General features: G+C 37.0%; 80 protein-coding genes and 2 tRNA genes (1 of these 82 running past the window's edge). 48 read left to right on the plus strand and 34 right to left on the minus strand.

Features of this window, described 5'->3' with window-relative positions; translation table 11 throughout:
* Nucleotides 1-7 precede the first annotated feature (7 nt).
* From I6U49_RS04975 to I6U49_RS05000, 6 genes are all read right to left on the minus strand, one after another.
* Nucleotides 8-988: an IS110 family RNA-guided transposase gene (locus I6U49_RS04975; RefSeq protein ID WP_198627550.1), complete on the minus strand. Its 981-nt coding sequence runs from the start codon at nt 986-988 to the stop codon at nt 8-10.
* A gap of 316 nt (nt 989-1,304) precedes the next feature.
* The gene (locus tag I6U49_RS04980) at nt 1,305-1,820 is read right to left on the minus strand and encodes an OmpH family outer membrane protein (protein WP_317191844.1); all 516 of its coding nucleotides are present in this window, start codon (nt 1,818-1,820) and stop codon (nt 1,305-1,307) included.
* A gap of 227 nt (nt 1,821-2,047) precedes the next feature.
* The gene (locus I6U49_RS04985; RefSeq protein WP_198627826.1) at nt 2,048-2,881 is read right to left on the minus strand and encodes a class I SAM-dependent methyltransferase; all 834 of its coding nucleotides are present in this window, start codon (nt 2,879-2,881) and stop codon (nt 2,048-2,050) included.
* A gap of 379 nt (nt 2,882-3,260) precedes the next feature.
* Entirely contained in the window at nt 3,261-5,132 is a 1,872-nt protein-coding gene (mnmG, locus tag I6U49_RS04990) for a tRNA uridine-5-carboxymethylaminomethyl(34) synthesis enzyme MnmG (protein WP_198627827.1), read from the minus strand.
* 20 nt (nt 5,133-5,152) lie between these two features.
* Nucleotides 5,153-5,572 carry an rRNA maturation RNase YbeY gene (gene ybeY, locus I6U49_RS04995; RefSeq protein WP_198627942.1) on the minus strand — a complete coding sequence of 140 codons (420 nt, stop codon included), beginning with the start codon at nt 5,570-5,572 and terminating at the stop codon, nt 5,153-5,155.
* Nucleotides 5,565-8,825, minus strand: coding sequence for a DUF4175 family protein (locus I6U49_RS05000; protein ID WP_198627828.1), 3,261 nt, complete (start codon nt 8,823-8,825; stop codon nt 5,565-5,567). Before I6U49_RS05000 ends, ybeY begins: the two co-directional genes overlap by 8 nt.
* A 228-nt stretch (nt 8,826-9,053) precedes the next feature.
* Here I6U49_RS05000 and gltX point away from each other — a divergent pair, with 228 nt between their 5' ends.
* Nucleotides 9,054-10,571 (plus strand): glutamate--tRNA ligase, encoded by a 1,518-nt coding sequence (gltX, locus tag I6U49_RS05005; protein ID WP_198627829.1) that lies wholly within the window; start codon nt 9,054-9,056, stop codon nt 10,569-10,571.
* A 461-nt stretch (nt 10,572-11,032) separates the two neighbouring features.
* Complete coding sequence (locus I6U49_RS05010) at nt 11,033-11,995, plus strand: SPFH domain-containing protein (RefSeq protein WP_193712296.1); 963 nt, start codon at nt 11,033-11,035, stop codon at nt 11,993-11,995.
* A 284-nt stretch (nt 11,996-12,279) separates the two neighbouring features.
* Here I6U49_RS05010 and I6U49_RS05015 read toward each other — a convergent pair whose 3' ends face one another.
* The 4 genes from I6U49_RS05015 to I6U49_RS05030 all read right to left on the minus strand — a co-directional run bounded on the left by I6U49_RS05015 (nt 12,280) and on the right by I6U49_RS05030 (nt 15,064).
* Complete coding sequence (locus tag I6U49_RS05015; RefSeq protein WP_193712295.1) at nt 12,280-12,513, minus strand: DUF6327 family protein; 234 nt, start codon at nt 12,511-12,513, stop codon at nt 12,280-12,282.
* Between the two features lie 5 nt (nt 12,514-12,518).
* Complete coding sequence (locus tag I6U49_RS05020; RefSeq protein ID WP_198627830.1) at nt 12,519-12,869, minus strand: phage holin family protein; 351 nt, start codon at nt 12,867-12,869, stop codon at nt 12,519-12,521.
* Between the two features lie 12 nt (nt 12,870-12,881).
* Entirely contained in the window at nt 12,882-13,247 is a 366-nt protein-coding gene (locus tag I6U49_RS05025; RefSeq protein WP_198627831.1) for a YtxH domain-containing protein, read from the minus strand.
* A gap of 140 nt (nt 13,248-13,387) precedes the next feature.
* Nucleotides 13,388-15,064: a glutamine--tRNA ligase/YqeY domain fusion protein gene (locus I6U49_RS05030; protein WP_198627832.1), complete on the minus strand. Its 1,677-nt coding sequence runs from the start codon at nt 15,062-15,064 to the stop codon at nt 13,388-13,390.
* 182 nt (nt 15,065-15,246) lie between these two features.
* On the opposite strand from I6U49_RS05030, the gene I6U49_RS05035 reads away from it, so the two are divergent.
* The 3 genes from I6U49_RS05035 (at nt 15,247) to I6U49_RS05045 (ending at nt 16,643) form a co-directional block, all read left to right on the plus strand.
* Nucleotides 15,247-15,963, plus strand: coding sequence for a ZIP family metal transporter (locus I6U49_RS05035; RefSeq protein ID WP_198627833.1), 717 nt, complete (start codon nt 15,247-15,249; stop codon nt 15,961-15,963).
* A gap of 108 nt (nt 15,964-16,071) precedes the next feature.
* Complete coding sequence (gene folB / locus I6U49_RS05040) at nt 16,072-16,428, plus strand: dihydroneopterin aldolase (RefSeq protein ID WP_193712290.1); 357 nt, start codon at nt 16,072-16,074, stop codon at nt 16,426-16,428.
* Between the two features lie 144 nt (nt 16,429-16,572).
* Nucleotides 16,573-16,643: transfer RNA gene (locus tag I6U49_RS05045), tRNA-Cys, on the plus strand.
* A gap of 121 nt (nt 16,644-16,764) precedes the next feature.
* Here the strand turns inward: I6U49_RS05045 and I6U49_RS05050 are convergent.
* The 3 genes from I6U49_RS05050 to rnr form a co-directional block, all read right to left on the minus strand.
* Nucleotides 16,765-17,463 carry a LysE family translocator gene (locus I6U49_RS05050; RefSeq protein ID WP_198627834.1) on the minus strand — a complete coding sequence of 233 codons (699 nt, stop codon included), beginning with the start codon at nt 17,461-17,463 and terminating at the stop codon, nt 16,765-16,767.
* 30 nt (nt 17,464-17,493) lie between these two features.
* Nucleotides 17,494-18,165: a head GIN domain-containing protein gene (locus I6U49_RS05055; RefSeq protein WP_193712288.1), complete on the minus strand. Its 672-nt coding sequence runs from the start codon at nt 18,163-18,165 to the stop codon at nt 17,494-17,496.
* Nucleotides 18,166-18,303: 138 nt separating this feature from the next.
* Entirely contained in the window at nt 18,304-20,490 is a 2,187-nt protein-coding gene (rnr, locus tag I6U49_RS05060) for a ribonuclease R (protein ID WP_198627835.1), read from the minus strand.
* A 1,118-nt stretch (nt 20,491-21,608) separates the two neighbouring features.
* Here rnr and rpiB point away from each other — a divergent pair.
* Together rpiB and I6U49_RS05070 are read left to right on the plus strand one after the other, a co-directional pair.
* Nucleotides 21,609-22,043: a ribose 5-phosphate isomerase B gene (rpiB, locus tag I6U49_RS05065; RefSeq protein ID WP_193712286.1), complete on the plus strand. Its 435-nt coding sequence runs from the start codon at nt 21,609-21,611 to the stop codon at nt 22,041-22,043.
* Between the two features lie 184 nt (nt 22,044-22,227).
* Nucleotides 22,228-22,665 carry a GNAT family N-acetyltransferase gene (locus I6U49_RS05070; RefSeq protein ID WP_193712285.1) on the plus strand — a complete coding sequence of 146 codons (438 nt, stop codon included), beginning with the start codon at nt 22,228-22,230 and terminating at the stop codon, nt 22,663-22,665.
* Nucleotides 22,666-22,699: 34 nt separating this feature from the next.
* Here I6U49_RS05070 and I6U49_RS05075 read toward each other — a convergent pair whose 3' ends face one another.
* From I6U49_RS05075 to I6U49_RS05100, 6 genes are all read right to left on the minus strand, one after another.
* Nucleotides 22,700-24,334 (minus strand): S41 family peptidase, encoded by a 1,635-nt coding sequence (locus tag I6U49_RS05075; protein WP_198627836.1) that lies wholly within the window; start codon nt 24,332-24,334, stop codon nt 22,700-22,702.
* A gap of 31 nt (nt 24,335-24,365) precedes the next feature.
* Entirely contained in the window at nt 24,366-24,746 is a 381-nt protein-coding gene (gene rnpA / locus I6U49_RS05080) for a ribonuclease P protein component (protein WP_198627837.1), read from the minus strand.
* A 253-nt stretch (nt 24,747-24,999) separates the two neighbouring features.
* Nucleotides 25,000-26,850 carry a M1 family metallopeptidase gene (locus tag I6U49_RS05085; protein ID WP_198627838.1) on the minus strand — a complete coding sequence of 617 codons (1,851 nt, stop codon included), beginning with the start codon at nt 26,848-26,850 and terminating at the stop codon, nt 25,000-25,002.
* A gap of 126 nt (nt 26,851-26,976) precedes the next feature.
* Entirely contained in the window at nt 26,977-28,650 is a 1,674-nt protein-coding gene (locus I6U49_RS05090) for a S8 family peptidase (RefSeq protein WP_198627839.1), read from the minus strand.
* A 39-nt stretch (nt 28,651-28,689) separates the two neighbouring features.
* Nucleotides 28,690-29,553 (minus strand): MBL fold metallo-hydrolase, encoded by an 864-nt coding sequence (locus I6U49_RS05095; RefSeq protein WP_198627840.1) that lies wholly within the window; start codon nt 29,551-29,553, stop codon nt 28,690-28,692.
* Nucleotides 29,554-29,759: 206 nt separating this feature from the next.
* The gene (locus tag I6U49_RS05100) at nt 29,760-31,544 is read right to left on the minus strand and encodes a cation:proton antiporter (protein WP_193712279.1); all 1,785 of its coding nucleotides are present in this window, start codon (nt 31,542-31,544) and stop codon (nt 29,760-29,762) included.
* A 190-nt stretch (nt 31,545-31,734) separates the two neighbouring features.
* Between I6U49_RS05100 and I6U49_RS05105 the strand changes: the two genes are divergently transcribed.
* Nucleotides 31,735-33,645, plus strand: coding sequence for a cation:proton antiporter (locus I6U49_RS05105; protein WP_193712278.1), 1,911 nt, complete (start codon nt 31,735-31,737; stop codon nt 33,643-33,645).
* On the opposite strand, the gene I6U49_RS05110 is transcribed toward I6U49_RS05105, so the two are convergent.
* Nucleotides 33,642-34,403: a YebC/PmpR family DNA-binding transcriptional regulator gene (locus tag I6U49_RS05110; protein ID WP_193712277.1), complete on the minus strand. Its 762-nt coding sequence runs from the start codon at nt 34,401-34,403 to the stop codon at nt 33,642-33,644. The genes I6U49_RS05105 and I6U49_RS05110 overlap by 4 nt on opposite strands.
* A 107-nt stretch (nt 34,404-34,510) precedes the next feature.
* Nucleotides 34,511-36,307 (minus strand): translation elongation factor 4, encoded by a 1,797-nt coding sequence (gene lepA, locus I6U49_RS05115; RefSeq protein WP_193712276.1) that lies wholly within the window; start codon nt 36,305-36,307, stop codon nt 34,511-34,513.
* Nucleotides 36,308-36,624: 317 nt separating this feature from the next.
* On the opposite strand from lepA, the gene I6U49_RS05120 reads away from it, so the two are divergent.
* From I6U49_RS05120 to murQ, 3 genes are all read left to right on the plus strand, one after another.
* Nucleotides 36,625-37,896, plus strand: coding sequence for a sugar MFS transporter (locus I6U49_RS05120; protein ID WP_193712275.1), 1,272 nt, complete (start codon nt 36,625-36,627; stop codon nt 37,894-37,896).
* Between the two features lie 13 nt (nt 37,897-37,909).
* On the plus strand, nt 37,910-39,484 hold the full coding sequence (locus I6U49_RS05125) for a beta-N-acetylhexosaminidase (RefSeq protein WP_198627841.1): 1,575 nt from the start codon (nt 37,910-37,912) through the stop codon (nt 39,482-39,484).
* 169 nt (nt 39,485-39,653) lie between these two features.
* The gene (gene murQ, locus I6U49_RS05130; protein ID WP_198627842.1) at nt 39,654-40,469 is read left to right on the plus strand and encodes an N-acetylmuramic acid 6-phosphate etherase; all 816 of its coding nucleotides are present in this window, start codon (nt 39,654-39,656) and stop codon (nt 40,467-40,469) included.
* A gap of 64 nt (nt 40,470-40,533) precedes the next feature.
* On the opposite strand, the gene I6U49_RS05135 is transcribed toward murQ, so the two are convergent.
* A complete protein-coding gene (locus tag I6U49_RS05135; protein WP_193712272.1) occupies nt 40,534-41,289 on the minus strand; it encodes a DeoR/GlpR family DNA-binding transcription regulator in 756 nt (251 codons plus the stop codon).
* A 254-nt stretch (nt 41,290-41,543) separates the two neighbouring features.
* Here I6U49_RS05135 and I6U49_RS05140 point away from each other — a divergent pair, with 254 nt between their 5' ends.
* From I6U49_RS05140 to I6U49_RS05165, 6 genes are all read left to right on the plus strand, one after another.
* Nucleotides 41,544-44,606, plus strand: a complete 3,063-nt coding sequence (locus I6U49_RS05140) for a SusC/RagA family TonB-linked outer membrane protein (protein WP_198627843.1) — start codon at nt 41,544-41,546, stop codon at nt 44,604-44,606.
* 4 nt (nt 44,607-44,610) lie between these two features.
* Nucleotides 44,611-46,113 (plus strand): SusD/RagB family nutrient-binding outer membrane lipoprotein, encoded by a 1,503-nt coding sequence (locus I6U49_RS05145; protein ID WP_198627844.1) that lies wholly within the window; start codon nt 44,611-44,613, stop codon nt 46,111-46,113.
* 94 nt (nt 46,114-46,207) lie between these two features.
* Nucleotides 46,208-47,809, plus strand: a complete 1,602-nt coding sequence (locus I6U49_RS05150; protein ID WP_198627845.1) for a glycoside hydrolase family 10 protein — start codon at nt 46,208-46,210, stop codon at nt 47,807-47,809.
* Nucleotides 47,810-47,812: 3 nt separating this feature from the next.
* Nucleotides 47,813-49,270: a sodium:solute symporter gene (locus tag I6U49_RS05155; protein WP_198627846.1), complete on the plus strand. Its 1,458-nt coding sequence runs from the start codon at nt 47,813-47,815 to the stop codon at nt 49,268-49,270.
* Between the two features lie 107 nt (nt 49,271-49,377).
* Nucleotides 49,378-50,394, plus strand: coding sequence for a dipeptide epimerase (locus I6U49_RS05160; protein ID WP_193712267.1), 1,017 nt, complete (start codon nt 49,378-49,380; stop codon nt 50,392-50,394).
* Between the two features lie 64 nt (nt 50,395-50,458).
* Nucleotides 50,459-51,688 (plus strand): C40 family peptidase, encoded by a 1,230-nt coding sequence (locus tag I6U49_RS05165; RefSeq protein WP_198627847.1) that lies wholly within the window; start codon nt 50,459-50,461, stop codon nt 51,686-51,688.
* Nucleotides 51,689-51,754: 66 nt separating this feature from the next.
* On the opposite strand, the gene I6U49_RS05170 is transcribed toward I6U49_RS05165, so the two are convergent.
* Genes I6U49_RS05170 through I6U49_RS05190 form a run of 5 tightly spaced genes read right to left on the minus strand, consistent with a single transcriptional unit; the run spans nt 51,755 to nt 60,389 of the window.
* A complete protein-coding gene (locus tag I6U49_RS05170; protein ID WP_198627848.1) occupies nt 51,755-55,567 on the minus strand; it encodes a phosphodiester glycosidase family protein in 3,813 nt (1,270 codons plus the stop codon).
* A gap of 18 nt (nt 55,568-55,585) precedes the next feature.
* The gene (locus I6U49_RS05175; protein WP_198627849.1) at nt 55,586-56,173 is read right to left on the minus strand and encodes a peptidoglycan recognition protein family protein; all 588 of its coding nucleotides are present in this window, start codon (nt 56,171-56,173) and stop codon (nt 55,586-55,588) included.
* Nucleotides 56,174-56,225: 52 nt separating this feature from the next.
* On the minus strand, nt 56,226-57,164 hold the full coding sequence (locus I6U49_RS05180; RefSeq protein WP_232804638.1) for an N-acetylmuramoyl-L-alanine amidase: 939 nt from the start codon (nt 57,162-57,164) through the stop codon (nt 56,226-56,228).
* A gap of 3 nt (nt 57,165-57,167) precedes the next feature.
* Nucleotides 57,168-59,090 carry a glucosamine-6-phosphate deaminase gene (nagB, locus tag I6U49_RS05185; protein ID WP_198627850.1) on the minus strand — a complete coding sequence of 641 codons (1,923 nt, stop codon included), beginning with the start codon at nt 59,088-59,090 and terminating at the stop codon, nt 57,168-57,170.
* Between the two features lie 27 nt (nt 59,091-59,117).
* Nucleotides 59,118-60,389, minus strand: a complete 1,272-nt coding sequence (locus I6U49_RS05190; RefSeq protein WP_193712262.1) for an ROK family transcriptional regulator — start codon at nt 60,387-60,389, stop codon at nt 59,118-59,120.
* 213 nt (nt 60,390-60,602) lie between these two features.
* Between I6U49_RS05190 and I6U49_RS05195 the strand changes: the two genes are divergently transcribed.
* The 4 genes from I6U49_RS05195 (at nt 60,603) to dusB (ending at nt 68,562) form a co-directional block, all read left to right on the plus strand.
* Nucleotides 60,603-61,760 (plus strand): acyltransferase family protein, encoded by a 1,158-nt coding sequence (locus I6U49_RS05195; RefSeq protein WP_198627851.1) that lies wholly within the window; start codon nt 60,603-60,605, stop codon nt 61,758-61,760.
* Between the two features lie 16 nt (nt 61,761-61,776).
* Complete coding sequence (locus tag I6U49_RS05200) at nt 61,777-64,728, plus strand: glycoside hydrolase family 3 N-terminal domain-containing protein (RefSeq protein ID WP_198627852.1); 2,952 nt, start codon at nt 61,777-61,779, stop codon at nt 64,726-64,728.
* 216 nt (nt 64,729-64,944) lie between these two features.
* Nucleotides 64,945-67,350: an outer membrane beta-barrel family protein gene (locus tag I6U49_RS05205; protein ID WP_198627853.1), complete on the plus strand. Its 2,406-nt coding sequence runs from the start codon at nt 64,945-64,947 to the stop codon at nt 67,348-67,350.
* A gap of 219 nt (nt 67,351-67,569) precedes the next feature.
* A complete protein-coding gene (gene dusB, locus I6U49_RS05210; protein ID WP_193712258.1) occupies nt 67,570-68,562 on the plus strand; it encodes a tRNA dihydrouridine synthase DusB in 993 nt (330 codons plus the stop codon).
* Between the two features lie 760 nt (nt 68,563-69,322).
* Here the strand turns inward: dusB and I6U49_RS05215 are convergent.
* Together I6U49_RS05215 and rbfA are read right to left on the minus strand one after the other, a co-directional pair.
* Nucleotides 69,323-70,528, minus strand: a complete 1,206-nt coding sequence (locus tag I6U49_RS05215) for an ABC transporter permease (protein WP_198627854.1) — start codon at nt 70,526-70,528, stop codon at nt 69,323-69,325.
* A 1-nt stretch (nt 70,529) separates the two neighbouring features.
* Nucleotides 70,530-70,925, minus strand: a complete 396-nt coding sequence (rbfA, locus tag I6U49_RS05220; protein WP_193712167.1) for a 30S ribosome-binding factor RbfA — start codon at nt 70,923-70,925, stop codon at nt 70,530-70,532.
* Between the two features lie 122 nt (nt 70,926-71,047).
* Here rbfA and mce point away from each other — a divergent pair, with 122 nt between their 5' ends.
* The 11 genes from mce to I6U49_RS05275 all read left to right on the plus strand — a co-directional run bounded on the left by mce (nt 71,048) and on the right by I6U49_RS05275 (nt 86,698).
* Nucleotides 71,048-71,446 (plus strand): methylmalonyl-CoA epimerase, encoded by a 399-nt coding sequence (gene mce, locus I6U49_RS05225; protein ID WP_198627855.1) that lies wholly within the window; start codon nt 71,048-71,050, stop codon nt 71,444-71,446.
* A 129-nt stretch (nt 71,447-71,575) separates the two neighbouring features.
* A tRNA-Ile gene (locus I6U49_RS05230) sits at nt 71,576-71,649 on the plus strand.
* Nucleotides 71,650-71,831: 182 nt separating this feature from the next.
* Nucleotides 71,832-73,007 carry a hypothetical protein gene (locus tag I6U49_RS05235; RefSeq protein WP_198627856.1) on the plus strand — a complete coding sequence of 392 codons (1,176 nt, stop codon included), beginning with the start codon at nt 71,832-71,834 and terminating at the stop codon, nt 73,005-73,007.
* Nucleotides 73,008-73,107: 100 nt separating this feature from the next.
* Nucleotides 73,108-73,656, plus strand: a complete 549-nt coding sequence (locus tag I6U49_RS05240; protein WP_198627857.1) for a hypothetical protein — start codon at nt 73,108-73,110, stop codon at nt 73,654-73,656.
* A 517-nt stretch (nt 73,657-74,173) separates the two neighbouring features.
* The gene (locus I6U49_RS05245) at nt 74,174-75,583 is read left to right on the plus strand and encodes a phage tail sheath family protein (RefSeq protein ID WP_198627858.1); all 1,410 of its coding nucleotides are present in this window, start codon (nt 74,174-74,176) and stop codon (nt 75,581-75,583) included.
* A 171-nt stretch (nt 75,584-75,754) separates the two neighbouring features.
* Complete coding sequence (locus tag I6U49_RS05250; protein ID WP_198627944.1) at nt 75,755-76,417, plus strand: class I SAM-dependent methyltransferase; 663 nt, start codon at nt 75,755-75,757, stop codon at nt 76,415-76,417.
* Nucleotides 76,418-77,012: 595 nt separating this feature from the next.
* Nucleotides 77,013-80,282 (plus strand): SusC/RagA family TonB-linked outer membrane protein, encoded by a 3,270-nt coding sequence (locus I6U49_RS05255; RefSeq protein WP_198627859.1) that lies wholly within the window; start codon nt 77,013-77,015, stop codon nt 80,280-80,282.
* 11 nt (nt 80,283-80,293) lie between these two features.
* A complete protein-coding gene (locus I6U49_RS05260; protein WP_198627860.1) occupies nt 80,294-82,030 on the plus strand; it encodes a RagB/SusD family nutrient uptake outer membrane protein in 1,737 nt (578 codons plus the stop codon).
* Nucleotides 82,030-82,899 (plus strand): endonuclease/exonuclease/phosphatase family protein, encoded by an 870-nt coding sequence (locus I6U49_RS05265; RefSeq protein WP_198627861.1) that lies wholly within the window; start codon nt 82,030-82,032, stop codon nt 82,897-82,899. Before I6U49_RS05260 ends, I6U49_RS05265 begins: the two co-directional genes overlap by 1 nt.
* A gap of 129 nt (nt 82,900-83,028) precedes the next feature.
* Nucleotides 83,029-83,862 (plus strand): endonuclease/exonuclease/phosphatase family protein, encoded by an 834-nt coding sequence (locus I6U49_RS05270; protein WP_198627862.1) that lies wholly within the window; start codon nt 83,029-83,031, stop codon nt 83,860-83,862.
* Nucleotides 83,863-84,016: 154 nt separating this feature from the next.
* Nucleotides 84,017-86,698, plus strand: coding sequence for a phosphoenolpyruvate carboxylase (locus I6U49_RS05275; protein WP_198627863.1), 2,682 nt, complete (start codon nt 84,017-84,019; stop codon nt 86,696-86,698).
* 13 nt (nt 86,699-86,711) lie between these two features.
* Here the strand turns inward: I6U49_RS05275 and I6U49_RS05280 are convergent, their stop codons facing one another.
* The 4 genes from I6U49_RS05280 to I6U49_RS05295 form a co-directional block, all read right to left on the minus strand.
* Entirely contained in the window at nt 86,712-87,461 is a 750-nt protein-coding gene (locus I6U49_RS05280; RefSeq protein ID WP_198627864.1) for a succinate dehydrogenase/fumarate reductase iron-sulfur subunit, read from the minus strand.
* A gap of 69 nt (nt 87,462-87,530) precedes the next feature.
* Nucleotides 87,531-89,453 (minus strand): fumarate reductase/succinate dehydrogenase flavoprotein subunit, encoded by a 1,923-nt coding sequence (locus I6U49_RS05285; protein ID WP_198627865.1) that lies wholly within the window; start codon nt 89,451-89,453, stop codon nt 87,531-87,533.
* Nucleotides 89,450-90,124 (minus strand): succinate dehydrogenase cytochrome b subunit, encoded by a 675-nt coding sequence (locus I6U49_RS05290; protein ID WP_198627866.1) that lies wholly within the window; start codon nt 90,122-90,124, stop codon nt 89,450-89,452. The genes I6U49_RS05285 and I6U49_RS05290 overlap by 4 nt, the downstream gene beginning before the upstream one ends.
* A gap of 31 nt (nt 90,125-90,155) precedes the next feature.
* Nucleotides 90,156-91,295: a porin gene (locus tag I6U49_RS05295; protein ID WP_198627867.1), complete on the minus strand. Its 1,140-nt coding sequence runs from the start codon at nt 91,293-91,295 to the stop codon at nt 90,156-90,158.
* Between the two features lie 359 nt (nt 91,296-91,654).
* Here I6U49_RS05295 and I6U49_RS05300 point away from each other — a divergent pair, with 359 nt between their 5' ends.
* The 11 genes from I6U49_RS05300 (at nt 91,655) to I6U49_RS05350 (ending at nt 111,459) form a co-directional block, all read left to right on the plus strand.
* Complete coding sequence (locus tag I6U49_RS05300) at nt 91,655-92,443, plus strand: universal stress protein (RefSeq protein WP_198627868.1); 789 nt, start codon at nt 91,655-91,657, stop codon at nt 92,441-92,443.
* A gap of 11 nt (nt 92,444-92,454) precedes the next feature.
* A complete protein-coding gene (locus I6U49_RS05305) occupies nt 92,455-94,284 on the plus strand; it encodes an SLC13 family permease (RefSeq protein ID WP_198627869.1) in 1,830 nt (609 codons plus the stop codon).
* Between the two features lie 18 nt (nt 94,285-94,302).
* Entirely contained in the window at nt 94,303-95,937 is a 1,635-nt protein-coding gene (gene pckA / locus I6U49_RS05310; RefSeq protein ID WP_198627870.1) for a phosphoenolpyruvate carboxykinase (ATP), read from the plus strand.
* Nucleotides 95,938-96,091: 154 nt separating this feature from the next.
* Nucleotides 96,092-98,860, plus strand: a complete 2,769-nt coding sequence (locus I6U49_RS05315) for a triple tyrosine motif-containing protein (RefSeq protein ID WP_198627871.1) — start codon at nt 96,092-96,094, stop codon at nt 98,858-98,860.
* A 237-nt stretch (nt 98,861-99,097) separates the two neighbouring features.
* Nucleotides 99,098-102,136: a SusC/RagA family TonB-linked outer membrane protein gene (locus I6U49_RS05320; protein WP_198627872.1), complete on the plus strand. Its 3,039-nt coding sequence runs from the start codon at nt 99,098-99,100 to the stop codon at nt 102,134-102,136.
* Nucleotides 102,137-102,147: 11 nt separating this feature from the next.
* Nucleotides 102,148-103,611 carry a RagB/SusD family nutrient uptake outer membrane protein gene (locus I6U49_RS05325; RefSeq protein ID WP_198627873.1) on the plus strand — a complete coding sequence of 488 codons (1,464 nt, stop codon included), beginning with the start codon at nt 102,148-102,150 and terminating at the stop codon, nt 103,609-103,611.
* Nucleotides 103,612-103,623: 12 nt separating this feature from the next.
* Nucleotides 103,624-105,687, plus strand: a complete 2,064-nt coding sequence (locus tag I6U49_RS05330; protein ID WP_198627874.1) for a hypothetical protein — start codon at nt 103,624-103,626, stop codon at nt 105,685-105,687.
* Between the two features lie 18 nt (nt 105,688-105,705).
* Entirely contained in the window at nt 105,706-107,343 is a 1,638-nt protein-coding gene (locus I6U49_RS05335) for a family 16 glycosylhydrolase (RefSeq protein ID WP_198627875.1), read from the plus strand.
* Between the two features lie 215 nt (nt 107,344-107,558).
* Complete coding sequence (gene bglX, locus I6U49_RS05340; protein WP_198627876.1) at nt 107,559-109,835, plus strand: beta-glucosidase BglX; 2,277 nt, start codon at nt 107,559-107,561, stop codon at nt 109,833-109,835.
* A gap of 2 nt (nt 109,836-109,837) precedes the next feature.
* The gene (locus I6U49_RS05345) at nt 109,838-110,611 is read left to right on the plus strand and encodes a glycoside hydrolase family 16 protein (RefSeq protein WP_198627877.1); all 774 of its coding nucleotides are present in this window, start codon (nt 109,838-109,840) and stop codon (nt 110,609-110,611) included.
* A gap of 626 nt (nt 110,612-111,237) precedes the next feature.
* On the plus strand, nt 111,238-111,459 hold the full coding sequence (locus I6U49_RS05350; protein ID WP_193712143.1) for a PID-CTERM protein-sorting domain-containing protein: 222 nt from the start codon (nt 111,238-111,240) through the stop codon (nt 111,457-111,459).
* Here the strand turns inward: I6U49_RS05350 and I6U49_RS05355 are convergent, their stop codons facing one another.
* Nucleotides 111,460-112,047 carry a riboflavin synthase gene (locus tag I6U49_RS05355; protein WP_198627878.1) on the minus strand — a complete coding sequence of 196 codons (588 nt, stop codon included), beginning with the start codon at nt 112,045-112,047 and terminating at the stop codon, nt 111,460-111,462.
* 147 nt (nt 112,048-112,194) lie between these two features.
* Between I6U49_RS05355 and pdxA the strand changes: the two genes are divergently transcribed.
* From pdxA to accB, 5 genes are all read left to right on the plus strand, one after another.
* Entirely contained in the window at nt 112,195-113,241 is a 1,047-nt protein-coding gene (pdxA, locus tag I6U49_RS05360; RefSeq protein ID WP_193712141.1) for a 4-hydroxythreonine-4-phosphate dehydrogenase PdxA, read from the plus strand.
* Between the two features lie 97 nt (nt 113,242-113,338).
* The gene (locus I6U49_RS05365) at nt 113,339-113,878 is read left to right on the plus strand and encodes a YceD family protein (RefSeq protein ID WP_198627879.1); all 540 of its coding nucleotides are present in this window, start codon (nt 113,339-113,341) and stop codon (nt 113,876-113,878) included.
* Nucleotides 113,879-113,887: 9 nt separating this feature from the next.
* A complete protein-coding gene (gene rpmF / locus I6U49_RS05370; protein ID WP_037318365.1) occupies nt 113,888-114,085 on the plus strand; it encodes a 50S ribosomal protein L32 in 198 nt (65 codons plus the stop codon).
* Between the two features lie 176 nt (nt 114,086-114,261).
* On the plus strand, nt 114,262-115,257 hold the full coding sequence (locus tag I6U49_RS05375) for a beta-ketoacyl-ACP synthase III (RefSeq protein WP_198627880.1): 996 nt from the start codon (nt 114,262-114,264) through the stop codon (nt 115,255-115,257).
* Nucleotides 115,258-115,278: 21 nt separating this feature from the next.
* Nucleotides 115,279-115,343: the start of an acetyl-CoA carboxylase biotin carboxyl carrier protein gene (gene accB, locus I6U49_RS05380; protein WP_193712138.1), read on the plus strand. 445 nt of this gene lie beyond the right edge of the window; only the first 65 of its 510 coding nucleotides appear in the window; the start codon lies at nt 115,279-115,281; its stop codon lies off the right edge, out of view.

The following is a 115,343-nucleotide window of genomic DNA, read 5'->3' on the forward strand; positions in this document are numbered from 1 at the left end:
CTGATTTCTATGACACTTGCAAGTTATTATTATATATTTTTTGATTTTTTATGATGGCAAAAATTCTATGAATGATCTTATTTCTTACAGCATTTAAGACGCTCATTTTGTTTTTGCCTTCATTTACCTTTCGATGGTAATATTGTTTTAAATCAGAAGGCAATTGGATCGCCCTCATGGCTGCTAAATGCAGTATTTTCTTAATGCCTTTATCTGCATAGATAGAAACCGATGCCCTACCAAAAACAGAAGTTCCTGAACTTTTTGAAAATGGCGCCACTCCAGCATAACAGGCAAATTTACGAGGATTTGTGATCGATTTAAATGCATTTGTTTTAATCAACATATTCCACGATAAAATAGGACCTACTCCAGGAATAGCACGTATTAAATGGTATTGGTGCTTCAATACACTATTGTGCTCAATAACCTCAATTATTGATTTGTCGGTTTGTTTTATTTTTTCAGTTAGTAATTGAATAAGTTCAGCTCCGTGCTCTTCCAGTTGCGGCAAGTCAAGATCTGCAATCAGTAGGTTTTCTTTGTTTTTTGCTTTGAGTTGGGCTCTTTGCTTAATTAACAGGTTCCTATGGGATATAAGTGCTTTCAGCTTTTCTATTCCCGGTTCTGGTTTTTGATGTGGTTCGAGTTCTGTGTGGTTTTTTTCCAGGAATTTAGCAATACGGAAGGCATCTATAATATCATCTTTTCCTCTGGTGAGTCCAATACTTTTGTGTAAATGCAAAGGATTTACTTCGTAAAAAACGATATTTAAAGAGGTTAAGACTTCAATAATCTTACGGCCATATCGCCCCGTATTCTCAATACAGACTTTTAAACTTTGTGGCTTTGAGCCACTAAAAAAAACTTTTATAGCTTTTTTGTTGTTATCAATACGTTTGGCCAGTTTCTTCTCACCTTTTATAGAACAAATATCCAATGTGTTTTTACTGATATCAATACCTACAAAAGTCAATGAATTTTTCATAATTTTGGTTTTAGTTATGAATGGATTAAATTAAATAGGACTCAATTCCTTAATAATGGGCTTTTAATCCCGAATTTCTATTTGAGTTACTATTTAGGGAAAGAGTAGGTACTGAATCAGCATATAGCTCTTTTAACTGGAACTTGTTATAGTTAGCCTACTCTTTTTTAATCCTTAATTTACACAAATTTTACTCTTGCAAGTCTAAAGGAATTTATTTCAGGATCTAGGTAAAATTAACTTAGAAGCTGAAACAAGTTCAGCTTGACGAAAAGAATGACTTCTCAGACCTATTTAGAAACCTCAGAACCTCTATTTAGTTCTTATTATAAGTTTTATTCAAGTTATCCAGAATTTCCTGGGTTAGATCTTTTCCATCTTTAGCATACATTATATTTGCCGACTCGTTAGAGCCAAAAATATAAGTGTAACCATTCTCTTCCCCATAATCTGCTACATAATCTTTTACTTTATTTACAATAGAATCTATAACAGCGTCGCTCTGCTCTCTAAGTCTATTGCCCTGCATTTGCTGTTGTTGCTGAATTCTTTGTTGCTTTTGCATTAGTTCCTGCTCTTTTTCCTGACGCTGCGACTGCGACATAGAATTCATTTCCTGCTGGTAAGCCTGAACTTCCTGTTGAAATCCTCTGGCAATAGAATCTAGTTGCCTTTTTACTGAATCTGATTTAGAGGTAAAGTCGGCCTCTACATCTTTCATTTCTTTGTACTCCTGAATAAGTTTAGTGGTATCTACATAAGCTGTTTTTTCCTGGTCACAGGATGTTAATAAAACAGCAACTACCAAAATCATTAAAAATTTTTTCATCATTAGTTTAATTTATTTGCAGCAAATGTAGGCAAACTTAATTTTCAATATAAATCAAAATTAAGCTATAAACTGTATATAAGAAATACTTATATACAACTTAACTACAATAAATTAAACAAATAGAAATCAACTTAAATAGCTTAAGAATAAGCTAATTTCTAAGATAAAGACAGGTAAAGTATTGTAAATTCATTAAAAAGCGCTTAAACAAGCTTAAAATGCAAATTTTAAGTTTTTTGAAAGAAATAAACCAGTGAAGAATACTCTGAAGTGTTCTGTGCTTTTAAATTAGATTGCAAACCTATTTTAAATGCCCTCAACATATTTGGTTGTCCTGTTTTGTTTTTTTCGGAAAGCAGACTTACATAAAATGAATCGAAAACCAGAGGTTTTGTTTGAATCTTTTTAAAATTATGTTTTTTAAACAATTCGGTAATGCCTTGTTGGGAAAAATGCCAAAGATGTCTTGGCACATCATAAGCAGCCCAAAATTTGCGGTAATGCTTTGCATCAAAACTTTTAAAATTAGGAACGGCTATAACCGCTACTCCATTTGGTTTTAACAAACGAGCCAAATTTTCAATTTGAGAATCTAAATCTGGAACATGTTCTAAAACATGCCACATACTTATCACATCGAAAGAAGCATCTTTAAATTGAGTTAAATCTTCTTTAAGTTCAATCCCTTTTTCCTGGGCCAATTTTCTTGCCTGTGTATTTGGTTCCACTCCGGCAACATTCCATTCTTTCTTTTTTGCCGTCACTAAAAAATCACCTGTCCCTGCCCCGATGTCTAATAAGTTATTTCCTTTTGAAACTTTATGGATCCACTTCAATTTTTGTAGGAGCATAAAATTTTTAACTACATGGTAAATTTTATCGGTAAAACTTTTACTGGCATCTGTATGAGAAATATAATCTTCACTTTGGTAATAAGCCGAAACATTTTCAGGTTTTGGAATGGTTTCCAATATCGCAAAATCGCTTCTTAATTGTAACCGAAATTCCTCACCGGAAACTAAATGATCTTTACAGATTACATGAAATTTTTTATTGGCCATTACATAAAATTTTGATCAGGGTTTTAAAATGTGATTTTCCCATTATTTCTTGAAAAGCATCCTATATAAAACTGCCATCCTTTTCAGAATGGCATCCTTTCAAATTACAAGAATTACACGCAAATAAAATAGCGATCTCTATTTAGATTTTTAATATAGTTTTAGGTTGCTATTCAATTTTATAAGATTCCAATTAATTCTGTAACCTAATCCATTTTAGAATTAAACAAGAATCGAGATTGAATATTTGAGTTATGAACCAAGCTAAATTTTAAAATCAATTAAACATACTTCTTCCTTAAAAACAGTTTTATTAGTACTAATAAATACAGCTTTTAAGCTTCAATTTTTTAGACTTGTTCCACGTGGAACATTTAAATTATCTCCCCATATAAACCAACAAAACCGAAATATCGTTAGGACTTACCCCACTTATTCTTGAGGCTTGTGAGATTGAAGTAGGCTGCACCTTTTTTAATTTTTCCCTGGCCTCAAACGACATAGATTTTATCTTAGAATAATCAAACCCCTGAGGAATTTTTACATCCTCCAACCTATTCAATTTGTCGGCATTATTTCTTTCTTTTTCGATATAACCGGAATATTTTACCTGAATTTCGCTTTGTTCTAAAATCTCGGTATTCAAATTATTCTCTTGAATATATTCCTCTACCCCCGGGAATTTTCGAACATCATTCATGGTGATATTAGGCCGTGAAAATATTTTAAAAATCTTATCACTTTGTTTCATAGGCGAAGAATTATTCGCCTCTAAAATAGGGTTTGCATCGTCGTGAGAAACACTTTTATTTTTTAGAAATTTTACAAAATCGGTAGATTTCTGTTTCTTATCTTCCATCTTCCGCATACGTTCTTCAGATGCCAAACCTAATTTATAAGAGCGTTCGGTTAATCTAAAATCGGCATTATCCTGACGCAACAAAGTTCTGTATTCAGCACGAGAAGTAAACATTCTATAAGGTTCTTCAGTACCCTTTGTTATAAGATCGTCTATAAGCACCCCAATATATGCCTCATTTCTTTTAATGATAAATTCCTCCTTCTCCTGAACTTTTAATGCGGCATTTATACCCGCCATTAAACCCTGGCAAGCGGCTTCTTCATAACCGGTAGTTCCATTAATTTGACCGGCAAAAAATAAACCATCAACCAGTTTAGTTTCCAGAGTATGCTTTAATTGCGTTGGCGGGAAATAATCGTATTCAATCGCATAACCGGGTCTAAAGAATTTCACATTTTCAAAGCCAGCCACAGAGCGCAAAGCTTTAAATTGTATATCTTCCGGAAGCGATGTAGAAAAACCGTTTACATACACTTCAACAGTATTCCAACCTTCGGGTTCAACAAAAAGCTGGTGCCTGTCCTTATCGGCAAATCGATTAATTTTATCCTCAATACTTGGACAATACCTAGGACCTATACTTTGAATCCTCCCATTAAACATAGGCGATCTATCAAAGCCATCTTTAAGAATATTATGTACTTCAGGAGAAGTATAAGTCATATAACAGGAACGCTGTTTTTCTAAAGGTTTAGTTTCGGCTAAAAACGAAAATTTAGCAGGTTGATCATCACCTGGTTGTTCTATCATTTTAGAATAATCCAAAGACCTACCATCAACCCTTGGAGGAGTTCCGGTTTTCATTCTCCCCGATTCAAAACCTGCATCAACCAAATCTTTTGTAATACCGGTAGCAGCTCTTTCTCCTGCTCTACCCCCACCAAAATTCTTATCGCCAATATGAATTAAACCATTTAAAAAAGTACCGTTGGTTAGGACTACAGATTTAGCTTTAATTTCTAAACCAAGTGAGGTTTTCACTCCCTTTATTTTATCTCCTTCCAGGATTAAACCGGCTACCATTTCCTGATAAAAATCTAAATTAGGTGTTTGCTCCAGGCGTAATCGCCAATGCTCTGCAAACATCATTCTATCGCTTTGCACTCTGGGACTCCACATAGCGGGACCCTTAGATTTATTTAGCATTTTAAACTGAATAGCACTGGTATCACTCACCAAGCCGCTATAGCCACCCATAGCATCAATCTCCCGCAAAATTTGCCCTTTTGCAATTCCACCCATAGCTGGATTGCAACTCATTTGCGCTATATTTTGAAGATTCATGGTTACCAACAAGGTTTTTGAACCCATATTAGCAGCCGCAGCCGCAGCTTCACTTCCTGCGTGCCCAGCACCTACAACTATAACATCATATTCACTTTCGAACATAAAATTTCTTCTTTCCAAATTTATTGTTCCACGTGGAACAATGCAATCTTTTCGTCTTCCTTCTGTCGCATTAAAGCAGCTTCACTTTCAGTTTTATCACGATATCCACATAGGTGCAAAATACCATGAGCCATAACCCGCTTTATTTCCTGGTTAAACTCAACATTGTATTCCTTAGCATTTTCAACCACCCTATCTGTACTAATAAAAATATCACCATTAAGCTCATTCCCTTCGGTATTATCAAACGAGATAATATCGGTATAGGTGTCGTGATTCAAAAATTTAAGATTGATCTTATGCAGATAATCGTCATCACAAAAAATATAATTGATTTCTCCCAGGTCCTTTTCCTCTGAAGCAATTACATTTCTTATCCAGGAATCAATCTTGTTTTCTTCCTGAAGTTCAAAATCGTTCTCCGAATAAAAATTAATTATCTGTTCGCTCAAAATAATTTTTTACTTTCTGTTTATAAATTTGCCGCAAAGGTAAGCTTTGTCTATTTAAAATTTCGATAGAATTAAAATATTCTTTAGCCTTAATACTTTGATCTTTAGCAGAATTATTAAATTCCTTTTGGCTGGTCTCAGATTCCCGTTTGTTATTTCTTCCCTGTTGCAAAAGTGCATCTTCCAATTCAATTAGTTGGTGTTCCAATTTTAGCAATTGCTGAAGATTTTGAGGATCAAAGCCCTTATCAAGCAATTGCTCTTCAGCCTTCCTCATTTCCATTTCAATTTGCTTGCCCTTTACAGACCCATTTTTCTTATTTAAGTCCTGCAATCTTTGCCTGAGCTGTTGCTGTTCTTTATAAATTTCATATAGTTGCTCCATTTCTCCTTCCCCCATCCCCTCTCCGGGCTTTTTACCTTCCTGCTGCTCTCCATTTTTCTGCTGTTGGTGTTCCTGGAAATCTTTATTAATTTCCTGTTGTTTTTTAATAATATCCTGAAGTTGAAAATCTGACTGCTCCCCCTGCCCTTTTCCTAATTGCGGATTGGCCTGTTGTTGCATCACAGCTAAAATTTCACTTAACATAACGGCCAAATCGTTAGCACCGGTAATTACATACTGTTGACTGGCCGTGCCACGAGACAATTCATTTTCTGCCAGCCGCTCCAGGGATTTATCAATTTCAAATTCAATATCGGTTAAGTTTTCTGTTATATTCTCTGTAATCATAGGGTTGCTTAAGGCCAGGGAATACAAACTATCGTCTATATGTCTAAAATTTTCTCGAAGATCGCTTTGCCTTCTAAGCTTAGAAGCATAGCCCGGGTTGTCTATATCAATCTTACTAAAAACTTCAAACAAATCTTCCTGCTGAAAAGAAAAGGTGACTAAATTATCCAATATTTGTCGTAGTGTTTCGATATCTGCTTTTAATGCTTCTCCACTTTGTTGCATAGAGCGTTGCTGCATTTTTTGACTCATTTCTTCCATTTGTTGTGCAGCATTTTTTTGCTTCTCTTTTGTTTTTTGCTCGTTACCACTTTCAATATTCTCTTCTGCTTCCTTTAATTCATTTTTTATACTTTCTTCGTCAACATCATCCCGGGGAAGATCTTTTGGCTTTTGCAATTGATTATTATCCTTTTCCAACTGATCCATTTCCTCACGGAATTCATTAAATTCTGCTGAAATTTCCTGCTGTTTTTTAAGTTTATCTACATCAGAATTTTCTGATAATTTCTCCTGTCTTTCTGAAAGTTCAGATAAATCCCTGGATAATTTTTGTAGTTTTTCTTCAACATAATATTGCTTCGTCAATTCCAGAAGTTGTTCTAAATTTCGTTCTTCAGTTTGATTTCTTTTAGACAATTCTTCTAATTTTTCCCCTAATTCTTCCCGATTAATCTTATCGGCTATTTTTTGTAATTCATCTAATAAGGCTTCGTTTTCCTGTAAGCGTTTTTCATTTCTATCTAAACGCTTTTTCAATTCTTCCTCTTCGGGAGAATTTGTATCGAATTCATCCTGATTTTGCTCAAAGCTATTCTTGAGTTTTTCAGAATAATTTCGCATCATTTCCGATTGTTGCTTTTGTCGCTGAATAAAATTTTCAAGTTTTTTACGCTGATTATAATCCAGGTTTTTGTTCTCCTTCTGAAGCCTATTGAGTTCCTCCAACTCCTCTTCTGAAGATTTTATATTCTCCAGACTTTCGCTAAGTTTATTTATAGATTCGCCCTGCTGTTCTAATTGCTCCTCCTCTATTTCGGCCGCAGTTTGTTTTCTATAACTAAAAACCGAACTTTTGCTGCTCTTACTTCCATTCACACCATCATTATCCCAAACTTTAAAATAAAAATTATAGGTCTCTCCCGGTATTAAATCTAAATTTCCGGGAAACGTATAGTGAAAATCATCAAAAGCAGCTTTAGAAATTAAGATTTCCTGCTTTTTAAGGCTATCTTCCTTATTATCAATATAATAAATCAAATTCAAGCTATTTAAACCATAATCATCTGAAAGTTTACCATAGAAATATTGGGTACGACCGTCAATACTATCTATTTTCTGCTGAATTTCAATTTTGGGATATTCATCTTTAATTACATTTATAGAGTAGTCTATTGCTTCAAAGTTTTTAATGGAAGTATTTGATGTACTAAGACTGTAGTTTAAATTAGAATAAAGGCTTTGGGAATACTGAACATTTGTATTTTGAACCGGTAATTTTATTAACGAATCTTTAGTGGAAAAATTTACTATTCCAGTATTTCTGGTCATAAAATCCCAGGTAATTTTTGTGCCTTCCGGAACAGTTATATTTCCTGAACCATTTATGCTGTCGCTTCGTCTTCCTATATAATTGGGATAAGTAAGTTTTAAATTGAAATCTAATAATTTGGGTACTTTTAATGTTTTAAGCGTGTAAGTTTTAGAATTTATTTCATTGGCATGTAATCTAAATTGCAAATCATTCTGAAGTCGTTTAAATGTATATTCAAAATTTCCGGGCGCGATTTGTTTTAAAAAATAGGTTTGGTTGTTGTAAGAAATTTCAGGCTTTTCGGGAATAATATCTCCTTTTGTTTTTACCAGGATTTTATATTCAGAAAATTCCCTGGCCTTTAAAGAATCATTCAAGATTATAAATTCAAATGGTGCAGGGGCTTCAAATTGAGAATTATATTTTGCCAGCCGGTCTAGAGGCGCAGCCACAAGACTTATATTTCCTGTTATCAAAAGGCCTAAAATCAAAATCAGTGGAAATAAAGTGTATTTTAAATATTTTTTATTCTCTTTATAATCTACGGCACGGGTAAAAGGAACCTTGTTTAATTGAGCCGATTTTTGTTCAATTCCTGCTAACAATAATTCTGATTGATGCGTATCTTTTTTTAGCTGAAGTATATTCAATAATTTGTCATTCACCTCAGGAAAATGTGCTCCTATTATTCTTGAAGCTTCTTCATTGCTTATCCCTTTAGAAAATTTAAAAAGTTTCGTTATGGGCATTAAAACAAAGTAGCCCAAAAGCATTGCCTCTACCCCAATAAAAATCCAGAAAAGAAAAGTTCTTGCTGCCGGTTCCAACCAAAAATAATGTTCAATAGCTAACACCATCAAAAAATAAAGCAAACCAATGCCCAGGAATAAGATTACTCCTTTTAGCAATTTATTCAGGTAAAACTTCCTGATAAAGCCTGCCAACTTTCCTTTAATTTGTTTAAAATTTTCCATAATCAAAGCTTAAAAATACAACAATTTTAGCGGAGGTAAATTATCTCGTGGCAAGCCATCGAGGCATTAAACGGAAAGTTTTTTGTTTTAAGACAAATCTAAAAGTCCCGATAGAGTCATCGGGGTTAATCTAGATTATGCAGTAATTTCTACGGAGTATTGATAAGGCTCTCATTAGGTTTCGTTTAATAAGGTTGTATCTTTGCAATTAAAAAAACAAAATAACATATGCCTGCTAAAGTTCGCGTGCGTTTTGCGCCAAGTCCAACCGGCCCTTTACATATTGGAGGGGTTAGAACGGCTTTATATAATTATTTATTTGCCAAAAAACATAAGGGAGATTTTGTATTGCGTATAGAAGATACCGATCAAAACCGATATGTAGAAGGCGCCGAAGATTATATTGTTGAATCCCTAAATTGGTGCGGAATTCCTTTTGATGAAGGTCCGGAGAAAGAAGGAGATTATGGTCCCTATCGCCAAAGTGAACGCAAAGATATTTATAAAAAATATGCCGAAGAACTTATAAAAAAAGATTTGGCCTATTATGCGTTTGATACTGCCGAAGAATTAGATGCACATAGAAAAGAGCATGAAGAAAATGGGAAAACTTTTATCTACAATTGGCATAACCGCATGAAATTGCAGAATTCCCTTGCCCTTTCTGAAGATGAAGTGAGAGATAAGTTAGATGCCGATGAGAATTATGTAATAAGGTTTAAATCTCCAGAAGATGAAATGCTTCACATATCAGACGAAATTCGAGGTGAAATGGAAATTGATACCAGCACTTTAGACGATAAAGTTTTATTTAAAAGTGATGGAATGCCAACCTATCACCTAGCGAATATTGTAGACGATCATTTAATGAAAATCTCTCACGTAATACGTGGTGAAGAATGGTTGCCATCGTTAGCACTTCATTTTATGTTATACCGAGCTTTTGGGTGGGATACGCCTAAATTTGCCCATTTACCGCTTATTTTAAAACCACAGGGAAAAGGTAAATTAAGCAAAAGAGATGGAGATAAGTTAGGTTTCCCGGTATTTCCACTGGAATGGAAAGATCCAAATTCAGGAGAAATTTCGGCAGGCTATAGAGAAGATGGCTATTTTCCGGAAGCTGTCACCAACATGCTGGCCTTTTTAGGATGGAATCCGGGGACTGAGCAGGAATTCTTTAAACTAAACGAACTGGTTGAAGCTTTTGAAATAAGCCGTGTACATAAAGCTGGGGCAAAATTTGACCCGGAGAAGACCAAATGGTTCCAGCAACATTATATGCAGGAAGCTGATGCTAAAGTAATCGCTGAAAAACTGGAGAAAATAATTGAGAAAAAGGAAATTGAAGCTGATCCGGGCTATATTTTAAAAGTAGTAAGCTTAATGAAAGAGCGTGCTGTTTTTGTAAATGATATATGGGAACAAGGTTATTTTTTCTTTATTGCCCCTACTTCATACGATCCTAAAAATGCAAAAAAAGCCTGGAAAGAAGGTACGGCCAGTTTGATGAAGGAATTAACTGAGGTATTAAAAGAACAGGAAGATTTTAAAGCCGAAGCCGTACAGGCCGAAGTAAAAGCCTGGATACAACAAAAAGAAGTTGGTTTTGGAAAAGTAATGCAGCCTTTTAGGTTAGCCCTGGTGGGTGCTATGCAGGGACCCGATCTTTACGAAATTGCCGAAATGATAGGCAAAGAAGAAAGTATTTCCCGCTTGCAAAAAGCAATAGAAACACTGGGATAAATTAATTCAGGTTTACATATAAAAGTAGGCTGTTTGAAAACTGTATTTTATCGTCAAGCTGAACTTGTTTTCAGCTTCTAATATGTAGCAAATTAGTATCATCTTAGGAGGCTGTCTGAAAAGTCTATTCTTGTCAATCTGAACTTGTTTCAGCTTCTAACATGTTTTTAATTACCAACACGTTAGATCCCCGATAAAGAATCGGGGCAGGCTTTGAAATAAATTCAAGATGACGGTTTTAAAACCTTTTCAAACAGCTTCGACCTTTTCTAAGTTTTTTAAACAGCCTATTTTTTATTCTTAACTTCTACCGCATAGCTAACTAAACTACCTGCTGGGAACCTCTAGCCATTATTTTTGGAAAATATAATTTGATTTATAGGCAAGCCCTGTAATCTTAAACTCAATTATCGAGCAAAGTTTCACTATATTAGGGAACAATCAAACTATAAAATTCTACTATGCTTAGTTATCTTTTTCTCCCCATTGCTATTATTTTAATACTATTGATTCTTTTTAGCGGGATTTTTACCGTGCGACAGCAAAAAGCCGCGATCATTGAACGCTTTGGAAAATTTAGAAGTATTAAAAACTCCGGACTTCATTTAAAAATTCCTGTAATAGACCAAATTGCCGGTAGAATTAATTTAAAGGTACAGCAACTTGATGTGTTGGTAGAGACCAAAACCAAGGATAATGTATTTGTTAAGCTAAAAATTTCGGTACAATTTCAGGTAATTAGAAACAATATTTACGATGCTTTCTATAAACTGGAAAGCCCATCAGATCAAATTACGTCCTATGTTTTTGATGTAGTGCGGGCCGAAGTTCCAAAAATGATTTTGGATGATGTTTTTGAACGCAAAGATGATATTGCCATTGCGGTTAATCGTGAGCTCAATCAATCTATGCAAGATTATGGTTATAACATCATTAAAACGCTTGTAACAGACATAGATCCCGACGAACAGGTAAAGCAAGCCATGAACCGAATAAACTCGGCAGAACGCGAGAAAGTGGCCGCAGAATACGAAGGAGAGGCCGAAAGAATACGCATTGTCGCCAAAGCACGAGCCGAAGCAGAGAGCAAACGTTTACAAGGGCAGGGAATTGCCGACCAGAGAAGGGAAATTGCCAGAGGCCTTGAAGAAAGTGTAGATGTATTAAATAATGTTGGGATAAACTCTCAGGAGGCATCAGCTCTAATTGTGGTAACTCAACATTACGATACTTTGCAGGCCATTGGTGAAGAAACCAACAGCAATCTTATTTTATTGCCTAATTCTCCACAGGCAGGAAGCGATATGCTAAATAATATGGTGGCTTCTTTTACAGCATCTAACCAAATTGGAGAAGCTATGCGCAAAAAAAATGAAGAAATTGAACAGGGAAAAAAGGATCAGGATAATTCGAAAAGGAGATAAATAAAACTCTTCTTGCGTAAGTAAAGTACCTCAGGGCAAGCCCACAAGGTATTCATTGGAAACAAATTTTTAATTTCTAGGCAAACCTCTGGATATTATACCCTTTGGCGGTACCAAATAAAAAAGGTTTGAAGCTTATTTTTCTATCATAAGTCAATCTGAATTTATTTCAGAATCTAACTTTTTAGAACTCCAAACAAATTCCGGAGCAGGCTCTGAAACAAGTTCGAGTTGATGGGAAAAATAAACTTTCAAACCTTTCTTCAATATCTATAAGAAGTGGTCTAAGTCTTTACTTTAGCGGTTACTTTCTTTAACCCGGTAATCTTTGTTACGGCTTTAAGTATTAGGGCTTTTTGTAAAATTGATCCAAACATACTCCCGGCCAAGGATAAGGGAGATAGCGAGCTTTTAACCTGCGCTACATTCAATTTTATTTCTTCCTGATCTATTTTTGTTTGCAGCTTCAGAATTTCCAAATCCCTATCTATTTCTTTAAATGAACTGTATTCCTTCATAATAGTTAGTCATTAAAAAATTTCCTTGAAGCCTTTACCAACAGTAATTTTTCAATTGGTTTTTTTCCAAAAAGAAAGATTAATATAAAAATTAAAAAATAGAAACCTCCAACAATAAAATAACCGGCACTGGGAGAACCAATAGCCTGGCTAATTAAAATTGCCAATGCCACGGAAACGAGGATTACGGCGAAAATGAAAAAAATACCCAATAAAATACCAAACACGAGACCTGTAGCCCCTTTCATTGCCTGTTTAAAGAATTGGAGTTTATAATATTCGGAATTGCTGTGTGCAAATCCCTTTAAATTATAATTTAACTCATCTATACTATTAGATAGTTTTTCAAAAGCCATAAAAATGTTTCTCTATACTACTGCTTTGTTAGGTTTATCTTTTCCATCCCCGTCTTTCTGTAATTTGGCATTTTGCTTTCTAAGCTCTTCCAATTTAGTTTCCATAGCCGAAAGAATATCATCGGCCTTATGACTTGCTGAGGAAAGGGTTTCTTCTAAACGCGTTTCAAAATCTACACGAGCTTGCTTTGCTTTTTCGGTTAAATTAGAAGAAGTTTCAACATACTTCTTATTCAGTTTATCCTGAGCTTTTTTAGACTCGTCCTTCAATTTTTTACGGGTTTTATCACCGCTATCGGGAGCATATAAAATACCTATACCAGCTCCAATTGCAGCTCCGGTAATCAATGCTAATAGTGTATTTCCTGTATTTGCCATAATAGTTTTTTATTAGTTAAGTTAATACTAAATCCAAATATACAAGATGGATAAAGCGAATGCTGTTAATAACCGGTTAATATGTTAAAATGCTTTACTAAATTATTCTTAAAAAGCAACTTAACCAAATCAACACCAACTTATTTCTTTTTTGCCCAGGAATCTCTTAAGCCTACTGTGCGATTAAAAATAGGCTGCCCTTCTTTAGATTCTTTATCTACACAAAAATATCCGATGCGTTGAAACTGAAATTTATCCTGAATCCCGGCCGTTTTTAAACTAGGTTCTACATAGGCATTTATTACTTTAAGAGAATCTGGATTAACAAATTCCATAAAGTCTTTTTCTTTATCGCCATCTGGATTTTCTACACTAAATAAACGGTCGTAAAGCCTTACCTCGGTTTCGAGTGCGTGTTTGGCAGATACCCAATGCAAGGTGCCCTTTACCTTTCGCATAGATTCTTCGGTTCCACTTCCACTCCTACTCTTTGGATCGTATGTACAATGAACTTCGGTTATATTTCCTTCGGCATCTTTTACAACATCTTCGCCCTTTATTATATAGGCATTCTTTAACCTAACTTCCTTTCCTAAGGTTAACCTAAAAAACTTTCTATTGGCACTTTCTTTAAAATCTTCTTTTTCTATATAAAGCTCTCTTGAAAAGGGTAGTTTCCTGCTCCCGGCCGACTCATCTTCTGGGTTATTTTCGGCTTCCAACCACTCTTCTTTACTTTCGTCGTAATTAGTAATTACTAATTTTACAGGATCTAAAACACCCATAACCCGTGGTGCTGTTTTATTAAGATCTTCACGGGCACAAAATTCTAAATGTGCCACGTCTATCATATTCTCGCGTTTTCCAACTCCTATAGAATCGGCAAATTTTCTAATAGCATTTGGTGTATAGCCCCTTCTTCTTAATCCCGAAATGGTAGGCATTCTAGGATCATCCCAGGATTTTACCACGCCTTTTTCTACCAGTTGCATAAGCTTTCGTTTACTTACTACGGTATGGCTTAGGTTTCTTCTTGCAAATTCTCGTTGCTTGGGCTTCAATTCCCCTTCCTTACTAACTTTTTCAATAAACCAATTGTACAATTCGCGATGTGGTAAAAATTCTAGAGTACAAAAAGAATGAGAAATACTTTCAATAAAATCGCTTTCTCCGTGGGCCCAATCGTACATTGGATAAATTTTCCAGTTATCTTTGGTACGATGGTGGTTTTTATGTAAACATCTATACATCACCGGATCCCGCATAAGCATGTTAGGTGATTCCATATCTATTTTGGCTCTTAGTACGTGACCACGTTCGGGAGTTTCACCATTTTTCATCTGCTCAAAAAGCTCAAGATTTTCTTCTACAGAACGTTTTCTATACGGACTTTCCTTCCCGGGTTCGGTAGGAGTTCCTTTTTGCAAGGCAATTTCTTCAGAAGTTTGACTATCTACGTACGCATCGCCATTCTTAATCATTTCAACAGCCCAGTCGTATAACTGCTGAAAATAATCTGAGGCATAACATTCCTTCTCCCATTTAAATCCCAGCCACAACACATCTTCTTTAATGGCATCTACATACTCCTGCTCTTCTTTGATAGGATTGGTATCGTCAAATCTAAGATTTACGGGAGCATTATATTTTTCTCCCAAACCAAAATTGAGACAAATAGAAGAAGCGTGCCCAATATGCAGGTAACCATTGGGCTCTGGTGGAAACCTGAATTTTAATTCTTCTCTTTTGTGGGTATTTTGAAGATCTTCTTCTATAATTTGCTCAATAAAATTGAGTCCTTTTTTTTCTTCGGCCATAATTTATAATATCAGGAACTTCCGGATTTGGGAAGTTAAATCACACAATTATTTATAATTTTCTATATCCCTTTTTTGAGGTGATAAAGCGCAAAGTTACCAAAAAATAGATCGCCCGGCCCAAGCTTTCCAAAACAAGAAATAATATATTTATAATCTATAAGAAAAATCAAAAACTTAGTATGCCAGAAATTTTACGTATCATTTTCTACGCGGCTTTTTCCGGTATTACTGTATTTTTTGGAGGGGTATTATCCTATTTCTTTTGGAAGAAATTTTCTAACAATAGACGAACTGAAGAAGTTAATCATTTTGTTATTGCCTTTGGTGGGGGTATTATATTAGCTGCTCTTGCATTGGTGCTAATTCCTAAGGGAATAGAAGAATTAGAATTAGGGCCACTCATTCTGTGCTTTACAGCAGGCGCTTTGATTTTCTTTTATCTGGATAAAAAAATAGAACGATCTGGAAGCAGGTATTCCCAACTTATAGCGATGTTATTAGATTTTATTCCCGAGGCCCTTGCCCTGGGAGCTATTTTTGCTAACGATAGAAAAACAGGCATGTTATTGGCGATTTTTATCGGACTTCAAAATTTACCCGAATCATTTAATTCCTACCAGGATCTTATAGCCAATAAATTTGAACCTAAAAAAGCACTTAGCATCCTGTTTTTATTAAGTTTTATGGGAATAATCGGCGCTGTTACCGGATTTTATTTACTTCAGGATTTGCCAAAAGTAACTGCAGCTATTATGACTTTTGCCAGTGGAGGAATATTATATTTAATTTTTCAGGATATTGCCCCAAATGTTACATTGAAAAAAACCTGGTTACCGGCACTTGGCGCAAACCTTGGTTTTTTAATAGGAATAATTGGCGAAAAACTTATTCATTAATAAAATTGATAGTATGCACCTGCCAACTTATCTTTGCAAGCTATTCTTGTGTATTTTTAAGAAATAATACGGCATAAAAAACGCCAGTATTCAATAAAAAATAATCTTTTGGGAAGTATAAAATTAAGAAATATTCGGGTTTTTGCCTACCACGGCTGCCTTGATGAAGAAGGGAAAATAGGAAGTGATTATCGTGTAAACCTTAAAGTAAAAGGCGATTTATCTCACTCTGCCAAGACCGATAACCTGGCAGATACCATAGACTATGTACATTTAAATAAGATTGTAAAAGAAGAAATGGCCATTAGATCTAAACTTTTGGAAACCGTGGCCGAACGAATTTTAAATCGCGTTTTAGATGAAATAATACTGGTACAAAAGGTAAAGGTAGAAGTTTCTAAAATTAATCCTCCCATTGGTGGAAATGTGGCTATGGTAAGTGTTATTAGAAGTAAATCCCGTTAGTTTTAGGTTAAAAGCGGTGTAGGAATCATAAAATTTTGACTTAAATTAAGAGTCATTTTAAAATCGCATAATCATCTTGAAGCTGGGAGATAGTTTTATTTTTTAAACTTAAAATTTTTATTACATTTGCCAACCCTTAAACAGGGCATCGTGGCCGAGTGGCTAGGCAGAGGTCTGCAAAACCTTGTACAGCGGTTCGAATCCGCTCGATGCCTCAAAAAAGCTCCTTATTTAAAGGGGCTTTTTTTATGTTTTAATTTTACCTCTGAGCATTGTACCCTTTGGCGCTGCCAAAAAAATTGAATCAGAAAAATTTTATATATCCGGAAATTAGGTTTAATCAGGAATGCTATCGTTTGGGGTAATAGATTCAATTTGATCTTTAATACCATCAACCTGGTTTGGAAATACCCCCTGAAATATAAGAACACCGCCAAAAACAATTAATAAAATACTAATTCCTTTTTTCATAAGATAAATCCTGGTGGGTGTGAGTTTTCGGTTTAATTTTTTGGCTAGTAGAATTTTAAAAATATCCAATACAAGGTAAGTACCTAAAACACTTCCGAAGAAAACCATTATTCTATCCTGCTCCATATTGAGTTTTGGGCCAAAGACAATAATTAAACCCAACCAGAAACCCAACACGCCTATATTGATAAAATTAAGTAGAAATCCTTTTACGGCTAAGCCAAAATAATCGCTTTTACTGAGCTTTCTTATCTCGGGGGTATCATCGTCCTGCTTAAGTACTTTTTTAGTCTGTACAAAGCTCATAACACCGTATGTAGCGAGAATCATACCGCCAAATAGAAATAAAGCAGGATCGTCTTTAATACGGGAAAGTAATTTTGTAGTACTTAAATAAGCGATTAAAAGGAAAACAATATCGGCAAGAATTACTCCAACATCAAACGCAAAAGCAGCTCTAAATCCTTTAATGGCAGCGGTTTCCAGTAATACAAAGAAAACCGGACCTAATAAAAAAGCTAAAAAAAGACCTAAAGGTAAGGCTGCTAATACATCCTGAAACATACAATTGTATTATTTTACAAATGTAAACTTTTAGTTTTTTCTAACTACTTTACCGCCAAACAAGGTATTTTGGTCTATGGTTTTGGGATTACCATATACGTTTACCGTGCCTCCTGCCCTCACTTTTGCTTCTACTTTTTCACTAGCAGTAATATCGGCAACTCCACCTGCATTTATACTAATTTCGGTATTTTCAGAAAGTAGATTTTTGGCGTAAAACTTTCCACCTGTGTTGATATCTACTTCCTGATCTTTGGTTTTGCCCTGCACTTCTATTTGCGCACCCGTGTTAGCATCTACATACAAATTTTTAAGATTTACATCGGCAAAAATATCGGCGCCTTCTGAGGCATTAAGATGAAGTAACTCCTGCTTTAGTTTAGAACTTATTTCTATGGAAGCGTTTTGACGGGCATCTATTTTCTCTAAGTTTTTAAATTGAATGGTGATTTGAGTATCATCGTTATCTAGAATTTCATCAATACTCATCCTTACTTTTAAAATTCCATTATCAATTTTAAATTTTACATCGGTTCTATTTTCACCGGTAACAGTTGCTTTATTTTGCGAACCTTCTTTTAAAATAACATCCAATCCGTTATAAACTTTAATTTCATTAAAGTCTTCCAAATCCTGCGTTAACTCCTGTGCGCTTAGCATACCAGCACTTAACAAAAACAGTACTAAAAAATAATTTTTCATCTTTATATGTTTTATGTGAAGCTGAAACGAGTTCAACTATTCCTATTTTAATATCAACGAATTAATTTCTAAAATAAGTTTAAGGTGAATCTATATTTTTTTAGTATTCACCTATCACAATCTGCCGGGCTTTTAGGTTTATTCTTCTTTCTTACCAATTAAGGTAAAATCCAGGTGTTTTTTTACTAAATCGGCATTTTTAACTTTTACAATCACCTCATCACCAAGCTGATATACTTTTTTTGTTTTTCTACCAACAATAGCATAATTATCTGCATCAAAATCGTAATGGTCGCCTTCAATGTCCCGCAGGCGAATCATCCCCTCACACTTATTCTCGATAACTTCTACAAAAATACCAAAATCTGTTACTCCCGAAATAACCCCCAGAAATTCCTTATCCTGGTGATCTTGCATAAATTTCACCTGCATATATTTTATAGAATCCCTTTCGGCATTAGAAGAAAGATTTTCCATTTCGCTGCTATGATGGCATTTTTCGTCGTATTCCTCTTCTTTTGCCGAATCCTTGCCGTCTAGATAACGCTGTAATAACCTATGTACCATCACGTCTGGATATCTTCTAATAGGCGAAGTAAAATGCGAATAATAGTCGAAAGCCAAGCCATAATGGCCAATATTTTCGGTACCATAATAAGCTTTACTCATGGTTCTAATGGCCAGGGTATCTACCAAATTCTGTTCTTTTTTCCCCTGAACATCTTTTAATAACTGATTTAAAGAAGAAGAAACGGTTTTTCGGTTTTTAAGGTTTAAACCGTGGCCAAATCTTGATACCAAATTGTTTAAAGAAACCAATTTTTCTTCATCGGGTTCGTCGTGACAACGATAAATAAAGGTTTTCTTTTGTTCCTGTTTCCCAATAAATTCAGCCACTTTTCGGTTTGCCAAAAGCATAAATTCTTCAATAAGCTTATTGGCATCTTTGGCTGTTTTAAAGTAAACCCCCACAGGATCGTTTTCTTCATCCAGTTGAAATTTCACTTCTACTTTATCAAAAGAAATAGCACCCTGACGCATCCTAGCCGAACGCATTTTTTTAGCCATTTTATCCATTGTTAAAATTGCTTCAACAATTTCATCTTTAATGGTATAGGCCTTGTCCTGAATAGAAATTTCCTCAGGAATATCCCCTTTGCCGGTTTCAATAATTTGCTGTGCTTCTTCGTAAGCAAATCGGGCATCCGAATAAGTGACCGTTCTACCGTACCACTCGTTTACTACTTTGTTATTTTTATCTATTTCAAAAACCGCCGAAAAAGTATATTTCTCTTCATTTGGCCTTAAAGAACAGGCATTATTAGAAAGCACTTCGGGTAACATAGGCACTACTCGATCTACCAGGTAAACCGAAGTGGCACGTTCGTAAGCTTCGTCGTCCAGTATAGTACCGGGTTGCAAATAATATGAAACATCGGCAATATGAATTCCAACTTCTACATTGCCATTCTCTAATTTTTGAAAACTTAAAGCATCGTCAAAATCTTTGGCATCGGCAGGATCTATGGTTAAAGTCAATACATCTCGCATATCCCTACGTTTTTTGATTTCGTCTGGCTTGATAGAAGTATCTATTTTATTTGCAAATTCTTCTATTTCCTCCGGAAATTCGTGGGGTAAACCATATTGGGCAAGAATAGAGTGAATTTCGGTATGATGTTCTCCCGGTTTACCCAGTACCTGAACAATGTTACCAAAAGGAGAATCGGCCTTTTCGGGCCATTCTTCCAGTTCTACAACTACTTTATCGCCATCTTTTGCCTCACCCATTTTGTTCTTTTGAACAAAAATATCGGTATACATTTTTGGATCTGACATTACTACAAATCCAAAGTCTTTTTGCATTTCAAGAACCCCTACAAATTCGGTTCTTTTTCTTTTTACAATTTTTGTTACCTCCCCTTCAGACTTTTTACTTCGCCTTCGGTTATAAATGTAAATTTCTACTTCATCACCATTAAAAGCAGTGTTTAGGTCCCTGGCAGAGATAAAAACATCATCTTCTAATTCGTCTACCATCGCATAGGCATAACCTTTTGTAGTCATATCTATCACTGCACGGTAATAATCGTTACTTTTTGCAATTTTAAATTTTCCGCGCCCATCTTCTTCTATTTGCTTCTTTGCAGCCAATTGGGCCAATTTCTTTATTATATTATTTCTACTCCTGGCGTCGTTAACACCCAGTTTAGCAGCAATTTGCTTGTAATTAAAGGTTTTTCCAGCATCCTTTCTTAGGATATCTAAAATACTTTTGGAAAGATTACCCTGGTATTGGGATTTGTTTTTTTTCTTTTTACTCATTTCAATATTTAAAGTATAAAATTAAGGCTTCTGCATTACATTACAGGTATTTGAGATTAAAGTTTTGTTAAGCAGGCTAAAAATGATCTTTATTTAAAAAAATTCACATTTCATTAACACAGAATAATGACTAAGTGAAAACCCTTAATTTTTGTAAATCAGGAATTAAGAGAAGTGCAAATACTTAATTTTTTCTTAATTTTAATTTAAGCTTAATTACTTGCTTTAGCCCCATCTTTGAAATACTTTTTAATCTTGTTTGTATGAATAAAGCTAAAAGAATATCACTCCTTTTTGTTCTTATTTTTCTCTTTGGATTGATAGGATTTGCTTTATCTATAAATATTTCCTTAAACCGAAAAAACAAAGTTAATATCAAATCTGCCCAACTGTATATGGATCAAACAGTTAGTTATTCTAAAAAACCGGTTTACTATTTAAATTAATTCAAAACACTTAAAAACAGACACTTAAGACCTCTATAAACTATATTTCTACCTACTTTCAGTATAGGTTATTTGTTCGTAGTTCTTTAAGCCTTATACCTCTCTCATCAATTTTAAAAATCAACCAAATTTTATTTTTTAGCATAACAGTCAATGTTATTAACAATATATATAATTATCTTTTTTTCTTCTTTTTTTAAAAATTAAAACTAATGATTATTATAGGCTGTTAATTTGTGGCATAATTTTTTTGAGCTTTTCTTGGTTTTTAAGTTAGTTAAGTTTGATAACAACTTATTAACATACTTCTAAAACTGTAAGGAACTGAAAATCTTGGTATTTTAATATTTACTTAACAAAAGTTAATAATCGACTCTTAATATCTTATTGGGATAATTAGAAATAAAAATACTGTTTATAACCTGTTTTTATATGCTGATAACTTCTCCAAAAATAACCGACTTATTATTTGATTTACCGGCTAAAATTTCCCTATTGAAAATTAAATTCAATGGCACAAATTAATTTCTAAGTTTCTCATCAATGCTTATCCACAATATAATGTCAATACTAAAGCCTTGATTTATAAGAGTATTTAAAAAGTAATTAACAATTGAAAATAGCGGTGTTACTAAGTGGTTTTTTTACCTTTGCGCAGCTAAAACATTAATTATGAAAATTGCAATAGGAAACGATCACGCCGGTACCGGATACAAGAAAAAAGTTGTTGATTACCTTAAAAACAAGGGGATAGAAGTTATTAACTATGGTACAAATAACGACGATAGTGTAGATTACCCAGATTTTGTACATCCGGTAGCCCACGATGTTGAAAACCAAAAAGTAGATTTTGGAATTATTATTTGCGGTAGCGGAAATGGTGCTAATATGACGGCCAATAAACACCAGGGTGTACGTTCTGCTTTATGCTGGACTGCTGAAATCACTAAACTGGCAAGAGAACACAATAATGCCAATGTTTTGAGTATTCCCGCCAGGTTTGTATCAGAACCCCAGGCAGTAGATATGGTAAAAGTTTTCCTTGAAACAGCTTTTGAAGGTGGAAGACACCAAAAACGAGTAGATAAAATTCCGGTTGAAAACTAGAATTTTTTGTTATAATTGAGACTGTCTGAAAAGTATAATTTCGTCAAGCTTAACTTGTTTCAGCTTCTAACCTGTTTTGAATATCAACAATGTAGGTTCTGAAATGAATTAAGAATGACGATTAAAAAACTTTTCAAACAGTCTCTTTCTTTTATTTTTTTGGAACACATATTATAGGAAAAATATGGAGATTCTTATTAAAGATTTCAATGAACTTAGTCTTGAAGAGCTTTACCAAATATTGCAACTTAGGTCTGAAGTTTTTGTGGTAGAACAGGATTGTGTTTACCAGGATATAGATGGGAAAGATCAAAATGCACTACATATTTTAGGCATTAAGAATGGAAAAGTAGTTGCGTATACGCGCTGTTTTGATAAAGGATTTTATTTTGAAGAAGCCGCTATTGGCCGGGTGGTGGTACATAAAGCTGAACGTGCTAATGCTTACGGCCATCTTATACTAAAAGCTTCGGTAGAAGCTATTAAAGAACGTTTTAACACCGAAAATATCAAGCTTTCTGCCCAAAAATACTTAACCGATTTTTATGAAAGCCATGGCTTTGTTCAAACCGGTGAGGCTTACCTTGAAGATGGAATTCCACATATTGCAATGATAAAATAAATATAATATACTTATAATCAATATTTTAATTTTGTTATTTTAAAACTTGTGAATAGCGTTGGGGGTCGTTTAAAATAGATTTTGCCTCAAGAATTTCAGGATTGTTTTCAACATAATATTTATACAAACCTTCTTTATAGAAATAGCGTTTTATAATTTCATCGGTTAAAATACTTACTATTTCGTGTTTCTTTTCATCTAATTCTTTCATTTTTTCAGCGGCAATTTCAGTTGAAATACTCTTATAATGATTAAGGATATTCTGTTCATAACCTTCTTTGGAAGCAGTGGCAAGTAGTTCTTCAAGTTCCTGTTCTGTAGCTGTTTTATACTGAAAATTTGTACTTTTTAAGAAGCTTTTAAAATTGTTGAAATCTGTATCTGTAAACTTAAAAGATTCAGGAGACTCAAGTTCATTATTATAGTAATAATCTGTCGCGAAATTAAAAATTGCGTTCTCTGCCAGTAAAGCATTGGTAATAGCACTGTATTCTGAAGTTTCCAGTTTTACATCGGGAGAAATGCCACCTCCATCAAAAACACTACGTCCGTTTCGGGTTTTAAACTCATTAAAATCTTTTGCTGTACGTTTTATAGCTTTGCCCTCTTCATCCCTTTCAGCATAGTTTAAAGCCTGTATACAGCGGCCGCTGGGGGTATAATAACGTGAAATGGTAATTTTAAGTTGCGTACCATAGGCAAGCTCTTTTGGGCGTTGTACAAGGCCTTTTCCAAAACTTCTGGCACCAACTACCACTCCCCTGTCTAAATCCTGAATAGCCCCTGCCACAATCTCACTTGCAGAAGCGCTACGCCCATTTACCAGAACCACTAAAGGAATTTGAGTATCTATAGGTTCTTTTTGGGTTTGATAGGCTTTATTATACTTTTCAATAACAGATTTTGTAGTGGTAATTAATTCGCCTTTAGGTAGAAAAATATTGCTCACATTAATGGCTTCTGTTAATAAACCACCTGGATTTCCACGTAGATCTAAAATAATTTCTTCTGCTCCCTGGTTTTTTAAATCTTTTAATGCCCTAATGGTTTCTGAAGAGGCTTTGGCATTAAAGCGGGAAAGTACAATATATCCTATTTTTTCGTCTATAAGTTGATAAAAAGGAACCGCTTTTAATTGAATAGGACTTCGGGTTAGTTGAGTGGTTTTAATTTCTCCCTGGCGTTTATATTTTAAATTGATTTTTGAATTTGCATAGCCATTTAATAACTCACTAATATCATTCCCATAATCGGCTACTTTTATGCCTTCTACCTCAATAATTTTATCCCCTGCTTTTAAACCGGCTTTATCGGCGGGATAATTTTTATAGGGTTCCATAATTAACAAAGTAGTGTCCATAACCTGAACTGTAGCACCTATACCCGTGTATTCGCCCGAATTACTTATTCTGGCGGCTTCTACATCCTGTTCATTCCAGTAATTGGTATAAGGGTCCAAATCTGCCAGCATAGCTTTTATTGCGGTATCCATTAAAGCTGCAGGATTGGTTTCATCAACATAATTCATATTGATTTCCTTAAAAAGCGTGGTGAAGATTTCAATTTGTTTGGCAATCTCAAAGAAATCAGATTTAAATCCAAAACCGCTGAATATGAGCGTGGCACCCAAACAAATTACCGCAATTTTTTTTGTGAGTTTCTTTTTCATTTTTAAATATTTTCAAGTAAAATTAGGGTAATTAGCGAGCTTTTTTCTCCTGTTCTATAAACCTTTCAATAAGCTTAACCATGGTTTTATTCATTTCCTGGAAACTAATTTTATCCCTGGAAATATAAATAAACATCAAAGCATAAGGTTGAGGTAGATTATTGATTACAAGATACTTATTTTTTCTGAAAGCTTCCCGCATCAATCGTTTAATTCGGTTGCGACCCACGGCGGTTTTTACCAGTTTTTTAGGAACTGAAACCCCGGTTTTGCAATGGGTAATTTCAGGATTGGTGATTGGGAGATAAATAAGTTTTAACGGATATTTTTTAACCGATTTTCCCTCCTGAAATAAAATATCTATAAGTTTTTTGCTCTTTAGCTTTTCTTCTTTTCCGAAACTTTCATCCATACGTCAAAAGTAAGCATAGTTTTAAGTTCTCTATTAAAATTTTAAGTGGAAATAAATGGAATAGTAAGCTATAAGGATTGAATTATATATGTTAACCTGAACTTGTTTCAGAGCCTGCTCCGAAATTTTTCGGAGTTCTAACAAATTTAGATTCTGAAATAAATTCAGAATGACGATAGGAAATCTGATATAAAAAAAGACCTCACAGGTTTCAATAACCTGTGAGGTCTAAATTCTAATTTAAAAATTATTACTACTCTTCTTCTTCCGCTGTAGAAGCTTCTTCGGCAGTATAAAGGTTGTCGTCTCTATTAACATCGGCCATTAATTGAGATTCGTCTATTTCTATACTTTCTATCTCGCTAAGTGGTTTTTCTATGTTAAGCTTGTAAGTAGGATAAGCCCAGGCCCAATCATCGGCAACGGTCCAGTTCTCATGATCGGCAGGTTTTTCCCAACGCATTAATTGCAAAGGAATATAGATCATTTCTTCTTCCCCATTGTTATAACGCACGGTAACATCTAAGGGCATTGGCATAAGTCCTTTACGCTCTAAAGTAACTGTAGTTGAATTATCACCGCCTTCCGTAACTTCTTTAATTCCATAGTCTATAGTATTGGTAGTGCGCGTCCAATCGTTTAAATACCAATCTAATTCTGCCCCTGAAACTTTTTCGGCAATCCTAATAAAATCATTTGGGGTTGGGTGTTTAAATTTCCACTCGTCGTAATAGCGTTTTATGGTGTTATCTAAATTATCTTTCCCTATTACATACCCTAATTGAGCAAGGAAAACAGCTCCTTTTGAGTAGGCTGATGCTCCATAAGCAGCATTTAAATTATATCTATCGGCCTGCGTGGTTTGTGGTTGTTCAACTCCAGAGTTCGCCAATTGTATATACGAACGGTAAGAACCTGTAAATGGGTTTTCGGCATAAGTTTCCATAACCTGGTTCATAGCAGCGCTGGAAATATAACTTGTAAAACCTTCGTCCATCCATTCGTGTTTACTTTCGTTGGTAGCCATTAAATGTTGAAACCAGGCATGGGCCAATTCGTGAGAAGTTACCCCAACAAGGCTTCCAAAGCTGCGTTCTCCCGTTATTAAGGTTATCATGGCATATTCCATTCCGCCATCTCCCCCCTGGGCCACAGTATATTGATCCCAGGGATATGGACCGATATTCTCATTGAAAAATGCTAATAGACCTTCGGTTTTATCCTGAAGATTTTTCCAGTTTTCTTTTATTTCATCATTGTCTTTATAGAAAAAGTGAAGCACAGTTCCGTCAGCAGCGGTTCTTTTATCGTGAATATACTCCGGGTCTGCCGCCCAGGTAAAATCGTGTACTTTTGGCGCTACAAAATGCCAGGTATGGGTATCTCCTTTTGCTTTCACTTCTTTATCGGAATATCCATGACCAATTTCATCGGGGTTTTGCAGGTATCCTGAAGCAGCAACGGTATAATCTTTATCCAGGGTTAATTTTACATCAAAGTCGCCCCAAACGCCGTGAAACTCACGCCCAATATAGGGTGCTGCGTGCCATCCTTCAAAATCATATTCGGCCATTTTAGGAAACCATTGGGTCATAGAAAGGGCTACCCCTTCTGCACTATTTCTTCCAGAACGGCGAATTTGTTTTGGCACCTGGCCTTCAAATTCCATATTGAAAGTAGCTTTTTCTCCCGGTAAAATAGGTTCATCCAGGGTTACTTCCAATACAGTACCAACTTCTTCAAAAGAAAGATCGTTCCCGTTTTGATCCAGGCTGGATACTCTTAAATAGCCCTGTTCTTCTTCACTTAATTTAGAGATACGATCTCCTACTCTCCTATCGGGATCATTAATAGTCCTGGACCTAACGTCCATTTCGCTTCCCGGCTGAAAAGCATTAAAATACAAATGATAAAAAACGCGGTTTAAGGTATCGGGAGAATTGTTGGTATATACCAATTCCTGAGATCCGGTATATTGAAAATTTTCAACATTCATATCTACCTCCATCTTATAATCTACGTGTTGCTGCCAGTAGCCGGAGTTGTTTTGAGCGCTGACCAGAGAGGTTGCAACAAGGGCCAGACATACTAATAATTTCTTCATGTTATTGTGGTTTTTATAATCTACTTAAATTTTATTGGCATCGCCAAAGGTTATAATACCCCAGTCTTGCCTTTAAATTAAAAAATTGTTTCCAACGAATGCCTCGTGGGCTTTCCCCGAGGTAGTTTACTTGGTTTGAGAGGCTAAAATAAGGGCATTGTAAAGGTTTACCATTTTACCTGACTTAGATAATTCTTTAAAGTCCTGCACGTTGTTTCTGTCCCCTCCTACAATTACATCGGCATTAGTAGTTAAGCCACTATCCATAATTATTTGCTTTACCTGTGCAGCGCTTAATTTTGGATAAAAAGAGCGAATAATTGCTGCTACCCCGGCTACAGCAGGTGCAGCCATAGAAGTACCCTGTAGGTATTCGTATTCATTATTTGGGGTTGTAGACCAAATTTTAGTTCCCGGAGCAAAAACATCTACGTTTGTTTTCCCGTAGTTAGAGAAATTAGCCAATAATTGTGCGCCATAATCAAAATTAAGAGCACCTACCGTTAAAAAGTTATTTGCGATTTCCTGAGGGGCTTCAGGGTTTTGATCGTTTGGATAAACGGTATTTTCATCTAAATTAAGGCTTTCATTTCCTCCGGCATTTACAATTAATACATCATTTTTTTCAGCATATTTAATGGCTTCTATTACCCATTCAGGATTTGGCGAAAAGTATTTTCCGAAGCTGGTATTAATCACTTTTGCACCATTATCTAATGCATAACGAATAGCCAGGGCAATATCTTTATCGTATTCATCTCCATCTGGCACTGCACGTATAGCCATAATTTCCACATTATTGGCTACCCCGTTTATGCCAATATTATTGTTTCTTTCTGCAGCAATAATTCCGGCTACGTGAGTACCGTGTTTGAGGTCTTCTTTCTCTGGATCAGGTCCCATAACATTGCCGTTACCGTATTTGGTATCGGTAATATCGTAAGGATCGTCTCCTACGGGAGCACGGCCATCCAGTTCTAAATTAAAATGGGTGTCCAATCTACCGTCATAATAGGCAATACCTTCATCTAATTCTTCCAGCGCTTCGGGAATATTTTCATTTACGTTATTCTGAATTTGCTGTAACATAGCTTTATATTGCGCCATTTGCCCTGTAGCTTGCATGTCATTAAGCTCTTCTATAGTGTAATTCTCTTTACCAAGTTGCGAAGAAACAGCCTGGTGTGCAGCTACCAATTGTTTTTTTATTTGCTCATATTGATTTCTATTTTGAACCGTTTCCTGGTACTCTTTTTCGTACTCCTGTTTAGCTTCCTGGTAGTAGATAAATTCGGCGCGATCTGCTGTGCTTATAGAACTTGCGGTTTTCCCTTCATATTTTGGTTTTAAGCGCTTATAAATTCGGGTATATTCCATATTTTCCTTTACAGCATCCCCCAGGAAGTTCCAACCGTGTACATCGTCTATATAACCGTTGTTATCGTCGTCTTTTCCATTTCCGGGAATTTCATCGGTATTGGTCCAAAGAACACCTTCAAGATCTTCGTGCTCAATATCAACCCCACTGTCTATTACGGCCACAATGGTTTTTTGTCCCTTATTATTTTTAATTATTTCTGAATAAGCCTTTTCAACACTCATTCCGGGAATAGTGTCGGTTACAAGATCGGCACCCCCCCAGCCTTTTAGTTGGGTTTCAGTAAGATCATCTATTTTAAGTGGAATTGAATCTATATTGGCTATTGGGGTAGAAACTATTTTGGGTGAGCCACTTCCGCAGGAAGCCAAAATAAGCGCGCTTCCCATAGCTAATGCAGGTTTTAAAAAAGGTATCTTCATTATTTATATAAATTGTTTAATATTTACTAATGGAATTATTTAATTGAAAAGTTGGTTAAAAGTAAAGCTTTTGTCCAGCCTAACTCCTTTTTCGGTGTTTTTTAAAGTGATAATCTCATTATGCGCATCGTGTTCCAGGAACAAATAATACTTTTCATCGGCCGCTTTTTTCAAGAATTTTTCTTTTTCAGACAATGTAAGTAATGGCCGGGTATCATAACCCATTACATAAGGTAATGGAATATGACCTGTGGTAGGCAATAAATCAGCCATAAAAACAAGGTTTTTATCTTTGTATTTAATGTGAGGTATCATTTGTTTATCGGTATGTCCATCTACAAACAATACGCCAAAATTAAATTCCTGCGCTGCTGTAAAATTTTCATTTTCCTTACGATTTAAAAAATGAAGTTGGCCACTTTCTTCCATGGGCAATATATTTTCGGGCAGAAACGAGGCTTTTTCACGGGCATTGGGTTCTGTAGCCCATTTCCAGTGTTCTTTATTGCTCCAAAATTTCGCGTTTTTAAAAGCTGGTTCATAACCGGTTTTATCTCTGTTCCATTGTATGGCACCCCCCACATGGTCAAAATGAAGGTGGGTTAAAAACACATCGGTAATATCGTCGCGATGAAACCCGTATTTTTTAAGAGATTTATCTATAGAATGTTCGCCCCAGGGATAATAATAACCAAAGAATTTTTCACTTTGTTTATCGCCCATCCCAGTATCTATAAGCGTAAGTTTATCGCCATCTTCAATTAAGAGGCAGCGCGCTGCCATATCTATCATATTATTAGAATCGGCCGGATTTGTTCGGTTCCAAAGGCTTTTAGGTACAACCCCAAACATAGCACCACCATCCAGTTTAAAATTTCCTGATTCTATAGGATATAATTTCATAAGCTTTAATTTAGGTTTTGCAAATTACTAAAAGCAATACACATGCACTGCTAAAATTCTGTTAGCAGGCATGTTTTAAAGCTTAAAGTTAAGAGTAAAACGCATCGCGACAAGATAACGAGTCTAAAACGAAAGTTTTATTGGTACCGCCAAAGGCTACAATACCCCATTGTAAAATTTCAGTTTATTGGCTTACAGTTAAAAAACTATTCTAAATAGATCACTTTTTCACCTTCGGTAATTGTATCGTTGTAATGGAAAGGCCTTATAACACCTTCGGTATTAACTATAAAAAACGGCAAAATAGAATCTTTATCCCCTTTATGTTCTTTAACCCATTGGCGGGTAGAGATTTCTTCTTTAATGGTTAAGGTGTGTTCTTTAAAGTCTCCATTGCTAATTTTTAATGCCCAGGGTTCCAGTTCGGTTTTATTTGCAAAAAGTGAAGTTGCCTTAATTTTGTCTAGCATATTTACATCTGTACCGGTTTCACTGGGAGATACCAAAACAATTTTATTGGGAATATAAAATGCATCATCGGCAAGTTGTGCGGCAAGGTAATTTATTTCACTATTCCCGGTAAGGCCAATAAAGGTGCCTTTTTCTATGGCGTTTGCATCTTCAAAGGTTTCTTCTTTTAGAATATTACCATACATACTGTTGAAGCCTTGTTTTTTAGCTTCAGCCACCATTTCCCGGTTAGCATCTATAAGTACCACTTCATTTTTATTCTGAAGTTTTTTTGCCATGTATAATCCAAGCGGGTTGGCACCTAAAATAATATAACCATTTCTGGATTCCTGGTGTACCAATTCGTTTCTACTCCTTAGCCATTTTGTAGTCCAGGTTAATAATAACGGAACTGTTAATGTGGTGAAAATGGCCATAAAAACCAGTATAGAAAAGATCTCACTGTTTATAATACCCATTTGTAAGCCAATACCTGCAATAATAATTTCTACAGCACCACGCCCATTCATTCCGGTTCCTACCGCAATACCTTCGCGCCAGCCATAACCACTGGGAAGGTAAAACAAGGCTGTACCGAATATTTTTCCTACCATGGCCATTAAGGTAACAACAATAAGCATTGCAAGGTCTGTTTGAAAGACCTCCAGGGTTACATTAAATCCTGCGGAAACAAAGAATATAGGAGCCAAAAAACCTATGGAAATATCGTGAAATATGTTGTTAATGTCTTTAGAAATTTGGCGATTAAACACACCATCCCTAATAAACAAACCAGCCATAAAGGCTCCTAAAATACTGTGTAAACCGGCTACTTCAGCTAGTTCTGAAAAACCTAAAACAATAATGAGAATTAGGGTAAAATGAAGTGTACGGCTATTAATTTTGGATTCCATTAAAAACCTACCCAATAATGGTAAAAGGTAGATCCCTGCCAGTGCTGTAAAAACAAAAAATAAGATAGCTTTTCCTGCAACCCAGGCCAGTCCAAGCGTGTCTATACTTCCTGCATCTACATAACTTATAATTCCGGCAAAAATCACCAGTGCAAGGGTATCAGAAATAAGTGCCCCGGCCATAAGTACGTATGCTATACGGGTATTGAGTAATTTTAAATCTACTAAAATTCGACTTTTGGTAGCTAAAGAAGTGACTGCTACGGCTATGGCTACAAAAATGGCAGCCATTTGGGTTCCGCCAAAATATATAATAGTGTAATAACCTAATACAAAAGGAACTATAAACCCGCCAATAGCAGCTAAAAGTCCTGGCCAAGAGGCTTTTCCAAGATCCCTAAAATTAATTTCCATGCCTATATAAACCATAAGTAGAATAATTCCTACTTCGGCCAGCACATTAATCATTTCTGAAGTTTCGAGTAGTCCCAACATGGCAGGACCTAACACGATTCCTATAATTAATTCGCCTAAAATAGCAGGATAGCCCAGTTTTTTGGCTGCCGATCCGCCTAACCAGGCACTTGCTAAAATGATCAGTAAATTGAGAATATTTAATTCTTCCATAGAACAAAATTTAGACAATTAAGGCTACAAAATATTACTATTTTCACAATATATAGGTGAATACCTGAAATAAATGGAAGTGAAAATAAAAAAAAGTTTTTTTATTTTAAAAAACCTGAATTCCTTATATACTTGCGGTTAAATCGAGCTATTTTTGTAAATAGCAATTTATAGCTAAAACAGTGTACACATGTTAGAACTGGCAAGTTTGGTAATATTGGGGATCCTGGCGCAGTGGTTAGCCTGGAAAATTAAAACCCCGGCAATTTTACCACTGATATTAATTGGGCTTTTGGTAGGGCCTATTTCAACATTAATTAGTGAAGATGGAACCAAGTGGGTTGAACCTATTTGGAACGGTACCGAAGGTTTATTCCCGGGAGAAAGCCTTTTTTACTTTGTATCTCTTGCTATTTCAGTAATTCTTTTTGAAGGGGGATTAACTCTTAGAAAGAGCGAAGTTGGCAATATTGGTCCTGTAATTTTAAAATTAATTAGCGTGGGCACCATAGTAACTTTTTTAGGTGCCGGTCTTGCAGCGCATTTTATTTTTGATCTCACCTGGCAAATATCCTTCTTATTCTCGGCATTAATTATAGTAACCGGCCCTACGGTAATCGCTCCTATCCTACGAAATATTCCATTAAAAACCCATGTTTCATCTATTTTGAAATGGGAAGGAATACTTATAGATCCCATTGGTGCGCTTATTTCTGTACTTATGTTTGAATTTATTAGGGTTGAAGGTGGACAGGACTTTACACAAACGGCCTTAATTGAATTTGGTAAAATCTTACTGTTTGGCTTTACTTTTGGCTTTACTTTCGCCCATTTATTGGCTTTCTTGATTAAAAAGCAAATTATTCCACATTATTTACTAAATGTTTTTACCCTGGCAACCGTTCTTGGCGTTTTTGTTATGGCCGATATGTTTGCACACGAAAGTGGCCTTTTAGCGGTGGTAATTATGGGAATGGTAATGGGAAATAAGGATCTGCCAAACATTAAAGAGTTATTGTATTTTAAGGAATCCCTTAGTGTTTTACTTATTTCAATTTTATTTATACTACTAGCTGCAAACATTGAAGTAGAGGAGCTCTTGCTTATATTTAACTGGAACTCGCTTATTTTATTTGGAATAGTAGCACTATTGGTGAGACCAATAGGTGTAATTTTAAGTTCCCTTGGTTCTGGTTTAAAAGTTAATGAAGTGGCTTTTATAAGCTGGGTAGGCCCCAGGGGTATTGTGGCCGCAGGTATAGCATCGTTATTTGGACTGCGCCTGGCTCGTGAAGGTATTGAAGGCGCCGAATATATTACGCCACTGGTGTTTATGATTGTACTTTGCTCGGTTTTATTAAATGCGGCTACAGCAAGGCTTTTTGCACGTTTAGTAGGGGTTTTTATTAAAGATTCTCAGGGAGTTTTAATAATTGGTGCTTCTTCAATTTCAAGATTAATAGGGAAATATTTACAGGATAATAAACGCCATGTAGTGCTGTTGGATAACAATTCAGATAATGTTAAAAAAGCACGGAAACTGGGAATTGAAGCTATTGAGGGGAGTGTCTTTTCAGATGATTTGATGAATAATATCGAGTTGAATGACATTGGTTACCTTATGGCAATGACCGGAAACAGCGATATTAATAAAACCGCCATCGCAAAGTTTAAAAAACAATTTGGTGAGAATGGTTCTTTTAGGCTTATTACTGCAGATGAAATGAATAATCCGGAAAAGAACCCAACCGAAGGCCTGTTTTCACATACCGATGATTATATAAAACTTACGGATGTTTCTAGAAATTATCCAAAAATTCATGAAGTAGCGCTTAATAGTAAGGAGCATTACGAAGGACTTATAGAGATTTCTAAAACCGATACAGATATTATTCCGCTTTTTGTGAAAAGTAAGAATGGAAATTTAACTATTATACCATCCCACAGCTCTGAAGTTGAAATAGAAGAGGGATATCAATTGGTTTATCTTGGTAAGAAAATTCAAAGAGAAGAGGAAGTTGAAGAGGCTTATGATGAAACGATAGACGATTCAGAGACAGAAGAAGAAATAAAAACAAAGAATGAGCAGGAAAGTAACTAATCTTCCTGCTCTAATTCTGCTACTAACGCATCGGTGATTTCCATATTGTGATAAACATTCTGGACATCGTCGTCGTCTTCAAATTTTTCTGCGAGGCTTAGTATTTTTTTTGCATCATCTATTGGTAATTCTAAGGTATTCATAGGAATACGTTGAACTTCAGAAGATTTAACCTCTATATCCAATTCTTCTAATTTAGCCGCCATTAATCCAAAATCGGTAAAATCGGTATAGATTGTAATAAAATCATCTTCTTTTTCAATTTTTGAAGCACCACCTTCAATAAGTTCCAGTTCAAATTCTTCCAAATCCATTGCTATTTTTTCTCTCTCAATGGCAAAAACTCCTTTTTTGTCAAAAAGAAACTCTAATGAACCGTTGGTACCAAGGTTTCCGCCATTTTTTGAAAATATAGAGCGTACCGAAGCTACCGTACGGTTGGTATTATCTGTAGTACATTCAATAAAAAATGCTATTCCGTTAGGGCCATATCCTTCAAAAGTTACCAGTTCATAATTATCGGCATCAGCTCCGCTAGCCTTCTTTATAGCGCGTTCTATGGTGTCTTTGGGCATATTTACACCCTTGGCATTGGCAATGGCATTACGCAAGCCGGGATTAGCTTCAGGGTCTGGCCCGCCACCTTCTTTTACCGCTACACTAATTTCCTTGATTGCCCTGGTAAATTGCTTTGCTCGTTTTTTATCCTGCGCCCCTTTACGGTGCTTTATATTTGCCCATTTACTATGTCCGGCCATGGTATTTGAGTTTTAAATTGGTAGACTTACAAAATTAAGAAAATGTGGAAAATAAAAAACCTCGCAGCAAGTGTGAGGTTTTTATCAATTTTTATAAGTTTTTAAGTTTAATCATTCAGCTTTAAAACTGCCATAAATGCTTCCTGTGGAATTTCAACATTTCCTACCTGTCTCATTCGTTTTTTACCTTTTTTCTGCTTTTCCAGAAGCTTTCTTTTACGGGAAATATCACCTCCATAACATTTTGCGGTCACATCTTTTCTAAGTGCCTTTACCGTTTCACGGGCAATAATTTTAGAACCTATAGCCGCCTGTATTGGAATATCAAACTGTTGTCTTGGAATTAATTCTTTTAACTTTTCACACATTTTCTTTCCAATATCGTAGGCGTTATCTACGTGTAGTAAGGCAGAAAGTGCATCAACAATATTTCCATTAAGTAAAACATCTACTTTTACAAGTTTAGACTGTCGCATTCCTATTGGAGAATAATCAAAGGAAGCATAACCTCTGGAAACCGTTTTTAACCTGTCGTAAAAGTCAAAAACAATTTCGGCCAAAGGCATGTCAAAACTAAGTTCAACCCTTTCAGGAGTTAGGTAAACCTGGTTGGTGATTTCTCCTCTTTTTTCTATACAAAGCGACATTACATTCCCAACATAATCGGCTTTTGTAATGATGGTGGCTTTAATAAATGGCTCTTCTACCCGGTTTAGGGAAGAAGGTTCGGGTAAATCAGACGGGTTATTAACCAGAATTAGATCGTCTGGATTTTTATTGGTGTAGGCGTGGTAAGACACGTTAGGTACGGTAGTAATTACCGTCATATCAAATTCACGCTCTAATCTTTCCTGAATAATTTCCAGGTGAAGCATTCCTAAAAAGCCACAACGGAAACCAAAACCTAATGCGGCCGAACTTTCTGGTACAAATACTAAAGAAGCATCGTTAAGCTGGAGTTTCTCCATAGAACTTCTTAGCTCTTCATAATCTTCGGTGTCTACAGGGTAAATACCGGCAAATACCATAGGTTTTACATCCTCAAATCCTGCTACGGCTTCGGTGGTAGGGTTTTTGGCATCGGTAATGGTGTCACCAACTTTTACTTCCCGGGCGTCTTTAATTCCGGTAATTAGATACCCTACATCTCCTGTTTTTATTTCTTTACGCGGAAATTGCTTTAAACGTAAAGTTCCTACTTCATCGGCAAAATAGTTCTTATTGGTCGCTACAAACTTTATGTTCTGGCCTTTTTTAATAGAACCGTTAATAACTCTAAAATAAGTCTCAACTCCACGGAAAGGATTGTATACCGAGTCGAAAATAAGAGCTCTTAAAGGTGCATCTATTTTTCCGCTTGGAGGTGGAACTCTTGTAATGATTGCTTTTAAAATTTCTTCAATCCCCAAACCTGTCTTAGCACTGGCGGGAATAATGTCATCATGATCACACCCTAAAAGATCTACAATATCATCGCTTACCACTTCAGGATTGGCACTTGGAAGGTCTACTTTATTAAGCACCGGAATAATTTCAAGATCGTGTTCCAGGGCTAAATATAGGTTAGAAATTGTTTGCGCCTGTATGCTTTGTGCGGCATCTACTATTAATAATGCCCCTTCACAGGCAGCGATAGAACGGGAAACTTCATAAGAAAAATCTACGTGTCCCGGAGTATCTATAAGGTTTAAAACATATTTTTCGCCTTCATATTCATAATCCATCTGTATGGCGTGACTTTTAATGGTAATGCCACGTTCGCGTTCTAAATCCATACTATCCAGTAGCTGTTCCTGCTTTTCACGATCGGTCACTGAACCTGTAAAATCTAAAAGTCGATCTGCCAGGGTACTTTTTCCGTGGTCAATATGGGCGATTATACAGAAGTTTCTTATATGCTTCATCGGGTATTTTTAATAATTGAATTCCTAAATGGCTAATCAATAAATTTAAGTTTACAAATATAGTTTATTTCATAGTCCAAAAAAGAAAGATAGAATATAAGAATTCTAAGAAATTTGAATCCCATACTATAGATTTTGAAATTTATTTAGATAAAAAAATATTGTAACTTTTAGTTAATTATAAAAAAACTTACTTAAGTATACAGCAGTTGTAAAAAAGTTTCTTTTTTTTGTAGGAAACATTTTTGTTATAATTTTCAAAAAAGGCGTTAAGTTTAGCCTAAAATAAATACTAATATTAATTAAGAAACACACTTATGGCTGCTAATACCGCAACTAGTCAACCCAAAAACAACACCAGTAGATCTATTATCATTATTGGGGTTTTATTTTTCATCTTCGGATTTGTAACCTGGTTAAACTCGGTACTTATCCCATTTTTAAAAACTGCCAGCCAGTTAAATAACTTTGAATCTTACCTCGTGGCTTTTGCTTCATATATTTCATATTTTGTAATGGCTATACCTGCCGCCTGGGTTTTAAAAAAGATAGGTTTTAAAAATGGTATGTCTTTAGGATTAGTTGTAATGGCGGTAGGAGCCCTGGTTTTTATACCCGCTGCAATGTCAAGAACTTATGCCATGTTTCTTTTTGGTTTGTTTGTTCAGGGAACCGGTTTGGCCCTTTTACAATCTGCCGCCAACCCATATATCACTATTCTTGGCCCTATTGAAAGTGCGGCCAAACGAATAAGTATTATGGGAATTTGTAACAAGGTAGCCGGAGCTTTGGCACCTATTATTTTTGGAGCCATTTTGCTTAAAAATATGGATGCCGTAGAAGCCAGATTAGAGGGAATGAGTGCCGTAGCAAAAACAGCCGAGTTAGATAAACTTGCCTCTCTTGTAATTACGCCATACATTATAATGGCCGTAATATTGGTAGGTCTTGCCGTACTTATTTATTATTCGGCTTTACCGGAAATTGAAACCGATGGGGAGGATGATACTGTTGCGGCTGCCAATAAAAATAAAACAAGTGTACTTCAGTTCCCCAACTTATTGTTGGGTACCCTTGCTATGTTTTTGTATGTTGGGGTTGAAGTAATTGCAGGAGATACCGTAATTAGTTATGCAAAAGACGGGCAGGGTATAGCTACAGGAGTAGCTAAATTCTTTACCACCTATACCTTAATAGCCATGATTGTGGGTTATTTAATTGGTACGGTAACTATTCCAAAATACATTAGCCAGCAAAAGGCATTGCAAATTTCAGGTATTTTAGGGATAATCCTTGGTCTATGCGCCATCTATACCGATGGTTATATTTCGGTACTTTGTATTTCCCTTTTAGGTCTAGCCAATGCCCTTGTATTCCCGGCAATTTGGCCTTTAGCGCTTAACGGTTTAGGTAGATTTACAAAAATAGGATCTTCTTTTCTAATTATGGCACTTGCAGGAGGGGCTATCTTACCTTTAGTTTACGGATATTTAGCTGATACTTTTGATCCTCAAGCTGCTTATTGGATTGTGATTCCTTGCTATTTATATATCTGGTACTTTGCTGCCAAAGGACATAAGATAAGATAAAAACTTTTTTATTATGAAAACTTTTAATATCAGGTTTAGTTTAGTGTTTTTAATGTTTTTTCAATTGGGTTTATCCGCACAAGAATCCAATATTGAAAAACCGGCAATCATCCCGCAGCCAGCAGAAGTTGAGTGGAAAGACGATTTTTTTACACTTCAGGAAAGAACAGTGGTTTGTTTTAATACCGGTGCAGAAGCATCGGCTGCCTGGCTGCATAGATTGCTGCAAAATACGTATACGCAAAGCTATACCATGAAAGGAGATAATTGTAACGGTTTTAATTTAAATCTTAACCCAGAACTAGAAGAAACCCTGGGAAAAGAAGGTTACAATTTAGATATTTCTTCAAGTACCGTTAACTTAGAAGCGGCCACAGAAGCCGGACTTTTTTATGCTATACAGACCCTGCGCCAAATCTTGCCCGCTGGTATTGAAAATGAAAAAGTTTTGGAAGAGATTCAACTTCCTCAAGTTTCAATTACCGATAGCCCAAGGTTCGCATGGCGCGGTACTATGCTAGATGTGGCTCGTAGTTTTTTTGGTCCAGATTATATAAAAAAGCATATAGACCGAATGGCTTTTTACAAGTTAAATAAGCTTCATTTACATTTAACCGATGATCAGGGATGGCGTATTGAGATAAAACAAAAGCCTAAATTAACAGAATTAGGAAGTAAAGGTGCGGTAAAAGGAGGAAGATCTGGATTCTTAACCCAGGAAGAATATAAAGAAATTCAGGAATATGCGGCAGCAAGAAATATTGTAATTGTGCCTGAAATTGATATTCCGGGACATATTTATGCGGCTTTAATGGCTTATCCTGAGCTAAATTGTGATGATTTAAGCAATATTGAACCTAAAAGAGCAACCCCTCCGCAACTTTTCCATGGTTATGAAGTGGGGTGGAGTAAATTCTGTCTCGATAAACCTGAAATTTACGATTTTGTAAGCACAGTATTAGGCGAAGTGGCCGAAATTACTACAGGAGATTACCTACACATTGGAGGAGACGAAATAGAAGATGAACGCTATAAAGAATTTGTAATAAAAGCAGATTCTATTGTACAGGGGCTTGGAAAAACAACTATAGGTTGGGAAGAAGTAACGCAGGCTGCTGTAGATACTACGTTTATTAGTCAGCGGTGGAATGGAAAGACAAAGAGCGTTGTAAAAACCCCAATTATAGAATCTATTTGTTCAAGTTTTTATTTTGATCACGCCAATGTTCCAGGTCAGGAAATGACCAATAACTGGTGCCAGGAAAGAGGTGTGTCATTAAAAGATACTTATACTTTTAAAGTTACTAACCCAAATACAATTGGGGTAGAGGCTCCGGTTTGGACCGAGATGGTACTATCGGACGAGGCTGCAGACGATAGATTTTGGCCTAGAAGTATTGCCATGGCAGAAGTGGGATGGACTAAGGATGAAAACAAAGATTATAATGGCTTTTTAAAACGCCTGGGCGCACAAGGGCTACGACTTGACTTTATGGATGTAAATTATTTTAGAAGTCCGGAAGTAGAATGGAACAGCGATCCTAAGAAGGGTGTTTTTTCAGATTTTATGCCAGAATCTAAATATTAATTATTTTAGATAATTTTACTGAAAACATAGAACTGTCTGAAAAGATTTTTTCGATAAGCTGAACTTGTTTCTGCTCCTGATTTATTTCTTGTAAGAAGGAAATCTTGAAATGAATTATAGAAAACGATTTAAAATCTTTTCAGGCAAAATCTTTTAATTAAACTTAACCATGGAACATACGAATCCCGATACCGAAAAGACCTCTAAGTACAATAATTTAGAAAAGATGAGTACTTCGGCTTTGCTCAGTAATATTAATAAGGAAGATAAAAGTGTTTCAGAAAGTGTGGAGAAAGAGCTTCCTGCCATTGAGAAGTTGGTGGATGCTATTACCCCAAAAATGGAAGCTGGGGGTAGGTTGTTTTATATTGGTGCAGGAACAAGTGGGAGACTGGGTGTTTTAGATGCTTCAGAATGTCCCCCAACATTTGGTGTTTCAAATCAGTTAGTAATCGGCTTAATTGCCGGTGGAGATACGGCCTTAAGAAATGCTGTAGAAAACGCAGAAGATGACACACAACAAGCCTGGAAAGATCTTCAGGAGTATAATATCTCAGAAAAAGATGTATTGGTAGGCCTTGCTGCCTCGGGAACCACCCCTTATGTAATTGGTGGAATAAAAGAGGCTCGTGCCAAAGGTATTATTACCGGTTGTGTTACCTGTAGTTCAGGTAGCCCATTGGCGGCAGCTTGTGAATTTCCGGTAGAGGTAGTTACCGGGCCCGAGTTTGTAACCGGAAGTACAAGAATGAAAGCCGGTACAGCCCAAAAACTTGTACTGAATATGATATCTACTTCGGTTATGATTAAGCTGGGGCGTGTAAAGGGTAATAAAATGGTAGATATGCAACTTTCAAATAAGAAACTGGTTAGTCGCGGCGTCCGTATGATTATGGAAGAATTAAATGTAGATGAAGCAGAAGCTTCAAAACTGCTACAAACCTACAAGAGCGTGAGAAATGTATTGGCTCAATATAAGGCTTAAGAAAGCTTTAGTTTTCTAAGGTTTTAATATTTTATTCTATTTTAATATTCCTGGTAAGGATTTTTTAAAGTAATTCCAGTCCACTATTTTTATATTTTAGTAATTCAGGTGTATTCGGAGATAATTCTGTAATTAAGGAATCTACCTGAAGGGCGTCACATACCTTAAACCTATTTGAAGTATTTAGTTTTTTAGAGATGGTAAGCGACACTAATTTTTTTGAAGATTTTACCATAGCTTTTTTCATTTGGGCCACCTCCCAATCCAACTCTGTGATACCTTTTTCAATATCCATATAGCCGGTACCCAAAAAACAGATATCGGCGGTAATTTCAGATAACAGATTAATTGCACTGCCACCTGCGGCAAGTTGCGATCCTCTTGAGAGTTTTCCTCCAATGAGGTGTACCTCATCATTTTTAGAAACATTGTTTAACAATTCTACAGCCATAGGAAGGCTGGGGGTGAAGAAGGTTAAATTCATTTTTCTGGGGATTAATTTAGCCAGTTCCAAATTGGTAGATCCACCGCTAATAAGAACTACATCACCGTGATTTAAAAGCTTAATTCCTTTTTTGGCAATAATAGATTTATTTTCATGCTCATAAATCTCCCGTGTATTATCTGAATGTATATTAAACCCATTTGAAACGGCTCCTCCGTGAACTTTTTTAAGTTGTTTTAACTTGTCCAGTTCCATAAGATCCCTTCGTACGGTGTCCATAGATACATTAAGGGTTCGTGTTAAGTCACTTAATAAGACCCTGTTGTGTAAATGCACTTCATCTAGAATAATTTGATGGCGTTCTGCTTTCTTCATATAAGATCTTTAGTAATGGCTTTTACTTAAACAACCTATTGTAAGCCTGTTAAAATGTTAATTTTTCTAAAATAAAACTTGAATTACTAATATTACTTCTTTTATTTTAAATCACAAATATGCGATTAAAAATTGCAAAAAGGATGTTATATGTTGTAAAAAACAGCATATAATGCTAATTAATGCAATATTTAATTGCTATTAATGTATTTATATAATATGTTTGTTTCCTAATCAATTGTTAATGTAATAATATGGAAAAACGATTTCGTAAATTTATTTTGGTGTTGGTCTGTTTGTTTTCAATACAGGCCTGGGCACAGGAGAGGGAGATTTCGGGAACTATAATGGATGAGAACGGCGTACCGCTACCAGGAGTGAACGTTATAGAAAAAGGATCCAGTAATGGAACGGTATCGGATTTTGATGGTAATTTTAATCTTTCAATACCCGATAAAGATGAAACTATTTTAGTTTTTTCTTCACTGGGTTTTGAAAAAAAGGAAATCGTTGTAGGAGATAAAAATACATTTAAAATCTCCTTGGTTACAGATACTGAAAGTTTAAATGAAGTTGTAGTAACTGCTTTTGGAATTGAGCGGCAGGAGAAAGCTTTGGGGTATGCGGTACAAGAAGTGAATTCTGATGAGGTTCTTGAGGGAAATAAAACTAATGTAGTAAGTGGTCTCCAGGGAAAAGTCTCTGGGGTTACTATTTCCAATTCAGGGGGTGCTCCCGGTTCATCTACAGCAATATTGATTAGAGGGGGAACATCTATAACAGGGAATAACCAACCGTTGTTTGTGGTAGATGGAATTCCAATTGATAACTCAACAAGTTCCAGTTTGACTGTAGCAAGTATTAATAGAGCTGCAGATTTGAACCCTGAGGATATAGAAAGTGTTTCTGTGTTAAAAGGACCCGCAGCAGCAGCATTATATGGTATACAGGCGGCTGAAGGAGCCGTAATTATTACAACTAAAAAAGGAAAAGCCGGGGTAGCAACAATTTCTTATTCAGGAACTTTTTCGGTAGATGAAGTTTTAGGAACTCCAAATGTACAACAAGATTTTGGACAGGGAACACAGATTTTAAGTACTGACGGATTTAGCTATGAAAAGGAATCTAACTTTAGCTGGGGACCTACCGTAGGTAGTGAGCAAACTTATAATCATATTGATAATTTCTACGAGACGGCCCTAACCCAAAATCATAATGTGAGTTATTCAGCGGGTAGCGAGAAAAGTACTATGTATTTATCTATTGGTGACCTTTCTCAGAATGGAGTTATAGAAGGGACTAATTACGATAAAACTTCCTTTAAAATAAATACTACTTCCCAGCTGGGAGATAAGCTTACAGTAGGTGCCTCAGCAAACTACATAGTCACAGAGGTTGGTAGCACCAAACAGGGAAATGCTTCTGGTAGCAGTTATAGTAGCCTATTATCTTACCCCATTAACGTTGATATTCAAAATTTTTATAATGAAGATGGATCACAAAAAATGTTTTATGGAGACCAAACTTTTGATAACCCATATTGGAGCTTAGAAAACAGCCCTAACGATAATAAAGTAAATAGACTAATAGGAATTGTGAATGTTAGCTACGATTTCTTGAATGATTTTAACCTTTCTTATAAATTGGGAACAGATTATTTCTCTGAAACAAGTAAGCGTGTTATTGGTACTGGATCCTTAATTGAAAATAGATCTGAAGGTTATATAAGCCAGTTTCAAAGAGAAAATAGAAAAACTACTTCCAATTTAATCTTAAGTTATAATAAAGAGTTAAGCGAAGACTTTAAAATAGATGCTCTGGTAGGTAATATGGTAGAAGATTACAGAGTTCATAGTGTTTATACCTATGGAGATGGATTTCAAGCTCCTGGAATTTATAGTATTGGAAATGTTTCACAAGAGAACCAATCAATCACAGAAATAATTACCAGAAGAAGGGCAGTTGGGGTTTTTGGAGAAGTTAAATTTGGTTGGAAAGATGCACTTTTCTTAAACTTTACGGGAAGAAACGACTGGTCATCTACATTACCAGAAGATAAAAGGTCTTTCTTTTATCCTTCTGTAGGGACATCGGCTGTAATAACCGATTTATTTAAGCAGGCAGGAAATGATATTACCAATGATAATGGTCTATCTTTTATGAAATTTAGAGCAACTTGGGCTCAAGCCGGAAAAGATGCCCCAATAGGAGCTTTAAATAGTTTTTTAGGAACAAATATAAATCCACTTGCCAGTTCAGCTTATGTTTATAATGGAGTTGATATAGGTAACCCTGCTTTAGAACCTGAATTTACAGATAGTTACGAAGCTGGAATTGATGCTCGATTCTTTAAAAATAGATTAGGCTTAGATTTAAGTGTTTATTACAGTAAATCGAAAAATCAAATTCTTGAAGATATTAGGGTCCCACCTTCTGCAGGTACATTTTATGCTACTTTAAACGGAGGTTCTATTATTAATAAAGGAATTGAAGCTTTAATTACAGCAAAATTATTTGACAGGAATAATGCATTTCAATGGAATATGACCTATAATTTCGGACTTAATAAAAGTGATGTAATTGAATTACCCGGGCAGCTTGATGAGGTTTATCTTTCAGACTCCTGGACTTTTAGTAATACAGCGGCCGGCGCAGCTATTTTAAATGGGTCTTTATTTGGATTGAGAGGTTACAAAGCCGTAAGAAACGATCAGGAAGAACTTCTTATTGGAGCCGATGGTTTGCCTGAACTCGAAACTGTAATCTTTGAGGACGTTAATCGTCTCCCAGATTGGACATTAGGTATTACCAATAACTTATCTTATAAAAACTTTAATTTTTCATTTTTACTTGATCTAGTTCAGGGTCAGGAAGCATATAATGCTACAAAATCAGCATTTATTTATTACGGTCTTGGAGAAGAAACCCTGGATAGATCTCCAGATGGAGTAAGAGTTGTAGAAGGAGTTTTAGCAAATGGAGAACCTAATACTACGCAGGTTACAGACCAGCAGTATTATCAGCAATATTATTCACAAAATGCAGAAAATTTTATTGAAGATGCTTCTTTTGCAAGACTACGTTATGCAACATTAAGTTATGATTTACCTACTGCATTATTGGAGAAGTTAAATATTGTATCAGGACAAGTTTCTGTTACCGGTAGAAATTTATTTACCATAACCGATTACTCTGGAGTAGATCCTGAAGTCAATACTTATGGTGCCGGAATTCAAGGTGCAGGGTCTATGGGTATTGATAATTTAGGAACTCCAAATACCAAAGGTTTTGATTTAGGATTAAGATTTAAATTTTAAGAAGATGAAAAAATATTATAAATACTTTCTATTATTTGCTACTATAATTATTACTGCTTCCTGTAGTGAAGATTATTTTGATGTAAACGATTCGGTGACACAGCCAACAACTACAGAGCTGCCTCCTCAATACCGTATCGAGGGAGCTATTGAAAACGCAGTTGCTACGGCTCAATATAGAGGAGTAAGAGAAGTATTGGGAGTTGTTCAATACGGTTCCCAAAATACACCTGCATATTATTCTGAATCCTGGAATACCTTTTTAACAACAGGTAGATATTTCTTGTGGCAGAATGTGTATGTTTATGCACTTCCAAATACAGCAGATCTTATTTATCTAGGGGAGAAATTTAATTCCCCTCATTATACTGCTGTTGGAAAAATTTTAAGAGCATATCTTTTAGGTATGGCTACAGATCAATATGGCTCTATAGTTTTAGACGATAGCTATAATCCAGAAGAATCTATAAAATTAGAACCAGAATTTGTTTCTCAAGAATTAGTCTATGAAAGAATTTTCCAAATTCTAGACGAAGCTGTGCTAGAATTAGATCAAGAAAGTGAATTAGGCTTGAACGATGAAGGAGGGGATATTCTATACAATGGAGATTTAGAGCAATGGAAAAAATTTGCATATTCAATTAAAGCACGGTATTTAAATCACTTAACAAAGAAGAATTCTGGAGAGCACGCTTACAATCCTCAAATGGTTATAGAGGCTGTTCAAAAAGGCTTTAGCTCTAACGCAGATAATGCTTACATAAGTTATGGAGGAGGAGAAGCATCTAATGATAACCAACCATTTAGCGAAAGCGGTTACGGTTCTACAAGGTTTGATTATTTTTCTGAATTTTTTGTTGAATTATTAAAGAACCCATTAAACGAATATTCAAATGTTGAGGATCCCAGGCTCAAAGCAATTGTGCCGGAAGCCGTAAATGGGGGTTATCAGGGCGTTAGAACAGGTGCAGGGGTAACTAGCGGAGAAGAGGATAATTATTCTATTGGTTATGGTGGTTTTTACACTTCTCCAGATTCTCCCACTTTTATGATGACTTATAGTGAATTGAAGTTTATCGAAGCAGAAGCTAAATATAGAAGTGATGATAAAGCCGGGGCATTTCAGGCCTATATAGAAGGGGTTGAAGCCGATTTAAAAAAACTGAATATTTCAGAAGATGAAACTTCGGCTTATTTAGATACCATTGAAGATGAAATTTCTATTGCCAATTTTGATTTGTCTCAAATTTTTGTTCAAAAATATATTGCAAATGTGCTTAACCCTGAGACCTGGGTAGATTTTAGAAGAATGGATTATAGTTCAGATATTTACCCGGGTTTAGAAAGACCTGATAATGTAAATGTAACTCTTTTTCCTGGTGAGAACGATTGGTTAAGAGCTATGATGTATGAGTATAATGAAGAAGATCGTAACTACGAAAATATGCCAGATAATGATCCATACATTAGATTAACCACTCCATTATGGTGGGATACAGAGGAGTAGTTCATTCATTTGAATAATATAAAACCCTTCAAAATTTATTTGAAGGGTTTTATATTATTATTTTTTCTTTAATTGCTCTCAAAATCTTCAAACTATGAAAAAAACACTTCTTTCCCTACTTACTTTATGCTTGTTTTTTTATTCCTGTAAATCTACCCGGGAAGTCCCAAAAGCTCCAGAAGAGCCCGCTGTACCCGATACAGAAGAAATAGTTGAGCCAATCCCTGAAGAAATCGAGGTTCCAGAAACACTAGACGAAGAAGAGAAAGCCTGGAACCCTAATACACCAAAGAATATTGAAGAATTTCGTGCCGCCTGGATCGCTACTGTTGCCAATATTAACTGGCCCAGTAAACCTGGCTTATCTACTTCGGCACAGCAAAAAGAAGCTTTAGAGCTGTTAGATTTTTTAGAGTCGCACAACTTTAATGCGGTTGTTTTTCAGGTACGTCCACAGGCCGATGCCCTTTATAATAGTGAGATAGAACCCTGGTCGTATTTTCTTACCGGAGAACAGGGAAAAGCTCCTGAACCTTATTACGATCCGCTTAAATTCTGGATCAATGCCGCTCATCAGCGTGGTTTAGAACTGCACGTTTGGTTAAACCCGTATAGGGCACATCATACCACCGGAAAGGAAATCAGTGAAAAATCGGTAATAAAAACCAATCCCGAACTTGTGGTAGCATTAGAAAACGGGATGTGGTGGATGGATCCTGCCCAAAAAGGCACGCAAGACCGATCAGCCGCGGTTGTGATGGATATTGTAAAACGTTATGATGTAGATGGTATTCATTTTGACGATTATTTTTATCCTTACGACTCTTATAACAACGGCAAAGATTTCCCAGACGATAAAAGCTGGAGAGCTTATCAGGCAGCCGGTGGCGAACTTTCACGTGGCGATTGGCGTAGGGAAAGCGTGAATGTTTTTATCAAAAGAATTTATGAAGAAATTAAAGCTGAAAAACCACATGTAAAATTCGGTCTAAGTCCTTTTGGTATTTGGCGCCCGGGCTATCCGGAGTCGGTACAGGGGTACGACCAATACGATAAGTTATATGCCGATGCCAAACTATGGTTAAATGAAGGCTGGATAGATTATTATACCCCACAACTATATTGGAAAATTAGTCAATTAGGGCAAAGCTTTCCCGAATTATTAGGTTGGTGGAAAAGCGAAAATACCAAACAACGCCATTTATGGCCGGGAATGAATGTTGGGGGCGATGGTGACGAGATGCATATTACAGAGGTGATAAACCAAATTATGATTACCCGGGGCATGCTTCCGCAAAGCAAAGGTGCTGTGCATTGGAGTATAGGTCCCCTATTAAAAAATAAAGAGCTTGCAAAGGCCATAAAAGAAGGGCCTTACAGGAAGAAAACCCTGGTTCCGCCAAGTCCCTGGTTAGACAATACCCCGCCCGAAATTCCTAATGTAACCGTAAATGAAAACCTGGATAAAATTGAAATGACCTGGGGCGTTGAAGATGATGCAGATATTAAAAAGTGGGTTTTGTATTTTAAATATGAAACCGGCAGTTGGGATTACAAAATTTTAAATTCCGAAAAAAGAAGTCAGAGCTTACAAAAGGAAGTAGGGAAGAAGAAGGTGCAACTTGAAAAAATAGGGATAACCTCGGTAGACCGAAACGGAAATCAAAGTGAATTTATAGAAATTAAAATAAACTAATTTATGAGCCCACTTCTCGTTTTTGGGGTTATTGCCGGTTATTTTTTGCTTTTAATGGCCATTAGTCATTTTACTTCAAGGCAAGCCGATAATAACACCTATTTTACAGCAAATAGACAATCGCCCTGGTTTCTGGTAGCTTACGGGATGGTTGGTGCTACCTTGTCTGGGGTTACTTTTATATCGGTTCCCGGTGAAGTTGGAAATTCAAATTGGACCTACCTGCAATTTGTAATGGGCAATATGATGGGCTATGCTGTTATTGCCTTTGTTTTAATACCATTGTTTTATAAACTGAAATTAATTTCCATTTATGAATATTTAAAAAATCGGTTTGGGCAAAATTCTTATTATGCCGGCGCTTCATTTTTTTTGATCTCCCAAACCGTAGGCGCCTCCTTTAGATTGTTTTTGGCAGCCCTGGTTTTACAAATTGCTTTTTTTGATGCTTTTGGAATCCCGTTTTGGGTTACGGTGTTAATCACTATTGGTCTAATTTGGTTATATACTTTTAGAGGTGGAATAAAAACTATTGTATGGACAGATACCCTGCAAACCACTTTTTTACTCTTGGCAGTGGTAATAAGTATTTTTATGATTGTAGATCATATGGGTCTTAAATTCACCGATGTATTTGCTACTGTGGCCAATAGCGAAAAGTCTACGATCTTCGATTGGGATTGGCGTTCAAATAATGCATTTTTTAAGAGTTTTCTGGCAGGGATATTTATAACAATTGCGATGAATGGACTCGACCAAAACGTAATGCAAAAAAACCTTACCTGCAAAAGTAAAGGGGAGGCACAAAAGAATATTTTTTGGTTTTCTATTGTATTTTTCTTTTCAACGGTACTATTTCTGGCCCTTGGGGTTTTGCTTTACAAATACGCCGCAGATCAAGGTATTGCCATCCCGGAAAGAACAGACGATCTTTATCCATTACTGGCATTAAACCACTTTGGAATTTTGGCCGGTATTGTTTTCTTATTAGGAATTACGGCAGCCGCTTTTTCCAGTGCAGATTCAGCTTTAACCGCGCTTACTACGTCTTTTTGTGTAGATATCCTGGACATTCAGAAAAAGGAGAAAAATCAGAAAAGAACAAGGATGCTGGTTCATATAGGCTTTACAATCTTAATGTTTTTCGTAATTATTGTTTTTAATGCCTTAAACGATAGTAGTGTGGTAAGTATGGTTTTTAAAGTAGCCGGTTTTACTTACGGTCCGCTGCTGGGATTATTTGCTTATGGCTTACTATGTAAAAACCCGGTGCGGGATAGATGGGTGCCACTTGTTTGTATTTTATCACCGGTAATTTCAGTAATTTTAGATTTTAATTCTGAAGAATGGCTAAATGGCTATGAGTTTGGTTTTGAAATATTGTTGGTGAATGCCGCAATTACCATGTTGGGTCTTTTTGCACTTTACCGCCCAAATACTGATGAGGTTTCTATAGAGTAAACTACCTTGGGGTAAGGCCAAGAGGCATTCGTTGGAAACAATTTTTAATTTCGAGGCAAGCCTCGGGGTATTATACCTTTTGGCGGTGCCAATAAAATGCTAAAAAAATGGAGTTAAAATTTTATCCATACAACCTGGAACTAAAAAACACTTTTACCATAAGTCATGGTTCACGGGATGTACAGCCAACCTTAATCGTTTCTTTAAGCGATCGTGGGTTTACTGGTTATGGCGAGGCTACGGCAACCTCTTATTATGGTGTAAGCATAGAAAAAATGCAGGCCGACATCCTTAAAATTGAAGACCTTATTGCTAAAAATATCCTGTTAGACCCCGAAGAATTATGGAACCTAACCTATCCTCATTTAAAAGAAAATCCGTTTGCATTATGCGCTTTGGATATAGCGATGCACGATTTGCACGGAAAAAGAAACCGGCAGCCGCTTTACAAATTGTGGGGTTTAACCTTAGATAATATTCCGCTTACCAATTACACTATCGGAATAGATTCTGTAGAAAAAATGATTCAGAAAATTAAAGAATTTCCGTGGCCACTTTACAAAATAAAACTGGGGACCAAAGATGATGTAGCCATTATTAGAGAGTTGCGCAAACATACCAATTCAATTTTTCGTGTAGATGCCAATGCCGCCTGGGAGGTAAACCAGGCGATAGAAAATGCCAAAGCCCTAAAAGAATTAAATGTAGAGTTCCTGGAGCAGCCCTTAAAAGCAAACGACTGGGAAGGAATGGAAAGACTTTATAAAGAATCGGTTTTACCACTAATTGCCGATGAAAGCTGTATTGAAGAAAGCGATGTAGAGAAATGTGCGGGCTATTTTCACGGTATAAATATTAAACTTACAAAGTGTGGTGGGCTAACGCCGGGAAAACGAATGATTTTAAAAGGGAAGTCCCTTGGCTTAAAAGTAATGCTGGGCTGTATGACCGAATCTACCGTGGGAATTTCGGCCATTGCTCAATTATTGCCATTGCTGGATTATGTAGATATGGATGGTGGCCTATTAATTAAAAATGATATTGCCGACGGCGTAAAAGTTTATGACGAAAAAGTACATTTTCCTAATAGAAATGGAACCGGAGTTGAATTATATGAGAAATAGAAAAATCATGTCATTCTAAACCTGTTTCAGAATCTAAATTTTTAAAAAGTAAAAATAAATAGCGATGAAATTAATCACAAAATCTTACCTACCTTTTCTCTTAAGCGTCTTTTTGTTCGCCTCCTGTGAGGAAACAGAAGAAAAAAATGAAGAAACTCCGCTTAAAAGTCACATTTCGGAAGTGGAAGAGACCTATGCGCCAGATGGCCGGGTAGCGCTTTTTAAAGTTGAAGCAGCTAAAAATGGTGAAGCCTATATCTTAAAAGGAGAAACAAATACTCCCGAAGCAGCAAATGCATTAAAAGAAAAATTGGAGGCTGAAAATATAAAGTTCACCGATAGTATCAAGGTTCTTCCGGATGCTGAGGCTTTAGAAGATAAAGTTCACGGAGTAGTTAAGATTTCGGTGGCCAACCTGCGCGACGAGCCTAAACATTCGGCACAATTGGTAACCCAGGCAACCCTGGGAATGCCCCTTAAAGTATATAAGAAGCAAGACGGCTGGTATTATGTGCAAACCCCAGAGGGATATTTGGCCTGGGTAGACTATGGTGGTATTGAAAATATGACCAAAGAAGAATTCCTTGCCTGGAAATCTGAAGATAAACTTATTTTTACCGAACCAACCGGCAATTCATATTCCGAAGCAAATATCAACTCCCAAACTGTTTCAGACCTTGTAGCAGGGAATGTTTTAGAGCTTACAGGCGAGCAAAATAATTTCTATAGGGTGAAATATCCAAACGGCAAAGAAGGTTTCGTAGCGAAGGCCTATGCGCAGCCATATAGAGAGTGGCTGTTTTCTTTAGAGCAGAATAAAGAAGACCTGGTAGCTACTGCACATAAATTGATGGGTTTACCTTATCTATGGGGCGGAACCTCTCCTAAAGGGGTTGATTGTAGCGGATATACCAAAACCATTTATTTTTTAAACGGAATGGTGATTCCGCGGGATGCTTCGCAACAAATTCATACGGGGGACGTGGTTGATTCTGATAAGAATTTTGAAAATCTTGAAAAAGGCGATTTGCTTTTCTTTGGAAAACCGGCAACCGATTCTACTTCAGAACGTGTGGTTCACGTAGGGATGTGGATTGGAGATAACAAGTTTATCCATTCTATGGGTGAAGTTCACGTTAGTAATTTTGATACCGAAGCCGAAGATTTTGATGAGTATAACTACAATCGCTACCTACGCAGTAAACGTATATTAAACAAAGAAGATAAAGGCTTAATGTACCTTAAAAACACCGATCTCTTTACGACTTCTGAACCAGAAGAAGTGAAGATGTAAACTGGTTGCCTTCAAAAAAAAATCCTCATAAGTTCTTAGAACTTTTGAGGATTTTTTTGAAGAGCGTTATTTATTAACAGGAGGTTGTTGGTCTTCTCTTTCATAAAGATAATAACCGCCTCCTTTATCCCAGCTGCAGAAAATTATAGTATTACCATCCTTAGAAACCCCTATGCCACGAGGTTCGGCGCCATTTACTTCCGGCAGTTCCAACGTCCACATTTCTTGTTTTTCTTCATTTCTATAATGAATGCTGGAAGGTGAAATTCCACTGGATCGTACAGCGGTATAAATAGCATCATTTACTACTTGTATTGCACTAGAGCCGGCAGAAATACTGGTAATATTTTCTTGTTTAGTATAATCTTTGGAATTTTCACTGCTATAAACCTGAATTTTAGGGCTACCAGGGTCTGGAAAAAAAAGGGTTTTGCCATCTTTGGTCATATCAAAAGTTCGTGCGAGGTTCCTGCCTTTAAGTTCAATAGTTCTTATGAGTTTAAAAGTATTTCCCTGCTGTTTTAATATATAGTTAGGATCATCGCCAAAGAGAGACATGGCATATATTTCTCCATTTTCGGACGCACGTGGTGCTGTAATTGCCCGTGCGCCTTTAGGTGCTTCCCAAACCGCAATGCCTTTTCCGGTTGTCGCGTTAATTTTAATGAGCCTACGATTAATTCCGGCTAGAATATTTCCGTCCAAATCTATTCCAATACCGTTTACTGGGCTTAAATTAAATTCTTCGCCATTAATTTTTACGGAAGTTAAAGGCGAAAAATCTGTTTCTTTGTTATTGGTGTTTTTAATAATTAACCCTTTGTTATAATCGGCTAGCCAGAGTTTTCCTTCTCCATCCCATTCGGCACCGTAACCTGCACCGGTAGCATCCAGCTTTCCTTTAAAAACGTAATTTGCAGCCGGTATCTGGGCAAGATCATCCAGGGCTTCTTGAGATTTCATTAAATTTAAAGGGGTAGGAGAAGCATAAGAGAAATTACTTCCGTCTGTGGCTAGAATGCGATGGTAAAAACTTAGCTGTTGGCCAATATTGGAATCTCCAAGCAATTTAAACCATTGTTTCTCTGTCATTTTTAAACTGGTTTCCCTTCCTGTTTTTTTCTGAAGAATTATTTTAGAAAAATCTTCGGTTGGAGAGACCTGATAAATATAACTAACAAAATCTCCATCCTGGTCTATGGCCGGGCTCCATTTTATTTCATAAAGTGCATCAATATTGCGTATACCATAAGTATTTTTTGGGTAATGTGATACAATTTGTGCTGCTTGTGGGGCTTTGTTTTGTACCGGTAATAATTGAGATCGTAAACTGCCTGTTTTGGTATTTATTTGAATATAAATTCCCCCAAAACTTAAATAGCTTCTAATTTCTTCGGTAAGTTTTAAATGGGTTGAAAATGTTCCATTCTTCGTGGAAGGTGACTTAAGTTTTATTTCTTTTAGTAATTCCCCGTCTTCGGTATGCCTTCCTTTATAGATTTTTATCGGGCTGCTATTCGAAAATTCTGAAGCTACATTAAAGTAATTACCCGTGATTTTAAGTTTGTTGTTTTCAATTTTAGCCTTCACCTCTGCTATGCCGGCAATGTCAGCTGTTTTAGTATTTAAACTAGACAAATAAGCTTTAAATTTTTGGCTTTTAACAATATCCCGGCGCATTACATAACCGTTTACGCCTATCATGGCTGCAGGTAAAGTTTTTTCGTCAAACAAAGGCATTGCTGCAGCTTGCTTTTTCTTTATATCGTAGGTACTGTAAATAATGGAATCTTTTGAATTAAAGATATCCATGATTGTTATGGTATTTACCGGTTTTTTACTTTGCGTTAGCCATGAACGGGGCCCAGATCCGGCAGCACCGGTATTTAATAATTGTAATTTTCCTCTTTTACCCGGGTAATAAGCGTGTTGATGCCCACTTATATACGTATGTACTTCATATTTCTCAAGCAGTTTCTGTAATTCTTTGGCATTTTCTAAAACATTGCCTTTAGAATCCCTTTCCTGCGCTACACTGTAAAGGGGCATATGGCCTATTACAAATCTATAGGTGGATTTTTTTGCTTCAGGGGTTTTAAACTGCTCTTTTAGCCATTCCAGGTTTTCTTTGGTGATTTTGGAAGAAGAGGCTTCCCAGGAAACAAAAAAGTTATTTTTTGCAACAAAAGAGTAGTAGTTAGGAAAATTAGTAGCGTCTACAAATTGAAGCCCGGTTTTATATATGTTTTCATTCCAAAATTTTTTAGCAAAGTTATGTTCTATTGTATAATTTCTTGGTCCGTCATGATTGCCCAGGGTAAAAGCAAATGGAACTTTCGCTTTGTGCAAAGGAGCCATGATATGCCCATCAAAACCATCCCACATTTTTTGCAATTGGGTTGTTTTAGAAATTCCCATACCTGCAACCATATCACCGCCACAAATCACTAAATCTGGTTGCCAAATTTTCGGAATTCTATTTATTATGCTATCTACCTGCCACTCGTAATTGGCCGCTCCAAGCCCTGAATTTAAGTCGGAGATTACTGCAATACGAAAATCTCCTCGTTTTGGTAACACAGGAGAATCTTTTTTGGCTACCAGGCGTATGGCATCTACAGTAAATTTTCCTTCAGAGGCCCCAACTATTTCAAGGCTGTCTTTGGGGCCTATTTCAAAATTGCCCAGCACATTCCACTTTCCTACATTTTTCAGGGATTTTTGATTGATACTAAGAGTATCGGTTTTGGCTTCACCATGTAAAATATACAGTACTTGTTCAGAATTTTTCTGCGAGTTTACAGTAAACCACGAAGCTAGTTGGTAATTATTGCGCGCTATACCTTTAAAAGTATAAAAAGCTTTATTTATCTTGTTTGAAGTAGCTTGCCTGGAGGCACTTTCTCCATAATAATTTACCTGGTTAGAGGTACTCCATATTCCTGCCTGAGAGAAATTGCTATCCTCAGTATCAAAAATTATTGGTTGGGTACGAGTCGAAACCTGAGTTTCAGATATTACTAAAGCTCCGGCATTTTTTCTTAAACTATTTCGGTTTCCTCCGGTAATATCTGTTGGAATATTTACTACCTCGTTGGCGGCAATCATAGCCGAGGACCCTCCGCCATCTAAGTTTACCGCTTCTTTTGCACCAACTTCTAACATTAACTGTGCTAATTCTTCCAAACTCACGCCAACACTGGCCTCCTGCCGTCCGTCTACGACCATCATAATTAAGCTGTGTTTGTTCTTGTAACCAATGGCAGTTCTTGGATGCCGCATCAGGTGGCTACCCGTAAATCCCTCTTCTTTATCGGTTACGTTAATTTTCCCATTTTTCAGTAAAACCGGTCCGCCACCTACTGCCTGACTTACATTCCAAATTTCCGATTTTGAATTGATATCTGGCGAGGCGAATTTCATAGGAATATTATTATTTCCGGAATTTACCCAGGCAACTTCCGGCTTGTTATTCTTTATTCCAAAAGCACCCCTTGCAATTTCAGTATTTGGTCCCGGTGCGATCACTTCTCCATCCTGAATAATTGTGCTTACAGAAGAATTTGCGGCGAAATAACCACCATTTATGGCTAATATTCCATTTCCTCTTTTATAGGTTTCTTTGGTGGTTTCCCTTATGGTATTACTGCCTAAAGAACGCAATTTAAGGTTGGTGTCACGCAAATCTATAATGGCATACATCGCTCTAACCGGCTTATTATCTGGTAATTTACCAAAAGCATCAAAAATCTTTATAGAAGCGGGTAGATTTATATTTAGGTCTTCTCTTGGTTGCCAATTAAGATTTATTTCCTGGCTTTGGAGCGGAAAAATGAGTAAAAGGCCTAAAATATTGATGAATATTTTAGTTAGTTTCATAACAATCTATTTTAGGTGTTATTTTAATTCTGATAGCTTTTGATATAAATTATTCCCGGGACAACTGGTCTCGGCTTGATCTTTGTGGCCGCTAATTGTCTTAGGGGAAATATCATATTCGCTGGAAATAAAGGCGATAAGTTCTTTTAAACTTTCCCACTGTTGAGGTAGAACTTTTTCTTTATTAAAATCTCCTTCTACCACAATTAGTACATGGCCTTCAAGGTTGTAATTGGTATTGGAATCGCCCTGGAAGTTTATATTCCTTCCTTCAGCAATTTTACCATTGGTTGCGATATAAAAATGGTAAGGAACGTCTGCCCAGGCTTTTTTAATGCTCCCATCGGCCATTTGAGAATTTTTTTGGGAGAAATTTTGCAAGGCCTGCAGTTTCTTTTCTATAGAAAGTTCCGGCTTTTGTGGCATCCCTGTGTGGTGAATGGTAATAAATTGCGGTTTATGCAACTTCATTTCCATAACCGCTTTTTTGGCATTCCAGTCTTCCCTTTTAAGAATAACAAAATCTTTTTTATTGCTCTTTTGGGCAGAAATTGAGAAACTCCATAAAAACACAATAAGAGCAATAGACTTGGTAATATAGCTCATGGGATTACCGCATTTAATTTTAAATTGTTCCGTTTTTAGAAGCAACAATTATTTAAAGATACTTCTTATAAAGCAAATACAGCACTTTTATATCATATGCATTAAAAGGCTGATCCAGGTCTTCTTGAATAAAATGTAATTTAAAAGCACTTTTTGCTGCCTCCAGGTTTGAAGTATTATAACCTATAATTTTAAGGGCATTTTCAATATTAAAATCGGCAGGGATTATTTTAGGAAAAACCAATTTATCTATAAAAGGGATGCGGGTAGTAAGACGGGTATTGAGATTAATAACCAAAGGATTCGGTTTAAAAAACTCGGCTTCAAGTTGTAGGTTTTCTACTTCAGCTTCATTATACCACAGTCCAAAACCTGCGTCAGCTAAGCGTTTCCATGGGAAATAAGCATTAGGGTCTACCTTTCTGGAAGGTGCAATATCAGAATGTCCTATAAAATTTTCTGCGGGAATATTGTATTTTTCTTTAATTTCGTCTAATAACTTTAGCAGACTTGTAATCTGTAAGTCGGTAAATTTTTCTTTTCCATTGTTATCAATTTCAATGCCCAGTGAAGAAGAATTTAAATCGGTGTTGTTGCCCCATTGGCCAATGCCACCGTGCCAGGCCCTAAGATAATCGTTAAGCATATGGTATATTTCACCATTTTTTGCAACAACATAGTGTGAGCTTACCTGTGTTCTGGGAAGTGTGAATGTATTTAAAGTTTGTTTTACAGAGTCTTGCGCCGTATGGTGTAAAACCACGTAATTTGGTTTGCGCATATTGAAGTTAGTAGTTCCTACCCAGTAATCGCCATAATTGAGTGCGGATTCGTTTTGGTTTTCCCAGGTAGGGAACTGCTGTAACTCTTTACTAAAGTTTTTTACCTGCTTTTTATAGATTCTGTTGGTTTTCGCATAGGGGTTAGAACTGCATGAACCAAGTATGCCAAGCATTAACAGACTAATAAAAAGCAGATAAGAACTTTTCATTTTTTAATCAAATTTCCATCTTACAAAAGCCTCCATGGCTTCGTAGTTTGCCAGTCCAAGGGCATGGTAGCTTTCAGCGGTTTCGCGGTTTCTTTCTTCTGCCCGTACCCAAAACTCCCTTTCGTCATCACCTGGGAAAACCGGGGTGTCTTTTTGGGATTGGTGTTGAAAGATAGCCTTTCTTTTGCGTTCAACTTCTTGTGGAGATAGCGGAACTGCCATTTCGATCTCGTGAACAGCAAACTCTTGCCAGGCTCCACGGTACATCCATAACCAACAGTCTTTAGTCCAGGATTCCGTTTTACGAAGCCTGTTAAGTGCTTCCAGAATTATACGGAAACAAACAATATGGGTGCCATGAGGGTCGGCAAAATCTCCTGCTGCAAAAACCTGATGAGGTTTTATTTCGTTCAACAGTTCCATAGTAAGTTCTACGTCTTTTTCGGTTACAGGGCTTTTTACCCGCTTTCCTGTTTCGTAGAATGGCAGCGCCATAAAATGGATGTTTTTATCCTTTAGGCCTGCGTAACGGGCTCCTGCAATAGCTTCAGACTTTCTAATAAAGGCTTTTACGTCTCTAATTTCATCTAAATCTATATCATTGGGTTGTTTCTTGTCAATAAATGCACGCATCTTTTCATAAGTTGCTTCCAATTTACTGGTGTCTTCTCCGGTACTTCGCTTAAAATCTATGGCAAATTCTACATAGCGCAATACATCGGTATCCCAAACAGCTGTATTTCCTGAAGTTTGATAAGCCACGTGAACATCGTGCCCCTGGTCTACAAGCCTAATAAAAGTACCTCCCATAGAAATAACATCATCGTCGGGGTGCGGAGAGAAAATTAGCGAGCGTTTTTTCTCAGGGCTTTTACGTTCCGGACGTTGGGAGTCGTCTGCCTGGGGTTTACCACCGGGCCAACCGGTAATGCTATGTTGTAATTGGTTAAAAACGTCTATATTAATTTGGTATGCCGGGCCTTGCTCGGTAGCAAGTTGTGCCATGCCATTATTATTATAGTCTTCGTCAGTAAGCTTTAAGATTGGTTTTCCTACTTCGGAAGAAAGCCAGATTACGGCTTTTTTAATAAGGGTTTTATCCCATGCGCAATCTTTTACCAACCAGGGCGTGTCAAATCTGGTTAATTCTGAAGCCGCATCGTTATCAAGGATAAATTCAACATTATCTGAAAGTTGAAGATAGGTTGCCGGAACATTTCCTGAAATCTCACCTTCTACAGCCTTTTTAATAATTGGAGCTTTTTTTCTGCTCCAGGCCATTAAAATAATTTCCCGGGCTTTAAAAATAGTACCTATACCCATGGTTATGGCTTTGGTAGGTACATTTTCTTTACCTCCAAAATCACGTGATGCATCACGACGCGTTAAATCGTCTAAAGTAACTAAACGTGTACCAGAGTTGGGGGCAGACCCTGGCTCATTAAAACCAATATGTCCCGTTCTACCAATTCCCAGCAACTGTAAATCTAATCCGCCGTAGAACCCAATTTTTTCTTCATAGGCAAGACAATAATCAGTAATTTCATCTTTGTTTAGGGTTCCATCGGGAATATGAATGTTTTGCCTTTCTATGTCTATATGGTTAAAAAGGACTTCATCCATAAACTTAACGTAGCTCTGCTTGGCATCTGGTTGCATTGGGTAATACTCATCCAGGTTAAAAGTGATCACGTTTTTAAAACTTAAGCCTTCTTCTTTGTGCAGTCTAATTAGTTCTTCATAAACTTTAACCGGAGTAGCTCCTGTAGCAAGGCCCAGAACGGCATGTTCGTTATTACCCTGTTTACGCTGAATTAGATCTGCAATGCGTTTCGCTACCTTTCTAGAGGCAATATGTTCATCTTCATAAACTTTTACCGGTAGTTTTTCAAAACGTGTTTCTTCTAAAAGATTTAATCTTGCCATAATTTTAGCTGATTATTGATTTATTATTTAGCTGATATGCGATTTTACCAGGTTTACCTGGTCTTTAAAAATATCTTCCATTACTGCTATGGTGCCCCCGTATAAACTGGAATGTGCACCAAGAGTAGAAAGTTCTATTTTGGTACGTTCTTTAAGTTGCATCATGCAATAGGTATTTATTGATTGTTGAATTGGTGTGGTAATAAACTTCTTTGCTTCGGCAATCTTCCCTTCTAAAATCACCAATTCGGGATTAAATATTTGAATTAGAATCGCAATTCCTTTCCCTAATTTAATTCCTATTTCAGATAAGGCCTGGATCGCGAATTGATCTCCTCTATTTGCTGCCTCTATGATAGTTTCTGGTTCTAGTTTTTCGAGCTCTTCTTTTTTAAGACTATTTAAAACCGAAGTTTGTCCGGCTTTTAAACCTTCTTTTGTTTTTCTAACCAAAGCAAGGCCAGAGGCTTCTGTTTCCAGGCAGCCACGCTTGCCACAGTGACATAACAGGCCATCTTCTGTCATGGGGATATGGCCAAATTCACCGGCAAAACCAGATTCTCCAGAGTGCATTTTGCCACCCATAATAATTCCCAGGCCAATACCCCAATCCATAGAAATCACCAAAACATTGTTTTTGTTTTTGGCTTTTCCATAGCGAAATTCAGCCAGGCAGGCACTTTTAGCATCATTTAAGATAGCTACCGGTTTTTTAAATTTTTTCTCAATTTTTAATTTAAGTGATTCTGGCTCCTGTTCGCTTAAATAATAGGTGAAGTTCTTACCGGCATCGGCAGAAACCAGTCCGGGCATACTTATACCTACACCCATAATTTGGTCTTGCTTTATTTCGGCTTCTTGAAGCAATTCCTGGCTCCATTTATATAAGAGCTCTACAATATTGGTTTCTGAAGAGATTTCTGTTGGCCAGGACTTCTCCTTAATTATTGAATGGTTATTATCAATTATCGCTAATTTAATCCTAAAACGCTCAATATGAACACTTATTACAAAAAACGATTCTTCAATAAGCCCGTAAAGATCGGGCTTCCTTCCTCCTTCCGATTTTCCACGGCCTTTCTTTATCACGATGCCTTCTTCAGTAAGTTGGTTCAAAAGAGACATAGAAGTTGGCAAACTTACATTAAAACGTTGGCAAACCTCTGCGTTTGAAGTCTCTCCATTTAGAAAAAGATGCTTGATGATCTTTAATTTCTGAAGAAATTTCTTTCGCTCTACATTGTTTATTGTAGAGAGGTTTTTTTCATCTAGAAAGAAGTTATGTAGGTCTGTCGGCATAAATTTGAGTTGTCTGGATTGTAAAATAAAAGCTTTTGGAAAAATGAATTTATTTTGAATTTAAAAGTAGATAAAAAAATTATTTTTAGAAATACTTTTTCTATTTTTTTATAAAAGATCGGCTATTTAAGCAAATTTTGTATTTTTATATATTTAGTTTAATATACAATTTTTAAATCTATTTTTCTTTAATTAGTATTATAATAAGCAAGGATGGCGCTTACAAACAAATTACCGAAGGAAACAACAAGAGTTAAAAGCGAGCGATATCTTGCGTTAGATGTATTACGCGGATTAACCGTGGCCCTAATGATACTGGTGAATACACCCGGTAGTTGGTCGCACATTTATGCACCATTTAAGCATGCGCCCTGGGATGGATTTACCCCTACAGATTGGGTGTTCCCTTCGTTTTTATTTGTAATAGGAAACGCGATGAGTTTTAGTCTTCGCAAATATGAAAGTATTTCTGAAAGCGTATTTTTAAAAAAAGTTTTTAAGCGGTCTATACTCATTTTTCTCATAGGATTGTTTTTAAATGCATTTCCCTTTGTTTTTAGGCAGGAAGGAGAACTGGTTTTTAAAAATTTAGCAAATATTCGCATTATGGGTGTTTTACAGCGTATTGCCCTTTGTTACTTTTTTGCATCTCTTATTCTTCATTATTTAAAGTTGAAGAAATCGATAATCTTTGGAAGTATTATTTTACTTGGGTATTGGGCAATTATGTGGTTTTTTGGCGATCAACCCAATCCGCTTTCACTAGAGCAGAACGCAGCGTTAAAGTTCGACCAGCTTATATTCAATGATGAAAATCTATATAAAGGCTATGGCTTGCCATTTGATCCTGAAGGTTTATTGAGTACACTTCCCGCTATTGTGAATGTAATTGCTGGGTATGCGGCAGGCGTTTTTATACAAAAATCGGGAAATAACATGGCTACTGTAATCAAGCTTGGTATATATGGTGTTATCTTGTTGGCGGTAGCACAAATTTGGGATATTTGGTTTCCAATTAACAAGCCTATCTGGAGTAGTTCTTATGTGTTATATAGCACGGGTTGGACACTTTTAGTGCTTTCAGTTTTTATATTGATTATTGAAATCCTGGGCCAAAAAAAATGGACTGGCTTTTTTGAAGCTTTTGGCAAAAACCCTTTGTTTGTTTTTGTCATGTCTGGCCTTGTAGTGATGCTTTTAAATATTATTTATGTTAACGGTCAGGCTCTAAAACCCTGGCTTTACGAAAACTTATATCTTAGCTGGTTAAACAATTATAATGCTTCGCTGCTATTTGCCGTTTCTTATATGTTACTAATGTGGTTGCTTGGTTATTTTTTGCATAAAAAACGTATCTATATTAAAGTATAAAATCAATTTTTGAATAATGAAAAATATAAAAGTTCGCTTGTTTACCTTTATAATGGTTTTTTTAGGCCTAACGCTTCAGGCGCAGGAAAACCTTAAAAAAATACCGGAATTTCTTCAATATACCAATAGTAAATGGGTAGATTCCATTATGCAAGAGCTTACTCCAAAAGAGCGTATTGCCCAGCTTATTATGGTCGCGGCTTACTCTAACCGTGACAACGCACATAAAGAAGAAATTTTAAAATTGATTAATGATCAAAAAATTGGGGGTGTAATATTTTTCCAGGGCGATCCAGAAACACAGTTAACTTTGATGAACGATTATCAATTGGCTTCAAAAGTTCCTTTGTTGGGTGCCATAGATGCCGAATGGGGTCTGGGAATGAGACTGGACAATACCATAAGCTATCCTTACCAAATGGCTCTGGGTGCTATCCAGGACGACAGTTTGGTGTATGAGCTGGGTTGTGAGGTTGCACGCCAAATAAAACGCACCGGCCTTCACCTTAATTTTGCACCGGTGGTAGATGTAAATAACAATCCCAACAACCCGGTAATTAATTACCGCTCTTTTGGTGAAAATAAAGAAAACGTTTCCCGCAAAGGAATTGCTTATATGAGGGGTATGCAAGATGCTAATTTATTGACATCGGCCAAGCATTTTCCCGGACATGGAGATACCGATACCGATTCCCATTATGCACTGCCCCAAATAAACCATCCTTTTGAAAGATTAGATTCCTTAGAAATGTATCCTTTTAAAGAATTAATAGACGCCGGAATTGGAGGTGTGATGGTAGCGCATCTAAATATTCCCGCGCTAGATTCTACCGGGGTGCCTTCAACCTTGTCAAAATCTATTATTACAGGTATTCTTAAAGATAGCTTAGGATTTAAAGGGTTAATTGTAACCGATGCCATGAATATGAAAGGGGTAACCGCCGGAAACGAACCCGGTGTTGTAGATAAAGACGCTATTTTGGCCGGAAATGATCTTTTAGAGTTTACCGAAGATGTTCCTAGAGCTATTGAGGAGGTTAGTAAAGCAGTACAACAAGGTCTAATAACCCAGGCAGCACTAGATGAAAGAGTGAGAAAAATTTTGGCGGTTAAACAATGGGTTGGCTTAAATGAGTTTAAAGCGCAAAGCCCTAAAAATATTTTGAAGGAGATAAACACTCCTAAAGCAAAATTTTTAAACAGAAAACTGGTAGAAGCCTCACTTACCGTATTAAGGAATAAAAACAGCATTTTACCTTTAAGAAAACTGGATACTTTAAAGATTGCTTCAATATCTTTTGGAGCTTCCGGGCAAACTGAATTTCAGAAAAGCCTAAATCTTTATACCGAAGTAAAAAACTTCCAGTTAAAGGCCGGTGCAAGTGCTTCTGAAGTAGCAAAAATCAAAGAAAAACTTTCAACATATAACCTGGTTATTGGTGGAATTCACGACGATAGCCGTTTTCCCCGCAATACGATGAAATTCTCTAAACCGGTAAAAGATTTTATCGCAGAACTTGCCGGGGAAGAGCATACGGTTTTTAGCTATTTTAAAAATCCGTATTCCTTAAATAAACTTGATGCGATTGAAAATGCTGCCGGTTTGGTTTTAACCTACCAGGATACCAAAACCACACAAGACCTTGCCGCCCAGCTTATTTTTGGTGGGGTAGGAGCCAATGGAAGACTTCCTGTGAGCGTTGGTGAGAAGTTTAAATCTGGAGACGGATTGGATGTTAAGGGGAAAATAAGGTTAAAATATACACTACCTGAAGATGCCGGGATGAATTCTAATGTGCTTTATGGAGGTGTAGATTCTTTAATGCACGAAGCCATAAAAAAAAAAGCGACGCCGGGAGGGCAAATTTTAGTCGCTAAAGATGGAAAGGTAGTATTGCATAAAGCCTATGGTTTCCATGAATATAGCGATACCGTAAGAGTAAAAAAAAACGATATCTACGACCTGGCTTCGGTAACCAAAATTTCTTCGGCTTTACCGGCTTTAATGAAGTTACACGATGAAGGGAAATTTGAACTTGATGCCGGTATAGAAGATTATTTACCCTATTTTAAGAATTCAAATAAAGCAGAGGTTCCTTTTAGGCAAATCCTTGCTCACCAGGCCAGGTTTAAGCCCTGGATTCCCTATTGGAGAAATACGCTTCGTGAAAACGGAAGTCACAAATGGTTTACCTTTAAAAAGGATTCTTCCAGGCGCTTTCCTGTAAAAGTGAGTGAAGATTTATGGTTACATCGCAATTACCAGAAGAAGATATTTAAAGCTATTAAAAAGTCAGACTTGGAAGATGAGGCGAAATATAAATATTCGGGCCTGGTTTTTTATTTATTGCCCTCAATAGTTGAAGAGATTTCCGGGGAAGATTTTAGAAAATATATCAATGAAAATTTTTATAATAAACTGGGTGCTATAAGCTTAGGTTATAACCCGCTGGAGCGCTTTGAAAAAAGCCGAATAGTCCCTACCGAACACGATTATTTATTCCGAAAAAAACCAATTCATGGAATGGTGCACGATGAAGGTGCAATAATGATGGGTGGTATTTCTGCCAACGCCGGACTTTTCTCTAACGCCAACGATCTTGCAAAACTAATGCAGATGTACCTTAATATGGGCGAATATGGAGGGGAGCGTTATATTGAAGAAGAAACCTTAAAGGAATGGAGTACAGCCCAGTTTCCCGAAAATAACAATCACCGGGGGATAGGTTTTGATAAACCTTATTTAGAATATAAAGGCGAAAGCAGCAATACGGCAAAAGATGCCAGCAAAGCCAGTTTTGGCCATACAGGCTTTACGGGAATTTATGCCTGGGTAGACCCTGCCGAAGATTTGCTTTACCTGTTTCTTTCTAACCGGGTTTTACCTACAAGGGAAAATACAAGACTATACCAATTAAATACCAGAACTAATATACAGCAGGTTTTATATGATGCTATAGAGGAATAGTGTTTTAAGATTGGTTTATTGGCACCGCCAAAGGATGTAATACCCCTGGACTTGCCTCGAAATTAATAATTTGTTTTCAACGAATGCCTCGTGGACTTTTTCCAAGTTGATTTATTAATAAATATTCTGAATTAAAGAATAGATTTCTTAAACACTTTACATATTATCTAATAAAGTATATATTTGTTTGAATTTTTCGCAAACCATTCGAAGTATATGAACCGTAAATGCCCCCCCATCCTAATTACCCTACTACTTCTATCTTCTAACCCTTTTTTTGCACAAAACAGCTTAAAAGGAAAACTGGTAAATGAAGCCAGTGAACCGGTGGCATTTGCCAATGTTATTTTATTAAATTCACAAGATTCTACTTCTGTCTATAAAGGGGTTATTTCAGAAGATAATGGGGAGTTTTCTTTTAAGGAAGTTCCATCTGATAAATACCTCTTAAAAGTGAGTTTTGTAGGATATGAAGAATATCTACGCGAGATTTCAATAAATTCTGATAAAAAATTAAAGAAAATAATCTTAAAAGAAGCTGCCTCAAACTTAGATGAGGTAACTATTAAAACCCGTAAACCAAATATTACACGAAGCATAGACCGTATTACTTTTGATGTTGAAAACTCAACACTTTCCAGCGGAAACAGCTGGGATATTTTGCGGCAAACCCCGGGAGTAATTATAAACCAGGGGCAATTGCAGGTTAGGAATGCCGGGGTAAGTGTCTATATAAACGATAGAAAAGTACAATTAACTGCCGATGAACTACAAAACCTTTTGCAAAGTTATTCGGCCGAAAATATTAGTTCGGTTGAGGTAATTACCAATCCGCCGGCACGTTATGAAGCTGAAGGCGGTGCTATTCTAAATATTAATACCACTTCAGCTATATCTCCCGGTTATAAAGGAAGTATAGAAGGAGCATACACACAGGGCATCGTTCCTAAATACCTGTTGGGAACCAGTCATTATTGGAAAGGCGAAAAGTTAAATGTGTTTGCTAATTATACTTTTAGCCCCCGAAAGGAAATAAAGAGGGACGATAATTATATTAATTTCCCCTCTGATTTTGAATTCGATCAAAGATGGCAAACCGATTTTGAAAGAATAACACGTTCCCAGGCGCATAACGCCAATATTATTTTCGATTATGATTTTGATGAAAAGAATAAGTTAAGCTTTTCTTCTAACCTCTTGTTCTCTCCCAATAAGACATTTGATAATTCAGTAAGCACTGATATTGCTACCCAGGCAAATACAGCTTTTTCTAATTTTAGAACCAATAGCGGTGTAACTACCGATGATAGTAATGTTGCATTAGATTTAAGTTATATTCACAGTTTTGAAAATGGGGGAACTATTTCGGCTGGGGCTCACTATACCAAATTTAACCAGGAGAGAGATCAAATGGTGGAAACCAATTATTTTTCAGGAAATGGTGAATTGGTGAATAATATTGCCTTTAATACCGAAGCAATTCAGGATATCAACATTTTTACCGCCCAAATAGATTTAAGTACGAGTCTTGGAGCAACCGCATTTGAAAGCGGACTTAAATTATCGAGTATAGATTCAGAAAGTAGGATCGATTTCTTTAATGCCGAAAGCCTGGAAGAATTGTACGATAATCTTTCAGACGAATTTCATTACGATGAAAAGGTGTATGCATTGTATGCCAGTGCGTCCCGCGACTGGGAACAGTGGAGCGCAAAATTGGGGCTAAGAGGGGAATATACCGATCTTTTAGGAATGTCTTTTTCAACCGATGAATTAAACAGTCAGGAATATTTTGAATTATTTCCTACCGCTTACCTACAGTACCGGGCTTCAGATAATCATAGCTTTACCCTGGATTACAGCAGAAGAATTGAACGCCCACGTTATGAAAGTTTAAATCCATTCCGCTATTTTCTAAATGAAAACGATTTTAATGCGGGAAACCCGAATTTACGTGCTGCAATTAGTAATAATTTCAACCTGAATTATACCTTAATGCAGAAGTATTTTTTTGATATTTATTATAGGGATAATGGCAGGTCTCCGGCTAGTTTGGCCTTTCAGGACAATCAAAATTTAACCATAAGAAGAATGCAGGCAAATCTTTTGGAGAGTAAAAGTTACGGCCTGGATATGCTGCACGGGCGTTCTGTTTTTGGCTGGTGGTATACACAATTATATGCCTCTTTATTTCACGAAGAGAATAAATTTCTTGCTGTAGAGAGTGATAATGCCAAAGTAACCAACGAGATTGATGCGGTTTATACCCAGTTATACAATTCTTTTACACTATCAAAAGATGGTACTTTTTCGGGTAACTTAAGCTTTACCTATGTTTCAGATTTTATTTCGGGATCTTATAATTTTGATCCTTTTTCAACCTTAAATATTGGTTTTAGAAAAACACTTTGGAACAAGCGTGCAGAATTAAGCCTGAATATCCACGATATTTTTAATAATACTAATACCAGGCTTACTTCCCGGTATCTAAACCAGAATAATTCATTTTTTGCCCGTGAGGAAATGCGTTATGTTAGGCTTGGGTTTAAGTATAACTTCGGAAACTTTAGGCTAAAAGATAATCAACGTAGCATAGAAGCCGCCGAGAGGGATAGGTTGTAAAGGGCCGAATATGCTTTATTCCGTCAAGCTGAACTTGTTTCAGCTTCTAAACCTATACTGAAATTATATCTTGTTAGATCCCCGATAAAAAATCGAGGCAGGCTCTAAAATAAATTCAGAATGAGGGTTTATAGAGAAAATCCGATTTAACTCCCTGCTTTTGGGAGGCTTGGGGTGGGCTTACTTTTTTTGTACTTTTGCACTCCAAAATAAATTAAAGTGGCTAAAATAGGAAATATAGATGTAGGAGACTTCCCGTTGCTGTTGGCACCGATGGAAGATGTGAGTGACCCGCCATTTCGGGCGCTTTGCAAAGAGCAGGGAGCAGATGTGGTTTATACCGAGTTTATTTCTTCAGAAGGGCTTATTCGCGACGCCGCGAAAAGTACCATGAAACTTGATATTTATGAAAAAGAACGCCCGGTAGGTATTCAAATTTTTGGGGCCAACCTGGAATCTATGCTGCAATCGGTAGAGATTGTAGAGAAATCCAATCCCGATATTATTGATATCAATTTTGGTTGTCCTGTTAAAAAAGTAGTTTCCAAAGGTGCCGGGGCCGGTATTTTAAAAGATATAGATCTTATGGTTTCCCTTACAGAAGCCATGGTGAAACATACTAACCTGCCGATAACCGTAAAAACCCGATTGGGTTGGGATAATGACTCTATAAAAATTGTTGAGGTTGCCGAAAGGTTACAGGATGTAGGCTGTAAGGCCATTTCTATTCACGGAAGGACCCGTGTACAAATGTATAAGGGCGAAGCTGATTGGGCACCAATTTCCGAAGTGAAGAATAATCCGCGAATGCATATTCCGGTTTTTGGAAATGGCGATGTAGATACGCCCGAAAGAGCAGTGGAAATGAGGGATAAATTTGGTCTGGACGGTGCCATGATTGGTCGTGCGGCTATTGGTTATCCCTGGTTTTTTAGAGAGGTAAAACATTATTTTGAAACCGGAGAGCACTTAGCGCCACCAACAATGATAGAACGTTTAGATGCCGCAAGGCGTCATTTACAAATGTCCATTGACTGGAAAGGGGAAAAGTTGGGTGTTTTTGAAACCCGTCGCCACTACACGAATTACTTTAAAGGAATACCACATTTTAAAGAATACCGAATGAAAATGGTGACCAGCGATGATGCTGTAGATGTTTTTGCGGCTTTTGATGAGGTAGAACGCGACTTTTCTGATTTTCAGTTTGCTTAAACATAATTTAGTCATCCTGAACTTGTTTCAGGATCTAATACCTTAGAAATAGTATTTCGGAAGTTTACTTATTTTTTGAAAAATAAAAAGAACCCTTCTCCTTATTTCAAGGTTAGTTGGAGGGGTTTCTTTTTATAGTGCTTTTGCGTTCTTAATTTGTTGGGTGTTTAACCACCCCTTTCTTCAGCTACGCTAAATTCATTCCCCTCCTTGAGAAGGAGGGCAGCTGTTATCTAGGTCATCCTGAATTTATTTCAGGATCTAATTATTTAACAAGTATGAATTCCGTTTTATTTATAAGTTTTTAGAAACAATAAAGCTCCTCCCCTTATTTTCAAGGGAAGGTGGCCGCCAGGTCGGAGGGGTTTGATGTTGCAGAATTTAAGCGTTTTTATTTTCTGGATGTTTAACCACCCCTTTCTTCAGCTACACTGAATTCATTCCCCTCCTTAGGAAGGAGGGCAGCTGTTATCTCCGTCATCGTGAATTTATTTCAGGATCTAATCATTTAACAAGTATGAATTCTGATTTTATTTATACGTTTTTAGAAAAATAAAGTTCCTCCCCTTATTTTAAAGGGGAGGTGGCCGCCAGGTCGGAGGGGTTTTATGTTGCAGAATTTTTGTGTTTTTACTTTGTGAGTGTTTAACCACCTCTTTCTTCAGCTACACTGAATTCATTCCCTTCCTCGGGAAGGAGGGGGAGCGTTTAAAGTTATAAGATTCGCGTATTCGTGGCCAGCTAAAATACCAGAGGGGTTTTACACCGCCTTTAAAGCTTTTTTACTACTTCCAGCCGCAATAAAAGATGCGAGCAGCCCCAGGATTCCTATGGTAAAAATCACGATTAAAATATTTTCAAGCGTGATAGCTACGGGATAAGGAAGGCTGGGTGTAATCATAACCAAATTGAATTGCAGTTGGAGAAATACTAAGAGGATTGCAGCCGATAAGCCTATGGCGCCGCCAATAAGCGTCATGAGCATTCCCTGGGTAAAGAAAATCTTTTTTATTTGACGTTCAGAAGCTCCCAGGTTAAACAGGGTTTTAATGTTCTCCCGTTTATCAAGAATTACCATAATTATTGAGCCTACAACATTAAAAAGCGCAATAATTAAAACCAGGGTAAAAATAAGATAGACCGCAAGATTTTCGGTATTGAGCATTTTATAGAGCATCTCGTTGAGTTGCGCCCGGTTCTTTATGATGATTTCATCACCCAGAAGTGCTTTAATCTGCTGGGTTACCAGTTCGGCGTCTGCATTTGGAGCGATTTTAATTTCTACAGCCGAAAAAGTATTTTCGTCTAATTCTAAAAGGTTTCGGGCAAAACTAAGGTTAGAAAACACATATTTGTCATCTAATTCTTCATTTACGCTGTAAATCCCGCTAACAATAACTTTTTCCTGGTTAAAAGCCTGGCCTGGATTTAAGCCGGTAATTTGCCCTTTTCCCGGGCGCGGCACCATAATATTTAATAGGTGCTGGTAATTAAAAATGCTAAGCCCCAGTTTTCGGGAAATAGTATTGCCAACTACCACCTGTGCCTCGCTATTGGTTAACCACGAACCGGAAACTGCACTGTCTATTTGGGTTACCTGCCGGTAATTTTTATCTACCCCTTTTATAAATGCTGTATGGTTTTTATTGCGATAGTCAAGGAAAATGCGTTCTTCAATAATTTTACTAAAGCTTGAAACTCCTTCAATTTCAATTAATTCTGCTGCTTTATTTTCAGGGAACTGAAATGTTTTTCCGCTTGACGGTAATATTTTTAAATCGGGATCAAATTTATTGGAAAAAGAAAGGCTAAAGTCTTTGAGACCGGCGAAGCCCGAGAGCACAATAAATAGCGAAAAAGCCCCTGCAAATACACCCACAGCGGCAATAATGGTAATAATATTAATAGCATTATTGCTGCTTTTGCTAAACAAATAGCGCCTGGCGATGTAAAAGGGGAACTTCAAATTAAGATTTTTTGCGACGCTCCAATAAATCTGGATTAGAGATAGGGTCTTCCTCTCCTTTAATAGACTTTTCTATGTTTTCTATATATTCCAGCGAATCGTCCAGGTAGTAATTAATTTCAGGCATTTTTCTAAGTTGATGTTTGGTGCGCTGTGCCAACTCGTGCTTTATCTTAGACTTTCCAAGATTGATTTCTTCAATAACTTCCTGCGCATGTTTCTGCGGAAAAATGCTAACATAAGCCTTTGCTATAGAAAGGTCTGTGGTCACTTTTACTTTAGAGACCGAAATAATTACTCCTGTTCTCCCGGCATCTTTTAGGTTTTTTTGCAGGATATCGGCTAGATCGCGCTGCAAAACCCCTCCTATTTTCTTTTGTCTGTTTGTCTCTTCCATACGGCAAAAATACTACAATAAATTGGTATGCGCATAAGATCTTAGGTTGATGCGTGTTCTAATGCTTTTTGAATATATAAAATTAGAAGTTTAACTTGCTGCATCTACTTAAAAATAGAAAAATGAAGAAAATTGAGCATATTGGGATTGCCGTAAAAGATCTGGAAGCGGCAAATGCCACTTATAAAGCGGTTTTAGGGAGTGAGCATTATAAAACCGAAACCGTGGAAAGTGAGGGAGTGAGTACCTCTTTTTTTAAAATTGGCGAGAGTAAAATTGAATTACTGGCGGCTACAAATCCTGAAAGCCCTATTGCAAAGTTTATTGAAAAGCGTGGCGAAGGAATTCACCATATGGCCTTTGCGGTAGATGATATTAAAGCCGAAATCGCCCGATTGGAAAAAGAAGGTTTTAAGCTGATAAATACCGAACCCAAAGCGGGCGCCGATAATAAGTTGGTGGCTTTTATGCATCCTAAAAGCAGTCACGGGGTTTTGGTAGAATTATGCCAGGAAAAGTAAACGAATCTCTAAAATCGGGACTCCGGAATAAAAACTGATGAAGGAAAATTGGATTTAGTCTTGCAGGGATTGAAAATATATACTAATATTGCACTCCTAAAATTCGGGTATTGTTGAAATACTTGAATTGGTCCTATAGCTCAGCTGGTTAGAGCACTTGACTCATAATCAAGGGGTCCCTGGTTCGAGCCCAGGTGGGACCACTTATAATTCTTGTAAAGCCCTATAAACAGTACGTTTGTAGGGCTTTTTTTATTTCAGGGGACGCTTGAGGGGACGACTGATTTAAATTTAATAAAGTCATACCTTCTGTAATATGTAACCCTGTTAATGAGTGGATAAATAATTATATATATTAGTTTTCTTTTAAGAGTTCGCGCTAATTATGACAAAATTCCTTGAATTAACATATTATAAGAATAGAGAATTCGTATTTCCTAAACATTTAAAGCCAAATATTGAAAGAAGTTCAGTTGGAATCCAAACTCACTACATTGATTTGTCTAATAGTAGGTACGGAGAGGAAGTTTTCGAACAGTTTCATAAAAACACCGATATAAATTTAATCGAAGACTTAATAGATCAGCACGGAATATTTTTTGAGAAGTTTCTTGCTGCTAAATTCAGACAAAGGATCCTTACTTTTTTCATAAACGAAGAAAAATCTAGCTTTCTACTTCAGAATTGTAAAGAGTACTATGGAAAAATCAAAAAAAGAAATATTTTAATAGATAAAATAAAAGACGACTTTCAAAAGATTTCTTTAATTCGATTAATAAATGATGCTCTTTACAAGAAACTTCAAAGTTCCCAATTAGAAAAATCTAAACCTAAAGAGTGTGCAATCTGTAAAAACTTATACAAACCTATAAAACTTCCTGATTGGGTATATTATGGATCAAATGGAAATGACTCTATATGTTACGAATGTCCAATAGTACAAACTCAGAGTAAACAAGAAATACAAAGATTAATAAAAGAGCTTATTGGTAAAATAAATTTCATCCCAAACGCAGATTTGAATCCAATTAATCATAATTTCAGTTCCAGAGTAAAAAAAGAATGTTGGATTGACACTTGTAAAATAATTTTCCAAATTGGAATTAGTGGAAATGACATATTAAGTTCGGAATCAGTTCTCAAGAAAAAATTCGGAAGTTGGTTTAAGGCATTGGTTGCATCAAACATTTTGCCTAAGGGGGTTTTAGAATCTTCAAGGGGAGTTCGATGCATTGCAAAAAGTGGTAATGAATGCAATTCTCTTGATGAAATGTTTATTGATAACTGGTTGTTTGCAAATAATGTTATTTCAATTAAAGAACCGCTATATCCAAAACATCCAATCTATAACAAAACTGGGAGAAGAAGAGCTGATTGGAGGGTCGGGGACTATTATATAGAATATTTTGGTCTAAAGGGGGAAGAGGCTTATGATAAGAAAACAAAAGAAAAATTGCTTTTAGCAGATGACCTTAACTTAGAACTAATTTCGTTATTTCCATCAGATTTAAATAATATTTCCGCAAAATTGGATTTTCTTATAAATAAATATCACAAATAATTGGTAAGGCAAATTGCTTTACGGTTACAACTAAGTTATTGTATATTAAAAATTGAAATTTCGGGCGGACAGATTTATGATTTTGTAAAACAATAAAAATATGCCAAGAAAAAAGAAGAAAAAAACGATTGATTGGTTAATTCAAAATTATATGCCCTTTTTTGAAAAGTTTGGAATGAATGAAGGGAATATTATTCGGCATCATAAATCGTGGAAAGAAAATCGTCCTGATTATGTGGAAGATTATCTGTGGTTTATTTTCAATCATTTACTACATGAAAATGGGCATCAATCAGAAGATATAATTGGATTCTATGAGCGAAATGAAATAATCTATAGAGAAATGATTTCTTTTAGAAGAAGAATAGAGGGAAAAAAAGCTAATGAAATTTACAAGGCATATAACCGGAATAGTGTTGAATTAGCAATAGAATCAAACGCGGATATCGGAGTAGAATATGATTTTACTATAATCACTCCTTCAGATTGTGAAGCTTGTCAACATTTAACGAATAAAATTATTTCTAAAAAAGAAGCTCTTGAAAATGATACAATTCCTTACGAAAAATGTGCAAGAAAGCAGGGTTGCGTCTGTCTACTTTCTATTATGCCAAGAAGGGATGAAAATGGAAGATTGATTTTTATTTAGTCAAAGTGAAGTCTTTTAGTTTGAAATTATATTGTTCCTTAATTTACTTAAACTTTCTTTTTCCACTGTAATTGGTTCTTTTCATCTAATCTTTTATAAAGTGGTAACGTTTTTCTATTGAGATCAATCATTTTAATTTGAAGAAATGGTTGATCTATATGATCTTTTACTTCAAACTCTTTTATAACCGCATTTAAGCACACGAAATTTTCGGTAAACTCTGTGGTAGTATAAAAGTTTGTGTAGCCTTCTGAAACAGGCTTAGAGCAGTTCCAGCTCTGATATTTTTAATTTGAGATAATATTATTCCCACTTTCCTAAAATTGTTGCCTTTAAAAGCAGCTAGTAATTAAGTTTCTCTATTTCTTTTAGCTATATTTAAAGAATTGAAAAAGAGGGTTCTGGAGTGAAATGTACTTGTGAATCTTGAAAAGCATAGAATAGATTGAGGTTTGAAATACATTATTTTTTATAAAAAATAATTCCAGCTTAAGCTTTGACTGTAAAACCAAAATATATGAAATCACCAAAAGCTCCCGGAGTGTATCTTCAGGAAACAGCCTCTTTCCCGGTTTCGGTTAGTAGTGTGCCCTCGGCAATACCGGCATTTATAGGATATACCCAGGAGGATAGCCTGCGTAACATTCCTACCAAAATTAACTCCCTTCAGGAATATAGAGATAAATTTGGCGGTGCACCCCTGCAAGCTTTTAGCCTTAAATTAACCGATATTTTCACCAATGCTAAACTTAGCTCAAGAACCTATACTGTAGACGACCCCCATCCCGGTATCTTTAAACTTTACCATAGCCTGGAATTATACTTTAGTAATGGCGGTGGTCCCTGTTATATCGTTTCGGTGGGTAATTATGAAGCCGAAAAAATTGAAGTTGGAAAACGAGATCCCCTGGAGGGACTACTTGGAGGAATAAAAGCTACTGAAACCATAGACGAAATTAGCCTTCTTGTTTTTCCGGATGCTATAAGCCTGGCTAACGAGATAGAATATGGTTTTGTGGTAAAAGATGCTTTGGCATTGTGCCATAAACTTAGGGATAGGTTTACTATTTGTGATGTCTATGATAATAAATCCCCTTCGGCCATAACCGATTTTAGACACGCTATCGGGACAAATCATCTAAAATATGGAGCTGCTTATTATCCTTCATTAAAAACGGCTTTTAAGTATACAGCCAATGAAGAAAATTCTGTAATTATCCATACTAAAATTGAAGATACCGGTTCGCCGGTCAATTCCAGTTTTCATAAAAAATCTTTGCATGAAGTTAAAGACCTGGACGCTTTGGTGTACAGCAGTTTTAAAAATGAAATAAATAATAAATATATAAGTCTGCCATCATCAGGCGCCATTGCAGGAGTGTATGTGAATGTAGATACCCAAAGGGGTGTTTGGAAAGCCCCGGCTAATGTAAGTTTAAATTCGGTAATAGAACCTACTGTAAATATTACCCAAAATCAACAAGAAAGCCTTAATGTAGATGCTATCGCGGGAAAGTCTATAAATGCGATTAGAACTTTTTCCGGTAGGGGAGTTTTGGTTTGGGGCGCAAGAACATTGGCAGGAAACGATAATGAAAGCAGGTATGTTTCTATACAAAGACTGTATATAAACATAGAAGAATCTGTAAAAAAGGCGTTACAACAATTCCGCTTTGAAGCTAATACATTACCTACCTGGGCGAGCGTAAAAGTAATGATTGAAAATCACCTTCTAAATTTATGGCGGGAAGGTGCCCTGGCAGGTGCAAAACCCGAACATGCCTTTTTTGTAAAAGTAGGCTTAAATGAAACCATGAGTTCTCAGGATATTTTAGAAAATAAAATGATTGTACAAATTGGCCTGGCCCCAATGAGACCGGCAGAATTCACTATACTTAAGATTTCTTGTGAGATGAAGACTTCCTGAATTTTAAAGCATAATACTTATACCTCTTTTTTTGCTTTAACCTAGCATTTATTCAAATACTGGTTGAAGTACTTGCTACAAGAATATACCGGTTAAAAATATAAGCATGTTGGTAGCTTATTCTTATAGATGGGTATATTTGAATAGCTATAACTAACCCCCGGTTTTATGATGAAGCAGAAAAAAATAAAAAAGCCCTGGCCTACTAAAGATGCTATGGTTCAAATTTACGAGAACAAGCTTTGGGGTGGGGATAATAATGTATATTATTCGGGTTCGGGATCACATCATCCTGAAATGGTGAATCCGTATTTGGAGGCTATGTCTGCATTTTTAGGTGCTTTTGAAACTCCGCCGGTAGTTTGTGATTTAGGGTGTGGAGATTTTAATATTGGGAAGGAATTGGTAAGGTATACCAAAAAATATATCGCGGTAGATATAGTTCCGGGGCTTATAGAACATAATAAAAAAGAATTTGTGGCTGATAATTTAGAATTTCAGCTTTTAGATATTTCAGCAAATGAATTGCCACTGGCAGATTGTGCAATCCTTAGGCAGGTGTTGCAACATTTATCGAACACCGAAATAAAGTCGGTGATGAATAAACTAACTGATTTTAAATATATAGTACTCACCGAGCATTTGCCGGAAGGAGATTTTCTACCCAATAAAGATATTATTTCAGGACAGGGAATTAGGTTAAAAAAGCAAAGCGGAGTCAACCTTTTAGAGTATCCCTTTAACCTGGAGATCAAAGAAGAAAAGCAGTTGCTATCTCTTAAATCGCCCAATTTTAAGGGAGTTGTAGTTACTACAGTATATAAAATGTTTTAAAATTAACTTGCAGATGTAACAAAGTTACCGGCCTTTTTATGTTGGTCTATTTATCTATAGCTTTAGCTCTAATACTAAATAGGAACAATTTTCGTAAAGTTGAGATTGCCGGTTTTTTTTTTTTTTTTTTTTGACCATTGCTGCTAAGTAAATTATCTCCTGGCCAGCCTCGCGGTCTCGATAGTTATCGGGATAAATCTAGCTTATCGAGTCCAACTATTTTTCTTCTATTTAAGAATAAACATCACCTTATAAATTAAATCACAGAAAACTTTTTGTGGGAAATAAATAATCATTAAACACTCCTGTAATAGTTATATCGAAAAATAAGAATTCCCTTGGGTTTGGGAAAATCGATTTCCTTCTTTTTGCACCGCTAATTTAAAGCTTAGTTAATATAAACTTAAACTAAAAAAAATCTTTCTGGGGAAAGCAATCTATAGTTTTACGCCCAATTATTTAGAAGCAAAAAAACTAACCTAAAATATTATTTTATAAGATTAAATCCACTTTTTGAATTAGCCAAAAGGAGCCCATTCTGTTGCAGCAGAATGGGCTTAATTTAGACTACAATTATTAATTATAGCCAAATCTAATGACTACTAAAATACAATTTTTTTTAAAAAAGGAGGTATATTTACTATGCCTTCTATTTATTTTTTCGGAGGCACTTGCTTTCAATTACAAGTCGGGAAGCTTACCAGGAACCGATAACTTTCAACAAACTTTTCAGGGAACTGTTTTAGATGAACAAGGTATTCCGTTGCCTGGGGCAACGGTAATAGAAAAAGGAACTTCTAACGGGACCAATACAGATTTTGATGGAAATTTTAGCATCAATACAACTTCTAATGATCCTATTCTGGAAATTTCTTTTATGGGATATACTACCAGGGAAGTAAAACCAGAGGGTACTTCAAAAATTACAGTAAGGCTGGCACCAGATCAAAATGCCCTTGAAGAAGTGGTTATAGTTGGTTATGGTGAGACCCGTAAAGAAAACTTATCAACTGCGGTAAGTACTGTTAATACAGAAAATATTGCTGAACGTCCTGTAGCCGATGTTAGCTCCAGTTTACAGGGGCTAAGTCCGGGTTTAAACGTTACCCAATCTACCGGTAAAGTTGGGGCTGAGCCTCGTATTAATATTCGTGGGTTCACTTCTATAAATGGAGGTACACCTTTAATTCTTATAGATGGGGTAGAAGGAAGTTTAAGCAATCTTAACCCAGACGATGTAGAATCTATAAGTGTTTTAAAAGATGCAGGTGCTGCAGCCATATATGGTGCAAGGGCGGCTTTTGGTGTTGTTTTGGTAACTACAAAGAATGCTAAAAAAGGGAATGTAGTTGTTAACCTTGGGTCTACTATGGCGGTTAATTCCCCGACAATGAATACAGACTTTGTTACAGACCCCTATAAAGCGGTAACAATTGTAGACGAATCGTTTAGAAATAATAGCGGTGCTTCCTATACAGGCTATAATGAAGCAGATATGGAGGCCTTATATGAAGTTTCCCAGGATCCTTCTTTGGCAAGAGTCATTATAGACCAACGTAATGGAAGAGACCAATATGTGCATTACGGCAGCACCAATTGGTGGGATACTTTCTTTAGAGATACATACCCTTCTCAAATATATACCGGTTCTGTTTCCGGAGGTTCAGAAAAAATCAATGCATATTTCTCTTACCGAAATTTTCAATCTACCGGAATATTAAAGGTGCAGGATGATGAATATCAAAAATATAATTTAAGGGGTAAATTGGATATTGAAGCTACAGATTGGTTAAGCTTTTCTAACAATATGCAGTATAACAGTTCTGAAGATTTAGAACATGGAGGAACACAATATGGCTACCGAAATGTTTGGGGTAGTATGATATGGGTACATGCTTTACCTTCTTATATGCCAACCAACCCAGATGGAAGTTCTTTATGGAGAACAGAACTTAATAATTACACCATAGGAGATGGTATTTACGCTTCTTTGCTACAGGGAACTTCCCAGGAGCTAACTAATAACAGTGGTTTTTCGAATATAGCTTCGGCTGAAATTAAACCTTTTACTTCTTTAAAGTTTAACGCCAGTTATGCCATTAGAAGAAATAATTATTCTCGATACCAGCGCTCCACCAGGATTCCTTATTCCATCTATCCTAATCAAATAGACTTAATGGGCTATGATTATTTAAATGAATATAGAACCGAAAGCAAATATGATGCATTAAACGTGTATGGAGAATACAGGGGGTCTTTTGATAAGCATAACCTTAAAACCGTAGTTGGGTACAACCATGAAACCTTTCTAACAAAAAGTATCTCGGCAGGAAAGCAAAATCTAATTTCTAATGATTTGAATTCCCTTGGGCTGGCTACAAATAATCCAACTGCAAATGGTGGTGCATCAGAATGGGCTTTGCAAGGCTTGTTTTATAGACTTTCCTATGATTATGATGATAAATATCTATTGGAATTTAATGGCCGCTACGATGCAACCTCCCGTTTTCCTTCTGCACAACGATGGGGCTTCTTTCCTTCTGTTTCAGCAGGTTGGGTAATCAATAAGGAGAATTTCTTTAATGGATTTGCAGAAGATACTTTTGACCTTTTTAAAATAAGGGCGTCTTATGGATCATTAGGAAATCAAAATATAAGCGATTATGCTTATTTCCCTACCCTTCCTACCGGTTTGTATAATTATGCAATTAATGGGAACAAACTAAATTATATAGAGTCTCCGGCATTAAACCCTAGCCAGATTACCTGGGAGGAGGTAAATACCTTAAACATGGGGGTTGATATGGCATTGCTGGATAATAGACTTTCCATGAATTTTGACTGGTTTCAACGAGATACAAAAGGAATGTTGGCACCGGGAGCTACACTACCGGCTGTTTTAGGAGCAGGATCGCCATTAGAGAATGCAGCCGATTTGAGAACAAAAGGTTTTGAACTTTCCTTAACCTATGGAGATTCTTTTAAATTGGCTAACGACGATTTTGATTTTTCTATAACCGGAAACCTATCGAATTCAAAAACAAAAATCACCAAATTTGATAACCCTAATTTAAGCCTGGTTGATTTTTATGAAGGAATGACAATTGGAGAACTTTGGGGATATAGATTAGATGGTCTATTTCAATCTGAAGAAGAAATAGCAAATCATGCAGATCAAAGCTTCGTGTCTAATCGTATCACCTCAGGCGGAGGTTTACAGCCTGGTGATGTTAAATATTTAGACCTGAATGGGGACGGCGTTATTAACGAAGGTGAAAATACCGTAAATAACCCTGGTGATAAGGAAATTATAGGTAATTCGGCTCCACAATATTTGTACAGCTTTAACCTTAGTACCAATTGGAAAGGTTTTGATTTATCGGCATTTTTCCAGGGAGTGGGTAAGCAGGACTGGTACCCAAATTCAGATTCGCGTCTTTTTTGGGGGCCTTACAACAGGCCTTATAACTCGTTTATTAGGAAAGACCTGGCCAATAACATGTGGTCTCCTGAAAATACAGATGCTTATTTCCCCAGAAACTATGGGTATATTGCTTTAGGAGGATCTTTAGAAAAAGTGAATGATAGGTACCTTCAAAGTGTTGCTTATTTGCGCTTAAAGAACCTTACGCTGGGCTATACTTTGCCTAAAGGACTAATTTCAGATTCTGATGCTACAAAACTTCGTATTTACTTTAGTGGAGAAAATATACTTACGTTCTCTCCTTTAACAGATTATATCGATCCAGAGGCAGCAAGTAATTCAGTTAATCTAAACCAACCCACCACGTCTTCCAACAGGAGTACTGCACAAACGGTACCTTTTAATAAAACCTATTCCCTGGGTGTATCATTTCAATTTTAAAAATAAAAGACATGCATTATAAACATATATTATTAATTGTAGTTATTGGTTTTAGCTTGTTTTCATGTAGCCAGGACTTTCTGGATAAAGAACCAATATCAGAGGTGACTACAGAAAATTTCTTTGCTACGGCAAGCGACCTGCAATTGTACACAAATGGGTTCTATAGAATGTTTCCTTCTACTTCTATTTACAATGGTGATTCTAAAACCGATAATATTATAGAAATAGAACTTAGTGCTGAGATGAGAGGGGCGCGATTTGTTCCTACATCTGGCGGAGGCTGGAACTGGGCCTATTTACGGGATATCAATTTTTTTCTTGAAAACTACGAAAGAAGTGATGACGAGGCAGCTAAAAGCCATTATGGAGGGGTAGCTCGTTTTTTTAGGGCCTATTTTTATTTCGAAAAATTACAACGCTTTGGAGAAGTGCCATGGTATGATAAAACTATTGATCCGGCAGATGAGGAAACCCTAACAAAGCCCAGGGATTCCCGTCAATTTATTGTAGATAAAATTCTAGAAGACCTGGACTGGGCCATTGCAAATATGCAGGCAGATCAACAAGTCTATGAAGTTACTAAGTATGCAGCCCTGGCATTGAAATCGAGAGTGGGTCTTTATGAGGGTACGTATATGAAATACCGGGATATTGCGGGATATGAGAAATACTTAGAGTCATCTATAAAAGCTTCAGAAGAACTTATAAATAATTCCCCATATAGTATTTATAGTACAGGAAAACCATTAGAAGATTATGCAAACTTGTTTAACGCTCACGAGGCTATAGATGCTGAAGTAATCCTTGCCAGATCGTATTCAGAAGCATTGAATATTGGACATAATGTAAACTATTACACAACAACTTCCTCTTATGGAAGACCGGGAATGCCAAAAGACCTGGTAAATAGTTACTTGAATAAAGATGGATCTCGTTTTACCGATCTGGAAAATTATAATCAAATTGCTTTTACAGAAGAAGTAAATAATCGCGACCCAAGGTTGTCACAAACTATAAGAACTCCCGGCTATACCAGAAAAGGCCAGTCTATAGAGTTAGCGCCAAACCTGGGAGCTACTGTTACCGGCTATCAAATCACTAAATATGCTACAGAGCCCGTTTATGATACGAACGGGCAGTCTATTACCGATTTACCATTATTTAGGTTTGGAGAAGTGGTTTTGAATTATGCCGAAGCAAAGGCTGAATTAAACACGCTAAACCAGGAAGACCTGGATGCTTCCCTTAACCTTTTAAAAGCCAGGGTTAATATGCCTAATTTGTCTCTTGAAATGGCAAATAATAATCCAGATGTTTTTCTTGCCAACCAATACCCTAATGTTAATGGCAGCAATAAAGGAGTGATCCTGGAAATAAGAAGGGAAAGACGTATTGAACTTTATATGGAAGATTTTAGATGGGACGATGTGGTGCGATGGAAAGCCGGCGAAACTTTAACCCAGGCTATTCGCGGAATGTATTTTCCGGGTGCAGGTGAGTATGATTTAACCGGGGACGGAGAAACAAATGTGGTATTATATAATGGCGAACGCCCCGATAATTTGGTGCCCGGAGTGCAGTATTACGAAATTGGTTCTGATATATTTTTAGATGATAATGGTTTAATAGAGCCGCACCCAGATTTTGATGAGCGCTCTTTTAATGAAAGTAAAGACTATTTATACCCTATCCCACGATTAGAACTACAATTAAATCCAAATCTTGAACAAAACCCTGGCTGGTAATGAAGAAAATTTTAAGTATAGCTTTCTTATTGATAAGTATCCTGGGAAATGCACAGAAAGCAGATAATAGCTTAATGCTTGCGTCATATAATATAAGATGGAATAGCCCCGATGACGGGGTTAACAAATGGGAAAATAGAAAAGAATGGCTTGCAAAAAGTATCAGGTTTTTTGAAATAGACATTGTAGGGGCACAGGAAGTAACCTACCCTCAATTAATGGATATGGAAAAACTGCTTCCCAATTATCACTTTATTGGAGAAGGTAGGGATGGCGGAAAAAAAGGCGAGCACAGTCCTATTTTTTATGCCAAAGATCGGTTTGAGGTATTGGATAGTAATACATTTTGGCTTTCAGAAACCCCAAAAGTTACCGCTTCAAAAGGATGGGATGCCGCTTTACCTCGTATAGTTACCTGGGCGAAATTTAAAGACAAAAAAGAGGGCAAAACCTTCTACTTTTTTAATACCCATTTTGATCATAAAGGGGCGATAGCAAGAAAGGAGAGTGCTGAGTTGATAGCGGCTAAAATTAAAGAGATTGCTGGGAATGAACCCGTAGTACTTTCGGGCGATTTTAATATTGCACCAGATTCTGCACCCTATAGAACTTTAATAAAACGGCAATTGGAAGATAGTTTTCTTAATCTAGATAAGGAACAAATATATACTCCCGGTTATACATTTAATAGTTGGGATATAACAGCAAGTGGAGATCGTTATAGAATAGATTACATATTTTATAAAGGAGAAGATTTGTTTCCGGTAAAATACCATGTATTGGATGGGCAAAGAGGAGAGCGTTTTATTTCCGACCATTTTCCTGTTATAGTAAAGTTTGAATGGAAAGTTTCTTCAAAAGAAAATTAATATGAAAATTAGACGATTAACAGTAAATTACTGCGCTGTAAGCCAAGGAGGCCTTACATAAAAATTTTTTGAATTTCGAGACAAACCTGAAATACAAAATCTCGATTATCGAAGTAAATTTTTAAATCTATGAAATATCAAATTTGGATATTGATAATGGGAGCTACTGCTTTTGCAGTGGCTTCCTTTGTAATATTCCCATCGTATACAATGAATTCTATGACCACTAAAAGCAAAAAACAGAGCGATCTTCGCGTAATGTCTTATAATATTCATCATGCCAATCCTCCGTCGCAAAAAGATAGTATTGATATTGAAGCAATTGTAAATACTATAAAAAAGCAAGATCCAGACCTGGTGGCACTACAGGAAATAGATGAGAATACCGAAAGATCGGGCCCAGGTAATCAGGCCGAAATAATCGCCAAAAAATTGAAAATGAATTTTTTCTTTGGAAAGGCTATAGATTTCGAAGGCGGATCTTATGGCGTGGCCATACTTTCTAAATATCCTTTACAGGAAGAAAAAGTTTATAAATTACCAACCAATCCTGGCACCGGGGGAGAATCCAGGGTTTTGGCACTGGCCCAGGTTAAGCTTCCAAATGGAAAGTTTTTGAAATTTGGATCTACACACCTTGATGCGCAAAAAGAAAATACCAATCGCGTTCTTCAAATTAAAGAAATAGCTGAAATTTCTTCAAAAGAAGAATTGCCCCTAATAATAGCAGGAGATTTTAATGCTTCTCCCGGCTCTAAAGTAATAAACTTATTGGATGAGGAACTTACAAGAACCTGCAATAATTGCGAGCCTACAATCCCGGTTAATAATCCTTTAAGGGCAATAGATTTCATAACTTATGCTCCAAAACAGAGCTTTTTGATGAAGGACCATAAAGTAATTGATGAAACCTACGCTTCCGACCATTTACCGGTAATGGCTACCTTAAAAATTAACTTTTAATACTTTTTAAATCGCCGGGTATATGACCAACCCGGGCCTTTAAACCGGTGCAAAAAATATGATTTGAATCAGCATAGCATATTTTAGCGCTTTATTAATTTTTGGATTATCGCTCAATTAGCTAATTTAATTTTTAAATTAAAATATGACTAAAATGAGCCAAAAGACTACTGCGATCTCCTTTGATAAAGTTTGGAGAGATATGGAATTCCTAACCAATTGTTTCCGGCAGGTGCTAAAAGAACTTGGGCAAGAAGAGCTTGCGAATTTACTTTCGCCTAATGGCTCTAAAAAGAAACTTCCCGATGATATAAAACTGGAGAAAAAACAGGTTCAGGTATTAAGTATGTACTTACAGCTTATGAATTTAGTAGAAGAAAATGCAGCTGTACAATATCGTAGAAAACTTGTAGATAATAATGGAATGCAAGCCATTAGGGGTTCCTGGAGCGAGACTTTTCAAAGATGGAAATCACAGGGACTTTCCAAGGAGCAGATGCAGGAAATTATGGGGAAGATAAAAGTAACGCCGGTTCTAACGGCCCACCCTACTGAGGCCAAAAGGATTTCTATCCTGGAATTACACCGCGAAATCTACCTTAAGCTCATTAAATTGGAAAATACTGCCTATTCATTGGCAGAAAGAAAGCTGATAGGTAACGATATCATGACGCTGCTTGAAAGGTGGTGGAGAACAGGGGAGGTATATTTGGAAAAACCCACAGTAGAAAAAGAACGGAATAACGTGGTACACTACCTAAGTAAAGTTTTTCCATTAGCGCTTAAAAAAACCGATCTTCAGCTTAAGCAAAGTTGGACAGAAATGGGGTTTGACCCCCAAAAGCTTGTATACCCCCGCTTGCAATTTGGCTCGTGGGTGGCGGGAGATCGTGATGGCCATCCCTATGTAACTGCTGCTATTACCGAAGATACTCTGTTAGAGCAAAGAAAAACAGCCCTGGAGCTTATTTATAACCAGTTGAATGAGCTTGTGGCCCACCTAAGTTTTTCAAAAAAACGAAATCCTATTCCCAGTGTTTTAAATAAAGCTATAGATAATAAATTGCATCTTTTAGGGGCTGTGGGACAAGAAGCGGCAGAAAGAAACCCCTACGAGCCCTGGAGACAGTTTCTGGCACTAATGCTGCTGCAATTAAGCAACACAATGCAGGATCAAAACCCGCATAATCAAAAGGTTTACAATAGTCCCGAAGAATTTTTGGAAGATTTACGGGTGCTAAAGTCTTCGCTACTCGAAATAGGTGCCAAAAGAATCGTGGAAGACCTTATCTTCCCTACTGAACGATTACTGGAATGTTTTGGATTTCATTTGGCTCGTTTAGATATACGGCAAAACAGCGAATTCCATGATAAGGCGATGGAGCAAATTTTAAAGGCTACCTACCCTGAACTTCCCGAATATAGAACCTGGGATGAGGATAGAAAAATTGAATTTTTAACCGAAGAATTAAAAACCAACAGGCCTTTCGGTATCGCCGGTAAATCTTTTGGAGTCGAGGCAGACAAAGTGCTGGATTGTTATCGTGTTGTAAGAAATCATTCTGAAAAATATGGTGCCCAGGGTATAGGCGCTTTTATAATAAGTATGACCCGCGGGTTAAGTGACCTGCTTTTGGTGTATGTGCTAATGAGAGAAGCCGGTCTTAACCCTAATACTTTTCAGGTAGTACCTTTATTTGAGACTATAGACGATTTGTTGATTTCGGATAAAGTTATGGATAGCTTTTTAAAACATCCTGCCTACAAAAAAGCTAAAGATAGCGTACAGGAAGTGATGCTGGGCTATAGCGACAGTAATAAAGACGGGGGAATTATTGCCAGTAGATGGCATATTTACCAGGCCGAGGAGTCACTTTCTAAAATCGCAAAAGAAAATAAGCTACGCTTTAAATTCTTCCACGGAATTGGAGGTACAATAAGCAGGGGTGGAGGTAAATATCATCGTTTTCTTGAAAGTATGCCACCCGGAAGCCTTAGTGGCGAAATAAAATTAACAGTACAGGGAGAAACTATTTCCCAGCAATTTGCCAACCGACTTACAGCTAGTTATAATTTAGAGATGTTACTATCGGGTACTGCTTTGCAAACGGGTTATACTTGCTTTCCACAGCGTGCAGCCACCTATCCTGTAGCAGCTTTGCGAAAATTGGCTGAGTATTCTAAGGAGAAATATCAGGGCTTAATAAAACACCCTTCTTTTCTGGAATTTTATGGAGAGGCAACTCCTATAGATGTATTGGAAATGAGTAAAATAGGGTCTCGCCCTGCACGTAGAACTGGCACAAGAACTCTAGGAGATTTACGCGCCATTCCGTGGGTTTTCAGCTGGAACCAATCCAGGTTCAATATCACAGGTTGGTTTGGGATGGGATACGCCTTGCGAAAACTTAAAGAAGAGGATAATAAAAGCTATGTTCAACTTAAAGAATTTTCAGACAAATGGCCTTTGCTACGCTATATTCTTATTCAGGTGGAAACAAACCTCCTAAACGCCTCACCAGGTATTATGGAGCTTTATGCTAATTTGGTGAATGATGATAAAGTAAGACAGGAACTTACATCAATAATTAAAACCGAACATTCTGAGAGCCTTGAGCAAATAGCGGCTATGTTTAACAACAGCAGGGAAAATCGCCGCCAAAGTTTACTGGATAACCTTAACCGAAGAGAAGATGCCCTAATGGCACTGCACCATTTGCAAATTAAAAACCTTGAACAATGGAGGTGCAGCAAGGACCCTAAGAATGATAGTCAAGTAACACTTTTACTGGAAATAACCACGGCCCTTGCTAGCGGACTTAAAAATACAGGTTGATGAGCGTTTAAAATTATTTTTTAAACAGGAGTTTTGCCCGGTTATATTCGTAGTTCATCCTTGCAATGTTGAGCACAGAAATATTTTCCGGGCATTCCACCTGGCAGGCTTCAGTATTGCTGCAGTGTCCAAAGCCTTCCTCTTCCATCTTATCTACCATGGTAAGTGTTCTGGTAGCGCTTTCTTTTTCACCTTGTGGTAAACGTGCCAAATGCGTGATCTTGGCCCCGGTAAACAGGGCTGCACTGGAATTTTTACAACTTGCTACACAAGCCCCACAACCAATACAGGCGGCTGCGTCAAAAGCATCTTCTGCTTCCTGATGGGTAATAGGAATACTATTGGCTTCGGGAGCCTGGCCAGTATCTACAGAAACATATCCTCCAGATGCGATAATATTGTCTAAAGAAGAACGATCTACTTTTAGGTCGCGCACCACCGGAAAAGCATTTGCTTTAAAGGGTTCTACATAAATAGTATCGCCGTCTTTAAATTCGCGCATATGCAATTGGCATGTAGTTGTGTTTTTAAGAGGGCCATGGGCTATTCCATTTATCATTATTCCGCATTGTCCACAAATGCCTTCCCGGCAATCATGATCAAACTCTACTGCAGGATTCCCTTCTTTTACCAGCTGGTTATTGAGCATGTCCAGCATTTCCAGGAAAGACATATCCCTGTTCACATTTTCTAAAATATATTCGCAAAACCTACCTTTATCCTGTTGGTTTTTTTGTCGCCAAACTTTTAAAATGATCTTCATCCCGATAATTTTAATTTATTATTTTTTTAAACTTTCTTTCTGCTAAAAACCGGCTAAAGAAGTAAATAACTATTTATAACTTCTTATGGTTGGGGTTACTGTTGAAAAGACCAGGGGCTCTTTTTTTAGATTTGGAGCAGAAATATTTCCGGTCCATTCCCAGGCTGCAGAATAACAAAATTTTTCATCGTCTCTTTTTGCTTCTCCTTCTTCTGTTTGATGTTCTGCTCTAAAGTGGGCACCACAAGATTCTTCTCGTTGCAGGGCATCTATACACATAAGTTCTGCCAGCTCCATATAATCTGCAACTCTACCGGCCTTTTCCAGCTCGCTATTAACCTCATTGGCATTGCCGGGAACCATAAGGTCTTCTTTAAATTCATTTCTTATTCTACGTATATTTTGAATTGCTTCTTCCAGGCCTTTTTTTGTACGAAGCAGGCCGCATTTATCATATAATTCCCGGCCCAAAATTTTATGAAAGTCTTCTGCTGTTCGTTTTCCTTTACAGTTTAAAAAATTTTGCATTTGTTTGTGTATATTTTTTTCGGCTTCTGTAAAGGCCGGATGATCTGTTTCAGGTTTTGGAACCTCTGTCTCATTTGCCAGGTAATTTTGCAGTGTATATGGCAACACAAAGTATCCATCAACACAGGCTTGTAATAAAGAGTTGGCACCCAACCTGTTTGCACCGTGGTCTGAAAAATTTGCTTCACCTATAGCAAAAAGCCCGGGAATGGAAGTCATAAGTTCATAATCTACCCAAAGACCACCCATAGAGAAATGGGCTGCCGGTGAAATTTTCATCGGTTCCCGGTATGCATCGGTTCCTGTAATCTTTTGGTACATAGTGAACAGGTTTCCGTAGCGTTCAGCAATAACATCTTTGCCGTATTCATTAAGAGCTTTGGAAAAATCGAGGTAGACGGCATTCTTTAAAGGCCCTATTCCTTTTCCCAAATCTATTTGTTCTTTGGCAGCCCTGGATGCAATATCTCTGGGGGCAAGGTTACCAAAAGACGGGTATTTTCGCTCCAGGTAGTAATCTCTTTCTTCTTCAGGAATTTCTCCGGGAGCTCGTGTATCGTTTTTTGCCCTGGGTACCCATATCCTTCCATCGTTTCGAAGAGATTCGCTCATTAAAGTTAATTTTGATTGATATTCACCGCTTTGGGGCAGGCAGGTAGGGTGAATTTGAGTCCAACTGGGATTTGCCATATAGGCTCCTTTTTTATGCGCCCGCCATATAGCCGAAGCATTGCAGCCCATGGCCAGTGTAGAAAGATAATAGATCTTACCAAAGCCTCCGGTAGCAAGTACTACGGTATGTGCAGCATGTCGTTCAATTTCTCCGGTGTCCAGGTTACGGGCAATAATTCCACGAGCCTTGCCATCTATTAAAACCAGGTCTAGCATTTCATGACGGCTATAGAGCTTTACTTTTCCTTTATTTTGTTGCCTTAGTAATGCCTGGTAAGATCCAAGTAGTAATTGCTGCCCGGTTTGTCCGCGGGCATAAAAAGTTCGGGAAACCTGTACCCCACCAAAAGATCGGTTCCTTAAATATCCGCCATATTCCCTTCCAAAAGGAACGCCCTGGGCCACCGCCTGGTCTATAAGATTTACAGAACATTCGGCCAGCCTATATGTATTGGCTTCCCGGGATCTAAAATCCCCTCCTTTTATAGTATCGTAGAACATTCGGTATATGTTATCACCGTCATTCTTGTAATTCTTTGCCGCATTTACTCCTCCCTGTGCAGCTACAGAATGTGCCCTTCTCGCGGAATCCTGAAAACAAAAACTTTTTACATTATATCCCATTTCTGCAAGGGAAGCGGCGGCAGATGCCCCTGCCAAGCCGGTGCCAACCACTATTACCTCAAACTTTTTTCGGTTATTGGGGCTCACTAATTTTGCTGACGCCTTGTAATTGCTCCATTTTTCAGCTAGAGGTCCTTTCGGTACTTTGGTGTTTGTTATTGTGTTCATACCTGGTGATTTATATAAATGAAGATTGGAATAATAATATAGCCTATGCTAATAACAAGGGCGAAGATAACCCCCAATACCTTGATGATTGAGTTATAAACGGGATGATATAAGCCTATGGTTCGGTGCGCACTAAAGACCCCATGAAGTAGGTGGTAGCCCAGGGCAACTATAGCTATTATGTAAATAATTACATACCATAATTGTTCAAAAGATACTATTACCAGGGTATAGAGATCTTTATTTCCATTCTCATCTAAGGGTAGCGACCCAAACTTATAGATATACCAGTAATCTTTAAAATGAATAATTAGAAAAACAAAGACAATTATTCCCAAAGCCATCATATGCCTGGAATACCAGGTACTTGCCCTTCCTCTCATATCTTTTGAGTAGGAAACTCCATTAGCCTTTTTTCGCTTTATACCTAAATATATGGCATCTATAGTATGAAGAATGATACAGGCATAAAGAACAAAGGAAATGATTAGCACAATAGGGTTCCCGCCCAGAAACTGGCTATAAGAATTGTATTGTAGTCTGGCCTGTGCTTCGGGTAGCAGTAGCTGTAGGTTCCCGGCAAGGTGAACAATTAAAAAGAACGACAGAAAAAGACCGGTTAAGGCCATTAGGTTTTTCCGTGTAACTGAATTTTTAATAAACCATATCATAAGTTAAAGGCTTTATTGATTACAAATTGTCTTAATAAGCAACCTGAAATTGGATTAACATTTTACTGGAGTCGTATTGTGTGGTATTGGGAATATTTAATTTATACTCGTTAATATGCCCTACAAGAGATAATTTGGCGTCATAAGTTCCGGCAAATACCAGGCTTAGCATAGGTGTGTAGGTTACAACTTCATCGTCTTTAGTAAATGTATTTTTGTCTAAATACTCATGCCTGCAACTTAACTCCAGGGCTCGCAAACGCGGGGCATTAAGTTGGCACCTCAATTTATAAAGAAAATAAAAGCCTTCCATCATATAATCGTTAAGTTGTGGAGTAGGTTCTTCTGCCATTCGGAAAGCCTCAAAATTTGTCCCTTTTTTAAATTCCGTGTTAATGGCAAGATCTAATCTATTTCCCAATGGTTGCTGTAGCTGTGCGTCAATACCATAGGCAGTGGCTTTTTGCCCCTTATAATTGGCTTTGCCACCATTTAAACCAAATTGAAGTACGGGAGTGGGTCTATATTCAAGGCGCAAAGTCAGGTTCTTTGAGCTGTCGTTATCGCCCATCACATTTTTGTTATTACCGTTGTAAATTGTAAGATAATAAGAGAAAATATTTGATTTTAGGGATCCAAAAGCAGCAGCTCCAATTTGAAAGCTTTGCCAACCGTTTCTGCCAAAAAGTGAATACTGCCGGGACCATGCATACGAATTATCAAGTTGAAAAGGATGCAAATCTTCCAGACCAAAAAAGGGTCTGAATTGTCCCGCCCTTATTTTTAGAAAAGAATTATGATAGTAGGTTACAAAGGCATTTTCCAACACTTTCCCTTTTACATTTTCTTTTTTAAAATCGGCTAAATTCAACAGAATTGAAGTTGAGATTCTATCATTTATAAAAAAAGTGGTAGATAATCTTGCGTATTGCATTTCAAAAGAATTGCTCACCAAATCCTTATCGGTATGGTGTTGCCCCATAAAATCTACATCCTGGTTAAGTGAAGTAGTATACCTGCCTACAACCAGGGCGTTTAATTTAAGTTTTCTCTTAAAATAAGAATAGTCGTTAATAAGGCTGTCATTTTGAGCAAATCCGTTCAAATTACCCAGAAGCAATGCGAAGAAGATATAAAATATGGGAAGACTGTGTTTTGAACAGCTTTTCATAATGGTAAACTTAGGTTAGTAGAACTGGAAAATTTTTATAAAGGTATAGATTGCGAAGGCCCCAAAAGTTGATCATTATCAGTTCTGGGAACATTTTGTATTGAAAGTTCAATCTATTTTAATAGAAATAATTTTTCATTTTAAGGGGAGCTTTTTAAACACCTCTCAACTATATCGTTTTCGCTAATAGCAAGGGCTGACAGCTTGTTTTTTAGTTTGCGTAACAAGGTATAATATGACCATTCTCATATTTTTAGGATAAGAGTAAAAGTACCTTTAATTACTTTCTGGAACCAATTTTAGATACCGATTGTAAGGAAAGTAGTCAATGCTTTTATAAACGTTCAAAAACAACAATCATGAAAAATTTATTAATTCCATTCGACTTTTCTGATGTTTCTATGAATGCACTGGATTATGCCATAAAATTTGCTGCCAGATGCGAGAAAGCATCTATTAGCCTACTGTACATTTCTAAAACTAAATTGGAGAAGGATAAAGAAAATGAGCTAAAGAATAAGTTTGAAGCCTTGATGCAAACACATGAGAAGCCCAACGCTCCTGTTATTAACTATAATTTTGGTGTTGGAAATTTTTCAGACGCTATAATAGATGCTCATTCGTCTTTGGATATAGACCTTGTACTCATGGGAACAAGTGGCGCTGAAAAAGAAGCAGAATCTCCGGTTACCAGAACTTCAAAGTTAGTACTGGAAGTAGACCTGCCGGTTCTGGTGATTCCTGTAAATTATAAGCTTTTTAGACTGGAAAAGATCTTGTTGGCATTGGGAGAAGATGTGATGCACGATACTTCTACCTTAAATTTATTGCTTGATGTCTCCAGTAGGTTTAAAGCAGAGGTAGATGTGCTTACGGTAAGTCGTAACCCGGAAAATGCCGGATATTCTGAAGCAGACGAGGCAAACGAGCGCACCTTGCAGTATTATCTCGAGATGTTCTATTCGCACCACAGCTTTGCTGAAAATGAAGATATTTTACAGGGAATTGATGATTATATTAAAAAGCATGAGGTTGATTTGCTTTCTATTATGCCTAAAACCCATGCGAAAATTAGTACTCCCTCAAAAGGAAAATTAACTATGGAAGTGATTTTAAAAAGTGAAATTCCAGTATTAGTGCTGGATTAAAATTATAGAAGATGTACCTACTTTTAGCTATTCTTATAATTACTATAATTCTTTTTGTCTGGGATAAATATCCCCCAGATGTTGTTGCTTTAATGTCTATGCTGGCTCTTTTTCTTTTCGGAATTTTAGATCTTTCTGAGACACTTAGCGGATTTAGTAACCCTACGGTAATTATGATTGCCGCTTTGTTTATTATTGGTGAAGGACTTTCAAGAACAGGGTGGACTGCCCTGGCCGGGAGAAAATTTGTACAGCTAGCCAAGAAAAGCAACAATAAGCTGCTTATACTTATTACATTAGGCTCTGGGGTGCTCTCTGGGGTAGTTAGCAATACCGGAGCTGTGGCAGCACTTATGCCAATGACGGTCTCTGCGGCCTGGACCGCGGGGACCCTGCCGTCTAAACTCCTTATACCTATGGCTTATGGATCTAACACCGGCGGACTTCTTACTTTAACAGGAACACCTCCTAACATTATTGTTAGCGATACGCTTATACAAAATGGGATGGACGGCTTCTCTTTCTTTGAATTTAGTCTTATTGGAATTCCTTTACTTATAGCTACCCTTTTATATTTTAGGTATTTAGGTCAAAAAATTCTACCGGCAAGAGAAAGTAAGGACCGACCTATAAATATTGATTCTGAAATGCATAAATGGATTGAGGATTATAGTATAGGAGAGAATCTTTATCGATTAAGAATTAGATCTATGTCTCCACTTCTTAATACCAAAATCTCTGATTGGGATCTGGAAGAAAAGTACGGTGTTTCTATTGTTAGGCTTATACGCAGGCATCCCAAACCTTTTAAAAGAAAATCGAGATTCGTGGAATTACCTTCACAGGGTACTAAATTACATTATCATGATATTATTGTAGTAAAAGGTAGTTCTAAAGATGTAGATAAGCTAATTCTTGATTTTCATCTTAACATTATTCCTAATGCTAAAGAACTTAAAGAAGAATTGATAAACCTTGATGTTGGAATGGCACAAATGGTGGTCACTCCAAGTTCAAGACTGGTAGGGCAAACTGTGGCCATGGGGACTTATTTAAAACAAACAGGTATCCAATTATTGGGGGTTTCCCGTGCCAATAAACCTTATAAAGAGAATAAAATCAAGATTGAAGCAGGTGATAGCTTTGTTGTACGTGGTTCCTGGAAGAATATAGATAATTTAAAGAGTATTCATGAGAATCTTGTTATAGTGGGTAGTCCCGAAGCTATGAGTAAAGATGTAGATATGCTTAGTTATAGATCTTATATTGCTATGGGATCTATGCTTCTCCTTATATTACTGTTGGTTTTTGACGTAATGCCGGGGTCTGTAGCTGCTTTAATTTGCGCCGGACTTGTTATGCTTACCGGTTGTGTTCCTATATCAAAGGCATATACCGGCATAAGTTGGACCAGTGTAGTGATGATAGCCGCGATGATTCCTATGGGGTTGGCTTTACAAAAAACCGGCCTGGCCCAAATAGCAGCCAATGCATTGGTAAACTCGCTGGGAGCAATACATCCTACAGCGCTTCTTGCAGGTATATTTTTGGTGACTTCCCTTTTTAGTCAGGCTATTAGTAATTCAGCAACCGCTATACTTATGGCTCCAATTACTCTATATGCGTCCAGTAAGTTGGGATTGTCTGTAGAACCTTTTTTAATGGTTGTGGCGGTAAGTGCCTCTACAGCCTGTTTAACACCCGTGGCTACCCCAACCAATGCCATGGTAATGACTGCAGGAAACTACAGGTTTGCAGATTATTTTAAAGTGGGTGCTCCACTTCTTTTATTGCTTTTCATTATTACAATTATCCTGGTGCCAATTATATGGCCTTATTAACTGATTAAATCTAAAATTATGGAAACAAAAGTTAAAAATTTCGATGCCAGCCTTTTAGTAAAATACGGCTTAAAAGACACTGTAGCTCACCACAATCTTTCTGGAGAAGAGTTACAGGAGATCACCGTTAAAAACAATTGGGGGCAAGAAACAGAAAACGGCACTTTAGTCGTTAGAACTGGGAAATTTACTGGCCGATCTCCGCAAGATCGTTTTTTGGTAAAAGATGATTATACCAGCGAAAAAGTTTGGTGGGGGAAAATAAATAAGCCTATTTCCCCAGCTAATTTTGATGCTCTTTATAATAGGGTTGCTGCTTATCTTGGGGGTAAAGAAATCTATGTTCATGATGCAGCGGTGGGAGCATATCGGGAATATCGCTTAAATGTTCGTACTATCACCGAATATCCGTGGTCTGCTTTCTTTGTAAAGAATATGTTCCTTAGGCTTAATGAAGAAGAGCTCCAAAATTTTACTGAAGATTGGTTGGTGGTTTGTGCTCCCGGCTATGTAGAGCAGGAGCCCGAAAAGTACGGATTAAGACAGGGAAATTTCAGCATACTTAATTTCAGTAAGAAAATTGCTTTAATAGCAGGTTCTGCTTATACCGGAGAGATGAAAAAAGGCATATTTTCTGCGCTTAACCTTATTTTGCCGGTAGAAAAAGATGTATTGCCTATGCATTGCTCGGCCAATGTAGGGAAAGATGAAGATACCGCTATTTTCTTTGGGCTTTCGGGCACCGGTAAAACTACCTTATCTGCAGATCCCAATAGAAAGCTCATTGGAGACGATGAACATGGCTGGACGGCTAAAGACATCATTTTTAATTTTGAAGGTGGATGTTATGCTAAGATTATAGATCTTACCGAAGAAAAAGAACCGGAAATCTATCGTGCTATTAAACCCGGTGCCATGCTGGAAAACATAGTATTTAAAAGTAATAGTAAAGAGGTAGATTTTGAAGACAGCAGTATCACCCAGAATACCCGGGTAAGTTACCCTATAGATCATATTGAAAACATAAAGGAACCTTCTTTTGCCGGGAACCCTACCAATATTTTCTTTTTAACCTGTGATGCTTTTGGTGTACTTCCTCCGGTTTCTAAACTTACGCCCGGGCAGGCAGCGTATCATTTTATCTCTGGGTATACTGCCAAGGTTGCCGGCACAGAGGCTGGTATCAACGAACCGGTTCCGTCGTTCTCTGCTTGTTTTGGCGAACCATTTATGCCATTGCACCCAACGGTTTATGGCGAAATGTTAAGCAAAAAAATGACAGAAGCAAATGTAAATGTTTGGCTTATAAATACAGGCTGGAGCGGGGGTTCTTATGGTGTTGGCTCTAGAATTAAGCTAAAATATACCCGAGCTATGATTTCAGCAATTCTGGAAGGTCAACTAGATAACATAGAGCTTAAGGTTCATCCAATTTTTGGACTTCATATGCCTGTCTCCTGTCCTGGAGTGCCAACAGAAAAACTTGATCCTATAAACACCTGGGAAAACAAAGGTTCTTATATTCAAAAGGCAATTCAGTTGGCACATTCATTTCATTTGAATTTTGAAAAATTTGCCGGGCAGGCTTCCAAACAAATTCTTTCGGGAGGACCTCTTATTGATGAACATCACCATTTAGAAGAGCACTTTTAAGAACAATAGAAAAATTGAGTAGTGATTTTTAAAAGCTTTGAACAACCTGTTAATGGATGTTCAAAGCTTTTTCTTTATGACCCATTAAGGTCAAAACAAAATCTTCTTAGTAAAAGCCCAATTTATTTAGTAATTTTCGTTATTTGTTAAACCTATGCGCTTACTAGCCCTCTTTTTCTTTTTTAGTTTTAGCCTGTTTGCGCAGGAATTACCCCCAATAACCAATTTTGACCCCGGTATTTACGAGGCCGGTAACCAAAACTGGATGATCTCTCAAGGTTCTAATAAACATATTTATATAGCTAATAGCCTGGGCTTACTAAGTTTTAATGGCGCACAATGGAAACTTAACAGAGTGCCTAACGCCAGTGCGGTACGCTCGGTATTGGCCCAGGACGACAGGATTTATACAGGTTCCTATATGGATTTTGGCTATTGGGATCACAATAAAAAAGGGGAGTTATCCTATACCAGCCTAACCGGGTTATCTAAAGAAAATTTGCTCGATGGAGAGCAGTTCTGGCATATTGCAGCCCTGGAAGAATATATCGTTTTTCAAAGCCTTCGTAGGTTATATAGTTACAATAAAAAAACCAAACAAATAAGCACTATTTCTGCAAGTGATATTATTTCAAATTTATTTCAGGTAGGGAATAAATTATATTATCAGGTAGCATCAGATGGCTTGTATGTAATAGACAACGGCGTAATTGAACGTGTTATTTCCAATGCCAAAATTCAGGATAGGCCAATTATTGGACTTTTTCCGTTTGAAGAGAATAAAATATTGGCTGTAACCAGAGATGACGGTCTTTTTACCATAGAAGGAAATAGCTGGGAACCCTATGGGTTTAAAAATTACCCTATAAATGAAAGTATTTTTATTGCACAGTTACTGGAGGATAAAACACTGGTTTTGGGAACTATAGGTGATGGTTTGCATGTTTATAACCTAGATGACTCTTCAAATTATCAGTTATTACAACCCGTAATTAATAACAATACGGTTCTATCGATAATGGAAGATAAAGCCGGAAATATCTGGGGTGGTCTGGATAATGGTTTGGTGCTTATTAATCGTAAAAGTCCGTTTAGATTGTTTACCGACATCTATGGAAAAGTGGGTACAGTATACTGCAGCTACCAATTTGGCGATTATTTATACCTGGGAACTAATCAGGGTGTATATGTGAGCACCGGGAACTCCAAAGATTATGAATTTATTCCCGGTACCAGTGGGCAGGTTTGGAGTATTAACGAAATTAACGGAAAACTATTTGCCGGTCACGATAGGGGAGTTTTTGCTATAGAAGGAAGTAAAGCCAAACATATTTTTGATGGTCCCGGAGTGTGGGAAATAAAAGCTTTTAAAAACGGATTTTTACAGGGACATTACAATGGTATTAGTTTTTGGAAAGATGGAGATTTTAAAAAAGATCCCGAGTATTTAGCCAATTTCGATCTTTCCTCCCGTAGTCTTGTGGTAGAAAATGATTCTGTGGTTTGGGTAGGGCATGATCATAAAGGAATTTTTAGACTCAAAATAGATGCCGAAGTTAGGGAAGTAAAAAGTGCAGAAAATTATAATGTTTCTTACAATGCAGGCGTGGGATTAAAAGTTTTTTCTTTTAATGACTTTATATACTACTCTACTGAAGATGAGATATATAAATATAATGCACCTAAAAATAGGTTTTTAGAAGAAAATAATTTAAACCAACGAATAGAAGAACCTAGAATTACAGGAATGTCTCGGGTTTTACCAGATAATACCTGGTGGGGTTTTGGAGAGGAAAATCTAATATATGCTACCAAAGATGCCTTTCAGGATAGGTTAAGTATAAAATCTGTTTATATTCCTTTGGAATACAGGGCTATATCTAAAGGTTTTGAAAATATTTCTTTAATTGGAGAACGGGAGTATCTGGTGGGATCCAATTTGGGCTATACGGTCTTTTCAACACCTTTGGTTTTTTCGGAATTAGAAAAAATAAAAATCAATAAAATTTCTACAGCCGAATTAGAGAATACATACCAAGACCGGAATCTACAACTTGAAAATCTTGAACTGCCAAACCAGGTAAACAATATTAACTTTGAATTTAGTATACCGGTGTACTCTAAGCTTACAAAACCAGTATACAGTTACAGCATTAAAGGATATAGTAACGGTTGGAGTGATTGGCAAGCTCATGGAAGTGCTACTTTTGAAAATTTGCCTCCTGGTGATTATATTTTTCAGGTACGAGGGAAATTCAATAATAAAATCACCAATATCGCTTCTTATTCTTTTAGTATTGCACAGCCCTGGTATGCTACCACTACCGCAATTATTGTATATTTTTTATTATTTCTACTGGTTATTTTTATTCTGCATAAAGTATACACGGGCTATTTTAGAAAACAACAAAGCAGGTTAATGGAGCGTAATAGAAAACAGTTGGAAATAAAGCAACTTGAAGCGCAACAGGAAATAATTACCCTTCAAAATCAACAATTGGAACTTGATATGGCCTCTAAAAACAGGGAACTTGCCGCTTCTACCATGAACCTGATTAAGAAGAATGAATTTTTGAATGATCTCAAGAAAAAATTAAGTGCTGCAAATAATGAAGCAGATATTCAAAGAGTTATTTCAATTATCAATAAAAATATTGCAGAAAAGGATAATTGGAAACTGTTTAAAGAAGCCTTTGATAATGCCGATAAAGACTTTTTACAATCGGTGAAAAAGGTACATCCAAATTTAACTTCCAACGATCTTAAACTTTGTGCTTATTTAAGGTTGAATTTATCTTCAAAAGAAATTGCTCCATTACTTAACATTTCTGTACGAAGTGTGGAAATAAAACGATATCGATTGCGTAAAAAAATGGAACTTGACCATGATCAAGGTCTGGTAGAGTACATCCTCAAGTTTTAGGGACTTAACATTAGATCCTTTTACCTCTACATCACCTCAACATTAATGTTAAAACTCCTAAAATCAGTATTTTAAGGTAATTGCTAAAAACTGAAGAATCTTCGGTTTTAGAGCTTTAGAATGCTAAATTCATAATTTTTCTTCTTTAAAATTTTCATGTTGAAGTTTTGTAAAGGTGCTTTTTTGATTGTCTTAACAATTAATTAATAAATTGAGATGTAATTAAAATCTTAACAAATGAATAGAGCACTTGTACTAATTTTGTTTTGTATTGGAAGCTTTTCTTTGCAAGCACAAAACTTCTCGGTTTCGGGAACAGTAGATGAAGCAGGCACGGGCCTTCCGTTGCCCGGGGTGAATATTATTGTAAAAAATACCACTAATGGTGTAGTAACCGATTTTGATGGTAATTATAGTATAAATAATATTACAGCTGGAGATGTCCTGGTGTTTTCCTATGTCGGTTTTTTACCACAGGAAATTACAGTAGCTGACAATCAAACCACTATAAATGTAAGTTTGGAAACAGATTCTGCTGCTTTAGATGAAGTAGTGGTAATTGGTTATGGAACGCAGCAAAAGAAGGATATTACCGGAGCTGTTTCGGTAGTTTCTAATGAAACTATTGAACAACTTAATCCTATTAAGGTAGAGCAAGCTTTGCAGGGTACTGCGGCTGGGGTTAACGTTACTCCATCTTCGGGGGCACCCGGTGCAGGTATTAATGTAAATATTAGAGGTATTGCCTCTAATAGTGAGAATGGCCCCTTAATTCTTATAGATGGTTATCAGGGTGATTTAAACACTATAAATCCCAACGATATAGAATCTATTTCTATTTTAAAGGATGCCCAGGCCGCCATATATGGTATTTCCGGTGCCAATGGGGTAGTTTTGGTAACTACTAAATCTGGTAAAAAGAATACCGCTCCCACTATTCAATATGATGCTTATGTAGGGGTGCAGGAAACCTCTAGGAAACTTCCTTTACTTAATGCCAGGGAGTATGGTTTACTTTTAAATGAAAGTTACGCCAACAATGGGCAGGCACTGCCTTTTACAAACCTTAGCGAACTCGGGAAAGGAACCAACTTCCAGGACGAAGTTTTTGATACTTCCCCAATTATGAGTCATAACCTTACATTAAATGGAGGTTCAGAAAAAGTGACTTACTCTTTTGGTGTTTCACATCTGGATCAGGAAGGTATTGTTGGTGCCGAAAAATCTGATTTTCAAAGAAGCACCGCCAGGTTTAATATTGGGGTAGATATCTCAGACGCCTTTCAGTTTACGGCCAACTCTATTTATACCAGTATAGATAGAAGGTCTATTAACGAAAATGGCTTAGGTTCTGTACTTTTTAATGCTTTGAATATTCCACCAACTTTCGGATTGGATCAGGAAGATGTGAATGGTAGCCTGGGTAACGAGATTATTAACCCGCTTTCACAAATTGAAAATACTTTTAATGACTATAACCTTAATAAATTTAATGGTTCATTTAGCCTGGATTATACGCCTATAGAAGAATTGACATTTACTTCAAGAATTGGATATAGCCTTTCTAATTCTAAAGGCAAAGATTTCTCGCCAATTATAGATTATGGCCCGGGAAAAGTCTTCAACAATGTACGCAGTACGGTAAACCAAAATAGAATTAATGATAATTCTTATACCTACGATCTTTTTGGAACTTACGAGAATACATTTAACGATACACACCACCTAACCGGAACCGCCGGGATGACGGTAATTAGAGACTGGGGAGATGGGTTGTATGCTACCGGATATGATGTGCCTAATAATTCCTGGGATTTCGCCGATATAAGCCTTACCACAGGAACCAATGATGGCTTAAACAATAGTGCTTATAAATATGATGTAAGAAAATTATCTTTTTTTGGAAGATTGCAGTACGATTATAAAGGAAAATATCTTGTCTCTGGAATGCTTCGTAGAGATGCTTCTACCAGGTTTGGCCCTGATAATCGTGTAGGCTATTTCCCTTCAGGAACTGCCGGTTGGATTCTTTCAGAAGAAGATTTCCTTAACGATTCTAATGTGATTTCCTTTTTAAAGCTACGAGGAAGTTATGGTATCCTGGGGAATGATGTAGCTGGTGAGGAAGGTGGAGCCGAGCAATTTTACCGTTCGTTATTAGATGGTGAAGCTACCTATGTTTTAAATGGAAGTTTGGTGAATGGCACCGCCCTGGGTAGAATTGCTAACCCGGCTTCAGGCTGGGAACAAGCCGAAAAAACGAATATTGGTATAGACCTTAGGATATTAAATAATAGAATTGATATCACTGCAGATGTATTTAGAGAAGATCGTAAAGACCTTTTAATTTCCGGTATTCCTGTTTCGGGAATCTTTGGCGGTGGGGCTCCGGGTTCTGGCGCACCAACCATAAATGCAGGAACTACCCGAAATGAAGGTGTTGAATTTGCAATAAATTATAAAGAGAATTTTGGCGATGATATTCGTGTAGGGATAGGTTATAATGCCACTTTTTTAAGAAATGAAGTAACCGAGGTAAACGGAACAGATTTCCTTCCGGGAGGTGAATTTGGAGTGGGACAACCACAGCCGGCACGTTTCCAGGAAGGTTTCCCAATTGGATATTTCTACGGCTATAAAACAGACGGGATTTTTCAAAATCAGGCAGAAGTAGAGGCACATCCTTCACAGGCCACTTTGGGCGCACCCGCTTCTCCAGGAGATATTCGATATGTAGACATTAATGGAGACGGAGTTATAAATGTAGACGACCGCACCAATATTGGAGATCCTATTCCTACGGCTACCATGGGGCTAAATCTTAGTTTTAACTATAAAAATTTCGACTTTACGGCTTATACCTATGCCTCTTTAGGAAACGATATGGTAAGAAATTACGAGCGTAACCAGCCAAATGTAAACCGCCATGCCTATTATTTAGAAAGATGGACCGGGCCGGGAACCAGTAATGAAGTACCACGTGTAACCACGGGGGCAACCTCTAATGTGGCTTTTTCAGATTTTTATGTTGAAGATGCTTCTTATGCCAGGATACAAAATGTTCAACTAGGCTATAACCTACCTGGAACATTTCTTGAAAAAACAGGGATTAACCGTTTAAGGGTTTACACTTCGGTACAAAACCTTTACACATTTACCAATTACAAAGGTTTTGATCCTTCAGCTTCAACCGGTGAAGCCATTGGTGGCGGAATTGATTACGGGTTTTATCCCGTACCAAGAATTTTTCTTGCAGGCCTAAACCTTAACTTTTAAAAAATTGCACAATGAAGAGATACAATAACATATTCAATAAAATGCTTTTGTTGCTCCTACTGGCTTTCAGTTTTGGTTGCACAGAAGATTATCTTGAGGATACAGAAGAATACACTATAGATTCAGAAAACTATTTTAATTCTGAAGAAGATTATTATAACGCCATGATTGGTGTTTATGATGTATTACAGTCTACTTACGTAAATGTGTTGCTAGGCGAGATCGCTTCCGATAATACCTTAAGTGGAGGGGAAAGCGCCAATGATGTAATTGGCTTTCAGCAAGTAGACGAAATGACGCATACTTCCGTAAATGATAACCTGGACGATATTTGGGATTGGAATTTTGCCGGCGTGCAACGTGCCAATTATGTTCTGGAATTTCAGGACAAAACCGATTTTGAAGGTCGCGAAATGATTATCGCTGAGGTTCGGTTTTTAAGGGCTTATTTTACTTTTGAATTGTTAAAATGGTTTGGACCTATTCCAATTAAAGGAGATGAACGCTTTGTGTTGGGAGATGAAACTTCCATCCCAAGAGCTTCTACCGAAGAAGTTTATACACAAATTGAAAACGACTTAAAGTTTACCATAGATAACCTTAGTTATACCGCACCTGAAACAGGACGAGCTACAAAAGGTGCTGCCATGGCTTTACTTGGAAAAGCACATTTATACCAGGAAGAATTTGACGCTGCTGCCAATGTATTAACAGAGTTAATTAATAATGGCCCTTATGCTTTGGCCGATTTTGATACGCTTTTCCTGAAAGAAGGTGAAAACAATGAAGAATCTGTTTTTGAAGTTCAGTATACCGGGGAAGAAGGAGCAGGTTTTGACTGCTTACAATGTAGCGAAGGCAACGTAGCGGTAGGTTTTCAGGGAATAAGAAATTATACAGGTCCGCTTTTTGAGCCCGGATTTAGCTTTAACGTCCCAACCCAGGAAGCCTATGATATGTTTACTGAAGAAGATATTAGAAAAGACCTTTCCATACTGGATATAGAGGCCTGGGCCGAAGAAACAGGGGCAACTTATATAGAAGGTTATAAGCATACGGGATATTTCAACCGAAAGTATCTTCCGCGTAAAAATGATAACGCAGGTGATGCCAACCTTACCCAACCCAATAATTATCGTGCTATTAGATATGCCGATGTGTTATTAATGGCAGCAGAAGCTTTAAACCGGGGTGGAATAGACGATAGCCAGGCAAGAACATATCTTAATGAAGTTCGTGAAAGAGCCGGTTTACAGGCTGTAGAAGCGGCAGGAAGTACTCTTACCGACCTTATTTTTGAAGAAAGAAGAAAAGAATTGGTGGGGGAAGGCCACCGTTTCTTCGACCTGGTTAGAACAGGAAGGGCAGCAGCTAATATTGATGGATTTACTGCCGGGAAAAACGAACTTTTTCCAATTCCGTTAGAAGAAATAGAATTTTCTCAGGGTAACTGGGAGCAAAATTCGGGATACTAAAAAATTAGCATTATGAAAAAACACTATAAAATAATTTTCGCATTCCTACTTACACTGCCTTTTTTAGGTTGTGAGAGTGATGATGATGCACTGGTAGATCTTAATAGCATAGCCACGCCTGCAAACCTGGGCGCTGGCTTTGAGATCACACAAGATAATTCAGGCCTGGTAACTATAATACCTAAAGGTGAAAGTGCCAATATGTATAGTATAGATTTTGGAGATGGCAGTGAAGTGGCTTCAGAAATAAGACCAGGAGAGACCGTAGATCATATATATGCCGAGGGCGATTATGAAGTAGCGGTTACAGGAACTAATTTAAATGGTGCCTCCGCAACCGGCACACAAGCTCTTACCGTTTCTTTTCGTCAACCGGAAAATCTTGAGGTGGCAATTACCAGGGCAGAAGATGACAATTATGCCATAACGGTATCAGCTACAGCCGATTTTGCTGCGATGTTTGAAGTTTATTTCGGAGATGTAGACGAAGAAGAGCCTACGGCATTTATGATAGGTGAATCTGTTACGCATACCTACGATGCTGTTGGGGATTACGATGTTAGAGTGGTGGCCTTAAGTGGTGGTGCGGCGACTACCGAAACTACTCAAACAGTAAGTATTACAGATCCATTATTTTTACCTATAGATTTTGAATCTGCCACCAAGAACTATACATTCTATAATTTTGGAGGTGGAGAAGGTGCTGGAGCTCCTATAATTGATAATCCAGATCCAAGTGGCATTAATACCAGTAATAGGGTTGCATCTTATACCCAGCCTGCAGGTTCTGAGGTATGGGCAGGAACAAATATTGCGCTAGATGAGCCTATAGATTTCTCTTCTGAAAAATATATTAGTGTAGATGTATGGTCTCCAGCAGCAGGAACCCCGGTTATTTTAAAGATTGAAAATCTTGATGATGCCGATGTGAATGTAGAAAGTACTGTAGAAACTACGGTAGCTAATGAATGGGAAACACTGGTTTTTGATATGACCGCAGTAGATCCTGCCGTTGAATACGGAAGGTTAGTAATGTTCTTCAATTTTGGAACTTCAGGAACCGATGAAACATATTATTTCGATAATATTCAAACCACTACTTTAGAACCCCTGGGGCTTCCTATAACTTTTGATAGCGAACTTATAGATTATACCCCCGGTGCTTTTAACGGTGCCTCTTTTGAAATGGTTACCAATCCAGACCAATCTGGGGCTAATACTTCAGATGCAATGGTAGGTGCAATTACCAATAGCGGAAATGCTTACGAAGGGGTTTCTTTTAACTTGAAGGAACCGGCCGATTTTAGCGATGATAATAAAACAATCACCATGAAATTCTGGTCAGATGTAGCACTTCCTGTTTTATTGAAATTTGAAGGAGGTGTTAATGGCGAACGTCAAACGGAAGTGTCTTCTAACCATACCGGAACTGGTTGGGAAGAAGTGACTTTTAATTTTAGCACAGATGCCATTAAAAGTTATATTGACGGATCACAGGGAGTAGGAGAGGCATTTGTTCCAACCGGCCAATATGCTACCATGACGATTTTTGTAGATGGACCAGGCAATACGGCTGGAACATTCTACCTGGATGATATTGGCTTCCAAATGGGAGAAACCACTTATATCTCTTTGTTTAGTGATTTTGGTGACGATGTAAATGTAGATACATGGCTAACAGAATGGTCTAATTCAGACTATGAAGAAATAGAGTTTGATGGCAGGCTTACCAAGCATTACTTTAATCTTGGCTTTGCAGGAATTGAAACTCTAGCTGAACCGATTGACGCTAGCGAAATGACCCATTTTCATACCGAAATTTATACGGGTAACGCTACAGAATTCAAAATAAAATTAGTTGACCTAGGCCCTGACGGGGTTTATGCGGGAGATGATCTTTCTGAACATGAGGTTGTAATAGATAATCTGCCCCAAAACCAGTGGGTGAGTTTAGATATTCCATTATCGGACTTTACCGGTCTTCAAGACAGGGCACATATTGGGCAGCTTATTTATTCGGGCATACCTACAGGTGAAGCAGATGTATATCTGGACAATATTTATTTCCATAACTAGAATTAAAAATAATTGATAATGAAAAATATACTAAAAACAGGTCTTATAGCATTGCTACTGGTATTTGCCGGTGCTTGCTCTAACGACGACTACGATATTGGCGAGATAAGCGCTCCTACCAACCTTCAGGTAGAAACCGAAATCCTTGGCCAATCTGGAGATATGCCTCAGGGAGATGGTAGTGGGCAGGTAACCTTTAATAGTGTAGCTGATGGGGCCATGACTTATAAATATGTTTTTGATAACGGAAGTACGGTAACTTCTCCCAGTGGTGTATATACACATCAATTCTCTGAAACCGGAACTAAGGTTTATACGGTTAATGTTATAGCCTATGGTGCTGGGGGTACTGCAAGCTCTACCACAGTAGATGTAGAAGTGCTGGTTACCTACGAACCACCGGCCGATTTATTAGAAAAATTAATTGGAAAAGAGTGGCGGGTTAAGGCCGAAGTTCCTGGTCACTTTGGACTTGGACCTGTAGGTGGGGTTGTTCCTACTGAATGGTATGCTGCCGGGGCAAATGAAAAAACCGGAACCGGAATGTATGACGATCGTTATATCTTTAATGAAGATGGTACGTTCACCCATATTACCAATACCAATAATGATGATCCAAACCCGGATCCATCAGGAACTGTATTTGGTCGAATTAACCTGATAGATCAGCTTGGTGCCTCTTGCGATTGTGAAGTACAGGGGGCAGATGTTCTTAATATACCTTATAACGATTATACCGAAAACTGGTCTATATCGGCTCCGGGAGGAAAAGAAACCATTAACCTTACGGGCTTGGCATTTATTGGTTACTATATTGGAGGTGATCACAAATATGAGATTTTTGACCGTTCTGGTACCAATGAGCTTATTCTTAAGTCTACCGATGGTAATGGTGAATTCGACTGGTGGTTTATTCTTACCTCAGATTCGGCAGAAGAGGAGGAAGAATTTGAAAGTGAATTTAATACCGAAGTATGGTCTGATGAGTTTGATGGCGATGCGCTTAATACCGATAATTGGAACTACGAAATTGGTAATGGCAATAATGGCTGGGGTAATGGAGAAGCCCAGTACTATACAGATGAACAGGATAACGTACGTGTAGAAAACGGAAATCTTATAATCACCGCAAAAAGGGAAGCTGAAAGTGGCTTCGATTTTACTTCGGCAAGGTTAACAACTAAAGATAAATTTGAGTTTACCTATGGCCGCGTAGAAGTTCGTGCAAAATTACCTGCCGGTGGTGGAACCTGGCCGGCCATTTGGATGCTTGGTGCCGGTTGGCCCGAAGAATCCTGGCCTGGAGTGGGAGAATTGGATATCATGGAATTTGTAGGAAACGACCCCGATAGAATTTCGTCGGCCTTACATTTTCCAGGAAATTCTGGCGGAAATGCCATTGTGGGAGATACAGAGGTTTCTGATGTAACTTCTGAATTTCATATATACGAAGTAGAATGGACCTCAGAAAAGATCACATTCTTAATGGATGGTAAGCCACATCTTGAATTTGATAATAATGATGCCACGCCATTTCAGAGTGATTTTTACTTATTGCTAAATGTGGCAATGGGAGGAACTCTGGGAGGAAATATTGCTGAAGATTTTCAGGAATCGTCTATGGAAGTAGATTATGTGAAGGTTTATCAAGAATAGTACTATTTAAAAATTAGACTGCCTGATTGCTATGTGATTATACTCGAGAATCGAGGTTTGTAAAATCCGGGATCCTGCTTCGAATTTCAAAATTCTTTTAAAGAACACCTCGCGGTCTTGTCGCGAGGTAGTTCCCCCGGTGGAATCTAATTTGTTTGTAGGCCACAAATAATATTATCACGCACATAGTTCAGGCAGTTTTTTATTCGCAAAAAATGAAAAAACGATGTTTATTAGGTTTTTTCCTGTGCTGCTTTTTTATAGCAAAAGGCCAGGATGCAACCATACCAAGTTCGGTTAAAAACGTAGAAGCTAAAGTAGATTCGGTTTTAGCTTTAATGACCCTTGAAGAAAAAGTTGGGCAGCTAGTTCAATACAACGGAAGTTGGGACCTTACCGGCCCTGCTTCAGAAATGAATAATAAAGAAAAAGAGGAAAACCTAAAAAACGGAAAAGTAGGTGCTATGCTTAACGTGTTATCAGTAGAAGCTACTCGCAAAGCACAAAAGCTAGTGATGGAAAATTCCCGGCTAAAAATTCCTTTAATGTTTGGGTATGATGTAATACACGGGTATTCCACTATTTTCCCCGTACCACTGGCAGAAACCTCTAGCTGGGACCTTGAAGCAATGGAGAAAACAGCTCAAATTGCAGCCCTGGAATCTGCGGCCAATGGGATTAACTGGACATTCTCGCCAATGATAGATGTTTCACGCGATGCTCGTTGGGGTAGAATTATGGAAGGATCTGGCGAAGATCCTTACCTAACTTCTAAAGTAGCGATTGCTAAAGTACAAGGCTACCAGAGTAACGATCTTGCCAACCCGCATACTATAGCGGCTACCGCCAAGCATTTTGCCGGTTATGGTTTTGGCGAAGCCGGGAGAGATTATAATTCGGTACATATTGGCGAAAATGAATTGCACAATACCATTCTTCCTCCCTTTAAGGCAGCAGCCAAAGCAGGTGTTGCTACTTTTATGAATTCGTTTAACGATATAGACGGTACACCGGCGACTGCACATAAAACTTTACAAAGGGATATCTTGAAAAGAGATTGGAATTGGAACGGATTTGTAGTTTCAGATTGGGGTTCTATTCCAGAAATGATAGCCCACGGTCTGGCCAGGGATAAAAAACACGCGGCTCAATTAGCTTTAAATGCAGGTAGCGATATGGACATGGAAGGCGGTGCCTACGAAATTGGCCTGGTAAGTCTTGTAGAAGAAGGAAAAGTAAGCGAAGAATATATAAATGATGCCGTAAAAAGAGTACTTAGGGTAAAGTTTAAGCTGGGCCTTTTTGACGACCCTTATTTATATGCTAATCCGGAGCTTTTAGACCAAATATCTTTTGAAGAGCATAAAGCTGTAGCTCGCGATGTAGCTAAAAAATCTATTGTGCTATTAAAGAATGAAAATGGTTTACTTCCCATTCAGGATTCCGTTAAAAAAATTGCGGTAATTGGCCCCCTGGCCAACGATAAAGATACGCCAATAGGAAACTGGAGAGCACAGGGAGAGACTAATTCGGCTGTGTCTTTACTGGAAGGTTTACAAAATAATGTGAGTAAAGATGTAGCGATTAGTTATGCTAAAGGTGCCGACCTTGGTATGGGAGAAAGAAGTTTTCTAATGCCTTTAGAAATTAATAGAACAGATACATCGGGCTTTCAGGAGGCCATAACCAAATCTTCGGAAGCCGATTTGGTAATTATGGCTCTGGGAGAAGATGCCTTCCAAACCGGCGAGGGTAGAAGTCAGGTAGATATTGGTCTGGCTGGAGTTCAGAAAGAATTGCTTAAAGAAATTCAAAAGGTGAACAAGAATATTGTTTTGGTGCTTATTAACGGAAGACCACTGGAGATCACCTATGCTTCAGAAAATATTCCGGCTATAGTTGAGGCCTGGCAATTAGGTTCAGAAAGCGGAAATGCTATTGCCGATGTTTTGCTGGGAGATTACAATCCTTCAGGAAAACTACCGGTTTCTTTTCCAAGGGCTGTAGGCCAGGAACCCTTATATTATAATCAAAAAAATACAGGGCGTCCTTCTAATCCTACCCACGTAACGTATTCTGGTTATACCGATGAAAAGAAAGATGCACTTTATCCTTTTGGCTTCGGACTCAGTTATACTTCTTTTGAATACGGAAATTTATCTATATCTGAAGAAGAATTAACTCCTGGAAATCCTATTGAAGTTAGTTTTAGTTTAAAAAACACCGGTGAAAGGGAAGGGAAAGAAATTGCCCAGTTGTATATAAGAGATTTGGTAGCCAGTACCACCCGTCCCGTGAAGGAACTTAAAGGTTTTAAAATGGTAAAATTGGCTCCCGGAGAATCTAAAACAGTCACTTTTCAGATCAATGGAGCAATGCTTCAGTTCTATTCAGCCAATAAAAAATGGGAGGCAGAGGCCGGTGAGTTTGAAGTTATGGTAGGTGGAAACTCTCGTGATCTGCAAAAAGTAAAATTCAGTTTAAAAAAATAAGTATGAAGAATAGAATTTCAATTTTCGGACTATTTCTTTTAATAGGTTTCCCTCTTACGGCACAGGAGCTAATTTGGGAAGAAAATTTTGATGGTAATTCCTTAAATATGGAGAATTGGAGCTATGAAACCGGTGATGGTTGCCCCGATCTTTGTGGCTGGGGAAATAATGAGCGCCAAATTTACAGCAAAGATTATGTAGCTGTAAAAGATGGAAATTTAGTGATTACCGCAGATAAGGTTGGAGATGCCTATTATAGCGGAAAAGTAAATACTAAAGATAAGTTCGAGTTTCAATACGGAACCGTTGAGGTTCGTGCAAAATTACCCGATGGGCACGGTCTTTGGCCGGCAATTTGGATGTTGGGTGCTAATATAAATGAGGTGGGTTGGCCCGCCTCTGGCGAGATTGATATCATGGAGTTTGTGGGCAGGCAGCCCGATACTATTCATAACGCGCTGCATACACCGGCAAGTCATGGAAATACTGAAAATATTAAAACCACGCCCATAGAAAATGTTACTTCAGATTTTCATGTTTTTAAAATGAACTGGACCAAAGATGCGATTACTTTTTATATAGACGATAAAAAGACCTATGTCTTCTCTCCTTCAGAAAAAAATGAAAAAACTTACCCTTACAGGCATCCGTTTTATTTATTATTGAATCTTGCTGTAGGTGGAAATTTTGGAGGACCTGAAGTTGATGATTCTATTTTTCCAAAACAATTTTTAATAGATTATGTAAAGGTTTATAAATACCAAGACAGTAAATAACTATTGTTTGCCTCTCTCTTGTAGATTGAGGTTTAGTCGATAATCTAAATTAAATATTTGTAGGCTTAATCAACCTTAAAAGCTCAATACCTCGTAGGTTTTCTGCGAGGTTATTTTTGTTTTTAAATGAATAATTTGGAGTGAAATCCTGGATTATTTTGGGTGGATAGTTTTGGTATTTTCAATACCTTCGCCTTATAAATGCACTTTTTATGTATAAAACTAATTATTGGGGTACAAAAGAATATTTTAAGATTGTCCGACAATTTTTTGATTATGTTTTATGAAAAAACATTAGATGAATGAGTATGGTTTATTGAGTTTGATTTCAAGGCGTCTATTAGTATTATTTATAGATTATAGTAATAATCAAATGATGCGAATAATGGCTTAAACCATTAAAAACAAGTATTTTGTCAGTAAAAAAAAGAAATAATTCTTACCAGGTAAGTAAGCGCTAAAAATCTTACAATACTTAGTAGGTTTTGTTAAAGTTAAACTAATTTTTATTATTTTTATAAGGTGTTGCCCCCTCTACACAAAACTAACGTACCTACTTTCTCGTTAATATATAGAATACAGAGTTTTTAGTGACTAATATTATGGCAGTAATTTAGGTGCAAATTATGAGGAGCAGGATAAAAATATTATGTGCAATAATTGCGCTGCTTTTATCTTTAGATATAGCAGGACAGGCGCAAAGCCATAAATTGCCGCCACCTCAAATGGAAGGAGTGTCTGGTGATAGCGTACCTCCTCCTCCCGGTCTCCCTATAGATTTTGGGATTTCGGCTTTACTAGCTGCCGGTTTAGGCTTGGGGATTCATCATCTTAGGAAAAAAAAATAATTATTTTAATTCCTGGATACGTTTTACATATTTCCCTATCACATCAAATTCCAGATTTACAAGATCTCCCTCTTTTAGAAACTTAAAGGTGGTATATTTATAGGTATAGGGAATTATAGCCACGCTAAATTCATTCCTTTTTGAATTCACTACAGTAAGGCTCACGCCATTAACAGTAATAGAACCTTTTTCTATGGTAATATTTTGTAGGGCCGGGTCATATTCAAAAGTAAACTCCCAGCTACCATCTTTTTCGGTTACTTTTTTACAAACTGCGGTTTGATCTACGTGTCCTTGCACAATATGACCGTCAAGCCTGGCGCCGAGTTTCATTCCTCTTTCCAGGTTTACCGGTGCATTTTCCTGTAAATGCTTTACATTGGTTTTTGCCAGGGTTTCAGCCACCGCGGTTACGGTATATTCATTTTCAGCAATAGAAACTACGGTAAGACAAACACCATTATGGGCTACACTTTGGTCTATTTTTAATTCGGGTGTCATCGTTGCTTTTATACTTATATGCATATTTCCACCTTCGTTCTGAACGCGACTTACTTCTCCTACTTCTTCAATAATTCCGGTAAACATATCTTTGGATTATTCTTACATTTGTGATGTAAAAATAGAAATAAACAGGAGAAGTTTAATGAAATACCGACCAACAAATTCAGATTTAAATCTGAAACAATATTGTTAGTGTTTCACTAAATAGCGAATCCCGATAATTTTAAGCAGATGAAGCAAGCAGAAAAGGTGAAATTAGGAATAAGTATAGGAGATTTAAATGGAATTGGCAGTGAAATAGTGCTCAAAACCTTTGACGACTCCCGAATGCTGGATTTTTGTACGCCTATTATTTTTGCTTCAACCAAAGTGCTTACTTTTTTAAAGAAACAGTTCAAGCTTTCTTTACATTTTCAGGGAATAGACGATGCCTCTAAAGCGATAGATGGAAAGATTAATGTGGTAAATGTTTGGAAAGAAGGTGTGAATATAAATTTTGGAGAGGAAGATCCAAAAGTAGGAAGCTATGCGTTTAAATCTTTACAGGCTGCAACAAGTGCACTTAAAGAAGACCAAATAGATGTTTTGGTGACCGCTCCCATCAATAAACATAGCATCCAGTCGGCCGAGTTTAATTTTCCAGGCCATACAGATTATTTGGCAAAAGAACTGGAGGGCGAAAGCCTCATGTTTATGATTACCGATACCTTGAAAATAGGTTTACTTACAGATCATGTGGCCCTAAAGGATATTGCGAATACCATTACACCCCAATTAATTGAAAAGAAATTGAAAATTATCCAGGACACTTTGAAGCAGGATTTTAGGGTTCAGAAACCTAAAATAGCAGTTTTAGGTATTAATCCGCATAGTGGCGATAACGGGGTTATTGGGAAAGAAGATGAAGAAGTTTTAAAACCTACGCTTCAGAAATTGCGGGATAAAGGAGATTTGGTTTTTGGTCCATTTTCGGCCGATAGCTTTTTTGGTTCTAAAAATTACGTGAATTTTGATGCTGTGGTGGCCTCTTACCACGACCAGGGCCTAATTCCTTTTAAAACCCTTTCTTTTGGTAATGGAGTAAATTTTACCGCCGGGTTGAGCAAAGTGAGAACCTCGCCAGATCACGGTACCGCTTTTGAGATTGCGGGTACCAACTCGGCAAATATCAATTCATTTAAAGAGGCCGTTTTTCGGGCAATAGAAATTTATAAATGCCGTGAAGAATATAAGGAGCTTACCAAAAACCCCTTAAAGAAACAGGGTAGAAAGTTATAAACAAAAAATTGTTTATAACAAGGCTCTAATTTATTAATTTTTATATATTTGCACCCGCCTAAGCCTAAGCGGCTCATGGCATGAAACTGATGATGAGATGAGGAATTTAGCAGCGTATACAATCCCTTTTGTAGGGTTAAAGCTGGGCAAACACCAGTTTGAATACGACATTGACAATAAGTTCTTTGAGCATTTTGAGTACGACGATCTTAACAGTGCCAATGTGAAAATTGATTTGTTTTTGGAGAAAAAAACAACAATGATGGAGCTTACTTTTAAAGCTTCCGGTGCGGTTAATGTAAATTGTGATATCACCAATGAGCCATATAATCAGCCTATTGAAGGCAGTTTATATTTGGTTGTGAAATTTGGTGAAGAATATAATGACGAAAATGAAGATTTATTAATTTTGCCCCACGGTGAATATGAAATAAATGTTCAGCAATATATTTATGAGCTTATTGTGCTTTCTGTTCCTTTAAAAAGGGTTCATCCCGGGGTAGAAGATGGCACCTTAGATTCAGACGTACTGGATAAACTTGAAGAATTAAGTATTAGTAATAACGAGAGTAAAAATGATGAGGATGAAATAGATCCTCGCTGGGATAAATTAAAAAACTTATTAAACGATAAATAACAGCAAGCCATGGCACATCCAAAGAGAAAAATCTCTAAAACAAGAAGAGATAAAAGAAGGACACATTATAAAGCTTCGGTACCAAAAATAGCTACAGATCCTACAACAGGAGAAGCTCATTTGTACCATAGAGCACACTGGCATGAAGGTAAATTATATTACCGAGGCCAGGTCCTAATTGATAATACAGAAGAAATAGAAGCTTAATTGAACATAGAGCTTTAACTTTTATAAAAACTCTCACCCACGTGAGAGTTTTTTGTTTCAAGTTGAATAAGTGCTAAAAAGACCTTAATTTGCACGCCCAGTTAAAGAAAAATTAGTACTTTTCTTTAGGCTTTTTACGTCTCTATGGGCGTAGAATGGGTATTAAAGTGAAATCTATGAATAAAATCACAGCAGCCATTACCGCTGTGGGTACCTATGTACCCGAGGATGTGTTAACCAACAAAATGTTGGAAGAGATGGTGGAGACCAACGATGAATGGATCTTCAGCCGAACCGGTATTAAAGAACGCCGAATTTTAAAAGACCCTAATAAAGGAACTTCATTTTTAGGAATAGAAGCAGCCAAAAATTTGATAGAGAAATCAAATCTCGATCCAAAAGAGATAGATTTGGTGCTTTTGGCTTCTGCAACTCCAGATTTACCTGTAGCCGCTACAGCGGTTCATATCGCTACGCAAATTGGTGCTACCAATGCGTTTGGATATGACCTTCAGGCCGCTTGTTCCGGATTTTTATATGCCATGTCTACGGCTTCGGCCTATATTGAATCTGGCCGATATAAAAAAGTACTAGTGATTGGGGCCGATAAAATGTCTTCTATAATCGATTATACCGATAGAACTACCTGTATTATCTTTGGCGATGGTGCAGGTGCAGTACTTATGGAGCCTAATGAAGAAGGCCTTGGTTTACAGGATGAAATCTTAAGAAGCGATTCTATTGGAAGGGAATCCCTAAAAATAGAAGCCGGCGGTTCACTAATGCCTCCAACCGAGGAAACAGTAGCTAAAAAATTACATTATGTAAGGCAGGATGGCAAAACTGTATTTAAGTTTGCAGTGTCTAATATGGCAGGCGTTAGCGAACAAATTATGGAGCGCAATAAATTAAACAATGATGATGTAGATTGGCTTATTGCACACCAGGCAAATAAACGAATTGTAGGAGCTACGGCTCAGCGTATGGGCCTTGAAGATAATAAAGTGCTTATGAACATTGAGCGCTATGGAAATACTACATCGGCTACTTTGCCTTTATTGCTTGGAGATTACGAAAAGCAATTCAAAAAAGGAGATAATTTAGTTTTTGCTTCATTTGGAGGCGGCTTCACCTGGGGAGCAATCTACTTAAAATGGGCATATAATTCTTAAAAAAACCAACACCCTAACATTATGGATTTAAAAGAAATTCAGAATTTAATAAAGTTTGTGGCCAAGTCTGGTGCCAGCGAGGTAAA

This window comes from Salegentibacter maritimus, from assembly GCF_016236915.1.
Lineage (GTDB): Bacteria > Bacteroidota > Bacteroidia > Flavobacteriales > Flavobacteriaceae > Salegentibacter > Salegentibacter maritimus.

Bases quoted from the DNA above. Each gene is read 5' to 3' on its own strand.
- I6U49_RS04975 (WP_198627550.1), bottom strand. From the start codon at position 988: ATGAAAAATTCATTGACTTTTGTAGGTATTGATATCAGTAAAAACACA.
- I6U49_RS04980 (WP_317191844.1), bottom strand. From the start codon at position 1,820: ATGATGAAAAAATTTTTAATGATTTTGGTAGTTGCTGTTTTATTAACA.
- I6U49_RS04985 (WP_198627826.1), bottom strand. From the start codon at position 2,881: ATGGCCAATAAAAAATTTCATGTAATCTGTAAAGATCATTTAGTTTCC.
- mnmG (WP_198627827.1), bottom strand. From the start codon at position 5,132: ATGTTCGAAAGTGAATATGATGTTATAGTTGTAGGTGCTGGGCACGCA.
- I6U49_RS05000 (WP_198627828.1), bottom strand. From the start codon at position 8,825: ATGGAAAATTTTAAACAAATTAAAGGAAAGTTGGCAGGCTTTATCAGG.
- gltX (WP_198627829.1), top strand. From the start codon at position 9,054: ATGCCTGCTAAAGTTCGCGTGCGTTTTGCGCCAAGTCCAACCGGCCCT.
- I6U49_RS05010 (WP_193712296.1), top strand. From the start codon at position 11,033: ATGCTTAGTTATCTTTTTCTCCCCATTGCTATTATTTTAATACTATTG.
- I6U49_RS05015 (WP_193712295.1), bottom strand. From the start codon at position 12,513: ATGAAGGAATACAGTTCATTTAAAGAAATAGATAGGGATTTGGAAATT.
- I6U49_RS05020 (WP_198627830.1), bottom strand. From the start codon at position 12,869: ATGGCTTTTGAAAAACTATCTAATAGTATAGATGAGTTAAATTATAAT.
- I6U49_RS05025 (WP_198627831.1), bottom strand. From the start codon at position 13,247: ATGGCAAATACAGGAAATACACTATTAGCATTGATTACCGGAGCTGCA.
- I6U49_RS05030 (WP_198627832.1), bottom strand. From the start codon at position 15,064: ATGGCCGAAGAAAAAAAAGGACTCAATTTTATTGAGCAAATTATAGAA.
- I6U49_RS05035 (WP_198627833.1), top strand. From the start codon at position 15,247: ATGCCAGAAATTTTACGTATCATTTTCTACGCGGCTTTTTCCGGTATT.
- I6U49_RS05050 (WP_198627834.1), bottom strand. From the start codon at position 17,463: ATGTTTCAGGATGTATTAGCAGCCTTACCTTTAGGTCTTTTTTTAGCT.
- I6U49_RS05055 (WP_193712288.1), bottom strand. From the start codon at position 18,165: ATGAAAAATTATTTTTTAGTACTGTTTTTGTTAAGTGCTGGTATGCTA.
- rnr (WP_198627835.1), bottom strand. From the start codon at position 20,490: ATGAGTAAAAAGAAAAAAAACAAATCCCAATACCAGGGTAATCTTTCC.
- rpiB (WP_193712286.1), top strand. From the start codon at position 21,609: ATGAAAATTGCAATAGGAAACGATCACGCCGGTACCGGATACAAGAAA.
- I6U49_RS05070 (WP_193712285.1), top strand. From the start codon at position 22,228: ATGGAGATTCTTATTAAAGATTTCAATGAACTTAGTCTTGAAGAGCTT.
- I6U49_RS05075 (WP_198627836.1), bottom strand. From the start codon at position 24,334: ATGAAAAAGAAACTCACAAAAAAAATTGCGGTAATTTGTTTGGGTGCC.
- rnpA (WP_198627837.1), bottom strand. From the start codon at position 24,746: ATGGATGAAAGTTTCGGAAAAGAAGAAAAGCTAAAGAGCAAAAAACTT.
- I6U49_RS05085 (WP_198627838.1), bottom strand. From the start codon at position 26,850: ATGAAGAAATTATTAGTATGTCTGGCCCTTGTTGCAACCTCTCTGGTC.
- I6U49_RS05090 (WP_198627839.1), bottom strand. From the start codon at position 28,650: ATGAAGATACCTTTTTTAAAACCTGCATTAGCTATGGGAAGCGCGCTT.
- I6U49_RS05095 (WP_198627840.1), bottom strand. From the start codon at position 29,553: ATGAAATTATATCCTATAGAATCAGGAAATTTTAAACTGGATGGTGGT.
- I6U49_RS05100 (WP_193712279.1), bottom strand. From the start codon at position 31,544: ATGGAAGAATTAAATATTCTCAATTTACTGATCATTTTAGCAAGTGCC.
- I6U49_RS05105 (WP_193712278.1), top strand. From the start codon at position 31,735: ATGTTAGAACTGGCAAGTTTGGTAATATTGGGGATCCTGGCGCAGTGG.
- I6U49_RS05110 (WP_193712277.1), bottom strand. From the start codon at position 34,403: ATGGCCGGACATAGTAAATGGGCAAATATAAAGCACCGTAAAGGGGCG.
- lepA (WP_193712276.1), bottom strand. From the start codon at position 36,307: ATGAAGCATATAAGAAACTTCTGTATAATCGCCCATATTGACCACGGA.
- I6U49_RS05120 (WP_193712275.1), top strand. From the start codon at position 36,625: ATGGCTGCTAATACCGCAACTAGTCAACCCAAAAACAACACCAGTAGA.
- I6U49_RS05125 (WP_198627841.1), top strand. From the start codon at position 37,910: ATGAAAACTTTTAATATCAGGTTTAGTTTAGTGTTTTTAATGTTTTTT.
- murQ (WP_198627842.1), top strand. From the start codon at position 39,654: ATGGAACATACGAATCCCGATACCGAAAAGACCTCTAAGTACAATAAT.
- I6U49_RS05135 (WP_193712272.1), bottom strand. From the start codon at position 41,289: ATGAAGAAAGCAGAACGCCATCAAATTATTCTAGATGAAGTGCATTTA.
- I6U49_RS05140 (WP_198627843.1), top strand. From the start codon at position 41,544: ATGGAAAAACGATTTCGTAAATTTATTTTGGTGTTGGTCTGTTTGTTT.
- I6U49_RS05145 (WP_198627844.1), top strand. From the start codon at position 44,611: ATGAAAAAATATTATAAATACTTTCTATTATTTGCTACTATAATTATT.
- I6U49_RS05150 (WP_198627845.1), top strand. From the start codon at position 46,208: ATGAAAAAAACACTTCTTTCCCTACTTACTTTATGCTTGTTTTTTTAT.
- I6U49_RS05155 (WP_198627846.1), top strand. From the start codon at position 47,813: ATGAGCCCACTTCTCGTTTTTGGGGTTATTGCCGGTTATTTTTTGCTT.
- I6U49_RS05160 (WP_193712267.1), top strand. From the start codon at position 49,378: ATGGAGTTAAAATTTTATCCATACAACCTGGAACTAAAAAACACTTTT.
- I6U49_RS05165 (WP_198627847.1), top strand. From the start codon at position 50,459: ATGAAATTAATCACAAAATCTTACCTACCTTTTCTCTTAAGCGTCTTT.
- I6U49_RS05170 (WP_198627848.1), bottom strand. From the start codon at position 55,567: ATGAAACTAACTAAAATATTCATCAATATTTTAGGCCTTTTACTCATT.
- I6U49_RS05175 (WP_198627849.1), bottom strand. From the start codon at position 56,173: ATGAGCTATATTACCAAGTCTATTGCTCTTATTGTGTTTTTATGGAGT.
- I6U49_RS05180 (WP_232804638.1), bottom strand. From the start codon at position 57,164: ATGAAAAGTTCTTATCTGCTTTTTATTAGTCTGTTAATGCTTGGCATA.
- nagB (WP_198627850.1), bottom strand. From the start codon at position 59,090: ATGGCAAGATTAAATCTTTTAGAAGAAACACGTTTTGAAAAACTACCG.
- I6U49_RS05190 (WP_193712262.1), bottom strand. From the start codon at position 60,389: ATGCCGACAGACCTACATAACTTCTTTCTAGATGAAAAAAACCTCTCT.
- I6U49_RS05195 (WP_198627851.1), top strand. From the start codon at position 60,603: ATGGCGCTTACAAACAAATTACCGAAGGAAACAACAAGAGTTAAAAGC.
- I6U49_RS05200 (WP_198627852.1), top strand. From the start codon at position 61,777: ATGAAAAATATAAAAGTTCGCTTGTTTACCTTTATAATGGTTTTTTTA.
- I6U49_RS05205 (WP_198627853.1), top strand. From the start codon at position 64,945: ATGAACCGTAAATGCCCCCCCATCCTAATTACCCTACTACTTCTATCT.
- rbfA (WP_193712167.1), bottom strand. From the start codon at position 70,925: ATGGAAGAGACAAACAGACAAAAGAAAATAGGAGGGGTTTTGCAGCGC.
- mce (WP_198627855.1), top strand. From the start codon at position 71,048: ATGAAGAAAATTGAGCATATTGGGATTGCCGTAAAAGATCTGGAAGCG.
- I6U49_RS05235 (WP_198627856.1), top strand. From the start codon at position 71,832: ATGACAAAATTCCTTGAATTAACATATTATAAGAATAGAGAATTCGTA.
- I6U49_RS05240 (WP_198627857.1), top strand. From the start codon at position 73,108: ATGCCAAGAAAAAAGAAGAAAAAAACGATTGATTGGTTAATTCAAAAT.
- I6U49_RS05245 (WP_198627858.1), top strand. From the start codon at position 74,174: ATGAAATCACCAAAAGCTCCCGGAGTGTATCTTCAGGAAACAGCCTCT.
- I6U49_RS05250 (WP_198627944.1), top strand. From the start codon at position 75,755: ATGAAGCAGAAAAAAATAAAAAAGCCCTGGCCTACTAAAGATGCTATG.
- I6U49_RS05255 (WP_198627859.1), top strand. From the start codon at position 77,013: ATGACTACTAAAATACAATTTTTTTTAAAAAAGGAGGTATATTTACTA.
- I6U49_RS05260 (WP_198627860.1), top strand. From the start codon at position 80,294: ATGCATTATAAACATATATTATTAATTGTAGTTATTGGTTTTAGCTTG.
- I6U49_RS05265 (WP_198627861.1), top strand. From the start codon at position 82,030: ATGAAGAAAATTTTAAGTATAGCTTTCTTATTGATAAGTATCCTGGGA.
- I6U49_RS05270 (WP_198627862.1), top strand. From the start codon at position 83,029: ATGAAATATCAAATTTGGATATTGATAATGGGAGCTACTGCTTTTGCA.
- I6U49_RS05275 (WP_198627863.1), top strand. From the start codon at position 84,017: ATGAGCCAAAAGACTACTGCGATCTCCTTTGATAAAGTTTGGAGAGAT.
- I6U49_RS05280 (WP_198627864.1), bottom strand. From the start codon at position 87,461: ATGAAGATCATTTTAAAAGTTTGGCGACAAAAAAACCAACAGGATAAA.
- I6U49_RS05285 (WP_198627865.1), bottom strand. From the start codon at position 89,453: ATGAACACAATAACAAACACCAAAGTACCGAAAGGACCTCTAGCTGAA.
- I6U49_RS05290 (WP_198627866.1), bottom strand. From the start codon at position 90,124: ATGATATGGTTTATTAAAAATTCAGTTACACGGAAAAACCTAATGGCC.
- I6U49_RS05295 (WP_198627867.1), bottom strand. From the start codon at position 91,295: ATGAAAAGCTGTTCAAAACACAGTCTTCCCATATTTTATATCTTCTTC.
- I6U49_RS05300 (WP_198627868.1), top strand. From the start codon at position 91,655: ATGAAAAATTTATTAATTCCATTCGACTTTTCTGATGTTTCTATGAAT.
- I6U49_RS05305 (WP_198627869.1), top strand. From the start codon at position 92,455: ATGTACCTACTTTTAGCTATTCTTATAATTACTATAATTCTTTTTGTC.
- pckA (WP_198627870.1), top strand. From the start codon at position 94,303: ATGGAAACAAAAGTTAAAAATTTCGATGCCAGCCTTTTAGTAAAATAC.
- I6U49_RS05315 (WP_198627871.1), top strand. From the start codon at position 96,092: ATGCGCTTACTAGCCCTCTTTTTCTTTTTTAGTTTTAGCCTGTTTGCG.
- I6U49_RS05320 (WP_198627872.1), top strand. From the start codon at position 99,098: ATGAATAGAGCACTTGTACTAATTTTGTTTTGTATTGGAAGCTTTTCT.
- I6U49_RS05325 (WP_198627873.1), top strand. From the start codon at position 102,148: ATGAAGAGATACAATAACATATTCAATAAAATGCTTTTGTTGCTCCTA.
- I6U49_RS05330 (WP_198627874.1), top strand. From the start codon at position 103,624: ATGAAAAAACACTATAAAATAATTTTCGCATTCCTACTTACACTGCCT.
- I6U49_RS05335 (WP_198627875.1), top strand. From the start codon at position 105,706: ATGAAAAATATACTAAAAACAGGTCTTATAGCATTGCTACTGGTATTT.
- bglX (WP_198627876.1), top strand. From the start codon at position 107,559: ATGAAAAAACGATGTTTATTAGGTTTTTTCCTGTGCTGCTTTTTTATA.
- I6U49_RS05345 (WP_198627877.1), top strand. From the start codon at position 109,838: ATGAAGAATAGAATTTCAATTTTCGGACTATTTCTTTTAATAGGTTTC.
- I6U49_RS05350 (WP_193712143.1), top strand. From the start codon at position 111,238: ATGAGGAGCAGGATAAAAATATTATGTGCAATAATTGCGCTGCTTTTA.
- I6U49_RS05355 (WP_198627878.1), bottom strand. From the start codon at position 112,047: ATGTTTACCGGAATTATTGAAGAAGTAGGAGAAGTAAGTCGCGTTCAG.
- pdxA (WP_193712141.1), top strand. From the start codon at position 112,195: ATGAAGCAAGCAGAAAAGGTGAAATTAGGAATAAGTATAGGAGATTTA.
- I6U49_RS05365 (WP_198627879.1), top strand. From the start codon at position 113,339: ATGAGGAATTTAGCAGCGTATACAATCCCTTTTGTAGGGTTAAAGCTG.
- rpmF (WP_037318365.1), top strand. From the start codon at position 113,888: ATGGCACATCCAAAGAGAAAAATCTCTAAAACAAGAAGAGATAAAAGA.
- I6U49_RS05375 (WP_198627880.1), top strand. From the start codon at position 114,262: ATGAATAAAATCACAGCAGCCATTACCGCTGTGGGTACCTATGTACCC.